Source organism: Acinetobacter sp. FDAARGOS_559 (assembly GCF_003940475.1).
Classification (GTDB): domain Bacteria; phylum Pseudomonadota; class Gammaproteobacteria; order Pseudomonadales; family Moraxellaceae; genus Acinetobacter; species Acinetobacter baumannii.
On the sequence record NZ_RKJG01000005.1, the window covers coordinates 2,766,749 to 2,882,091 of the forward strand.

Consider the following 115,343-nt stretch of genomic DNA (forward strand, 5'->3'; position numbering starts at 1 on the left):
AATTAACGGCAGCATCAATGGCCCCATCCATGCACCTAATGCTGCAAGCAATTTAAAGTCGCCGTAGCCCATACCTTCTTTGCCAGTGATCACTTTAAATAAGTAATAGACAATCCAAAGACATAGGAAACCAATGAGATAACCCCAAATGGCTGAGTTGGGTGAGGTATAAATATTAAAGGTATTAATACCTAAGCCGAGCGCAGCTAAAGGTAAGGTAAAGCGATCAGGCAATAATTGTGTATCGAAATCAATAAAAGTAAGGGCTATCAGTACCCATGTGAGGACGAGTCCAAAAAGCATTTGTATGGTTGGGCCAAACATCATGACGACTACTAATGAACATAGCATGGTGAGTAGTTCGATGACTGGATAGCGAATACTGATTGGGTGCTGGCAATGACCACATTTTCCTCTTAACACAAGCCAGCTTATAACAGGAATATTTTGATACCAACGGATCGGTTGCTGACATGCAGGGCACGATGAAGCAGGCTTACTTAAAGTTAACTTCTCATGATCAATAATCGGTTGCTCAGGATTGAGTAACATTTGGCATTCTTGCTGCCAATCTTGCTCCATCATTCTTGGCGTGCGGTAAATTACTACATTAAGAAAGCTACCGATACATAGGCTCACGAGTGCAACAGCAATATAAAGTGCAGTTAAGTTTTGAATAAAATACGCAATGATGTCTTGCATTATACAACTGAGCCCATTTGGAAAATTGGAAGATACATAGCAATTACCAGACCGCCTACGAGCACCCCTAAAATTGCCATAATTAAAGGTTCCATCATAGAGGTTAAACCATCAACGGCATTATCCACTTCATTTTCATAATAAGTGGCAACTTTATCGAGCATGCTGTCTAGTGCACCCGATTCTTCACCAATTGCAACCATTTGTATAGCCATAGATGGAAAACGATTAGAGACCCGCATAGCAAACTGAAGCTGTTGACCCGTTGCGACATCTTCACGAATTTTCATCACAGCTTTTTCATAAATCACGTTATTGGTTGCGCCAGCAGTCGATTCTAATGCATCAATAAGTGGAACACCTGCGGCAAATGTTGTAGCAAGCGTGCGGCTATAGCGGGCAATAATTGCTTTATAAACCAAGTCCCCAAAAATAGGTAACTTAAGCGCCAGTTTATCTAAGCCATCACGAAACTTTTTACTGCGTTTTTTTGCTTCCAGAAAGGCAGCAATGACTGCGCCAATCGCAATAATCATAATGAACCAGTATTCCTGCATCCATTTCGACATATTCACAACCATTTGCGTAAATGCAGGTAAATCTGCTCCAAAAGACGCAAATAAATCTTGGAAAACGGGAACTACTTTAACCATCAAAATAATGGTCACCACAATGGCTACTACAATAACTGTTGCTGGGTATTTCATTGCTTTCTTGATTTTTTGCTTGAGCAACTCACTTTTTTCTTTGTAAATTGCAACGCGGTCCAGCATCGTTTCGAGTGCGCCTGATTGTTCACCAGACTCAACAAGTGAACAAAACAAGTTATCAAAATGTTGAGGATATTTTCTTAAAGCTGAGGCAAAAGTACTACCACCTTCGACTTCACCTTTAATACCGAGTACAACCTCACGCATGGCCGGGTTTTCTAAACCTTCAGCTACAATTTCAAAGCCTTGTACGAGTGGTACACCAGCTTTCATCATGGTCGCCAGTTGTCGAGTAAAAATCGTAATATCGAGTGTGGTGACTTTTTTCTTGAATAAACCTTCAAGAATATTTTTACGTTTTTCACGTATATTTCGAACAGTCACCCCTTGTTTGCGTAAGGTTACTTTGGCTAAAGCCATGTTTTTAGCCGGAAGTTCTCCTTTGATTTTTACGCCCTTACGGTCAACCCCTTCATAAGCAAAAGTCGGCATCATTTGTGCCTTTTTGACAGCCATTAGATTATCCTTATTTTTAAATAGTGTCTTATTCACTGGTGACACGGTTGACTTCTTGTAAAGAGGTCACCCCTTGCATCACCTTTTTTAAACCTGAACGACGTAGATTATTAAACCCCAATTTTTCAGAAGCAGCTGCGATTTCTAAAGCGTTGCCATCTTCCATAATAATCTTGGAAATTTCAGGTGTAACTTTCATTACCTCATAAATACCGACACGGCCTTTATAGCCTTCACGACATTCAGGGCAACCTACGGGCTGAAAAACCCGAAAATCTGGGTGCGCTAAATCTTGTTCGGTAAAGCCCATTTCTAATAAGCTTTGTTTAGGAATATCAGCAGGTATTTTGCATTGAGAACAAAGACGACGTGCTAAACGCTGTGCAATAACTAGGTTTACTGATGTTGCAATATTAAAAGAAGGAACCCCCATATTGCGTAGACGGGTCAATGTTTCCGGAGCACTATTAGTATGTAGTGTTGACATCACCATGTGGCCGGTTTGAGCCGCCTTAATCGCAATTTCTGCTGTTTCCAAGTCACGAATCTCACCCACCATAATAATGTCAGGGTCTTGTCGTAAAAATGATTTAAGTGCGGCCGCAAAAGTAAGCCCTACCTTGGGGTTTACGTTAACTTGATTAATCCCTTCAAGATTAATTTCTACCGGGTCTTCGGCAGTAGAAATATTGGAGCTTTCAGTATTTAAAATATTTAAACCTGTATATAACGATACGGTTTTACCAGAACCTGTTGGTCCGGTAATTAAAAGCATGCCTTGAGGTTTATCTAATGCCTCCATAAACAAAGCTTTTTGATCTTCTTCATATCCTTGTGCATCAATTCCTAGCATTGCGCTTGATGGGTCAAGAATACGTAGAACTAACTTTTCACCAAACAAAGTCGGGAGGGAGTTCACACGAAAATCAATCGCTTTGCTTTTTGACAGCTTGAGCTTGATACGACCATCTTGTGGGACACGTTTTTCAGAAATGTCCATTTGAGACATTACTTTTAAGCGTGATGCCAAGCGGTTTGCAAGCTGTAGAGGGGGATTAGCAATTTGACGTAACACGCCATCGACACGATAGCGCACCCGATAGGATTTTTCGTACGGTTCAAAATGTAAGTCTGAAGCACCCATACGAATGGCATCAATTAATAACTTATTAATATATTTAACAATTGGGGCTTCATCGCCTTGAGGAGCTTCTTCTTCATCTTCTTGAGCGGTAGAGCCATCAAGATTAACATCGAGATCAAACTCTTCATCATTGAAGTCAAAGCTGCTTTCTTCTGCAAAATGCTGGCCTAAAACTTTTTCGAGTTTATGGTACTCCACAATTACAGGCTCAACTAGCAATTTACTATTAAAACGGATTGCATCAATCGCTTCGATATTGCTTGGATTACTGGTCGCGACATATAAAATTTGCCCTCTTTGAATGAGCGGCAAAATTCGATGTTTTAAAATCAGTTTCTGATCGACCAGATCTTTAGGAATCTGAGAAGTGTCATAAACATCCAGATCGAAATATGGTTCAGCAAACTCAGCAGAAATTGTTTCAGCCAATAATGAAGGGGAGAGATGAACCTCTTCAATTAAATATGCGACTGTGTCCTGCTTAGCTCTTTTCGCTGCATCTAATGCAGTTTGCATGGTCGCTGCCGACACATGCTTTTCTTCGACTAAACGTCGAAAAAACCCCGTAAATTTTGGAGATGTATGTAATGCTGACATCTGCCTGCCTATGTTAATGTGTTTATAATTGGTATATGAAAAATTATACTTTTGTTATGTAAAATTACTACCTTAGAAAGTGTTGCTCGGGTCCTACTCAGCCTATTAAAGCTTGAACCAGTCGAAGTTTTTCTTTATTAATTTTTAGAATGTCGGACTTTTAATAAAGTAAAGTTTTTTCTTAATTTCAAACACTAGAAAAGATATGAGTAATCGCGTTAAAGAAAAGTATCTGAAATTTGTATAAATGCGTGTAGAATGTGCTGCATTTTTGATGAAAGGTGAGCAGTATGTCGGGTTCGACGATTACGCCTTGGGTAGTTGGTAACTGGAAAATGAATCCAATGCGTGCCAACGCCAACCAACTTATAGAAGAATTTAAACAATTATTGCAACAAAACCAAATTGCAGATGAAAACTGCCATGTGGGCGTTGCCCCTGTTTCTATTGCCCTTACAACGGTACAAGCGCAATTACAGGATGCTGCAAGAACGGTACATACGGTTGCACAGGATGTATCACGTGTTGCTGGTACAGGTGCTTATACTGGTGAAGTCAGTGCAGAACTATTAAAAGATAGCCAAATTAATTTCGTACTGGTTGGACACTCTGAACGTCGTGATATTTTTGGTGACAACGTTGAAATTTTGAAGGCAAAACTCCAAAATGCATTAAATGCGGGTATGACTGTCATTTATTGTGTGGGCGAAAGCCTTGAACAACGTGAGCAAGGTCAGGCCGAGCAAGTTGTTCTACAGCAAATTTGTGATATTGCACCTGTAGTTACTGCAGAACAATGGCAAAACCAAGTGGTTATTGCCTATGAACCTATTTGGGCAATTGGTACAGGTAAAACAGCTTCTCCGCAAGATGCGCAAGCGATGCACGCTAAAATTCGTGAAGGCTTATGCCAACTTACACCGGCAGGCTCAAATATTGCTATTTTATATGGCGGTAGTGTAAAAGCTGAAAATGCTGTTGAGTTAGCTGCATGTCCAGATATCAATGGTGCGTTGGTGGGTGGTGCTTCATTAAATGCAGCATCTTTTTATCAAATTGTACAAGCCTTCGCGCAAAGCAAATAACGAGGATAGGGTATGCACTCTTTTGTACTTGTTGTACATATTATTTTAGCAGTACTAATGATTGCATTAATTTTAGTGCAACATGGTAAAGGCGCAGATGCAGGTGCCTCTTTTGGTGGAGGTGGCGCAGCAACAGTATTTGGTGCGTCTGGTTCAGGTAACTTCTTGACTCGCGTGACTGCAATTTTGACAGCTTTATTCTTTGTGACCAGTTTGACTCTGGCTGTTTTTGCCAAAAAGCAAACGACTGAAGCATATAGTTTGAAAACTGTACAAACGACTGCGCCAGCGCAGACTACATCGCCTGAAACTTCACCAAATGCACCAAAAACTGGCCAATAATTGGAAATAAGACTTTCCTTTTGGAATTGAAAGGACTAGAATGCGTCCCACAAGCTGCGGTGGTGGTGGAATTGGTAGACACGCTACCTTGAGGTGGTAGTGCTTTCGGGCGTGGGGGTTCAAGTCCCCCCTTCCGCACCAACTTTGAACCAGAAAGTTGAGTGCAAGCAGTTTTGTTTTTGATGCGGGATGGAGCAGTCTGGTAGCTCGTCGGGCTCATAACCCGAAGGTCGTTGGTTCAAATCCAGCTCCCGCTACCAATTTGATTAAGGTGCAACTTAATCAAGCTAATATTGGATAAGTTTACATTGACTTTTTTCGATATTTGTATATAATTTTTGCACGTTGATGCGGGATGGAGCAGTCTGGTAGCTCGTCGGGCTCATAACCCGAAGGTCGTTGGTTCAAATCCAGCTCCCGCTACCAAGTTTCTTAAAGAGGCTCACAGACAAGGTGGGCCTTTTTGCACAGTGGACTATTGTTTTCTGTGCTATATAGGGGCGATTAACGCCCTTTTTTATTGGTTATCGTATCGCTATCGTGTAGTGTCGACATCAATTGGTCAAATAGTCATGCTTCACTATAGTAAGTCTGTGTCGGTTAAAACAACCGATTGAATCGCACGAGAATGACGAGAGTAAATGAAATTATCAAATAAATCCCAAGCATTGTATGACATGATTGCTCCAGCAGTGGAGGCATGTGGTGTCGACCTTTGGGGAATTGAATTCCTTCCACAAGGTAAGCGTTCATTATTGCGTATTTATATCGATAGACCGGTTGATGAAAATGCTGAACCAGTGATTAATGAAGATGGTGAAGTAGAGCAAGGCCGCGGTATTGGTGTAGAAGATTGTGTTCGTGTTACACAACAGGTCGGCGCAATGCTGGATGTCCATGATCCGATTTCAGGTGAATATGCATTAGAAGTTTCTTCACCAGGTTGGGATCGCCCATTTTTTCAACTCGAACAGTTGCAAGGCTACATTGGACAACAGGTTGCTTTGCGTTTGATTGCTGCAGTAGAAAATCGTCGTAAATTTCAAGTAAAACTCCTTGCTGTAGACCTTGAAAATGAAGAGATTCAGGTTGAAGTTGAAGGAAAGCATGTGCTTGATATCGACAGCAACAATATCGATAAAGCAAACTTGATCTATCAAGATTAAATTTATTTAAATTATATAAGAAATCGGTAGGTGACTTATGGGCCGCGAAATTCTTACCGTTGTTGAAACGGTTAGTAATGAAAAAGGTGTTAGTCGTGAAGCGATCTTCGAAGCTTTAGAACAAGCTCTAGTTGCTGCAACGAAGAAAAAATTTTACGAGGGTACCAATTCTGAAGAAGCTCAGCTTCGTGTAGAAATTGATCGTAGAACTGGTGATTACCGTACTTTCCGTCAATGGACTGTTGTGGCAGATGAAGATCATGAAATGCCAGCATGCCAAGACGCAATTTCTGATGTTGATCCTGCAAAATGGTCAATTGGCGACGTTCGTGAGCTTGAAGTAGAATCGATTGAGTTCGGTCGTATCGCTGCGCAGATTGCGAAACAGGTTATCGTACAAAAAATTCGTGAAGCAGAGCGTGCATTAGTTGCTGATGCTTATGAATCAAAAGTTGGCGGGCTAATTTACGGTGAAGTGAAAAAGCAAACTAAAGATGGTTTCATCATTGACTTAGGTGACAATGCTGAAGCTTATTTAGCTCGTGAAGAAATGATTCCTAAAGAGATTCTTCGTCCAAAACAACGTGTAAATGCTATTTTATATAGTGTAAACCGTGAAGGCCGTGGTGCTCAGCTTCTATTATCACGCGCTAAGCCTGAAATGCTTATTGCTTTGATGAAGAAAGAAATTCCTGAAATTTCTGAAGAAATTATTGAAATTAAAGCTGCGGCGCGTCAACCAGGTGTTCGTGCAAAAATCGCAGTAAAAACGAACGACCACCGTATTGACCCTGTTGGTGCATGTATTGGTATGCGTGGAACACGTATCCAGGCTGTACAGCAAGAGTTAAATGGTGAGCGTATTGATGTTGTAGTTTGGTCTGATGATCCAGCTCAATACATCGCAAGTGCATTAGAACCAGCTGATGTATCAGGCATTGTGCTTGATGAAGATGCAAAAAGTGCAGACATTATTTTTGCTACCAACGATCAATTGGCACGTGCGATTGGTTCGCAAGGTCAAAATGTTCGTTTAGCTTCTGATTTAACTGGCTACAAACTCGACATGATGCTTGAAGAAGAGTATCGTGCTCGTCAGCAGAATGAAGCTCAGCAATATCTCGACATGTTCGTATCACGTTTAGATATTGAAGAAGACTTGGCAATGGCGTTAGTAGAGATGGGCTTCACTTCTTTAGAAGAGATTGCTTATGTGCCAGCTGAAACTTTTGACGAAATTGAACTTGACGCTGAGTTAGTTGAGTTATTGCAAAGTCGTGCAAAAGAAGCTGCATTAACTGATGCATTGAAACAGCAAGAAAATATTCAAGAACCGAGTGCAGACCTTCTCAATATGGAAGGCATGACCTCTGAGATCGCTTACTCGCTAGCCGCTCGCGGTATTATTACTGTTGATGATTTGGCAGATCAAGCAACTGACGATATTTCTGATATTGAAGGTCTTGGTCATGAAAAAGCAGGTCAATTGATCATGAAAGCTCGCGAATCATGGTTTAACTAGGAGATGAAATATGACGGACAAGTCGATTAAAGAGTTAGCTCTCAGCGTAGGACGTCCTGTTGAGAAGCTCCTAGAACAGGCTCGTGAAGCAGGTTTGCCTCAACGTACAGCAGACGACATTATTACCACTGAACAACAGGACACTTTAGTCAATTATTTGAAAAAGGTGCATGGTCAGGAAAGTGGTAACACAGGAAAAATTGCGTTGAAACGTAAAACAACCAGTACCGCTAAAGTTGCAAGTACTTCGGGTAAAGCAAAAACAATTAACGTAGAAGTACGTAAAAAACAGGTTTTTGCTAAACCAAACCCAGAACAAATTGCAGCAGAAGCTAAAGCGCGTGCAGAAGCAGAAGCTAAAGCGCGTGCAGAACAACAAGCGCGTGAAGCTGCAGAGCAAAAAGCGCGTCTTCAAACAGAGCAAAAAGCAAAAGCAACTTTAGATGCAATGCGTGCTGCTCATCAACAAGATAGCGCTGCACAGTCAGCTCCTAAAGCTGCTGTTGTAGTGAAAAAACGCGGTGGTGGTACAGTAAAACCTGCACCAAAACCAGCAGAAACATTAGAGCAAAAGAAAGCGCGTGAAGCACAAACAGCTCAGTTGAAAGCAACTGAAGAAGCTGCACGTCGTAAAGCGGCTGAGGAAGCTCAGCAGCGTACGCTTGAACAAATGCGTAAGATGGCATCTAAATATTCAAATGATGATGCTACTGCAACTATTCGTGTGATTGATGATTCTCCTCTTGCTTCAGGTCTTGTTGGCCAAGCTTATGAAGATTCATTTAATCAAGAAGACCGTGAAATTAAACGTGGTGGTGCTACAACTAACCCTCGCGCTGGTAAGAAAGGCGGTCGTCGTGGTCAAGAAGAGCAAAGCTTCGTTAACCATAACAAACGTGGTTTAAAATCAAGCCAAGCGAACAAGCATGGTTTTGAAAAGCCAGTTAAAAAGCAAGTCTATGATGTAGAAATCGGTTCAAGCATTGTTGTTGCCGATCTTGCTCAGAAGATGGCGATTAAAGTACGTGAAGTTATCAAGACACTTATGAAAATGGGTGAATTGGTTAACCAGAACCAGACAATTGACCAAGATACAGCTGCACTTGTTGTAGAAGAAATGGGTCATAACCCTGTTCTAGTTTCTGATACACAAGCAGAAGATAACTTACTTGAAGCAGCTGAAGAAGCACGTGGTGAACAAACTACTCGTCCTCCAGTTGTTACAATCATGGGTCACGTTGACCATGGTAAAACATCATTGCTTGACCGTATCCGTCGTTCTAAAGTGGCGGCAGGTGAAGCAGGTGGCATTACCCAGCACATTGGTGCATATCACGTTGAAACAGACAAAGGGATTATTACATTCCTTGATACACCGGGACACGCAGCATTTACTTCAATGCGTGCACGTGGTGCTAAAGCAACGGATATCGTGGTATTGGTTGTTGCAGCAGATGACGGTGTAATGCCGCAAACTGCAGAAGCGATTGACCATGCACGTGCAGCAGGAACTCCAATTATTGTTGCTATCAACAAAATGGATAAAGAATCTGCTGATCCAGACCGTGTGTTAAATGAATTAACAACCAAAGAAATCGTTCCAGAAGAATGGGGCGGTGATGTTCCGGTTGCTAAGGTTTCAGCACATACTGGCCAAGGTATTGATGAACTCCTTGATTTAATTCTGATTCAATCTGAATTGATGGAATTAAAAGCATCTGCTGAAGGTGCTGCACAAGGTGTTGTTATTGAAGCACGTGTTGATAAAGGTCGTGGTGCAGTAACTTCGATTCTTGTTCAAAACGGTACATTAAATATTGGTGACCTTGTTCTTGCTGGTTCATCATATGGCCGTGTTCGTGCGATGTCTGATGAAAACGGTAAGCCGATTAAGTCAGCAGGACCATCTATTCCAGTGGAAATTTTGGGTCTACCAGAAGCTCCAATGGCGGGTGATGAAGTTCTTGTCGTAAATGACGAGAAGAAGGCACGTGAAGTTGCTGATGCTCGTGCAGACCGTGAACGTGAAAAACGTATCGAACGTCAAAGCGCAATGCGTCTTGAAAACATCATGGCATCTATGGGCAAAAAAGACGTTCCTACAGTGAACGTTGTTTTAAGAACAGATGTTCGTGGTACTTTAGAAGCATTGAATGCTGCATTACATGAACTCTCTACTGATGAAGTAAAAGTTCGCGTAATTAGTTCTGGTGTTGGTGCGATCACTGAGTCTGACGTAATTCTTGCCGAGTCTTCAGAAGCTGTATTGTTAGGCTTCAACGTTCGTGCTGATACAGCTGCTCGTCAGAAGAGTGACCAAGACGGTATCGATATTCGTTACTACAGCATCATCTATGAATTGATTGATGATGTAAAAGATGCCATGAGCGGTAAACTTGCTCCTGAACACCGTGAAACTATCTTGGGTGTTGCTCAAGTACGTGAAGTGTTCCGTTCTAGTAAGTTTGGTGCTGCTGCGGGCTGTATGGTTATGGAAGGCGTGATTCACCGTAACAAACCAATCCGTGTCTTACGTGATGATGTTGTGATTTTCCAAGGTGAACTTGAATCATTACGTCGTTATAAAGATGTCGTTGATGAAGTTCGTGCCGGTATGGAATGTGGTCTTGCCGTGAAAGGTTATAACGACATCAAACCTCTTGATAAGATTGAGGTTTATGATGTTCAAATGGTTAAACGGAGTCTTTAATGGCGGGTGGACAACGCTTAAAGCGAATGGCGGATTCAGTACAGCGCGAGCTTTCTGAACTTATCCGTCAGGAGTTGAAAGATCCGCGTCTGGGTGGTCTTGTGACCATCTCAGGCGTTAAAGTCAGTCCGGACTTAGGTTATGCCGATGTCTATGTGACCGTGATGGGTCGTGAATTAAGCGATGACCAAAACGAAGTGGCTCACCGTGAAACACTAGATATTTTGAATAAAGCATCTGGTTTTTTACGTCAGGAGTTGAGTCGTCGTATTAAAACGCGCATCACGCCTCGCTTGCGTTTCCATTACGATAAAACTAATGCATATGGTAACTATATGTTTGGTCTTATCGAAAAAGCGGTACAAGATTTACCGAAACGTGAGTCAGATGACGAAGAGTAATGAAAACTCAAAATAAAAAAGCCACCTTGGGGTGGCTTTTTTATGTGTTCAAGTTTTTATGCCTGAGGAGGTTCCATGGGTGGTTTGTTTTGTGAAAAACGTTGCCCAATTTTATAACGATCCCACGGTAGAGGACGTTCAATAGCTTCAGGAACTTCACCACTCAATGAGCGTAAACGTAAATGTAGCGCGGCTTGAGCAATTAAGTTGGCTGATACAGGTGCAGTAATAAAAGCCAACAGTGTAATAAGTAACTCGGCAAAGCCAAATCGGCCTTGAAAAGCAAAAAAGATCATTGAAGCAATTAAAAAGCTACCTAAGCCTAATGTACTCGACTTGGTAGGTGCATGTAGTCGCATGAATAAATCGGGTAGACGTACCATACCGATAGATCCGACTAACATAAAAAAAGCACCGAAAACCAGAAAGATCGAAACAATAATTTCCATTGTAATTTGCATTTTGACCTTCCCCTAATCGATTACATGACCGGTTGTAAAATAACGAGCTAAAGCAGCCGTTGAAACAAACCCTAGCATAGCGACTAACAACGCCCCTTCGAATAAAGAGGTGGTTGTCCAATAAATACCTAACACAATAATGAGACAGGTCGCATTTAAAAAAAGGGTATCAAGCGCTAGTAGGCGGTCGACAATAGATGGTCCCATCACCATTCGAAATAGGCAAAGCAACATAGAGATTGTGATAGCAATCAAGCTAATGCCAAGAGCATAAGGTAGGATGGTCATGCGTTGTCCTCCGATTTGCTTTTCACATCAAAAATTTCCATGAGTGGAGCCTCATAGCGTTGTTTGATGTCTTGCACATCACTTTCAGTATTTTCTGTGCTAAGAGAGTGGACCAAAATATCACCACGCTCTTGATCAATACCGGCAGAGACCGTGCCAGGCGTTGTGGTAATAATCATTGCCAGTAAAGAGTTTACTTGCTCATGTTCTGTTTCTAATGGAACACGGTACCATTTAGGATGTAATTTTTTCGGTGACCCTAATACCAGTTTAGCAACCCGAAAATTGGAAATAATAATATCCCATAAGACAACAAAACACAGTTTTATGGCTGGTTTCCAATGGATATGCGGGGTTCTGGTAATAAAAGGACGAACTAGACGAGGAATAACAAGCCCCAAAATTACAGCCATAAGCAGGTCGCTCGCATCAAGACTATGCGCGAGCATTAACCAGAAGATGATAATCAAAAAAGAAACAAATGGATGCGGAAACCAGCGGTCAAGCAATTTAGATAGCTGCATTGTTATGGCTCCATAGGTTTCAGTTGACTTTCATCAGCAATGGTTGGGGTTTGCAATTTTTCTTGCTGCTGAATTTGGCGGTGTTTATATTCAGAAATATGCTCACCGTTGAAAGTATCTTTCGAAATAATGTCAGGAATAAGATAGGCATTATGATCTTCAACCTCACCACCATATTTTGTTTCTGGTAAATAAGTTGAGTCATATGGCTGAACGCTAATAACTTCGCCATTTTGATCAGTTTTAAGAATAGATTGCTGATACAGGGCATGATCTTGAATTTGCTGAGCGGTATTTGTGGTGTAGTGCAATACAGGTGAAGCAAATGCTACATAAGCCACTAAACCAGCAAGCAAGATATAGATGACTGTATCGTTACGTGGCGGTGCTTTTTCAGGTAAAGCACGATAAATAATATAAGCAGGATTGATCGGGTCTTCTTCTGGTGGTGATGCACGCCAGAATAAAATAAAGCCGACACGTGTTAATGCAATAATACTTAATAGGCTCACCAAAAGAACAATACCAATAACCCAGCCTTGATATGCAGTTTCAACAGTAGCCTGCAAAATAAATACTTTTCCAAAGAAGCCACTAAAAGGTGGTAAGCCTGCGAGCATCATGGCAATCAGGAAATAAGTCAGCATGGCTGCTTTTTCTTGTTTAATTCTCGGTGCAATCTTTAAATGATCTTTAAAATCACCGCGCTGTGAAGTCATCCAGCCACAGAACAGGTAAAATGCTGCACCAATCAATGTACTGTGGACTAAATAGAATAATGCTCCAGACCACGCTTGTGTATTTGACATGGCAATTGCAATCAATAAAGTACCAATTGAAGACAGCACCATAAAGCCAACAAAACGTCTGAGGCGATCTGCACCAATTGCGCCAATCACGCCATATAAAGAAGTCACTAAACCAATTGGAAGCAACCAGCTTTTAAAGATTTCTTGGCTGAGTACATCATTAAATACAGTTCCATTGACACGCAAAATGGCATAGATCCCCACTTTGGTCATAATGGTAAAAATTGCTGCGACAGGTGTACTTGCAACGGCATAAGTTTTTGGTAGCCAAAAACCAACTGGTAGCATGGCCGCTTTAATACCAAACACGACAAATAATAGTAAGGCACCTGCAACTGCTAATTTATGTTGATCTGCATCTAAAGTCGGTAGCAAACGTGAAACATCAGCCATATTGAGGCTACCTACACTGCCATAGATCATGCCAAGACCAATTAAGAACAGGGCAGAGGCTAAAAGGTTGATAATGACGTAGTGCACACCAAGCTGAAATCTCGGTTTTCCTTGTCCATGTAATAAGAGGACGTAGGATGCCATGAGCAAGATTTCAAAGAAAACGAACAGGTTAAATAAGTCGCCTGTGAGAAATGCGCCACATAGCCCCATTAAAAGAAAATGGAATATGGCGTGGAAATAGCGACCTCTCGTATCCCAGTTTTCACTGGCATACCATAAAACCGGAACTGCTAAGGCATAAGTTAAAACTAGCATAAAAGCTGAAAGGCGGTCGAGTACCAGCACAATACCAAAGGGAGCTGACCACTCGCTCAACTGATAAACCGTAATTTGGCCAGTGTTTGCAACAAGCAGATAACTAACAGCAGTGATTAACCCAGCTATTGCTGAGATCAAACTAATGCCACGGCGCCAAGGTTGTCGCCAATCTTCTTTTAATGCACCAGCGCCAGGGTTACCTAGAAGCAATAAGATAAAACCAGTAAATGCCGGGATGAGGATACTGAAAATTGGTGTATTAGCTTGCCAAAAAGATAAAAAATCAAACATCACGGCTCATCCTCACGTGGGTCGTATGTTGGAGAAATATCTTCTTTAGCATCAACATGGTCACTACCGGATTCATAACGGCTACGTAATGCAAGTTGCACAATAAAAGCGGTAGTGGCAAAACCGATCACGATTGCTGTTAAAACAAGTGCTTGTGGAAGTGGATCTGTAATATTGGTGGTTTCGGTTAGGATGGCTGGTGAGCTGACTTGCAAACGACCCATCGCAAACAAAAATAAGTTAACCGCATAGCCCAGCACTGCTAAGCCCAACACAACAGGGAAGGTACGCGCACGTAAGATTAGATAAATGCCTGTCGCAACAAGTAGCCCAATGGCAGAGGCCAGTAAGAATTCTAAACTGATCATGATGATTTCTCCCCATGAGGTACAGGACCAGACATACTCGAGTGGCGAGAGTCCCCTAATACAGAAATGAGTAGCATGGTAGCGCCTACTACGGTGATATACACACCCAGATCAAAGCTTGCTGCTGAAGCCAGATGCAACTTACCTAAAACTGGTAATTCAACATAGACGTGCGCACTGGTTAAGAATGGACGTGCCCAGAACCATGCGGCAATGCCAGTAAGGCCTGCAATTGTTAATCCGGAGCCAATCCAGATTTCGTAAAGACGACCGGATTGGGCTTTTAACATTTGTTCTGCTTGATCTTGACCTAAAGCAATATACTGAATAATCAGTGCCATTGAGGTAATTAGACCTGCAATAAAGCCACCACCCGGGTAGTTGTGCCCACGCATAAAGATATAGACACTTACGACCAATGCTAAAGGTAACACCCAAGAGGCCGTAATACGGAACATGAGCGGAGATGGGTTAAAGCGGTAGGTGAGGCCTTGTGTCATGGTGGTGCCATGTACGCGCATGCCATCCATGAGACATAGCGCACCAATCGCAGCAATGCCTAGTACTGTAATTTCACCAAAGGTATCAAAGCCACGGAAGTCCACCAAAATAACATTTACAATATTTGAACCGCCGCCAAGTGGTAAGGATTGCTGAGCAAAGAACCATGAAATCGAATTATGATCACGCGTTAAAATAAGCCATGTAATCCAACCAATTCCTAAACCGCCAATAATTGCTAACGCAGCATCTCTCCAACGTCTTGAGCGACGAGATTCATATGGCGTAAGTTGTGGGAGTAACGATAAGCTCATCAACAACAGAACAGTCGTAACTACATCTACCGTAATTTGAGTGAGTGCTAAGTCAGGTGCCGACATGGTGACAAATACCATGGTAACCACAAGACCAATTGCACCGCTAATGAGTACAGCCTTGATACGTTCGTGGTGGAACCAAAGCATCATCCAGCAACCTGAGAATAAGGTCAGCCAAAGAACTACTGCAATCCATGGTGCGTGAGTCAGCTCACGTGTACCTGTGGTAAGGCCCTGATTGAACAAAGGCAGAGTAACCATGACGATGCTAAAAGCAATGATTAAGAACAGGTAACTTTGCAAAGAACCATTTTCGGTTTTTTGTTTAATTTTTCGGCTTGTTAATAATAAATGCTTTAAGAATAAGTCAAATAAAATACGGCCTTGTAAGCGCCCTAAACGTGGGTCAAGGTCGATCTTACGAATCATGCCATCTTTTGCTAGGGCAAAATAGAAAAGCGTACCGCCAACCAGAGCAATAATACTCATGATTAATGGCGCATTAAATCCATGCCAAATTGCAAGATGAGTACCTGCAAAATCAGGTTGCATAAGACTTGCACGTGTCACACTGTTAACTAGAGGCTCGACCAGTAGGGCAGGGAAAATACCGACCAAAATACATAATGTCGCAAGCAATATAGCTGGTACTCGCATGCCGATAGGTGGCTCATGGGCATTTTTATTTGGAACTTGTTTACCTACGGGGCCATCAAAAAATACGCCGTGTACTAAGCGAATTGAATAACTGACTGCAAAAATACCGGCAAGCGTTGCAATAATACTGGCAAAGATAACAGTTGATCCTGAAAGGCTCGCTAATAGCTCGGTAAAGAACATTTCTTTAGAAATAAAGCCATTAGTGAGAGGAACACCTGCCATGGATGCCGCTGTAATCATAGTCAGTGTTGCGGTAAATGGTAATAGTTGCCAAATCCCACTTAACTTTCTAAGATCACGTGTACCTGTTTCATGGTCAATGATCCCGGCAATCATAAACAGGGCAGCTTTAAAGGTGGCGTGGTTAATAATATGGAAAATTGCCGCAGCAACAGCCAAAGGTGAACCAATACCAAACAGGCAAACGATAAGACCTAAATGACTAATTGTAGAATAGGCTAGTAGTCCTTTTAGATCTTCTTTAAAAATTGCGAAGCATGCGGCCATACAAAGTGTAAATAGGCCGACAAACGTGACAATGTTGTGATAAAGCGCAGCGCCAATGAAAATAGGTGCAAGACGAGCTAATAAGAAAATCCCAGCTTTTACCATGGTGGCAGAGTGCAAATAGGCCGACACGGGAGTGGGCGCTGCCATTGCATTGGGTAACCAAAAATGGAACGGGAACTGAGCACTTTTAGTAAATGCACCCAGTAAAATAAGCAAAAGCGTCGGAACAAACAGATAGTGACTTTGAATGAGGTCTTTCATTCCGACAATATCATTAATTTCGTAGGTTCCTGTGATTTGTCCTAATAAGACAAATCCACCTAGCATGGCGAGTCCACCCATACCTGTAATGGTAAGTGCCATACGCGAGCCACGTTGAGCAGCTTCGTAATGACTCCAGTAACCGACTAATAGGAAGGATGAAATACTGGTAAGTTCCCAAAAGACTAATAAAATAATTAAATTGTTAGAAAGAGAAATACCGAGCATTGCTGCCATAAACAGCATGAGTAATAAATATAATTTACTTAATGAATTTTTAGGGCCTAAATAATAATAGGCATAAATATAAATGAGTGTACCGATACCGGTAATAAGAAGAGAAAATAATAAACCAAGGGCATCAAGTCTAAAGCTCAGATTAATTCCTAATTGTGGTAACCAATCCCAACTTTGTTGAATGCTTGCACCACCAAGCACAGTTTTAGCCTGAGTCAGTAATAAACCAAAACTGGTTAAACTGACTCCGATCGCCCCTAAAGCCGTTACTCCACGTGAAAACCGTTGAAGCAATGAAACAAGGGTGGTGCCTAATATTAACGGTAATAAGATAATTATCGGTAGCACACTCGTATCCATATATAATTTAGACCGAAGCCTAAAGGTGAAATTTTCATTTCAGAATAGATAGGAATTCAAAGAGATTTCCAAAGCTTATATTCTGAAAACCCGACCAAATTAGAAAAATAAAGCGAGAAACAAGTTGTATTGCGCAACTTGAATAATAAAAACGCAAAATGAAATTTATTGTACACTAAAAAATCATTAAAAATCTGATGTTATTACATGTGGTAACAACATCTAGTGATTTTTCCGCTCAAAAAACCAGATTTCATCATATATTTAGCGAATTCGGTTTTATTATAAAAATTGAGCGAAATGGATAATAAATTTTAAAGAGAGGAGGTTTCTTCCGAGGTGTCTCCAGCATGAATCATACGTAATAATTCATTTTTTTGCTGTTCATTTAGATTTTGGATTTGTTGGTACAAACTATCGATTTGAGCTGTTGCCAGCTCGGTATCAAGCGGTAAGGGATCCATATGTGGCGTTAACGCTTCATCTCGTTGTAATAACGTATAAAGATGTTCGAGTTGCTGCTGAGTGGTATTTAAATCAAGTGGACTGATTTTTCCATGCTCTAATTTAAAACATTGATATACGGCTGCATGTTCAAGCAATTCTTCACGGCTTCCGGTCACAATAATTTGTAAGCGTGGGAATGCGCGATGAAGACGATTTAAAATTTCTGAGCAATGTGCTGCATCTAGTTGTGAATCGATCTGGTCAATTAACAAAACGCCTTCACCTTCAAGACAAGGGTCTAAGCTCAACGGATTGAGCAAACAAAGCCTGCGAACCACATCGCCTACGAGTGCAATCCATGTTTTAGTGGTGTTGGAAAGTTGTTGAAAGGCCAAGACTTCACCCTTGTAATGTGCCATAAGTTGAAGTTTTGGGTGATATTGCAAATAAAAGTCTTCAAGCTCAGGAAAAATAATCTTTAATGCCGATTTTAATGCGTACAAATTAGGTGAAGGAAGCTGTTTAGGATGTCCTGCCAATTCAAGTTGTAGCTGACGTAAAATTTCTTCCTGATCTTGTGAATTGGATTGTTTTAAAATAATTCGCTGCACAACATGAGCCGCTTGTGCATTTTCAATATCGCTAATTTCACGTAACCACTCAAAAAAGCGGGCGAAGGTGGTAAACGGAATGAAGCTAATGTCATAAGCAGAAATAGACTGAGTAATACCCGGTAAATTTTTATTCAGTAAATTTATATCGTTAACAAATCGCTCTGACGGATAATAAGCGAGTAAGGGAAGACCTTGAAGTGGGTCTATTCTTGTGACTTGATGATAAAGGGTAATGGTTTGATCGAGCTGCTGAGTTTCAACTTGACTAATCCCTACGCCACTTGAATTTAAGGTCTTGAACAGTTTCCAGCTACACAGAGATGTGTCGGTTTGCTGGGTTGAAGTGGTTTCAGGGAGCTGTCCAAATTCCGGTGGAATCTGGATGCTGACTTCTATTTTAGACTGTAAACGAGAATGGCTAATGTCCTGATCTGGCATGACAATGCCTGGGGTGCGTGCATCTTTAAGGCGCGCAGGAAACCACGTTAAAGCATGATAAATATGCTTGAGTAGCATACTTTTGCCAGTCGCCTGCTCGCCTAAAATTAAAGTAATCGGTTGTTTGTCATATTGGAACTGTATTTTTAGGTCATGAAACAGAGCAATATGTTTAAATTGGATAGATTCAAGTTTCATAGGCTCACCTAATTATGAGCGCTTCAACCAACCGACTGACGAAGACTTAAAGGCGCCCTTAGTTTTAATTGTTGTATCAGATCATAAAGATGATGGATATTTAGACTTACTTTAGCACGAGTACAGGCCACGTACAGTAATCTTAACTCTTCATCTGTAATCTTATGCTCTAATCCATTAATTTTAAATTGATAGTCGTCTTCAATATGGACACGGTTCCATTCCAGCCCTTTCGCTTTATGGGCAGTCGAGATGACATAGTCAGCTTGCTCAAGGGGAGTAATCTTTGCAAGTGCTTTTTTTAATGGGTCAGTGCCGTGATCATCTACCAGCTTAACCAATGGTTTAATATCGCTTCCTTCATTGGTTTCACAGTACTCGTGAACATCATGCCATGAGTTAAACCATGCCAACTCAGGAACGTCAGTAACTCGTTTTCCTTGCTTTAAGAGGCTTGCAGCATCTACAAAACGGTTTAGTTTTTGATGGTCAGCTTGCAAACTCACTTTATCGCCGTGAACTAAGCCTGCCAATAACAGCTCCATTGCGCGAGCATTGGTACGACACAAAATCGCATCACGCATTTTTGTATGCGGTTTATTGACTACACTTGATTTCTGGTTCGGATTACCAAGCAAAGGAACTGTCTCATTTAAGCCACCTAACAACGCATTGGCGACATCGGCAATTGCCTCTCCAAAACGAAAAGAGGTCGTTAGACGAGACTCTGGCAAAGGCAGTTGTTGCATGGCATTTACTGCACCACGCCACGCGTAGATTTGCTGGTGGGCATCGCCTACATAAATAACCTGAGTACTTTTTTGACGAAGCAGAATACCCAGCATTAAAGGGTCAGCATCTTGTGCTTCATCAAATAAGACATAATCGGCCGGAATATTAGGCTCAGATAATGCCCAAAGTTTGAGGTAAATATCGTGACCAATTCCCGCTTGATGATTTGGGTCAATGGACTCTAACCAGCGGCGTTCTACAGCAGGGTAAAGGTGAGTTTGAAGTGCAGTAATATCGTCTGGATGTAACCAGTTTGGCGCCTGAATATGTCGAGGAGCTGGATATTGAGAACTGGTCGAACAGAAATAGCTTACTGCATTGGCGACAAGGCTTGCGAGGCGACTTGGCATTAAGACGTATTTTTCATAACGTCCACCCATCATTCGACGTAGGGTAATCGGTTCTAGTCGATATTCTTTTGCAATGAAGCTTGGGCTTAAGCGAGGTAAGCGTAATTTATCAGTTACGCCACGTGGCACACTGCGAAAGGCGAGTGAGTGAAAAGTACGGCAATCTACATTGCGATGAAATTTGTTTTGAGCTTCACCAGCAATGGCTTTGTTAAAAGCCAAATACATACCACGCCGTTCAGGCATGGCATCACTAATCATTTGCAACGTAGTAGTTTTACCTGTGCCCGCATAGGCAATCACTTTAAATGATTGCCCAAGACGTGCGTTATCTATGGCAATTGCTTGCTCATAGGTGGCTTTAGGTTTTTCGATATTCGACACTGAGTGATTTTAAACCTTATTGCGGTTAGCTTTTTCAACTAAACCAGATAAACCCTGACGACGACCTAACTCGTCCATAATAAGTTGTGGATTAAGATCGAAATAACCCAACATGACAATACTATGGAACCACAAATCGGCAGTTTCATAAATCAAGTCATTTAAATTGCTTTCTGTATTTTGAGCTGCGTAGTCTTTCGCAGCAATAATGGTTTCTACGCCTTCTTCGCCGACTTTTTCTAGAATTTTATTGATGCCTTTTTTGTAGAGGCTTGCAACATATGAAGTGTCTGCTTCTGCTTGCTTACGCTCTTGCATCAATTGCCCTAAGTGAGCAAGTACATCCACTTGTTCAGTAATATGAGCATGATCGTGACTTTCAGCTTTGGCTTTGTCACCGTAAATTGCAGTAGGGTCTTTTAACTGTGCATCGACAATTTCCCAGCCCTGTGGGGTGAGTTTACGGTAGAAACAAGACTCACGACCTGTATGACATGCGATACCGCCATGTTGCTCAACCTGTAATACAATCACGTCGCCATCGCAGTCCAGACGAATTTCATAAACCGTTTGGAAATGGCCTGATTCTTCACCCTTGTGCCAAAGTTTTTGGCGAGAACGGGAGAAATACACAGCCTGATTTTTTTCTGCTGTGAGTGCAAGTGATTCACGGTTCATCCACGCCACCATCAAAATACGTCCGGTTTGATGATGTTGAGCAATGGCAGGGATAAGACCATTGGAATCAAATTTAACTTCATCTAACCAGTTTGACATGAGCGGAAATCCATTCAGTGGAAATGAGCTAGTGTAGCGCTTGTGCTTAGGGTTGGCTATGCTTGTCGTATAAAAAATCGGTTATATGATTTGTCTATAAGATGGACACTAGTAAATTGTAGTTTAAGAGTTGTTTAAATTAATTTTGATTTGTGAAGCCATAGCTATTGTAAAATTATCTAAGCATATTGTTATAACTTAGGAAAATAAGTCTTGGACAAAATAGAAAATTTTGCTTGTCGAGTATGTGGTCTTATACAAGATGAAGAGCCGTGGGGGGAAAGTGGCGAAGACCCAAACTTTAATATTTGTGATTGTTGTGGTGTTGAATTTGGATATGAGGATTATACTAAAGAATCTGTAAAAGCGTACCGCAATAAATGGTTAGAGGTAGGTGCTAATTGGTGGAAATTAAAAGAGAAACCCGAAGATTGGGATATTAAAAAACAATTACAAAATATCCCTGTAAATTTTAAATAACTTATAACCTTATGTTGTTTGAAATCTCAATCAAATTTTGATCTGGATCGCGAATATAAACTGAAAGAATAGGATGCATTGCACCAGTACGCTCAATCGGACCTTCTTCAATTTGAATATTTAATTGATTAAGGTGTGCAACCACTTCTGAAATGGGAGTGTCTGAAATAAAACACAAGTCAGCAGATCCGGGAGTCGGCTGTAATGCCTTCGGTTCAAACCCGTTGCCTTGCTGGTGTAAATTTATCTTTTGATTTCCAAACTTTAGAGCCTTTCTATCACCTTTAAACGTGATGACTTCAAACCCCAATACGGTTTGATAGAAATGACAGGTAGATTCAATATTTGAGACAGTTAAAACAAGATGATCAAGATGGCTGATTTTCATGTGTTAATCACTATTATTTGGTGGGGTTAATAGTCAGACAAAGATTGGCTTTCTAAATGAAATGCACTGTTTTCTTTAGGCAATTGAGCTACCTGATCATAATCAAGTTGCTTGAATGGCCCTGTCTTTAAACCTGAAATTGTGATGGCCATTTCTTTTCGAAAATACGGGATTTGATACATCCAAGGGAAAACTAAATCTCTTAAACCTCCCGCCCACCAATGGTCAGATTGATAAAGTGGTGTTAGTAAGCGACTAAGAAATTGATAAAACTGGGTAGATGAACCGCGAAGCTGGTGATAATGCTGCCAGAGCAGGGACCAATCAATATTCTGGTTTTTTTGAGCTTGTTGCAATGATTGAGAAAAAGCCCAAGCATCCAATAATGCCATATTAGCCCCTTGTCCTAACTGTGGGCTCATCGCATGAGCTGCATCTCCAATTACCCCAATTCGACCTTGACCAAATTGAGTCATGACGACATCACGATAGTTTGCAGATAGCCATTTGGGCTGATTTTGACTGTTATACAAAATTTCTTTGAGCCACTCTGCAACTTTGGGCCAACGTTCTGAGACTTGCTTTAACCAAGCTTGTTTAGCCTGCTCATCTTGCAAAAAACTTTGTAATTGTGGCGTAGGTAAGCTCCAAAAAACACTTGAAAGGCGCTGTTGAGGTTCGGTTGGAATCGCTCCCGTAGGAAGAATTCCCATCATAATTCTCGAGCGATCATAAAATTGATGCAGAATTTCAGAATCGAGGACTTGGCACTCGGGCACGATACTCCACGCAGCCCCCCAAGGATAAGCTTTGTCAACTTTTACCCATGCTTTAGGGCGTAATTGACTACGAGCACCATTGGCAATGAGTAGGCCATCAAAGCAAGCATCAAACTTTTGATTTTGATGACTGCCGAATATCCGAACTTCATCGTTATGTTCTACAAAACTTTCAACGGAATGATTCATGCACCAAGTAATCTGGCTTGAATATTCGCTAAGTTTTTGAGTGAGAACGTGACATAAAGTGGCTCGGTGTATACCTAGACCATAAAGATTTGTTGATGCTTCGCGATAGTGACTGTTAACTAAAAGACGCTTGTCTGGAAGTTGTCCTTCTAAGCCTGTGACTTTCGCACCTAAGGTTAGGGCTTTGTCGAGCACACCTAAGTGCTCAAATACGGCTAAGCCCGCAGGTTGTAGCAGTAAACCTGCACCTACCGGAGATAACTCATCAACTTGTTCAAAAATAGTAACGTGGTTGCCTTCACGGGCGAGCAAAATCGCAGTGGCTAAACCTGCCGTGCCTGCACCAATAATGGCAAAATGAGGTGTTTTCATTGTTTGTTCTTTTCAAGCATTCATAAAACTAAATTTAGCAATGAACGGATAATCGATCTATATTTTTTTAAATTATAAGTTTTACCCATAAAAAAATCCCTTGCATGGGCAAGGGACTTGGAAGTTATTTCAATACACGCCAAAGCGCCAATAAGCTGCTCAACACAATCAAAATAATAGATACAAACCAAGGGCTAATAATCGCAATGGTTAGCAAAATTAGCATAGTACTGCCAAACATCCAGCTACGACGTTGTTGGTGTTCCATTTGCAAACGAAGTTGCTGAATTTCACGTAACTGACGGTCTTGCCAAGCGGACTGATTTTTTAAACCATTTAAGCTATCAATAATTAAACTTGGGAAATCTTGAGCGCCTAAAAGCAGGTCTGGTAATTGCTGACCAAGCTCTTTTACATTTTTGACTGGGTTCATATTAGATTTGACCCATTCTGTCAAAATTGGTTTTGCCAATTTCCAGATGTCGAGCTGCGGATAAAGGTCCGTACCTAGGCCTTCTACATGCACTAAAGTTTTGAGTAGTAGCATGAGTTGTGGCGGGATTTCTAAATGGAAGCGACGGGCAATATCCATCACTTGAATTAAGATACCCGCAAAATCAAGCTGGTCCATTGGTTTAGATACCATTGGTCCAACAGTGCGGCGCATTTCACGTGCTAACGCGTCTTGATCTGTACCCGGTGGAATCCAGCCAGCTTGATGCACAATTTGAATGAGCTGCATAAAGTTGCTGTTCATCACAGCAAGCAACATACGGGCAACTGTCATTTGGTCGTGTTTAGATAGCTCACCCATAATTGCACAGTCCAGCGCAATAAAGCGTGGATTGCTTGGGTTAATGGTTTCTACAAAGACATTACCGGGGTGCATGTCGGCATGGAAAAAGTTATCGCGGAATACTTGCGTAAAGAAAATGGTTAACCCTTTTTCTGCAAGTTGTGCGCGGTCCATACCTAAACGGTCAAAGGTTGCCGTATCTGAAATAGGGACACCGGTAATACGCTCAGCTACCATGACATCTTTGGTGTCCATGTAGACTTCTGGCACATACATCATGGTTGAACCAGTGAAGTAATGGCGCATACGACGGGTGTTATCTGCCTCAATACTCAAGTCCAGCTCATTTAAAATGATTTGGCGGTAGTCTTGAATAATTTCAGATAAATGTAATGCACGGGCAGCTTCAAGACGACTTTCTAAGGTGTTGCCTAGCCAAGCCAGAATTTCAAAGTCTTGTAAAATCTGGCTACGAATGTCTGGACGAGTAACTTTAACAACAACTTCACGTCCATCATGTAGCGCCGCTGTATGGACTTGTGCAATTGAGGCTGCTGCAAGTGGTTGATCATCAAAGCGGGCAAATAGTGTATTTACATCTGCTTTTAAAGAATCTTGAATACGTTGTTTGGCAACTTCTCCATCAAAAGGTTTGACTTGATCTTGAAGTAAAACCAGTTGGGCGAGTATTTCAGGTGGAATCAAATCACGGCGGGTTGACAGGAGTTGTCCAAGCTTAATTGCAAGCGGCCCCATATCTTCTAAAGCTTCTTTAAGCTTTAAAGGATTTTTGCGTTCACGACTAGACCATGCTGCCGGATGCATTTTTATAATGTTCAATGCATGCTTAGCTTTAACAGGTAATTCATCCGCAGGGAACAACGTATCGAGTCTATAGTGCGCTGCAATACGCCAAAGTTCGAGTAAACGTGAAACGTGCGGAATCATATAAAGTCTTACCTAGTCTTGAGTGGGTTGTAGTTGTGCATTGAGCTGCTGCAATTTAGCTTCTAGACGATCAATGTCTTGATTAAGCTTACGCGTAGCCTGATTTAAATCGTCCATTTCCCAACGTGGGGCAAATAAACCGCTGTCTTCTTTTAAGGCATCTTCAGCAAAAAATAGATGACTTTGAAGAGAGCGTTTTAAATGTTTTGGTGCAAGTTGAATCTTACCGATTTCGTGAGCGAGTTGAGGACCAACCCATTTTGATAGATGCGCAGCTAAATCAGGTTCAGCTTGCTGCATAATTTTTTGAATATCCTGTAAGAGGTGATAATCACCTTGAAGCGGGATATTACCAATCTGGTCTGGATCGCTTAATAATAATTTGATCAGTTCAACGACATCTTTGACATGCAAAGTTGCAGTGGCTTCAGAAATTTTAAATTGTGGATCAAAAGGGCGCTGCTCAAAAATTGATGGTTTTTCACTGTGCCCTGTAACGGTAGGTTCAAGACGTACTTTTTCTTGGTCAAAGAATACATCAACAGAAAGTTGCGGGCTATCGATGATAACACGCAACATTTTGCCCTGTAGCTGATTGAGCTGAATGCGGGTTAATGCATCCAGATCGATCAGATGATGAATGATACGTTCGACTGCACCGAGTGCCAGAATCGACCACATATCGTTATCCCTTACAGTTTAAAACCGCGGTGAACAGCAACAATACCGCCAGTCAGGTTGTGATAATCACAGTTCTGGAAGCCAGCATTTTCCATCATACCTTTTAAGGTACGTTGGTCTGGGTGCATACGAATTGATTCAGCCAAGTACTTATAACTTTCTGAGTCATTGGCAACCAATTTACCCATAATCGGTAAAGCAGTGAATGAGTAGAGGTCATAAAGTTTTGAGAATGGCTCAAATACTGGTTTAGAGAACTCAAGAACAAGTAAACGGCCACCTGGCTTAAGTACACGGAACATAGAAGCAAGCGCTGCGTCTTTATCTGTCACGTTACGTAAACCAAAGCTAATGGTTACAAGGTCAAAGCTGTTGTCTGCAAAAGGTTCTAAAGTTTCTGCATTGGCAAGTACAAAATCGACATTGGTACAGCCTGCATCAATTAGACGATCACGGCCAACATTGAGCATAGATTCGTTAATGTCTGAAAGTACCACATGACCCTGCGGGCCAACTTCACGGCTAAATACTTTTGCTAAGTCGCCTGTACCACCAGCAATGTCTAACACATGTTGACCACGGCGAACACCAGACATGTTAATTGCAAAGCGTTTCCATAAACGGTGAATACCAAATGACATCAAGTCATTCATAAGGTCATATTTGCTTGCAACTGAGTGGAAAACTTCAGCAACTTTTTGTGCTTTATCTTCAGTTCGAACTGTTGAATAACCAAAGTGTGTTGTTTCACCAACGTTGCCAGTGTTGCCTGCACCACGTGGTAAATTGTATTTCGGCACAGAACCGCTAACTGGTGTATCTGTTAAGGTTTGCTGTAAAGATTGTTGTTGCCCTTGAGGTGTACCTTGCGGTAAAGGTGAGCTTAGGAATGGGCTAACTTTGTCTGAACTTTGTGCCTGCTCAGTTGGAGATGTTGGCTTTTGGTTTTCGTTAGACATATTGTCTCTCCTAGACTCAAACTCAAGTGAAACGGAATAAGTTCTGCATGATGACAGATTTTGTCTATTTTTACAGGCATCATCATGCAAATATAATGAATAAAATCTCAACTTCGTGAGGTTGAGTTTTTTCTATGTGCCGACCTTATCACACTCTAAACGGATTCGGATGTCCTGAATGTACTTTTTCAACAATCTGGCGTTCTTTTTCCGTAAAAGTTTTAATAAAGGCCTCAGCCGATTTTAAAGGTTTCATTGCGCTAAAACCATCTTGAATAAAATCATACATCAATTCGAAGTGATATTTTTGTGCAATACCTTTACACATTTTAAAAGCAGTAAACATCATAAATGAACGCATGTATTTATCGAGTGCTGCTCCTAAATCGTCAAGAAGGGCAAGCTGCTGGTAACGGGCTTCGGCCTGATCAAGCTTGATTAAAGTTAAGCGCATGATCTCGTCGGTAAGTACAGTATCTGCCGGATAGTCTTCAAGAAGCTGCATTGCTACTTGTTCATCAAGTTGAGTGGCAAGTACAGCCAAACTTACCGACTTTGTACCTGTCTTAATTGCGTTTTCAGGTAAAACCTTTTCTGCTTTATGTGCATATTTCAATAAACGTTCAATTTGTGCTGCAAGCGCATCGAACTCTGGTCCACCATATAAACGGTTTAAAAAGTACTGAGCCATCAGTTTGTGTTCTGGTAAATTAAAAAAGTCGTGATGCGTCTCTTTCATCCGTTCTTTTAGCCATGTTTGTACATCTTGCAAACGTTGGGCAAGCACTGGATTGTCGTGATAATTAAATGTTTTATATTGTTGTAAAAGTTCATCAAAAGCAGCGAGTTTAGACATGTAAGGCTCTAATATTGGGCTATTTACAAAAAATCATAAGAGGCATTGTAACCTTCTACTATGGCGAGTAGATGTAAAAAAAATGATTTATGCGTCAATTTTCAGGTTAAATCGTGTTGCAATGACATAATTTGTATAGCAATTCATCACCCAAGCGCATAAGTTAAATAATGGCGAAATTAAATAAAAAGATTAGAGCAGTGGACCATGAGTGAACAACAACCAAAATTTGAAATACGAGACGAAGAACAGCTTTCAGTTGATTTAATTGAAGCACAATATGCTTTAAAAGAAAGCCGAGGGAAACCCAATGCCAAAAGCACACTCATTTTAATGAGTGGTATTGAGTTAGCTGGAAAAGGGGAAGCGGTTAAACAGCTTCGTGAGTGGCTAGATCCAAGATACCTGCGGGTAAAAGCAGATGCACCACGTGTGCTGACAGATTCTGAAGCATTCTGGCAGTCTTATTCAGCATTTATTCCGACTGAAGGCCAAATTGTGGTGATGTTTGGCAACTGGTATAGCGATTTGTTGGTTACGGCAACTCATGTGTCAGAACCTTTGGATGATGCGCGTTTTGATGCCTATGTTGAAAATATGCGAGCGTTTGAACAGGACCTAAAAAATAACTATGTCGATGTCATTAAGGTTTGGTTTGATCTTTCGTGGAAATCACTCCAAAAACGGTTAGATAAAATAGACCCATCTGAACAGCATTGGCATAAGCTTCACGGCCTAGACTGGCGTAATAAAAAACAATATGACACTTTGCAAAAGCTACGCCGTCGCTTTACCGACGATTGGTACATTATTGATGGGGAAGATGAAAAACAGCGCGATCAATTTTTTGCTCAGTATCTTTTACAACACATGCGTCAACTGCCTGAACATGAAACTGAAGTCAAAGGTAAATGGCAACAGGCAAAAATTCCCGAGAGTTTATTAAAACCTGCTCAGGAAAAAATGGATAAAGCCGAATATAAAAAAGAGCTCGATAAACTCAGTAAAAAAATTGCCGATACCATGCGCTTTGATAAACGCAATGTGGTGATTGCATTTGAAGGGATGGATGCTGCTGGTAAAGGCGGGGCCATTAAGCGAATTGTTAAAAACTTAGATCCGCGTGAATATGATATTCACTGTATTGGGGCGCCTGAACGTTTCGAAGCAAGACACCCGTATTTGTGGCGTTTTTGGAACCGTATTAATGAAGCTGAAAAAATTACCATTTTTGACCGTACCTGGTATGGTCGTGTGCTGGTAGAGCGTGTTGAAGGATTTGCTTCACCTATCGAATGGCAAAGGGCATATGATGAAATCAATCGCTTTGAAAAAGACTTATTTGATAGTCAAACGATTGTGGTAAAAATTTGGCTGGCAATTAGTAAAGATGAGCAAGAGCAGCGTTTTAAAGCCAGAGAAGAGACACCGCACAAACGCTTTAAAATTACTGCCGAAGATTGGCGTAACCGTGATAAGTGGGATGATTATTTAAAGGCGGCTGCAGATATGTTTGAGCGAACCAGTACCGAATATGCGCCTTGGTATATTGTCGCAACAGACGATAAATACACTGCACGCTTAGAAGTGTTAAGAGCTATTTTAAAACAGCTGAGAGCAGATTAAACTCTCAGCCGTAAGTTAGATTTTAGTTTACAACCGTGCCACGACTTTTTTGTTGAATACGTTTAGCAAGGTTGTAGCTGTCATTAAGATGAGTTTGGGCTATTTTTTTCATCATAAAATAGCCTAAACTTGCTGCGACAAGTTGCCCACCTAGTGGTACAAATTTTGTCACTTGTTTGGTAACAATCTTTCCAAAGAAACCGTTAAAGGTTTTTTTAACGGTAGTACGAGCGACCACAAAGCCTGAAAATTGAAAGCCGCGTTTTCGTAATTCATCCCAGTGAATTGTTTTTGTTTTTGGATCATAGACACTGACATGTTCAGGCGCTAAACCAAAACGGGAATTAATATCGGGAATAAGCTGTGACAAAATTCCCAAATCTACTACCACGTCAAAAAAAGGAATGGGTACAATTGCTGCACCAGCAGAGACGTAAGCTCTTTTCTGAATGAGTTCTTGGCACTCATCGCGAATTTGTTCCAGATTTAGGCTAGGATCAATATAGTCAGGAATGTTATCAATTTTCATAATGTTTTACCTGTAATGTGTTCCTTGAAGGTGCCTTGCCAACACAAGGTAAGTGACACCTAAAATGAGATTATGCTGTGTTTAAACCAACGTGACATAGTCAGATTCAGTTGTATAGTAATGAATGTTTATGATTTTGTGCATAAATTATGCGAGTAGGATATGAAATAAATGGGTATCCATGTTATTCAAAGTCAACGTATTGATGTGTTGTTGCAGGGCGTACTGGCATCTACGTCCCAGCCGTCTACGCATCCATTACAGGTTTTGAAAGCCCAGCATTTCATTGTGCCAAGTCCTGCCATCGAGCAGTGGCTGATACAAAAACTTGCAGAACAGCAAGGAATGAGTGCCAATTACCAGTTTCACCAACGTGTGCGCGGGTTTCAGTGGTATGCCTATCAACAGGTCCTCACGGCACATAAGGAGCAGGTTCGTAAAGCCAATATTCCACGCTTGATTTTTAAATGGCGTGTACATCAAGCCTTACAGGAATTTATTCAGCCTGATGTTATGAGCATAGATAGCTCTCATCCACTGCATTCTATTGTTCAACGTATTTATGACAGCGCAGATCGGCTTGAACAAGGTATTGAGAAGCAGCTAAAAAAGCAAAAAATGTTGTATTGGGTTGCCGAGCAGGTTGCCGATTTATTTAGTAACTACATGGTCTATCGGGGACAGTGCCAGCGTGGTTGTGAAAATATGTGTACTTGTCCAAATAACTGGTTAGCAGCATGGGGACAAGGTCGCGCGCTGGATATCGAAAAGTATATTGCCCATAAAGATAAAGAAGTTTCGGCATTTACTTTGCAGCAAACCCAAGAGTTAGAACGTTGGCAGCGCTGGTTATGGCAGCAGCATTTTCATGATGATTTTATGCAAATGCAGCAAATTGATGAGTTGTTTTGGCAAGAGTTAGAGCATCCTGAGCGCCAGAAGAAGGCATTGGCTCGTTTGCCGCAGCAAATAGTCATTTTTACTTTACTGGATTTACCGCCCAGCCAGCTTCAGTTTTTGCGCCGTTTAGGGCAATACATTGATGTGTTGATTTTGCACTATAACCCTTCGCAAGAATATTGGGCCGATAGTGTCGACCCACTCTGGAAACAGCGCTATGACTTAGGGGTAAAAGAGCGTTTTATAGCAAAGAACCCCCAAGCAACCGATGCGGAAATTGCCGATTTCTTTAATAAATTTACGCTTAATTTTAATGCTGAGGCGCGTGAGTCAAGACATCCACTTTTAACCAGATTGGGCAAACAAGCCCGCGACCACTTCTCATTACTCTCAAACTTGTCTACAGGTGAAGAAGGTAAGTGGGTGGATGCCTTTGTAGATGATTTTCCTGAAAGTTTACTTGGCAAAGTTCAGTCAGATATTTTGCACTTGGTGGAACCCCAAGCAAAGCAGTATGAGCTTGCCCCTAACGATGACTCAATTCAGATTCATGTTTGCCACTCGACATTACGGCAACTTGAAGTATTGAAAGAACAATTGATTGGCTGGTTGGCAAAACCGCACGAACAGCCACGTCGTCCAAATGATATTTTGGTTTTAGTTCCTAATTTGGCAGAAGTAGAGCCTTTAATACGAAGTATTTTTCCTGCTACTGCAACTGAGCAAGGCGTGCATTTGCCTGTCAAAATAGCAGGAATTGCCTCACTCGATGCACTTAATGCATGGCGTGCCGTGATTGGGCGTATTCACCTTATGCAAGGGCGATTTAGCTTTGATGAGTTTGCTGACTGGCTTGGTTTACACGCGACGCAGCAGCGTTATGCACTTGAATATGCTCAAGTAGAGCGAATTTTAAACTTACTTGCCGATGCAGGGTTTAAACGTGGGCTTGATGCAGAGCATCTGAAACGTAGTTTATGTGACGGCGATGATGATTATCGATATAGCTTTAAATTTGCTTTAGAGCGGTTAGCGCTCGGCATAGCAATTCCCGAACATGCTACATTTAATCAGGTGCTGAGTTACGCTAAGGTTCAACCGGGCGATTTTGAGCTTATTGGTACACTCATTCAAATTTATCAAGATTTAAATGAACGCCGTGACTGGCTCATTATGCATGAGCAGAAAAAAAGTCATACGGTGGAATACTGGCTGCAAATACTCTCGCAAGATATTATCGAGTTTGAGCAGGCCGGTGTGGCTGCTTTAAAAACTGCGCGGGAAATTGTAAAAAAACAAGAGCGTATGTTAACGCTCGCAAGCTACTATGCCGAGACAGAAACAGGCACCTTGCGTAAAATCACCTTGCCTTTGCCTTATATTCTAGATGAGATTCAGCGAACTTTAGAAAATCAAACGGCTCAAGCTGAACCGACTGGACAGATTACCTTTGCCCAGATTGGACAAATTCGTCCTTTGCCTTATCGTTTAATTGTGATGTTGAACCTTGATGCAGGGCAGTTTCCAAATCGAGACACCCATGTGCCATTTGATTTGATGGATGCCTTACGTCAACAATTAGGTGATCGTTCCCGTCTTGAGGATGACCAAGGCGCTTTCTTAGATGCCCTACTTTTAGCTCAAGAAAACTTATGGCTGTTTTATAACGGCTTTGATGTCAATGACGGTGAGGTGAGAGATCCTTCTAGTATTCTTCAAGAGTTCCGTGAGCATCTTGCACTTATTGTAAAGCCAGAACCAAATGCACCCGATCGAGAAGTGATTGAAGGTATTGAAATCCCGACTCAATTAAAACAGCTCTATCACTTACATTATTTACAGCCATTTGACCCTAAAGGTTTTATGGCCGAGAACCGCTATATTCGTTATCAAGATCACTGGTTTAACGTGGCGATGCAAATTCAGCAAGCTTCCGGTGTTCTCAAGCCTTGGGCAAATATATCTTATCCTTTAGAAATACCTGACATGTTGGTTTTAGACAGCCATCAGTGGATACAGGATGTGACTTTCCCCGCACGTTTATATTTAAAAACTTTAGGCGTAGAAAACTTAGGAAATGTAGGCGTATTAGATCAGAATGAACCTTTGCTTTTAGATGGTTTGGGCCGTTATACCATTCGACATTTTTTACAGCAAAACGAACAGCAGGCACAGCCTGAAGTTCTACTTGATCAGTTGCCTGTAGGCAAAGTTCAATACAGTGCATGGCAACAGGGCATTTTTGAACAGGAATGTTTGCTTGAGCGCCTTCATCATTACGCGCCAGCCGTGACACAAACGACTCAGCGTGTGTGGCGAATTGCCAAACAGCTACATATGAATATTACGGTGCCAAAATCTGAAACTCAGGATTGGGTCAGCATGGAAGCATCAAGTGCTCGGGCAAAAAGACGTGCAAAAGTCTGGTTAGAGTACCTGCTTTGGTTGGCCTATTTAAATGAAGGAAGTGCAGGAACTGAAAAACGCCGCATTGTGGTTTTTAGTGACCAAACTGTCATCTGTAAAGGTATTAGTTCGGAGCAAGCTCGGCAGTATTTACAACCGTGGTTTAAGATCTGGCGTTATGCTCAACAGCAGCCACTCGTGTTACCAGCAGCTTTATTATTAAAGCCACTTGAAAAAGCCAAGGCATATCAGTGGGAAACAACAAATCCGACAGAAAAAATAAAACTGGATGAGAAGAGCTATGCGGAGCTGTTAAAATACTGGAATGAAACGGGGACATTTACCTCTATCGATATGACACAAAATGAAGCGTGCAAGTTACATCAAGACTGGCGTTTCATTTTGCAAGAACAAGATGCACAAGCATTACTTCAACATGCTTGTGATGAGTTTGCCTATGACCTGTATCATCCGGTTTTTCAATTTCAACATTCGGAGTAAGGCATGAACTCAAGAGTACAGGTGTCTTATCAACCTATTATTGATATTGAATTTAGTGGACTGCATTTAATTGAGGCTTCGGCGGGTACCGGGAAAACCTATACACTGTCGAGTTTAATGGTTCGTATTTTTCTTGAGAAATATTTACCGGGCCAAGTCATTGCAACAACATTCACCCGTGCTGCTGCGGCTGAGTTAAAAAGCCGGATTCGTGCGCGTTTGGTCGAAACCCACCGTTACTTAGATACCAAGCGGAGCTTGACTGAAAAAGAGATCCTTTTGCAGGCCGAGCAAGAATCTGACTTATTACTGCAACATATTCTCAAGCATTTTGCGACACGTATTGCCTATGCCTGTGAGCGTTTAAAGCTCGTTATCGATCAGTTAGATGAGCTGTTTGTCGGAACACTTGATAGCTTTAGCCAAAAGCTATTACGTGAGTTTGCCTTTGAAAGTGGCAAAATTGAACGTGCTCAAATTACCGATGACGCTAAAACCTATAGCCGTCAACTGATTCATGATGTTTTACGTGAATGGATACAGTCTCAGCCTCAAACCGTGATTGATGCGTTGTATCTGGCAGGAGAGTTAAAAAGTGTCGACAGTTTTGTCAAACTGGTCGAAGACTCACTGAATTTTAGTTCGGCTCACTTTAAGCTTCCCGAAAAGCCTACCATTCAGTTTGAACAGCTTGCTCAGCTCAAACAGTTGGCAGCAGAAATTGATATCAGTCTTCTAGAACCATATTACTCGCTTGATGGCGAACACTATAAACATGTAAGCGGCACAATATTTCGTAATGGAGCATTTAATAAGTTATTTAGTGAATGTTTGCCACAGTTATTACAAGTTTTAAAGCAAAGCGACAGTATTTTAATTTTTGATGGGTCTTTGGCAGTACATCGGGAACTCGTTTTTAAGTTTTTAGGCCAGCTTGCCGATCAGAAAGTTTTCAAGAAATGTCCTGCCGAAATTTCGGATGGATTTTATCAGCATCCTTGTATTCAGCAGATTCAGCAGTTGTTTGGTGTGCTGAAAAACTATGCTGAACAGTTCGATCAGCTTCATATTTATTTAAAAGCCTATTTATGTGTAGAGGTTAAAAAACGTTTACCACAGGTTTTACAAAACAAGGGCGAGACGACTTTTTCTCAGCAAATTCGCACTTTGTCAGAAGCTTTAAAGGGTGAGCAGGGGCAACGTTTCGCCGTATTTGTGCAGGCTCGATACCCCTTAATTTTGGTTGATGAGTTTCAAGACACCAACCAAGACCAAGATGACATGCTCGCCAGCATTTGGCGTCATCCAGAACGTTACCAAAAAGGTTGCATGATTATGGTGGGTGACCGTAAGCAGGCAATTTACGGTTTCCGTGGTGGGGATATGCTCACCTTCTTGAATGCCTACAAAGATATTCAGGCAAAGCATGGTCGTGAATATAAGTTAATTCATAACCACCGTTCAGTCGCTGACTTGGTTGAAGTGGTTGATGCGTTATTTCAAAGGCAAATCGACTTTGGTGAACAGGTTCAATATGACCCGATTCGGGCAGGGACTCGACCTCATCCGGTTTTAATCGATCAAAACCAGCCTAATCCGCATCCTTTACGTTGGCTCATGCTAAAAGACAAGGAAACGGAAGCACAGCAAGTCGCGTGGAAAATACGTGATTTACTCAATCAGTCACATGCAGGACAACTTTATTTTCAAAAAGATGCTCAGACTCAAACCTTAAATGAAGATGATATTGCGGTCTTGTCGCGTAATCATGATGGTCTTGATAGAGTTCAATTTGAATTAGAACGTTTAGGAATACGAGTTAATCGGCCATCAAAACGAAGTGTTTTTGATTGCACAATTGCTCAGGATGTTGGGGCCTTACTCACTGCGATTCTTCATCCTTACGATGAGGCCAAAGTGAAACGAGCTTTGATTAGCCGTTTATTTGCTATGGACCTTAAACAGCTGTTGCAACTCGAACAAACGGCCGAAGGTTTAAGCCAGTTTATGACGGGTTTTGATACTATTCGGGAATTGTGGTCAGCTCAGGGCTTTTTAGTAGCATGGCAGCAATGTTTAAACCAATTTGGCATTTGGAAAAATCTGGTTGCTGTCCAGAGTAAAGATAATGAGCGGGTTGTGGTGAACTTGCGTCATTTGACCGAAATTTTGAGCCAACATAGCGAGAAATATCAGGGCGCGCAAAATCTCTATCACTGGTATCTCAAGCAATTACAATCACCGCTTGATCGTGAATGGGAGTTAGAGCGTAGGTTGTCGAGTGAAGCTGGCGTACAGCTCATGACCATTCACCAGTCAAAAGGTCTTGAGTTTAAAATTGTCTTTTTGCTCGGGGCCGACAAGCCATTTCGGGAAAATAACAAAACACTTAACTTCTCGACCCAAGATATAACAGTTCCAGAGTCGGCTCAAACTCTAACACAACGTGTTGTTGCGATTGCCGATAAAACATATTTAAACGAAACCGAGCTGAAGCAGCATGAAGAACGGGCTTTGGCGGAACAAAACCGTCTATGGTACGTTGCTTTAACTCGGGCAAGTCATCGTGTTTATGCGCTCTTACAAGATACGGATGGCAAGTCTGTTTCAGGTTTGGCATTTTGGAAAAACAGAGCTGAACCATTCCAGCACCGTTGTTGTACCGATGAAATAATTTTGGAGCAACCACCTGCTGCAAGACATTTAAATCAACACATCAATATTATTGAGATACAGGCACAGCATTTTCCTGATCAGCGCTTTTATTCGAGAGGCAAAACCAGTTTTAGTTATCTGGCACAGCATTTAAGACATAAAGTAGGTACAGATTTACTCGCGAGTCAGAGCCATGAAGCTGTTTTAGCCGAAGATGAACTCGATCAGGTTATTTCTGTTGAGGCGCCCGCAGCACAGCCCATTAGCTGGATCAAAAGCAATTTTCCAAGAGGGACGCTCGCAGGTAATTTCTTACATGAAATTTTTGAGCATATTGATTTTCAATGTTCAGATGAGTGGGTAAGTGAAATACGTCGTCGTTTTAAAAATGACTACAGTAGTTTGTGGCAAGATTTATTAATCAAATACCAAGAAAGCTTTCCCGAAGAACAAGAAGCGGAATATTCGCTTTATCACGCTGTGGCCGAATGGTTGCAAGAGATTTTAAGCACGCCGTTATATCAAGGCTTTCGCCTAAATCGGTTACAGCCAGAGCACTATTTATCAGAGTGTCCTTTTTATTTGGCCCTGTCAGATCGTGTACTAGCCATGAAACGTATTCAGCAGCTGTTTGCTGAATATGGTATGGAAATGCCAGAGTTATTAGAGGCTCGTTCTGCACGCTATTTAAATGGTTCGATAGACTTGGTTTATTTTGATGGGCAGCGTTATCACATTGCTGACTATAAGAGTAACTATTTGGGTGAGAACCTTGCTGATTACAGTGTAGAAAGCATTGCACAAAGTATGTCTTTAGCCAGTTATTGGCTACAAGCAGGCCTGTATTTGGTTGCATTACATCGTTATTTAAAAGTCAAAATGCAGAATTATGATATTGAACAACACTTAGGTGGGGCGACTTATCTTTACTTGCGCGGTATGAATGGCGAAGCTAAGCAGGGTTATTATTATTGGCAGCCAAGTACAGAATTTGTTCTACGACTCGATGCTATTTTAGGGTACTTTGCTGAGGATAAAATTGCATAAAAAATGCTGATAAATGATCTAATTTTAGAATTAACAAATACTTGGGGTGTGGATAAGCCTGTCTATAACCATGTGGACAAGCGTGTGGAAAACTAGGTGGATAAGTGTGTGGACAATCTAAATAGCCCTGAACAAAGCGATTTAAGCTGGTTAACGACTTGGAGTACCTTTCTAAATCAAGCCCCGTTTACTGCACAGACACAAGCTCCAGAGGCAGCTTATTTTTTGCAGCAGCTGATTGAAGCGAGCTTGCAGGGTGACAGTTGTATTGAGATTAGCCCAGAGCAAATAGAAACACTTGGCCAACTGGTGATATCTGCTGAACAAGCAAAGTCTCAAGTTGCCCCTTGTGTCCACGACGGGCAGGGGTTGGCATTATACCGATATTGGAACCTAGAGCAACGTCTAGCTGAGCAAATTCGCCGATTAAAGCAACAACCAATTCAACCTGTTTCATGTGAAGAGCATTTAGACTTATTAACTGATCCTCATCAGCGAGCTGCTTTGCAAATGGTGACTCGGCAGAGCTTAAGTATTATTACAGGTGGGCCGGGTACAGGTAAGACCTATACGCTTGCTCGTATTATTGCTGTGCTTAGTCAGGCAATTCCGCATATCCGTGTGGCGATGGCTGCTCCGACGGGTAAAGCTGCACAGCGTATGCAAGAAGCCTTACAAAACTCGTTTAATGATCCCAAACTGCTTGAGTCGGGGCTAATGAGTGATGAGCTAAGAAACCAAAGTACCCAAACTATCCATCGATTATTAGGTATGGGGCATAGTCAAACTCCACGCTTTAATCAAAAACAGCCTTTGCCTTATGACGTTATTGTGGTGGATGAAGCCTCTATGCTGGACTTAAATCTGGCAACGTTATTATTTGAAGCGGTCCCTGAGTCTTGTCGAATTATTTTATTAGGCGATGCCAACCAGCTTGCTTCTGTAGACGTCGGAGCGGTACTTGCAGATTTACAGCAAATCGAGGCTTTGTCTGAAAACCGTGTTCACCTTCAAACCAGCCGTCGTTTTGCGGAGGGGGCTTTGATTGGTCAGGTTGCCCGATTTATTCAAATGCAAACCGGTCAAATTGACCATGAGCAAGTTTTACAACAATTTGAAATCGATATTGTTCAAGTTTCAGAGTTACGTTCAATATCTTTAGAAGCTGATATGCCCGATGTGGTTCAGCTTGAATACTTACCCGAAGAGTCACCTATAGCGCTAGAAACTTACTACCAAAAATTGATGGTGGGTTTTCAAGGCTATGTGCAAAGCTTAAAAGCTTATATACAAGATGATCGTTCACTTGAACATATTGAAAATATCGTTAAGTCATTCGATGACTACCGTATTTTAACTGCCGTACGTCATGGGCCATTTGGTTTACAGCAACTTAATCAATATGCCGAACGCTGGTTACAACAACAGCTAGGTATTGTGACTTTAGGAGGATGGTATGTAGGCCGTCCGGTTATGATGACTTATAACGATTACCAGCTCGGTATTTCAAATGGTGACATTGGTTTATGTTTTGAACATAGAACCCAGCCGCAACAGTTTGAAGTGTATTTCCCAAGTTTAAATAAGTGGGTTGCTGCAAATCGGCTACCTAAAAGTATTCAAAGTGCATTTGCTTTAACAATTCACAAATCACAAGGTTCTGAATTTACCCATACAGCTGTTGTTCTTGATCAGGCTGCCAAGAATTTGTTAAGCCAAGAGTTGATCTACACTGCGATTACACGAGCCAAAAAAGTAGTGAGTTTATTGGTCGATCCAGAGGCGTTACTTCAATCTTTTACAGTTCGCACGACAAGAAAAAGCGGTTTAGTTGAAAAAGTTAATCGGTTAGTTCGTTAAGCCAAACTTAATATTTTTACCCTTGTAAGAAAAAGCTTACATGGATTCGAGATATTTGCTGCTAGAGAACCCACCCTGTTTTTGAGATTATAAACGCACAACGAGCTTGGCAAGGAATGTCGAGCAAAATCGCACAATAATAATAACTTAAGTCGAGAGACTGCGAACTTACAATGATGTAGGTGAATAAAGAGGAAACTTACAGCCGCTAAGCCTTGTAGTTTTGGGAGAGACTACAGGGCTTTTTTATATTTAAGTCTTAACCCTACCAAAATATCTGAATAAATCTTTAGATGACTCACCCTATTTCTTGCTTATATTATCAATTATTTAACTCAATAATTTTTAATATATTTATTTGTAATATGATTCTTAAATAAGCATTTTTCGCGTGAATTGTTAAGTTAAATGTTATACAGAACCGTATGTTATTTAGCATTTACAGATAAACGATAAATATTAGACAGACCTGTACGTTTTCGCTTACATGATGATAAGAAAAATACTACTTTTCTTCATAATTGGATATGACAAAATACATCCCATAAGGAAATAGAACTAAAACAACGGAAGTGAGTAAAACGAGAAGAAGGATGTGGAAAGCATCTCACACATAACAATAAGAACAGCGATAAACACGATAAACAACAACTACAGCGCCAAAAACCCAAGCAGAAATGCTTGGGTTTTTTATTTTGTCGCTGGGTTGATTTTAGCTATACCAGATCGGTTTCATGCGAATCACTACCAAATAGTGAACGGCGTTGATCTCTAGGAATTCGTGGACATTGAGTCGAAATTTGATAAAGCAGATTAGCTAGGGCAGGAAGGTGGGTACCGACCACAGATTTGCCAGTAGTTAACAAAGAAACGCTGATATCACGTTCTGGGTCGGCCCAACACAAAATATTGGAAAAACCGAGGTGACCAAAAGCTTGTCCAGTCATTGGACCAAATAAGCCTACCGGATTACTGCCTAGCATTGGTCCTAAGGCATAGCGCATCGGTATTAATAAAGTTCGGTCAATGTTAACTCCTGTGGTAGGGAGTGTTGCTCTAAAAATTGTTTTCTCGCTTAAAATTTGTTTGCCTTGGTAGCTTCCCCCACTTAAAAGCATTTCAAAGAAGCGTCCAGCTTGTTCTGCACTGGTATAAATATTACCAGCGGGACAGATGGTATCCATAAAACGGTTATCATTAGTGACATCTACAGCGAGTTGTAAGCCTCCACCTAGTACATGATTGAGATAATGATCTGTTCCTAAGCGAGGATGTAAACCTGTTGCACAATTAAGAGCAACTTCAGCACGATATTCTGGTTTTAAGCCATAGTTAAAATAGGGCATATCCATCGGTTTCTCGATAGTCTCATGCACAAATTGGCGAAGGTCTTGCCCTGTAACCCGTTCAATAATTTCTCCTAAGATATAACCTGCCGTTACTGCATGATAGGCGAGGTGATTTCCCGCTGGAGAAACAGGTCTTGCTGCGTATAAACGCCTTAAAATTTCATCTTTATCAAAAAGCAGTTCAGGTGTGACATCTCCATCAACATAAGGAATGCCTCCACGATGAGATAATAAATGAAAGATTGTCGCGCGGCGCTTTCCGTTCACCCCATACTCGGGAATATAATAGCTCACCGGGTCAAGTAAGTTGATTTCGCCTTTTTCATCTAAAAGATGAATTAACATGGCAGTAATCATTTTGGATGCTGAAAATAGACAAACGGGAGTATCTGGCGTTGCGACGAGTGCATTCTCTTGCAGACCAGCCGGAGAGTTTCCTTGAGCATAGCCAATGCTTCGATTTAATAAAATTTTCCCCTGTCGACGTAAGCAAAAAGTAATGAGCGGATAGTTTCCGGTTTTATAGAGTGACTCAATACTTTTCCAGATTTTTTGAACTTGCTGTTCACTCATTCCACCTAGTTCGGCAGGTACTTCATCTTTGTGATGAATGACCGATTCAAGGTCATTCGGTACCGGACAGGTATTGGTCGAAAATATTTTCACACGTCCCTCGCGTTTCTTTCTTTTTATTCAAGGCTAAGTGTGCAGGGTTAAGGAGCTGATGTCAGTGTCTAAAATGACAGGTAACAGAAAACTATTTTGCAATCCATATATAGATACCTTAAAATAGGCAACTTGCTGTAGTGATGCACGGCAGTCAGTTGCGCTCAACTGATTCATATCATTTTATTTTTTAAGCATCTCGGAGAAATCGAATGGCTTTAACTAATGCAGACCGCGCAGAGATCATTGCTAAATTTGCTCGCGCTGAAAACGACACTGGTTCACCAGAAGTACAAGTAGCTTTATTGACTGCTCAAATCAATGATTTACAAGGTCACTTCAAAGCTCACAAACACGACCACCACAGCCGTCGCGGTTTGATCCGTATGGTTAACCAACGTCGTAAATTGCTTGACTACTTAAATGGTAAAGACCACGAGCGTTACACTGCTTTGATCGGTGCTTTAGGTCTACGTCGTTAATTCGATTTTGCTTTGTTTTCGGTTTATCGCATGTTGCTATGCTTTGTTTCTGAAAAGAAAGTTTCGTCTAATAAACCATTAGGCGATTTATAGAAGGGGCGCTTGTGCGCTCCTTCTTTGCGTTTAATATTATTTAAAATTTTTGGTCTAGTGTGATGGCTTCTAAGCTTTGTCATTTACCTACCGATAGTTGTAGCCTGAATGCCAAACCTTAGGGGTCTCACTAGAATAAAATTAGGAAAATACAATACATGTCAATGTTTAACATCGTTCGTAAAGAATTCCAATTCGGTCAGCATCAAGTCGTTTTAGAAACGGGTCGCGTTGCACGTCAAGCAAATACAGTTTTAATCACAATGGGTGGTGTAACTGTATTGGTAGCAGTAGTTGCTGCTCCAACAGCAAAAGCTGGTCAGGATTTCTTCCCTTTAACAGTTAACTATCAAGAAAAACAATATGCAGCAGGTCGTATCCCTGGGGGATATGGTAAGCGTGAAGGTCGTGCTTCAGAAGCTGAAACTTTAATTTCACGTCTTATTGACCGTCCAATTCGTCCATTGTTCCCAGAAGGTTACTACAACGAAATTCAGGTAACTGCAACTGTGGTTTCTTCTGACAAAACGATGGAAGCTGATATTGCAGCAATGTTAGGTACTTCTGCTGCGTTGGCAATTGCAGGTACTCCATTCCGTGGCCCAATCGGTGCAGCACGTGTTGGTTTAATCAACGGCGAATATGTTTTAAACCCGAATTTTGAGCAAATGGCTCAGTCTGACCTTGACCTTGTGGTTGCTGGTACAGAGTCTGCTGTATTAATGGTTGAATCTGAAGCGAAAGAACTTTCAGAAGACCAAATGTTAGGTGCGGTTCTTTTTGGTCATGACGAAATGCAAATTGCAATTCAAGCGATCAATGAATTTGCAGCTGCTGCTGGTGCGAAACCATCTGACTGGGTTGCTCCTGCACACAACGAAGAATTACGTGCAAAATTAAAAGAAGCATTTGAAGCAAAAATTTCAGAAGCTTATACCATTGCAGTAAAACAAGATCGTTATGCAGCATTAGATGCACTTCATGCTGAAGCTGTTGCTCAATTCGTTCCTGAAGAAGATGTAGACGGTATTGCTGACGAAGTAGACTACTTATTTGAAGATCTTAAATACCGTACTGTACGTGACAACATTTTATCTGGTAAACCACGTATTGATGGCCGTGACACCAAAACTGTTCGTGCGTTAGACGTACAAGTGGGCGTACTTGAGCGTGCACATGGTTCTGCATTATTTACACGTGGTGAAACTCAGGCGTTGGTAACAACGACTTTGGGTAATACTCGTGATGCATTAATGGTTGATACTCTTGCTGGTACTAAAACTGACAACTTCATGTTGCACTACAACTTCCCTGCTTACTCAGTAGGTGAAACAGGCCGTGAATCTGGTCCTAAGCGTCGTGAAATTGGTCATGGTCGTTTAGCGCGTCGTGGTGTTCAAGCAGTTCTTCCTGCAGCTGACCGCTTCCCGTACGTTATTCGTATTGTATCTGACATTACTGAATCTAACGGTTCATCTTCAATGGCTTCTGTATGTGGTGCGTCATTATCACTTATGGATGCAGGTGTTCCGCTTAAAGCACCAGTTGCTGGTATCGCAATGGGCTTAGTGAAAGAAGGCGAGCGTTTCGCAGTACTTTCTGACATTTTAGGTGACGAAGACCACCTTGGTGACATGGACTTTAAAGTAGCAGGTTCTGCAAACGGTATTACTGCACTTCAAATGGACATCAAGATTGAAGGTATTACTGAAGAAATTATGGAAGTTGCATTAAACCAAGCATTTGCTGGTCGTATGCATATCCTTAATGAAATGAACAAAGTAATTTCACGTGCTCGTCCTGAAATTTCAATGCACGCTCCAACATTCGAAGTGATTACAATTAATCCGGATAAAATCCGTGATGTTATTGGTAAAGGTGGTGCAACAATCCGTCAAATCACTGAAGAAACTAAAGCTGCTATTGATATTGAAGATAACGGTACAGTTCGCGTATTTGGTGAAACTAAAGCTGCTGCTAAAGCTGCAATTGCGAAAATTCAAGCGATTACTGCTGAAGTTGAACCAGGTAAGATCTACGACGGTAAAGTAATTCGTATTGTAGAATTCGGTGCGTTTGTAAACATCATGCCGGGTACTGATGGTCTTCTTCATATTTCGCAAATCTCTAATGAGCGTATTGCGAACGTAACTGATGTTCTTAAAGAAGGTCAGGAAGTAAAAGTACAGGTTCAAGACGTTGATAACCGTGGTCGTATCAAATTGACTATGAAAGATATTGAGCAAGCATAATTGCTTAACTCACTAAAAAAGTCCGCTTGATGCGGGCTTTTTTTATGGCATGATGCAAGTAATACACCAATAGATCGACATGGTATGCAGGTTTATTATTTTTATCGTCATCAAAGCGACGGCTATGTTTTTTTAAGCCGTGAAAAGCACACTGAACATATTCTGGAGTTTTTCTGGATTGATAGTGTGAGATCGGATGTTGTGAGCCAGAATGAAGAATGGCAACAAAAAATTCAGCAACTTGCAGATGTATCCATTAATGAGTTTCATATGCGAGATATTGCGAATATCGAACATCCTTGTGCATTTGATACGCTTGAAGAATACGACCTGCTTATTTTTAGAAAACTCGTAACGCCGGATGATGAAATTAAAAATGGCGAATCACATGAGAGTGTATTTGGTTTAGCCACCACACCAATCAGTTTTATTTTTACGCCTAAAGTACTTATTAGCGTACGTGAGCAGGGCAACAAGTCGATTGAAAACTATATTCAGCGTCTTGAAAATATTTTATGTAAAACTCTCGAAGAGCAAAATAAAACCCGTAAGCTGCCTAATTCACCTGTAGATCTGTGTTTACGTCTGCTCAATAGTATGGTGGATGGTTATCTTGATATTCGTTCACCTTTGACCAGAAGGGTCGAGCATTGGCAACAACAGCTATTACAAGGGAATCGGCGTTTTAAGCAGTGGCATCAACTGTTTCATGAAAATATGGCCTTTCAACAGGTTGAAAATCTATGCGAAGAACAAATCGAAACCTTACAAGAGTTTCGTGATGAAATTGTAGAAAACTATCATCATGTTATTGGAGAGAAGACGCATAGTTCTCAAGACCTTTTATTAGTGCGTTTAAACGATTTAATGAGTCATGTCGAACGTATTCAAAAACATACTTTACGTTTACGTAGTGCGATTCAATCGGCAATAGATTTGCATTTCTCGGCAATTGCTAACCAGACCAATGAGAACATGCGTATTCTTGCCATTATTACTGCTGTGTTTGCGCCACTTACGCTTTTAACGGGTATTTATGGAATGAACTTTGAGTTTATTCCGGGGCTTAAATCACCAGTAGGTTTTTGGATTATGCTCGGGGTTATGCTGCTAAGTACCATTTTATTGCTCTATTATTTTTATCGACAGCATTTGGTAGGGCGTGGGGAAAAAAGTGTGATTGATTTACTGGCGCAGCAGCATCGCCAAGATCGTATGAATTTGTTTTGGTTTTTGGAATATGAACCGATTAAGCAGACTTTGAAGGAAGTGGAAAAGATTACTCGGTTGAAGTAAATTTTTATTTCTGCACGACGGGGTCTTGCTGACTTGTTATTTAATATAGTCATGAACCTTCGGTTCGACCTACTTTTGTTTCGGCAAAAGTAGGCAAAACCATTACCATCTGCAAAACCTGTTCAATACCTATTTTTAAATAACAGTATTACAAAACCATTATCTGATTGATACCACGCAGGTTGCAGATGGCTTTCCCGACTATCAGATTTCAACTAGGGTTTTATGCTGTATTAATGCTATTCCTCAATGAAAATGCTTCAACTGTTTTCTAAGTTGTTGCACTTCATCAATCAAATCTAACATCACCGCAACAGCTGCAAGGCTTGCGTCAAAGTCACGTTGCAAACGATATGCTTTACGAGCGCGAATAACATCTTCACCCATGAACTGATGTTTTTCAGGTGGTGTATCAATCGCTAAAATATCGTACTCGATGAGCTGGAGAATCCAGTCTGGGCTTTGACCACAGGCTTGAGCAAACTGTTGCAAGTCAAATGTACATTGTTCATCAACGACTTCAGCACTAAAGGTGTGGCCGTCACATACAATTTCTCGATAATGGATGGTTGTCATGATCTTGCTCCCTAATGAGATGAACGAGGTTCGAATGAAGCAAAGGCTTCTGCCAATTGCTGATAGGCTTCTTTTTCTTTTTCAGAATGCGCCGGTGGGAATACAATATTTAAAATTAAATAAAGATGGCCTGGCGTTTTATTTGGTATCCCTTTGTCTTTTAAACGTAGCTGTTGTCCTTGTTTTGCATTTTTAGGTAAATTGACGTGTAAAGGTCCCGCAGGTGTTTTTACTTCAATGCCTTGCCCTAATGCGGCTTCCCATGGTGCTACATCTACAGTCAAATATACATCACTGCCTTCGACATGCACACGATCTGTATCTTTATATTGAATCTCGATATAAAGATCGCCGTTGGCACCACCATTAATACCACTTTGTCCTTGTCCACTTAGGCGAATTTGCTGTCCTTCTTTCATGCCTTTAGGTATTTTTACCTGTAAGGTTTTTCGTTGAACCTCTGGCTCACCATAGGCATTGATGGTTGGAATTTGCAGTGTGATATGTTGTGTTGATCCATGGTAAGCAATATCAAGATCGACCTCTATGCTGGCATGCTGGTCTTCACCTCGATAACTACGTTGTTGTCTTTGATATTGCTGTTGTCCACCGCCAAAGCCTGCACCAAAGCGTCCAAATAAGTCTTCAAAGCCACTAAAGTCTGCTTGCTCACCGCCTGTAAAACCTTGACGATAAAATCTGGCGCCATCGAAACCACCTTGAGCTGCCCCTTGACCAAAACCATTAAAACCTTGTGGGTAGTCTAACATTTGGTCGTATTCAGCTTTTTTCTCTGGGTTGCTTAGGGTGTCGTAGGCAACATTAATTGCCTGCATCTTTTCTTCTGCATCTTTTTCTTTGCTGATGTCGGGATGATATTTACGAGCTAATTTCCGATACGCTTTTTTAATTTCATCAGCTGAGGCTTCTCGTTTAACCCCTAATTCTTCATAATAATTTTTGGCCATAATGTTTTATCACGATGGTGTTGTTTATTTCATTATGAAACGATTTTTAAAGCTTTCAATGAGCTAGATTGTATAAGAGTTGTTCTCGTGCGAAATAGGGCGAGCAAAATAAAAGAGACATAGAACGGTGAGAGCTATGCCTCTCATTGTTTAAATGAATGTCTGATATAAACCGTAAACGGCAATAACTAACAGTAATAGACCGCATAAACCGAGTATTTTCGGGTATAAATGGCTGTTCGAGAGGCGGCGGAAAAATATATAGACTAAAGATAGCGTTAAAAAGTCTAAAACTATCCATGTCAGCGTAAGAATAGTTAAACTTAAATCTAGATGAGGTGAAATAGAAACAAATTGCGGAAAGAAAGCTGAAAAGAAAATAATATCTTTAGGGTTTGAAATACCCACTAAAAAGCCTTTTTTAAAACCGCCATTTTGAGCAGAAACGGTTTGAATTGCTTCAGGATGAGGAGCTTGAATGACTTCTTTGAGAATACTAAAACCCAAATAACCAATATATAGGCAGCCTAAAACACGAATAATATTTAAATAGTTTTCATTAATACCCAATACGCCTTTAAGTACGAGTACTGAAATAAAAATTAAAACGAGAGAGGCAAGGTTTGTACCAAAAATGGTTTCCAGTGCTTTTTTATAACCACCTTTAAGTCCGGCACTTGCCACTAAAATCATGACAGGGCCAGGGGTCGCAATCATAATAATGACACTAAAAATAAAGAGAAAATAATCAAAATAATTCATGAGATATAAGCATCTTATTTATTGGGTTATCAAGTAAGCCCATATTAACTGATTTAAAATAACATGCTGAAAATTATCATCAAAAAAATTATAGATAAATAAAAAGGCGGATTACCCGCCTTTTTATGAAGTAGGTGATTAACTCAAATGTTCACCAAACAGGCCCAGTGCTTCTTCAGCAGTAAACTCATAACGGGTGTTACAGAACTGGCAATCCATTTGAATCGGGTTTTGTGCTTCCAATGTTTCATGAACAGCATCAACACCAATTTGAATGAGGGCTTTGGCACAGCGTTCTTTAGAACAAGTACAACCAAATTTTAAGTGTTCAACTTCTGGTAAACGTACTTCTTCTTCGTTATAAAGACGATACAAAATCTCATTTGCTGAAAGCTCTGTCAGTTCTTCTGACTTAAGCGTTTCAGTTAGCATGGTTAAACGTGGCCATAAATCTTCATCAACCAGTTTTTGCTCTTCCTCATCATGACGAGGTAATAACTGAATGAGCAAACCACCTGAGCGCTGTGCGGTGCTTGCCAGTACAATTCGAGTTGGAATTTGTGCAGACAAGTCATAGTACTGCATTAAACAGCCAGCTAAATTTGCTTGATCAAGAGGTACAATCCCTTGATAACGCTCACCATGCTCAGGTTCAATGTTAATAAATAAAACAGGGTTAACCAAAGCAGCTAAAACAGTGCTGCTATCTGTTGCTTCACCAAAACGTGGATCTGTTTCGTAGTCTGCTAAAGCACGAACTTCGCCTAAATGGTTACATTCTGCCATAGCCCATTTGAAAGAGCCGTTAGCCTGGATTTGCAAGCTGATACGACCTTTGATTTTTAAAGTACTCGCAAGTAATGCTGTAGCGCTCAACATCTCGCCTAATAGAATTTGAACCGCAGGCATGTAGTCGCGTTGAGCTAAAATAGTTTTTAATGCTTCTTCTAGATGAACCACTTCACCGCGAACAGGAAAGTCCTCTATATAAAAGCGTTGGCGTAAATCAGACATAATATTCTCCAGGGCCCTAAGCAGATTATAACAATTTCGGTTTAATCAGGCTTAGGGAATGCAGCGAAGCTGCAAGCAGGACAACGGCAACTCTTGTACCGATTGTCGCAATCATTTAGGCAATGTGAATAAGTCCTTAATATAGCCATTTTGCGAAATCTCAAGTTATTCTTCGTGATCTCGTGTAATGTCGATACGATTTGGTTGTAAATGACGCTTTAAGTTAACGTCGTGCTTCGATGTGGCTTGTTGAGCATCGCTTTCAAATAGGTGTTCAAGTTCTGCCAGAGCATTACGATGGGTTTCAAAAACCTTTTGTTCATCGGTATAAATGCTTTGCTGCTGTATGAGTAATTTCTCATCATAATCCCGAAAGATTTCGATATTGTTATAAGCTTGTTCATCGGAAATACCGAGTTCGCGTAAAGCACGATAAGCCATACCTAATGATGATAAATAGGTTTCACGCCAAATATGTTCAACACCTAAGTCTCTTAATAGGTGCACATGGTGGCGGTCACGAGCACGAGCCAGTAATTTTAGGTTTGGATAGTTCAATCTGAGATGACGTGCGACATTCATAGAATCTTCGACATCATCAATTGCTAAAATAAATACTTTCGCTTTTTCAATGCCTGCTGAGCGGAGTAAGTCAGGCTGGGTGACATCACCATAATAGAGCTTACCGCCGTAACGTCGAACAAAGTCCACTTGATGAAGATTATTATCGATGGCGGTAAATCCTAAGTGCTGTAAGCGGGCAATACGCGCAATAATTTGTCCAAAGCGCCCAAAACCAGCAATGATAATTGGATTATCTTGCTGAGGAATCTCATCATATTCAGGTGGCAATTCTTTATGAAAAAGGGGAATGATCTTACAGGCCATAATCCAGTAAATTACTGGGGTAAGGACCATTGATAAGGTCACAATCAACGTGACAGGCTCTAATAAGGCATCCGTTAAAATCTTTTCACTTTTTGCTAGGCTTAAAATTACAAAAGCGAATTCACCGCCTTGAGCCAAGCAAGTCCCGAGTAACAAGCTATTGTTCCAACTGTACTTTTTATAGCGGGCAATGGCAGTTAAAACGAGGGTTTTGATGACGAGTAGGCCGATTGCTCCACCAATAATGAGCCAAGGCATTTCAATCAGTAACGACAATTGTGTCGTCATACCTACGGTCATAAAGAATAAGCCAAGTAAGAGCCCTTTAAACGGGGCAATACTCGCTTCAAGCTCATGACGGAATTCTGAGTCGGCTAAAAGGACCCCGGTAAGGAAAGCACCTAATGTTGTACTAATGCCTAAAGTGTCCATCAGTAACACAACGGCAAGAATAATAAATAACCCTACAGCCGTAATCAGTTCAGTCGCACCACTCTTGGCGACAAAACGGAAAAATGGGCGCATGACATAACGGCTAAATAGGAACAAGCCGGTAAACGTCGCGATGATGGCTGCAAAATAAGCAATACCATGATGGGTAGATTCGGTTCCTGCCAGAAGAGGAATCACCGCAAGTAATGGAATTGCTGCAATGTCTTGGAAAAGCAAGATTGAAAAAGATTGCTGACCATAGGTGGTATTGAGTTGTTGCTTCTCTGTCAGAAGTTGTAATACAAAGGCCGTAGAAGACAGTGCAAGCGCAAAACCAATCACAAAGCTGGCAGCGAGGTGTTGTTGAAATAGCAGCAATACGGTGAGCATAAGAATTATGCCCGTAATCACGACTTGTAAACTTCCCATCACGAATATGGAGTCACGCATTTCCCACAAACGTTGTGGGCGGAGCTCTAGACCAATCAGGAACATAAGTAAAATGACCCCAAATTCAGCCAACTCCATAATGGCCTCAGGGTCATGGGCAATATTTAACACACTCGGGCCAAGAAGTATGCCCGTAAATAAATAACCTAAAACTGTTGCAATCCCTAGGCGTTTGCCCAAAGGGACTAAAATCAGAGATGCTCCAAGAAAAATAGTTGCTTGCAGTAGGAATGACATTCATTGCCCCGAATGTATTGATCTTTTTTAAGTGTAAAGGGAAAAAGTGTTCTTCACACCATGATATTCAAATCATCTAACTAAATTCTTGCGGGTCAACATCAATTGAGAGTCTAAGTTGATGCTGTCTTGGCGCATGGACCAACTGAGCCCACCATTGTCTTAAGTAAAAATGCAGACGAGCGCGGTCAGCAGACAAAATCACCATATGTGCGCGGTAACGTCCCGCTTTACGTTCCATTGGTGCTGGAATTGGCCCCCAGATATCAACAATATCACCTGCTATTTGGCGAAGTTGCTCGGCAGCTTCATTTAAAAAATGCAAGGTATAGTCGCGATCTTTCGATTCAGCGCGTATAAGTACGGCATAGCGATAAGGCGGCAGTAATGCAACTTTACGCTCAGCCAATGTTTGTTTCGCGACTGCCCGATAATCTTTTTCGATGAGTGTGGTGAGTAAAGGATGATCTGGCCTTAATGTTTGTAAATAAACATGACCTTTGTGTTCTCCACGACCTGCACGACCAGCCACTTGTACAATCAATTGAGCAGTACGTTCTGGCGCCCGAATATCGACACTCAATAAACCTGCATCGATGTCTAAAATAGCAACCAGAGTCACATGCGGAAAATGGTGACCTTTTGCCAACATTTGCGTACCGAGCAAAATCGAAGGTTTATTTTGTTGAATGCGATCATAAATTTTTTGCCAGCTACCGACTCGGCTGGTGCTGTCACGATCGACCCGAATCACATCATGATCTGGGAATAATTCTTGTAAATGCTCTTCAACCTTGGCTGTGCCAGCACCTAAAGTTTTGAGGCTCTTTTGCTGACACTCAGGGCAGTGGTCTGGCAAGCGATGAACTGTGCCACAGTGGTGGCAATGTAAGTAAGAGTAGGGCTGAGTGTGCAACGTAAAATGCGCATCACAATGCGGACAATTCGCTTGCCAACCACAACTTTCACAGACCAGAACAGGTGCATAACCACGTCGGTTTAAAAAAATTAAAACTTGTTCTTTTCTTGCTAGGGTATTTTTAATCTGTTCGATTAAAGGCTGACTAATACCATGCTGTTTTTTGACAATTTTAAGATCAATCAAATGCATTTTTGGTAAAAGCGCATGGCCTGCACGCTGGTTCAGCTGAAGTGCAGTTAACTTGCCAGTTTCGACTAAGTGATAACTGTCAATGCTTGGAGTTGCTGAACCTAAAAGAACAGGACAGCCTTGTAAATGTCCTCGATAAAGTGCGACATCACGAGCATGGTAACGGAAACCTTCTTGTTGTTTATAAGACAGGTCGTGTTCTTCATCTAAAATGATCAGGCCCAAACGTGGCAGCGGGGTATAAATGGCTGAACGTGTTCCTAAAATAATAGAGGCCTTTCCAGTCTGTGCTTGTTGCCATGCTTGTAGGCGTTTAGAGTCATTTAACCCCGAATGTAATAAAGCAATGTCGCAGTTAAAACGAGACTTAAAGCGCGAAATAGTTTGAGGGGTTAAACCAATTTCAGGCACTAACACCAGTACTTGCTTACCTTGCTTTAGCACCTCATGCATGATGTGCAAATAAACTTCGGTTTTACCACTTCCAGTTAAGCCATCTAGTAAAAATGCTTGGTATTGATGCTGTGCATTAAGGACGTGCTGGGTGGCCTTCTTTTGGTCTTCATTGAGCGTGAGTGGCATTTGCGCCAATTGCACAGGGGATGGACTAAAGTCATGAGGCTCAAGCGTACAGTCTACGAGACCTTTCTTTTGTAGTGCTTTAAGTGTTGCAGTTTCTACACCACTTAAATTGAGAATATTTTCAGTGGTTCCGGCAGGATGTAATTTTAAAATTTGATAAGCATCTTGCTGTTTGATTGAGCGTTTTAATAAAGCTTCGGCATTGTCACATGGAATGATTTTCCATAGATGAAATAAAACATCCATGGGTTTGCCCTGACGCAATAACGCAGGTAAAGCAGTCTGCATCACCTCACCAATCGGAAATTGGTAATATTGTGCTGACCATGTCAATAAATTTAAAACTTGTTCATCTAAAATAGGCTCATCATCTAAAAGTTCAGAAATGGCCTTAAGCTGAAAGTTACCTGTAAATGATTCTTGTGGGTCAACTTTTTCAGTAATGATACCAATCAGGTTTTGCCGTCCAAATGAAATTGCGACGCGTGAACCTACTTGAGCCCGTTCATATTGTGCTTTGGTGAGTGTATAGTCAAAAGTGTCGTACAGATGCACAGGTACGGCAACACGCACACGATAAACAACTGAATCAGGCTTTGGCGTTATGGTCATAGAGGCTCATTTCGTCAATTTTAAAAAACGGCATAGCGTCGTGAAGAGGACTTGGGTATTCTACACAGGCTATAGAATGAATATGAATGATTGCGTAGCATAGATGCAACAGCAGCGACTATTATTTTTGGAAAATTAGAACATTACCATGCCTGCATATCAATTTACTGCTATTGATGCTTCAGGGAAGCAGCAAAAGGGGGTGCTTGAAGGAGACTCGGCACGTCAGATTCGCCAACAATTACGCGATAAAGCATGGACTCCGATTAGCGTTGACCCGGTTGAACAAAAAGATAAGCATCAAAGCCACGGATTATTCCAAAAAAAGTTTAGTGCTTACGATTTAGCACTGATGACCAGACAGCTTTCGGTTTTGGTTGCTGCTGCAATTCCTTTAGAAGAAGCTCTCCGCGCCGTGAGCAGACAAAGTGAAAAAGCGCATGTGCAAAATCTTTTACTCTCAGTTCGTTCAAAAGTATTGGAAGGACATTCACTTGCACAAGGTATGCAACAGTCTGGGCGTTTTCCTGACCTTTATATTGCTACTGTTGCCGCAGGTGAGCGTTCGGGGCATTTAGATCTCATTTTAGATCAGCTATCAGACTACACCGAGAACCGTTTTGCCATGCAAAAGAAAGTTCAAGGTGCCATGATTTACCCAATCATTTTAATGCTGATGTCTTTCGGTATTGTGATGGGATTAATGACTTATGTGGTCCCAGAGATTGTAAAAACCTTCGATCAAAGCAAAGATGCCTTACCATGGATTACAGTTGCTTTAATGAAAGCGAGTGATTTTATCCGTCATGCATGGGTATTTATTATTCTTTTTGCAATTGTAGGGGTGGTAGCTTTTGTCCGTTTTTTAAAAACTACTGCGGGACATTATGCTTTTGATCGATTAACACTCAAATTGCCATTATTCGGTAAACTATCCCGTGGTATTAATGCTGCGCGCTTTGCCAGTACTTTATCTATTTTGACTCGTTCAGGCGTGCCATTAGTAGATGCCTTAAAGATTGGTGCTGCTGTGACCAATAACTGGGTCATCCGTGATTCAATTTCCCAAGCGGCTGAACGTGTTACCGAAGGCGGTAACCTCGGTACGCAACTGGAGCGCAGTGGTTATTTCCCACCAATGATGGTACAAATGATTCGAAGTGGTGAGGCATCAGGTGAGCTTGACCGTATGCTTGAACGTGCGTCGACCATGCAAGACCGCGAGGTGACGACATTTATTTCAACCTTATTGGCATTACTTGAACCGCTTATGCTGGTGTTAATGGCAAGCATCGTACTGGTTATTGTAATTGCGGTTATGCTGCCAATCGTAAATATGAACAATATGATTTAATAACTTTGATATTAGAGATAATGATGAAAGTAAAAAATATTCAAAGCGAAACAGCGATGAAACAACATAGTGAATCTGTGGTTTCAAATCAGTTTGAACCAACGTGCCATTCCGAGCATAGCTCTGTATCAGATGTTTGCTCTTCAAGTGCTTTCGGACTTGCGACACGTTCGAGCCGTGCTCGAATGAAACGTGCCTCAGGCTTTACCCTTATTGAAGTTATGGTCGTGATTGTAATCTTAGGCGTGTTGGCTGCTTTAATCGTACCGAACGTCATGGGCCGTAGTGAAAAAGCTAAAATTGATACGACTCAAATTACCTTGAAAGGGGTTGCGGGTGCCTTAGATCAATACAAGCTCGATAATGGGCATTTCCCAACCATGCAAGAAGGTGGTTTAGATGCGCTTATTAATCAACCTGCTACAGCAAAAAACTGGATGCCGGGTGGTTATGTGAAAGGTGGTTATCCTAAAGATAGCTGGAAAAATGATATCCAATATGTCGTACCTGGAAAAGACGGCCATCCTTTTGACCTATATTCATTTGGTGCAGATGGTAAAGAAGGCGGAGAAGGCAACGATGCCGATATTTATTATCAGCCTTAATTAAAATGTAAGAGAGATTATCGATTCGGTTAATAAGATAAAACAATAATCCGAATTGATAATCTTTCTTAATCATAAAAATATAATAATGCATTGAAAATAAAGTAAAAAAGTTAATATCTATATTTGAGATTTAAAATAAGAATTATTCCCATATTTAATAGTTACAAGAAAGTTAAAATATAAGAGAAAATAAGCTATATATTTAAATAAAAGCTTTGCATAATAAATAAAAAGCACTTTATTCAATGAATGGGAGAGATTAAATGAAAGCATTTCTCGTACTTGATGAGCTGAATCAGTTTCATTGGGCGATGCTTAAATCTGTCCTATTGATTTTAGCATTATTACCTATTGCTGAAGTTTCATTAAAGCTATGGTTGAGTACTGAGGGAAGTAGCCAAATCATGATTGGTTTCTTTGCCTTAAGTATTGTAAGCGCTTGGTTAATGGTGAGCTTTTTTACCGCATTAAAAACGAGTGTATGGCAAACTAAACAGATGGCTTCTAAATACGAACAATTGCTTTTTAAAGCTTATCGTTATGTGCCGATGGTTTTTTTATCGAGTTTAGTTGCTTATTTATCTTTGCAATTATCGATTGCTTTTTAATCTTATTTTAAAAACGAATTTTTAAATAAAACGTAGACTCAACGTCTACGTTTTATTTTTTAACTGGACTTAAAACAGGGTGTTTCTTCATTTGTACATATTATATGATTCAAATCAGCAATTTAAGAAGATGAGAAATATGAAATGGAACAAATCGAGTGGAATGACTTTTTAAAAGTAGAACTGCGCGTTGGTAAAATTATTCAAGCTGAGGTTTTTGAAAAGGCGCGAAAACCTGCCTATATTTTGCATGTAGATTTTGGTGAAGAATTGGGTGTACGTAAATCGAGTGCACAGATTACTAAACTTTATCAACCGCAGGATTTGATTGGTAAATTAGTTGTTGCGGTAGTGAATTTCCCTAAGAAACAAATTGGTCCTATCCAATCGGAATGTTTGGTGACGGGGTTTCATAATGCAGATGGGGACGTAGCACTTTGTATCCCAGAGTTTGAAGTGCCTCTGGGTACAAAGTTATTATAATTTAGCGACGTGATTTGTAAGACACATCTACTTTACGTGGACGATAGATCCAGCCTAAAACCAGCAGTAATACTGCAAATCCTAAAATTGGATAATCACCTAGACGGTTATAGAGAGTTTGACCTTGCATGGCTGGTAAATCGCCTCTCAAGACAAACTCTTTATCAATCGGTGCTTGTTCGGTGATATGACCATTTTGATCAATAAACGCTGTTACACCTGTGTTAGTTGCACGAATAAACCAGCGACCATTTTCTTTCGCACGCATCTGCACCATTTGTAAATGTTGCCATGGGCCAGCTGTTCCAGTAAACCAAGCATCGTTAGATACAGTCACCAAAAAGTCGCTGTCTTCTGCATTACGACGTGTCAGGTTCGGGTAAGCCACTTCATAACAAATTGCAGCCGCAAGCGCGTGCCCTTTAATTAAAAGTGGTTTCTGATCACTCTCACCACGTGTAAAACCGCTCATGCTAATATCATTTTGCATGGCTGGTAAAACCCAAGAAAGCAAACCTGACAGCGGAATATATTCACCAAAAGGAACAAGGCGCTGCTTTTTATAAAGGCCGCTTGAATCGCTACCAGAAGCCATAATACTGTTGTAATACAGTGGGCTGCCGACTTGATGCGATTTCGTTACATCCCAGTAAGGAATGCCAGTTACCCAAGCGGTATGGTTCTTTTTAGCTTGTGCATCCATTGCATCCAAAAACGGTTCAATGTCGGTTTGGAAGAGTGGAATTGAAGACTCAGGCCATACAATGAGGTCACGGCCCCATTCAGATTGAGTCAAACCAGCATAAATTTCTAATGTTCTAACTTGATATTCGGTTAGCCATTTTAAATCTTGTGGAATGTTACCTTGAATGAGCGAAACGCTAAGTGGTTTAGCAGCTTTAGGTTGTACAAACTGTATATATGATGCTCCCCATGCACCCAAAATTAATATGGCAGCAGGGATAACCCAGAAAATACGTTTGCGTAGAACTTCAACTAAAGCACATGCTAATACAATGACTACAAAGGAAATTGCATAAATACCAAATAGCGGCGCATAACCATCGAGTAAACGTTCAGTAAAAGCGTAACCTACAAATAGCCAAGGGAAACCGGTAAATACCCAAGTTTTAGCCCACTCAAAAATAATCCAGAGAGGGGCGAAAGTCAGCGGTGTTTCAGGAAAGAAGCGTCGATAAATCCATGTCTGAAATGCTGTAAATAAGCCCATTACAAGGGCCATAACAGCAATCATACATACGCTTAGAAAAGCATTGGTATCGCCATATACATGGATCGACGTATAGAGCCAGAAAGCCCCTACAAACCATAAACCGAAACCATAACTCCAGCCAATTGCAAATGCTTGTTTGGCTGAGCGGTTATGCAATGTCGCATAGAGTAGGGCAGGAGACAAAATTGCCAGCCACCACCAATAATAAGGTGCCAGTGCAAAACTGAACACGGCACCTGAAAATAAAGCAATGAGCAATGGAAAAATTAAAGGAAGCTGTTTTTGTTGTTGCGAAGAATCTAACAGCTTTTCAAAGTATGCTCTCATTGACGTACAGCTCGAATCAGATGAATAGTGCGGGCATCTGCTTCAACAATCGTAAATAACCAATTTCCAAGCTCAACAGTCTGACCTTGTAAATCACTAACTAGACCAATTTCTTGAAGCAATAAACCGCCGACAGTTTCTACTTCATCGTCAGAAAAATCAGCATCTAAAACAGTGTTGAAGTGTTCAATTGGTGTAAGTGCCTGCACCATCCATGCATTCGCTATTGTATGGTCGTTATCTGGAACAATATACTGTGCATCTTCATCCGCAGTATCATGTTCGTCTTCAATTTCACCAACGATCTCTTCAAGAATATCTTCAAGCGTGACCAGTCCCGCTGTTGATCCATATTCATCAATCACAATCGCGATATGGGTCTGGGTATGCTTAAGCATACGAAGAACTTGATCTGAACGTGCGCTTTCAGGCACAAATAATGGCTGACGCATGAGCGAGCCAATATCTAATTTAGTATTTGGTTCAGTCAAAAATGGTAGTAAATCTTTTGCCAGTAAAATACCAACAACATTATCAGGCTGGTCAGCTGAGAAAACTGGAAAACGTGAGTGAGCAGACTCAACCAATACGTGAAGAATATCAAGTAACTGATCATCTTCTTGCATACTGATTATTGCTGTTCGTGGCGTCATGACTTCACGAATTTTTGTAGCAGGAAGGTCAAGAACACCTTCAAGCATGGCAACAGTATCAGGTTCTAAAAAACGACGTGAATTTTGGACTAGTTTTAATAATTCATCTCGGGTTTCTGGCGCTGTACCTAACCACTTTCGTAAGCCTCGCATTCCCCACGACGGACTCGGTTCCTCTTGCATGATCTTTCCTAAAGACTCAATGTATCAAATGAATACACTGATCATACCGAAGAAAAAGCCCTTATGCATCTATAAAACAAAGTAAAAGACAAAACACATATTGTTATGTAAACACCAGTTACAGTTCATAAGACAGTGATGGGTTTATGCTAAAATATGAAAATTCTATTTGTTCGAGTTTGTTATGTCAGAACAACCTATTTCACCTACTGTACAACTTAATACGCGTGGTTTACGTTGTCCGGAACCTGTCATGATGCTGCACCAGGCGATTCGCAAAGCAAAATCAGGAGATGTTGTTGAAGTGTTGGCGACTGACCCTTCGACTTCTTGGGATATCCCTAAGTTTTGTATGCATTTGGGACACGAACTCCTATTAAAAGAAGAAGTTCTAGATGAGCAGAACCATAAAGAATACCGTTATCTGGTACAGAAAGGATAGAACAACAAAAAATAGAATAGAGCTTCTACCCACACATATTAGAAGCTCTATTAGAAATTAATTTTTAATTTAAAATGATAATATTTTTCAAATAAGAATCGTTATATAATTCTAAAAACTAAATATTTAGATGCCTTTATAAAGTGAATGATTATTTTGTAAAACAGAGTTTAATTATATGTCTTTGGTTTTTCTGTATTGCAGGTTTGTTACGTATTGAAGTTTCTTGGTTATCCGAGAATATTACTATCTTAATTTTATTTATTTTGATTACTCTTGGTTCAGTTATATTAGGTTATAGCAATACACATTTTGCTCCTGAACCTAAAGTTAAAATGAGTTTGATCTTACACACAAGGTTTATGGGGTTTTTACTAATTCTCGATTTATTATTTGGTAAATCAGTTTGGTACTTCGATTTAGCGCGAAACTTTGGTTTTCTCGGCTTATTTTTATTAGGCACATTTATTTTCTACAAAAGGAATCTTAATTTAAACGTAGCAAAAATACCTCCTTTTGAATAAGCGGATTCCAATAAAAAAAGCCCCGAATAATCGGGGCTTTTTTTTATATCTTAGGATATGAGCCGCAGCTAAAGCGGCGCAAGGAATTACATGTTAGGGTAATTCGGACCACCGCCGCCCTCAGGTGTTACCCAAGTAATATTTTGAGATGGGTCTTTAATATCACAGGTCTTACAGTGAACACAGTTCGCTGCGTTAATCTGGAAGCGTTTAGAGCCGTCATCATTTTCCATGATTTCGTAAACACCAGCAGGGCAATAGCGCTGAGCAGGCTCATCCCATTTCGGTAAGTTCACATTCACTGGAATTGAAGGATCAGTAAGCTTCAAGTGAGCTGGCTGGTTTTCTTCGTGTACAGTGTTTGAGATAAACACAGAAGATAAACGGTCAAATGTCAGTTTACCATCTGGTTTTGGATAAGTTGGCTTGAAGCTCGTTGCATCAACAGTTTTCAATACAGCGAAGTCTTGTTTCAAGTCATGTAAAGTGAATGGTACTTTAAAGACGTTTTGATCAATAAAGTTAAATGCACCACCAATCCATTGCCCAAACTTATGCATTGCAGGGCCAAAGTTACGAGCGTTATAAAGCTCTTCTTTTAACCAGCTGTTGTTAAATTTGTCTGTGTAAGAAGTTAATTCTTTAACGAATAAATCTTCGCCTTCGGTTACACGAGCAACCGCAAGATCACCACCTTTTTCAACTCCGGCAGCAATTGCTTCAAATACAGCTTCACCACATAACATGCCTGATTTCATGGCAGTGTGTGAGCCTTTGATTTTCGCAAAGTTTAAGAAACCTGCATCATCACCAATTAAGCAACCACCCGGGAAAGTCAATTTAGGTAAAGAGTTGAAACCGCCTTTCACTACAGCACGTGCGCCATAAGAAATACGTTTGCCACCTTCTAAATACTGTTTGATGAGTGGATGAGTTTTCCAGCGCTGCATTTCCATGAATGGGTACATGTGTGGATTTTCATAAGACAAGTCCACAATCATACCCAAAGTCACTTGATTGTTTTCAGCGTGGTATAACCACCAACCACCCGAAGAACCAGTTTCAGACAATGGCCAACCAGCACCGTGCATCACTAGACCCGGTTTATGTTTTGCTGGGTCGATTTCCCAAAGTTCTTTAATCCCGATCCCGTAATGTTGTGGATCTGCATCTTTATCAAGATTATATTTTGCAATTAGGCGTTTACCTAAGTGGCCACGGCAGCCTTCAGCAAAGAGAGTGTATTTAGCGTGAAGTTCATAACCCGGAGTAAAGTTATGTGTAGGCTCGCCATCTTTACCAATACCCATGTCACCAGTTTGAATACCTTTTACAGTACCGTCTTCATGGTAAAGCACTTCAGATGCAGCAAAGCCAGGGAAGATAGAAACTTCTAATTCTTCAGCTTTTTGACCTAACCAGCGAACAACGTTACCTAGCGAGATAACATAGTTCCCGTCATTGTGCATGGTTTTAGGAACCATCCAGTGAGGTGCTTCTTTAGAGGTAGTTTCTGAAAGCAAGAAGAATGTTTTGTCTTCAGTTACAGGTACGTTAAGAGGCGCACCTTCTTCTTTCCAGTTCGGGAAAAGTTCATTAATAGCACGCGGTTCAAGTACAGCACCAGATAAGATATGCGCACCTACTTCAGAGCCTTTTTCAACTACACAAACTGAAAGATCGGGTAAGTTATTTTCAATCGCTAATTGACGGATCTTAATCGCAGCAGATAGACCTGCAGGTCCTGCACCTACGATGACAACGTCAAACTCCATCGATTCACGTTCGATGTGTTCCATGTAGGACTCCTCAATACTTAAAGGTGGCAACCGTAATGTCAGATCATCCGGTGCTGCCGTGAGTGTTTTAATCCATAGGCGCAAATATGCTATTGTGCCTTTTATCGTTTGGGCTAGTATAGTTTTAAACCATGATCTAGCCAATTGGCTGAGTCGTCATATTTTTTCGTCAGCAAGGCATAAACTATGGTAAATCAAAATAATTCCCCATCGGATATGGGAAAAATACCGTTATCTGATGATAAAAACTTAATGAACATTGCACAATACTTAAAAGGTGTACAGCAAAGTCACAAAAGGTCAATCCCACCTTTAGAGCAATGGCATCCAAAGCATTGCGGTAAAATGGATTTAACGGTGAAAGCCAATGGAGAATGGTGGCACGAAGGTCAATTAATCAAGCGCCAAGCCCTATTGGATTTGTTTACCAAAGTCCTATGGAAAGAAGAGGGTAAATTCTACCTGAAAACCCCTGTAGAACAAATTGAAATCGAAGTTGAAGATGAACCTTTATTAGTCAATCAGGTAGATCAGATTGAAATTTCAGGTGATGAGTTTCTACAACTGACGACGACCAATCAGGATGTGATTTTAGTTGATGCAGAACACCCGATTTTTATGCGGGAATATGCAGGAGAGTTACGTCCTTATGTCCATGTTCGATTTGGTATTAATGCGCTTATTCAACGTCAGGCTTTCTATCATCTCGTGAACTATGGAACACTGGTCGAAAATGATAAAGGCGAAACCATTTTGCAGTTAAAAAGTGGTAATTTGCACTTGCAATTAGGCACTTGAGGTTTAAGCTTTATAGAGTGAAATTTTCCGACACTCTCTAGTACTGCCATGACAGCCATACAACCTTTATTTACTGAATTAGAACCTATGCCTAAAGCATTAGCAGATGCCCCAATTGGTATTTTTGATTCAGGTATTGGAGGTATGTCGGTTGCAGCAGAAATTGCCAAATATTTGCCAAACGAACGTATTGTGTATTATGCAGATACAGCCTATGTTCCGTATGGTCCTCGCTCTGATGAAGAAATCAGAGAGCTAACGGCTCGTGCCGTCGACTGGTTATATCGTCAGGGTTGTAAAATTGCGGTCGTAGCTTGTAATACGGCTTCCGCATTTAGCCTTGATCATTTACGAGAACATTATGGCGAACACTTCCCGATTGTTGGCTTGGTACCGGCACTAAAACCTGCAGTATTACAAACTCGTTCTAAAGTGGTTGCAGTATTGGCGACACCAGCTACTTTTCGTGGACAACTCATTAAGGATGTTGTCGAAAAGTTTGCTGTTCCAGCGGGTGTTAAAGTGATGACTCTAACGAGTTTAGAGCTTGTCCCTTGTGTAGAAGCAGGGCAGCAAATGAGCCCTGCTTGTTTAAATGCATTAAGAGAAGTTTTACAACCTGCAGTTGAGCAAGGCGCGGACTATTTGGTACTTGGTTGTACGCACTATCCTTTTTTAAATGAAGCCATTCATTATCTTTTTGATAACCAATTCACACTGGTTGATTCGGGATTGGCAGTTGCCCGACAAACAGCCCGTATTTTAATAAAAAATGAGTTATTATGTGACCAAATGCGTCAGAATGTTGCACGTATTGAATGTTATGTAAGTGGTAATAATGCAGATGCATTACAACCTGTTTTACAAAATATGATTCCACAAGAATTGACATGGACGCTGCACAATCTGAGTTGAGCTCTATTGTAAGCATTCAGAAGAAAGCGTTTTTTTATATTTATTTTTCTTATTTGGGGCGGTTCATAATCTTGGCTGATTCAGGCCATATCAAGATTATGGGACGATAAGGGTATTGCTATGCTCGATACACGCTATCAGATTTTTATTTCAACCTCAGGTCGCGAGATGCAACCTGAGCGTATGGTTCTTTCCCAAACTTTAGTCAATATGGGATTTTTTGCTTGGGGGTTAGAATATAGAAATCCTCTAACAACGACGCTTGCCCGTCGGCAAATTGATGAGTCGGATTATGTTGTTTTGCTGCTGGGTAGTCAGTATGGGGAGCAATCAATTTCAGGGGCGAGTTATTTTTCTTTAGAGTATGAATATGCGTTAAGTCGCGCGAAGCCCATTGTCGTTTTTATGCATGAACAACCTGAAAGTCGTGATATACATTTACAAGAGGCCCATCCGCAGCTTAAAGAGAAATTTCTAGCATTCCGAAAAAAGTTATTATATGAAGCGAATCATATTTTTTATTTTAAAAGCCCACGTGATTTAGAACTTGCTGTCCGTTTAAATATGCCTTTAATGGTTGAACAATATATGGGACAAGGTTGGGTGCCTGCACGCCAAGCGCATCATTTGGAAGATGAAATTAACCGATTAAAAAGTAAAATTTTACAATTAGAACAACAGTTATCAGAGTCATCAATTCAAGCAAATGAAGTAGCACCGCAAGATGTTTTTGCTTTTGAATATCAAATTCAGGCTTTTCAAGATGGCAACTTTAAAGAGCTTAAGCGCCAGAGACAAATGACTTGGTCTCAACTGTTAAGTATTTTGGCTAAACATTTTGAGACAGCCATGCCAGAAGAGAACTTTGGGACTTGCCTCAATGAGTATTTAAATCAGGACGGGTTAGAAGACGCTCGCCAAGAGTTGCCTAGAGCACATGCAGTGGCAGGTGCACAAATTAATCATAAAGCCCTGTTTTGTATTAAAAAGCAAATGCAATCACAAGGCTGGATTGTTCCAACCAAGATTGATCAACAACATAGTTTATGGAAAGTAACGACCAAAGCCCAAAAGCTCTTGCTCAGTTATAAATGGAATCATCGGAGTACTCGATTAAAAGCTTAGAGCGATTCAATTTAGATATGACCATGAAAGCTGTTACATTAGTGTCATAAGATGAACTGAAAGGCATTTACACATGTCGTTTGAACAAAAACCGAAAGTTACTGTCATTTTAGCGAATTTAGGCACACCGGATGAGGCAACTGTCCCAGCGGTGCGCCGTTTTTTAAAGCAGTTTTTATCTGATCCACGTGTAATTGAAATTCCAAAATTCATTTGGTGGATTATTTTAAATCTGTTTGTTTTACCTTTTCGCCCAAAAAGAGTAGCGCATGCCTATGCTTCGGTATGGTCTACCGATTCACCAATGCGTGAGATTGTATTTGAGCAAACTCAACGTGTGCAGGCTTATTTAGAGCGTGAAAATAAACAGTTTGATTTAACTGTGTTGCCCGCTATGACTTATGGTAATCCGGGTATTGATGCAGTTTTAGAAAAATTGTCGGCTCATCCACAAGAGCATGTCATTTTACTGCCTTTATTTCCTCAATATTCAGCCACTTCTACAGCACCGTTATACGACGCATTTGCTAAGTGGATTCCTACTCAGCGAAATTTGCCGGGTCTGACCATTATTAAAGATTATTATCAACATCCAATGTTCATTCAGGCATTGGCAGAAAGTGTTCTAGTTTACCAAGAGCAACATGGAAAACCTGAAAAGCTGTTGATGTCATTTCATGGTATTCCACAGCCTTATGCAGATAAAGGCGACCCTTATGCGGACCGTTGTCGTATTACCGCAAAGTTAGTCGCTGAAGCTTTACATTTAAAAGATGATGAATGGGCAATTAGTTTCCAATCACGTTTTGGCAAACAAGAATGGGTGAAACCTTATACTGATCAACTTTTACAAGATTGGGCGAAGCAGGGCGTTAAGTCTGTTCAAGTCTTAAGTCCAGCTTTTTCTGCTGACTGCTTGGAAACGCTTGAAGAGCTCGCTATTCAAAATGCTGAGTTATTTCAGCAAGCTGGTGGTGGTAGCTATGCTTACATCCCTGCTTTAAACAGTGATCAAGCGCATATTGATTTGCTTGCAGGTTTAGTTCAGGCTAATCTTGATGCCCTTACCCATACCTTAGCCCACCGTTAATTGCGTTTTAGCCAGAGGTTCTTATGCTGCAAGTCAAAATTGTTCCAGTTACTGCTTTTGCTCAAAATTGTTCTTTGGTTTGGGACAGTGAAACAAAAGAAGCAGTTTTGATTGATGCAGGCGGTGATGCTGCTGTTTTGAAGAAAGAAGTAGAAGCCTTAGGTTTAAAAGTAAAGGCGTTATGGCTTACTCATGGGCATTTAGATCACGCTGGGGCTGTAGGTGAACTCGCAAAAGAGTGGAGTATTCCTGTTGTTGGTCCGCATAAAGAAGATCAGTTCTGGCTAGATATGATTCAGGAAGTTTCGGCACGTTATGGCTTTCCAATTCCACAGCCAGTGAAAGTCGATCAATGGCTTGAAGGCGGTGAAGTGCTAAAACTGAGTGAAGATGAGTTTGAGGTACGTTTTGCACCAGGACATACACCAGGTCACGTCATGTTCTATAACAAGAATCATGGTTTACTCTGGACTGGCGATGTCCTGTTTAAAGGCTCAATTGGAAGAACAGATTTTCCACGTGGTAATCATGATCAACTGATTGAATCAATTCAACGTGAGTGTTTTAGCTTACCAGATGAAACCCAGTTTATTTCAGGGCATGGACCAATGAGTACCATTGGCTATGAAAAACAATTTAACCCGTTTGTCGCAGGTAAAGCGGGTTAATCCTCATAATCATCTTCATGCTGACTACCCTTGTCTTGCTGAGGAGCATCTTGGGTAGGCAGTCTATATTCATCGTTTGCCCAAGCGCCTAAATCAATAAGTTTGCAACGTTCAGAACAAAACGGGCGAAATTCATTACCTTCCCAAACACTTGGTTCACCACAGCGTGGGCAGGGAAATGTACGTGGCATAAAGCAGTAACCTCAAAGTGAAGAGAAATAGATTAGGCAAAAGTCAGGTGACTTGTTAGACTTGTGCCGATTTTTATTTAGTTTGATGTGATTATGCAGATTCGTCAATTTCAAGCACAACGTATGCAAGCGCCTCGCGATTTTACCCCAATTGAAAATACTCCGATTTGTGTAGAAATTGGGGCAGGCAAAGGTAAACATGCTTTGCTATTTAGTGGGCAAAATCCTCAGCACACGTTATATGCAATTGAACGAACTAGAGAAAAATTCTTGGCCATGCAAAAGCAGCATGGTTTGGAACCACGAGACAACTTGGTGCCTGTACATGCAGATGCTTTACCTTGGGTTGTACATGCTCTATATCCTGCTCAAGTAGAACATTTCTTTATCCTCTATCCGAACCCAGAACCACATAATCCGGCACAACGCTGGTTGAACATGCCATTTTTTGAGTTCCTGTTATCACGTCTGAAAACAGGTGGAACGATTACATTGGCAAGTAATATTCCTGAATATATTGAAGAAGCTGAACAACAGTTATTAAATGTGTGGAAGCTGCCTTATCAAAAAGAAAAAATTGCGCAAACTTCTGCACGTACTCATTTTGAAATTAAATATTTAGAGCGTGGCGAGCTTTGTCAGCAGCTCATTATGACCAAGCCTGAAGGTTATAAAACTCGTTTTGATGATTTTGTGCCACTCCAAGGGCAAGTGTATGGCGAATAAGCGGATTGCCATTATTGGTGCGGGTCCGGCTGGTTTAATGGCCGCGGAGGTGCTGAGCCAGTATGCTTATGAAATTGATGTGTTTGAGCAAAAACCTTCGGCTGCGCGTAAGTTTTTGATGGCAGGTAAAACAGGGCTAAATATCTCACATGCTGAACCGTTAGCCCAGTTCATTGAGCGTTATGACCATGCAGAATGGCTCAAACCGTGGGTTGAAAAATGGGATGCAGTCTGGATTCAGAACTGGATGAAAGGATTGGGAATAGACTCGTATGTGGGTAGTTCCGGTCGTATTTTTCCTGTTGAAATGAAAGCTGCTCCTTTACTTCGCGCTTGGCTAAAACGTTTAGCAGAACAGCAGGTTAAATTCTTTTATCGTCATCGTTGTATTAATTTGCATGGTACAACAGTGACTTTAGAAAACCAAAATAAACAGAATACTGAAACCTTTACCCAGCAATACGATGCAGTCGTGTTGGCTTGTGGGGCTGTATCTTGGTCTCAATTAGGCAGTGATGGTGCTTGGCAACAATGGATGGATCAATCTAGTATTGAACCTTTTCAAGCAAGTAATGCAGGGGTATTGCATACTTGGTCAGCTTTTATGGAAAGCTGTTTTGGTGAGCCTTTAAAGCGTATCAATGCGTGGGTTGAACCTAGCCAAGTTGCTCATGGAGATATTGTGATTACTCACTACGGTTTAGAAAGTGGGGTCATTTATAAACTCGGACGTGCCTTAAGAGAACAACAAAAACAAGGAAAAAGCTTAAATCTATTTTTAGATTTATTGCCTGATGTAGAGCTTACACAGTTAGTTAAAAAGTTACAGGCTAGTAAAAAACAATCTCTCACCAATATCTGGCGTAAAGCAGGCTTAGACACAGCTAAAATTAACTTAATTAGAGAAGTAGTTGATAAAGCACTATGGAGTCAACCAGAGACGATGGCGCAAAAAATGAAAGCACTTCAAATTAAGTTAGATGGCTTTAGGCCTATTGAAGAAGCGATTAGCTGTGCTGGTGGTGTTAAGCAAGATGCATTAACTGAAAGTTTAGAGCTGAAACAAACTTCAGGTGTTTTTTGCTGTGGCGAAATGCTGGATTGGGATGCTCCTACAGGGGGATATTTGCTGACAGCATGCTTTGCTACGGGACGAGCAGCTGGTGAAGGTGTACATTCATTCTTAGAGAAATAACAACGAATTCGGTGCTATGTTTGATATGTGAAAAGTGTTATTTTTGAGCGATCAATAATAATAGGAGTCGGAATCGTATGTCTCAAGCATCGCCAGTCTATCAGGGAAGTTGTTTATGTCAGGGTATTCGCTATGAAATTAAAGGCGATATCGGAGATATTATCCAATGCCATTGTCAACGCTGCCGAAAATCCAATGGAACAGCATTTGCAACGAATGCTCCTATCAAGAGTGCAGATTTTAAAATTACGCAAGGTGAAGACCTTATCAAAAAATTTGCTGTGAATGGTGTGTACCGTTGGTTTTGTAGCGAATGTGGTTCACCGCTTATTAGCTCGCGTGATGCTCAGCCTGAACTGTATCGTTTAAGAATTGGGACACTAGATACACCATTAGACCAAAAGCCGACAATGCATATTTTTGCTGCTTCAAAGGCAGAGTGGGAATGCATTCATGACGATTTACCGCAATATGATGAACGTCCATGATTTAAAAAGTATGTTTTAATCAAATTGTAGATGATTTAATATACTTAAAACAGGGAGATGGCATTCCTCCCTTGAAAAACCGCCGTATTGGCTAATGATGCCTACGTTACCCTCATGTATTTATAACGCTGGGTACGTAGGTTATTGCGTACTCTGCTTATTTTTGGAGTGCGCCATGTCACATTTCCCATCATTTTTGTTTGCTCTTTTAGCATCTCACTAAAGGGATGGTCCTATGTATTATCCTTTACTTTCAATTGCCTTAGGTTCAGTGCTCGGGGCGTGGTTGCGTTGGCTTTTAGGTTTAAAACTCAACCCGATTTATCCGCAAATTCCGTTGGGTACTGTTACTGTTAATTTGGTCGGTGGCTTTATTATTGGTTTTGCGATGGCTTATTTTGCTCATAGTGATTTAAGTCCGAACTATAAACTTTTCGTAATCACAGGTTTTTGTGGTGCTTTAACTACATTCTCAACTTTCTCAATTGAGATCGTCACCTTATTGCAAAGTGGTAAGTGGGGAATGGCGATGTTGGCCATTTCTATTCATTTAATTGGGTCTTTAATTTTTACGTGTTTGGGGTTGGCGACTTATTATTGGGTAGCGGGCAACTGATTATTGGGATGTTTAAGGAGCGAGATATACGGCACGGCCTCCGTTTTACGATATTCTCAAAGAGCATTTGTATAGGCATACCTTACTTTTGAAAGATCAAAAGTAAGCAAAAATCTTCTGTTTCGCTGATGCTACATTCATGTAGCACAGCAAAACAGCGGCATCCATGCCGCTTGTCACGATAGTAAATGACGAATTAAAAACTTCTGATTTATTTTTGGGATTTGATACGCGTTAAAGTCATCAACAGCCTGACTGAAATCAGCTATATCTTGTTTTTGCAAGATAGTTGATAAGTGTAAACAGGGAACAGGTTCTGTTGATGACAAATGCCTTTGGTTACTTTGGGCAAAACCAAAGTAACAGAATTAGCTACTTTCATTTGAGAATAAACGGTAAGACTCCCTCGTGTATTCACAAATTCTTAATTACTTTTCAGTTAAAGCCTGACCTTCAAACTTCACACCATCCCAACCATTTTGCATAAACTGACGTATATTTTGGTGGTCAGTTCCCTCTGGGGTAGCCAATACAGATGCGTAGTGCTCTGCAAATAAACTTAAAGTTTGTGCTTGGTCTAAACCTTGTAACTTGGCAAAAGAGAAAACTTTTGCACTGCCTTGATTTTCAGTTGCAGCGTTATGCTGTGCGCCATTTTGAAAAGCTGTTGGAGTATGTTGGTAGCGTGCTTCAATATAAGCTAAAACGTCTGAAAATTTTGCTGTGCCTGCTTGTAATTGGGCAAGTAACTCTTGTGCCATAATCTTAAACTTCCTAACAAATGGGGCTTAAGCATAGCATCGAATACACGCTTTGAAAGCGTGGGAGCTATAAAAAAATGATGGGATATTTGGAAAATTGAGAATATTTTTTAGACAAGATGTGGATAAGTTTTAGTTTATACACAACTGAAAAAAATATAGAAAAAATCCACATAAAAAAAGAAGCCTAAGTGGAGGAGATGAGTCTTAGGCTTCCAATGATTTAAGTGTATTGGTTAAAACTTAACGTAAGATTAACTTTTACGATTGAAGCGGGCGAAGCGTTTGTTAAAGCTTGCAACACGCCCTTCATTACTTGCTTGACGTACTTCACCTGTATAGAACGGGTGTGATGCACTTGAAATATCAAGAGTCACATAAGGATAGACTTGTCCTTGATATTCTTTGGTTTGTTTCGTCTGAATGGTACTACCAATTAAGAAGTACACGTCTGCATTGGTGTCATGAAATAACACTTGTTGATAAGCAGGATGAATATCTTTACGCATGAGAGATTGTCCTAAATTATTTTTGATTAAAGAAATGTTATAACATAACAATTAATAAGTCAATGTAACCCTAAAAAGGCTACATTGATAAGTAAATTAAGTTAGTTAGAAGGTGGTACAAGCTCTTCAAATAGATCGTTTAGATTGTCATGTACTTTTAAGTGAATGAGGTTCCAGTAGTGTCCTGAAATGGTTCTATTAACCATTAATGTATCTGGTGAAGGTTTAAAGACATCCCAATATTTTAAAGACTTTTTCACGAGTAACATGCCATCATGATGGGATGAATTCTCTGCAAAATCATAGGTTGTGGTAAGTGGACGCAACAACACTTCAATCCAGAGTTTATAAAGATCGCTCGGGAATTTACCTTTTTCTGCTAGTGAATGTAGTTCGAGTAATTCTGTTTCAATTAAATCGATATCTTCATGGCGAGCTGCATTCACCAGTCGTTTGAAACTATACACAATTTCATTGGAAAGTGTTTTAACACTGCCATAGTCATAAATAATCACACTACCATCTTGGCGGAAGGCAAAGTTACCTGGGTGGGGGTCACAGTGGAAACGTTTTAAAAAGAACATTTCTTGACCTAAAGCGCGGATTAGACGACGGCCAATTGTGTTTCGAATTTCGATAGGCCAAGAACTAGCAGTTTCAATGCTGTCACCTTGTTCAAGGCTTAAGGTTAAAATACGTCTTGAAGAGTAATCTTTATAAACAGTCGGGATAATAATTTTGTCGTCTAATTTACTATGAAAAGTTTTAAAGACCTCAAGATTTTGAGCTTCGATTTCATAGTTAAGTTCTGCTGATAGACTATCTTGAATCTCTGCAAAAAGCTGATCTTGTAGCTTTTTATCAATCTTAAGTACACCCATTAAGCGAAGGGCTAAACGTACTTGTTTTAAGTCACTTTCACAGGCTTCATCAACACCGGGATATTGAACTTTAACCACAACTTGTTCGCCACTTGGCAGAACAGCTTTGTGAACTTGCCCAATCGATGCAGCAGCAAAAGGTTCTTGTTCAAAAGATTTAAAGGCAACATTCAGTGGTTTGCCAAGCTCACGTTCAACTTGTTGCTGAATCGCTGCAAAAGGCATAGCTGGAGCTTGGCGTTGTAGTTTTGATATCGCTTTGGCGACTTCGGGTGGGAAGATATCTTTATATTGCGATGCAATTTGTCCGACCTTCATGACCGCACCTTTCATTTCTCCCAAGGTGTCTGCAATTTGAAGTCCGATATCTTGAAATAATTTAGTTTTTGCAGCCAGTTTCTGATCTTCATCCGCAGTCAGGTTTCGAATCGAGTTAGAAACGGTTTTTGTTGCAATGCTCGCGGTCATTCCTGCAAGTTTCATAAATCGTTTGCCAGGTGAACTTGCATTCTTTGCCATATCTTCGATACCTCATTGACTACAACATAATATTGCCTAGGTTTGATCATAGGTGACAAAACTTAAAAAGCCTATAAGAAATTGTTTATCTCCTGTAAGAAAATTTTCGAAAAACAAAATGTTATTTTTATAGTAAAAAATATGAAAAGCTTTTGAAAATTCATTTCATAAACAAAGCTTTAATATCTATAAAGTCACTGTTTTTTTAGTGCTAAGGTGAAGGGCATGTTAAATAAGAAATAGAGACAATAAAAGTTATGACCAGTCTAAATTCGTCCTATGGGCGCTCTCAAGCGGTTCCTTTATCTGTATTCGAGCAGTCGAAAGACGCACATATTATTCGTTCTGATGAAGAGGCAATAGAGATTGCCAAGCAACTTGCTCAAGAATTTGCCACAGAAGCCTCAGATCGAGATAGAGAGCGCCGTTTACCCTTAAATGAAATTCAACAGTTCTCACAAAGTGGCCTGTGGGCCATTACAGTACCTAAGCAATTTGGTGGGGCGCAAGTCAAGTATCGAACTTTAGCGGAAGTGATCAAAACAATTGCGAGTGTCGATCCTTCTCTTGCTCAGTTGCCTCAAAACCACTTGGCTTTTATTGAACATTTAAAACTAGATGCGAAACCTGAACAGCAACAGTTCTTCTTTAACTTGGTGTTAAGAGGAATTCGTTTTGGGAATGCATTTTCCGAAAAACACAGTAAGACAGTAGCAGACCTCACTACCACATTACGAAAGACCGAGCATGGTTATGAAATTAATGGCAAGAAATTCTTTGCAACGGGTGCCTTGCTCGCACATTGGATTCCAATTGTTGCTGTAAATGAACTAGGGCAACCTTATGCTGCACTTGTGCCACGTGAAACATCTGGGGTCAATATTATTAATGACTGGTCTGGTTTTGGACAACGTACTACAGCTAGCGGCACGGTAGAGCTGAATCAGGTGCCAGTACGTGAAGAATATTTAGTTCCAATTTACCAAGCATTTGAGCGCCCAACACCAGCAGGTGCTATTTCTCAGTTTATTCAGGCTGCGGTCGATGCAGGTATTGCGCGTGGTGCAATTGAAGAAACAATTCAATATGTCAAAAATCATAGTCGTGCATGGATTGATTCAGGTCTGGAAAAAGCCAGTGATGACCCTTACACCATTGCAAATATTGGTGACCTAAAAATCAAACTACGTGCAGCAGAAGCGGTATTGGATTTGGCTGGAGATGCAATTGATCAGGCCATTGCCAACACCACCGAAGAACATGTAAACCAAGCCACCCTATTGGTTGCCGAGGCAAAAGTACTCACCACAGAAATTGCTATTTTGGCAGCCAATAAACTTTTTGAGTTGTCGGGTACGCGTTCTACTTTATCTGAACTCAACCTTGACCGTCACTGGCGCAATGCCCGTACCCACACTTTGCATGACCCTGTGCGTTGGAAATATCACATTGTTGGTAACTATTATCTCAATGGAGTTCAGCCGCCTCGTCATGCATGGAGCTAAATTGAAAGAAAAAACAAAATTAGGAGAATAACGATGACAACAGCTCAAATTGAATTAGAAGAACTGTCAGTAGGCGCTGATTACGAAAAGGTTGCAAACAGGTTCCGTCCCATTTTTGAAAAAATTGCCCAAGGCGCAATTCAACGGGAAAAAGAGCGAATCTTGCCTTTTGAACCGATTCAGTGGTTAAAAGAAGCCAAGTTGGGTGCTGTACGAATACCCCGTAAATATGGTGGAGATGGGGTCTCATTACCTCAACTGTTCCAGCTTTTGGCAGAGTTAGCAGAAGCTGACTCCAATATTGTGCAAGCTTTACGAGGTCATTTCGCATTTGTTGAAGACCGCTTGGTTGCTCATAAAGAGCATTCTCAGGAAGTCTGGTTTCAGCGTTTCGTACAAGGTGATTTAGTCGGGAATGCGTGGACAGAAGTTGGAAACGTACAGATTGGTGATGTCGTTACACGAGTCACTAAAGATGCTTCGGGTAACTTGGTGGTAAATGGCGAAAAGTACTATTCAACAGGAAGTATCTTTGCAGACTGGATTGATTTATTTGCTTACGATGAAGTAAATGACCGTCATGTGATTGCTGCTATTTACCGCCATGAAACAGGGGTGAGCGTGATTGATGACTGGGATGGTTTTGGTCAAAAGACAACGGGCAGTGGTACTTTAAAAGTACATCAGGTTCATTTGCCAGCTTCACACCTCATTCCATTTGACCAGCGTTTTAAATATCAGACCGCTTTTTATCAAGTGGTGCATCTTGCAACTTTAACGGGTATTGCGCGTGCCGCGGTTGAGACGTTTAGTCAGGAAATTCGTGAACGTAAACGTATTTTTAGTCATGGTAATGGGGACTTGGTTCGTCACGACCCACAGGTTTTACAAGTGGTCGGCAAAGCCTCAGCTCAAGCGTATGCAAGTGAAGCAATTACCTTAAAAACCGCTGAGGCACTGCAAAAAGCCTATGAAAGCCATTTTGCCGAATCCGAAGTGAAAGAGCACCAGTTTAATGTAGATGCCGAGCTTGAGTCGGCACAAGGGCAGGTGGTGATTTCTAATCTAGTACTCGATTTAACAAGCCAGTTATTTAATGCTTTAGGCGCATCGGCGAGTAGCCAAGTGAAACAACTTGACCGTTTCTGGCGTAATGCTCGGACTGTGTCTTCACATAATCCGCTTATTTATAAAGAAAAGGTGATTGGAGATTGGGAAGTAAACCGTACGGATTTACCATTTGTCTGGCAAATTGGAGCAAGCCCACGGGCAAAGACTGCATAAAATAAAAAAAGCCGATGTTTCATCGGCTTTTTTATTAGGTTTGACTTAAACGTTTGGTATTCAAATAGAGTCGTGAGAGCAATAAAACACAGGCAATACTTAAACCAATAATTAAACCTAACCACACACCAGCTACGCCCCAATCGGTATAACGCGCTAAATAAAGACCGATTGGAAAAGCAATTACCCAATACGCCATTAAGGTGATCCACATCGGTGCCTGAGTATCTTGCATACCTCTTAAACAGCCGGCAGCGCTAACTTGTAGGGCATCCATTAATTGATATGCCATTGCAAACCAGAGCAAATACATGGCAACCGGCACAACATTTATATCTTGAGTATAAACCGAGACAATTTGTTCACGGCCTAGAGCAATAAAAGACATGGTCAATAGAGCAAAAAATACTGCTGTGCTTAGACCAATTTTTTGTACTTGGTACATGGAAGCCCAGTTCTTTTCACCATAATATGTTCCCACGCGAATGGTTAAAGCAATGGCAAGAGAAAGTGGAATCATAAACAGTACCGAAGTGACTGAAATTGCTACTTGGTGTGCGGCAATAAAGACTTCCCCTAGAGGGCTAAGGACCAATGCCCCTGTACTAAAAATACTCACTTCAAAAAACACAGCTAAACCAATTGGCAGACCAAGCTGTAAAATTCTTTTAACCCAAGTCAGGTTAATTTTATCGAATCTGCTAAAAATAGATGTGTTTCGATAAGCCGAAGCCTTATAAATATAGCCTGCTAACGTAATGAGCATCAGCCACTGTAAAATGGATGTTGCAAAACCACAGCCTGCGCTACCCAAAGCAGGTATTGGTCCTAAGCCATACATAAAAATCATGTTAAGCGGGATTAAAACCACTAAGGCTAGTAAGCTAATGACCGTGACAGGGCGGGGATGGCCTAATGCTTCGGAATAGCCTCGGAGCGCTGCATACATGGTTACAGCGGGCATACCCAAACCAATTGCATGTAAGAATAAACTGGCTTTAGGTTGTAAACTTTCTGGTACGCCAAACACATGTAAGAAAAATGGCATAAGCTGCAAAATGAGCATTGCCAATACCCCTAGAATTACTGCAACCCATAATGATTGGCGGACAATCACTGGAATTTGCTCTGTATTTCTAGCGCCTTTTGCTTCGGCAACTAATGGTGTGGTTGCAATCATTATGCCACTGAACAAGAGCATGACTGGAATCCATAAGCCTACACCTACCGCAATCGCGGCTAAGTCTGCGGCAGATAAATGCCCAGCCATAATGGTATCAATTAACCCGAACCCTGCTTGAGCAAACTGCGTAATTAAAATAGGTAACATTAAATGGAAGAGTTGTTTTAATTCAGACCGAAACGACGTGACATTCGACACAAAAGGTACTCTTTATAAATATAAAAAATGAAACTAGCGTTGCAAGGTAAGTAATACACCAACAAAGATGACCACTCCACCTAGAAACCGTTGCCATGTAACAGGTGTCTTTTCGGTACCTAACCAGCCAAAATGGTCAAGTAACATAGAAATGACCAATTGCCCAAAAACGACTAACCCTGTAAAGGTTAAAAAACCAAGCTTAGGTGCAGTATAAATGCTCATGCTAATTGCATAAACCCCAAGAAATCCTCCGGTCCAGAGAAGCCATGGAATATTGGATATTTCACTTAAACTCGGTTTCTCGGCACTTTGGAAGAACACCATAATGGCTAAGACGATAGTACCTATGAAAAATGATAACAATGCTGCTTGCAAAGGTGAGTGTAATTGCTCACGAAGCTGAGCATTAATTGCAGTCTGAAAAGCCATGGCAACACCGATTCCCATAGCTAAGGGTAAGATCAGGAAAAGTTGACTAGAGAATTTCATCATTTTTATCAATATTTAAGTATGTTTAAAAACAGTCTAAAGCAATTAAGGTATGTTTTCATAAGCCCATTGATGCAGTCATGTTAAAATAGAAATATTGTGTAAATTGGACCCTGTTCCTTGGCCGTATTAAATCCTGCTTCTGTTCCTTTATCTTTATATATCCACATGCCTTGGTGCGTGCGTAAATGTCCCTATTGCGACTTTAACTCACATGCGGTGCCTGATGGCGCGCTTTCGGCAGAACTTGAGCAAACGTATTTAAAAGCGTTAGTGGCCGACTTTGAAACTCAAGTCGAGATGGCACAAGGACGTTCAATTCACAGTGTATTTATTGGTGGTGGAACACCTTCACTTATTTCTGCTAAAGGTTATGCATGGCTATTTGAACAGCTTAAATCGCTGCTTAACTTTGAAGATGACTGTGAAATTACTTTAGAAGCTAATCCGGGAACACTAGAACATGACCTGTTTGCAGGCTATTTAGAAGCAGGAATTAATCGTTTATCGATTGGTGTACAGACTTTTAATACCGATCACTTGCAAAAACTTGGGCGTATTCATTCAGCCAACAATGCTATGGATGCAATTGAGCAAGCAAGACAAGCAGGCTTTAAGCGAGTTAATGTCGATTTGATGCATGGCTTGCCAGAACAAACACTAGAGCAAGCACTTTATGATTTAAAGACGGCTGTAGAGCAGGGTGCAACACATATCAGTTGGTATCAACTGACCATTGAGCCAAATACTGTGTTTTTCCGAACACAGCCTGTTTTACCTCAAGATGAGGTGTTAGAAGATATTCAAGAGCAAGGTGAAGCCTATCTAAAAGCAAATGGCTTTATCAATTATGAAGTGTCAGCTTGGCGTAAAGAGCAGCCTTCAGTTCATAATTTAAATTATTGGCAGTTTGGTGATTATCTTGCGATTGGTGCAGGAGCACATGGTAAAGTAACCCGACCAGATGGAGTATATCGTTTCCAAAAGACTCGTTTACCGAAAGACTATTTGGCTAAGGTTCCAGCCGAACATTTGCAAATGAAAAAGATTGAAGCAGATGAACTACCTTTTGAGTTTATGATGAACGCTTTACGTTTAAATGATGGAGTAAAAGCTAAGCTATATGAGCAGCGTACAGGCTTAAGCTTAGATCATTTAAATAAGATACTCACTTCATTACGAGCTAGAAAGTTACTAGTAGAGGATAGCGGTCGTTTGGCTTGTACAGAGCAGGGGCATATTTTCTTAAACTCGGTACTCGAAGAGTTCTTATAATCAAAGCATTATAAAGAAAAAGCCGCACGATGAGATGCGGCTTTTTTAATTTTAGCGGGTAGTATAACCACCATTTGCGAAAATCGTCTGACCTGTAATCCACCAACCGTCGGTGACTAAGAAACGGACTAATGGCTCAATATCTTCAATTTTAGTAAGTCCACCTAAAGCTGAAGCTGATTTATGGTAAGCGACTGCTTCGGCAGACTCTTGACCATAAAAGAATGGTGTGTCCATTGGTCCCGGTGCAACAGCAGTCACAGAAATTTGGCGATCTCCAAATTCTTTCGATGCAGCGCGGGTGTAATGCTCAACAGGTGCTTTTAAACCTTCATAGGTTGAATAGAACCCTGTGTAAGCAGCAAGAAGAGAAGTTACGATTGAACAGATTTTTCCGCCGTTATTTAAATGTCGACCCGCCGATTGAATAAAGAAATAGGCAATTTTTGAGTTGATATCACTCATGCTATCAAACTCTTGTTCGGTGGTTTCTAAAAACGGTTTTTTAAGGACTTTTCCGACGGTATTAATCGCAATATCGATACCACCAAAATGTTGTTTCGTATCTATAAACAGTTTTTCAATATTTTCAATATGAGTTAGATCTGCCTGAATTAGAATTGCATCTGCACCCAATGCTTTAACATCTGCTAAGGTCTGCTCTGCATCTGCCTGAGTTTCCGAACTATTATAATGAATTGCGAGTTTTGCACCCTGTTCTGCAAATTTACGACTAATGAGTCCGCCTAGGTTTTTAGCACCGCCAGTAATCAATACAACTTTATCTTTGAGGCTATGAGTTGTCATGATGATTGTTCCTATGATGAATTGTTTTAGCGTTTTTAAGTCTAGATTGGCAGTAATTTGTGATCAATTATGCTAGTTTGGTTTAACTATTCAGAAAATACGAACAATTAAAATGGATCGGTTGCAGCAATTTTATATTTTTACAGAAGTCGCTAAACGACAAAGCTTTAGTGAAGTAGCAAATCAGCTTGATCTACCTCGCTCGACAGTGACGAGTGCCATTCAACAGTTAGAAACTCACTATGGAGTACGCTTATTTCATCGTACTACCCGTAAAGTCAGTCTTACTCAAGATGGCCAACGAATATTGCCAGAATGCCAAAACCTGTTGTTTGATTATGAACAATTAGAACAGTTGATCCAGACACAAAAACAGCATTACCGTGGCACATTAAAAATTTCGATGCCTAGCCGGATTGTGCATCAAGTGATTATTCCTGAACTGCCTGATTTTTATCATCGTTATCCGGATATTCATTTGCAGCTCAATAGTTCTGATGACCTGACTGACTTAATTGAAAAGGGAATTGACTGTGTTGTTCGGGTAGGAGAGCTAGATAACAGCAGTTTAATTGCAAGATTTATTGGTCATTTGGTGATGGTGAATTGTGCCAGCCCGCAATATTTACAAGATTATGGTATTCCTGAGCAGTTAAATGATCTTGAACAGCATAAATTAATTAATTACGCAGGAGCTGTAGGAGAAAAGCAGGGAGAATTTATATATCAAGGTGGAACTGTGATGATGGATAGTGCTTTAAGCGTGAACAATACCGAGGCCTATATCGCCGCTGCTTGTGCAGGTTTGGGAATTATTCAACTTCCTTATTATGATGTTCAGGATAAAATTGAACAGGGGATTTTAGTTGAGGTGCTGAGTGCTTACAGTGCACCATCGCTTCCACTTAATATTTTGTATCCCAACAGGAGTTATATTCCAAAGCGACTAGAAGTTTTTATGAATTGGGTGGGGGAAGTTTTAAATCGCAAATGTATCGTCATCTTTTAGTCATAAAAAGAAAATAGGATAACAATAAAAAAAGCCTCCCGAACTGAGAGGCTTTTTAGAATTTGGTGGGTCGTCCGCGACTCGAACGCGGGACCAACGGATTAAAAGTCCGCTGCTCTACCAACTGAGCTAACGACCCAAATAGGTTCAAAACTAATAAGTGGTGGGTCGTCCGCGACTCGAACGCGGGACCAACGGATTAAAAGTCCGCTGCTCTACCAACTGAGCTAACGACCCTGAGCGAGAATTAAGTAAAACCTTGTTTTACTTGGATGCAGGAGAAAATCTATAATTTTCTTTAGCATTCAAACTCGAACTGACTCAGAGAGAAGTAACACTTCTAAACACTGTATCGTTTTGATGTCGCGTATTTTAGCAAGTTATTCAACTAACACAAGAGGAAATTTAAAAACATTTGCATGATTGCTTATAAAAAGCACGATTTCCTCTTGTTTAGCTAAAAAATAAACTAAAAACGGTATTTATACGCCTGAATATTGTCAAAAATTTCAGTTGTGATATCACAATAACTGCTTGCACCAGGTAATAAAGCGAGTAAACGTTCAGAAGTTTTGCTTGGATTAAACGCTTCTTCCTTCAGTTTATTCTTCTGATATTTAAATGTACCTGTTGTTTCGACCTTTTTTTGTACACGTAAAAATACAGGTACTGCATAGGTAGGTAAACATTTCTTAAATACGGTCACCATTTCGGTTAAATCAGCATCATTTAGCTCTTCACCATCTGCGAGAGTGATCGCTGCCATACCGGCACGGCCATTAGTATTTGGAATTTCTACCCCATAAACGACAGCTTCGGCAATTTTGTCGTATTCGCATACCATGTTTTCAACTTCAGTCGTTGATACGTTTTCACCTTTCCATCGGAAAGTATCACCTAGACGGTCAACGAACTGTGCATGACGGAAGCCGATGTCACGGACCAAATCACCTGTGTTGAAATAAGAATCGCCTTTCTTGAAGACATCTTTCCAGATCACAGACTTGTTCTTTTCAGGGTCGGTGTAGCCATCAAATGGCGAGCGGCTGGTAATTTTCCCGATAAGTAGGCCAACTTCACCTGCTTTTACTTTCTGGCACCAGCCATTTTTATCGCGTATTGGTTCGTTTTTCTCTTTATCGAACTGGATAATGGCATATGGAGTAGGAGAGAAGCCTACCGTATTGTCAAAGTTGAAAATATTACTAAATCCAACATTGCCTTCACTCGATGCATAAAGCTCAAGTACTTCTTTAACACCAAAGCGTTGTTTGAACTTGTCCCAGATATTTGGGCGCATACCATTACCAATCATTTTGGTTACACGATGGTTGCGGTCAAGCTCGGTAACAGGAGCATCCATCAAGTAGCGGCAAAGTTCACCAACATACCCAATGGCAGATGCATTAAATTTTTGAACATCTTTCCAGAATGCGCTAGTCGAATATTTACGTCGAATCGCAAGTGTTGCACTGCCCGCGATAACGCCACACCAGCAAACCACCACGCCTGTTGCATGGTAAAGCGGTAAGGTCACGTACATGACGTCATCTGGTCCTAAGTTTAAGATATGTCCATAGGTGCCATACGCTAATGTCCAGCGACTGTGTTTGAAAATAACCGCCTTTGGTAAACCTGTTGTACCTGATGTGTAGATATAGAACAGACCATCGTTACCAGTGACAGAGCGGGTAGTAGACGGATTGAATTTTGGAAATTGATCAATTTGGTCCGCAAGATTGACATAGCCTTCAGGCGCTGTACCCGAGTTTTGACGTGTTGCCTGATCTGCGAACCAGTGAAAGCGGTCTTTAGGTACATTTAAGTCTTGGCGAATTTCATCAATAGCAGCTCGGGCTTCTTCACCAGCAATAACGGCAATAGGTTTTACAAGATTGATGCTATGAGCGAGAACCTTACCGACTTGAGATGTATTTACAAGTGCAATTGTCACACCAATTTTGGCTAAACCAACAATTGTTGCAATCAGCTCAGAGCGATTTTCAATCATTACAGCAATGACGTCCCCTTTACGCGCTCCGAGAGAAAGATAGTAATGGGAAATCTGGTTTGCCCATTCATTTAAAGCTTCATAAGAATAACTTTGATCTTCAAATAATAATGCCGTGCCTTTCGGATTTCTTTTAACAGCTTTTTCAAAAGCAATACCCAAACCTGTTGGAGTATTTGATGTTCTTAAATAAGCCTGTTTAAGACCATTTAGGATATGGGGTACTTTGGGAATGAAGCTAGGAAGTCTTGTGGCAACATCACCAAGCGTAATGATATCGGTCTGTGTTGTCTGGCTCATATCAATCCTATTTATTTTTCGATCAATCCAAAAAAGGTTGTGTGGGCAAAAAGTCCAATAGTTTTCATGGTTCACCATGCTTTTAAAACTTTTCTTCTAGTGCAATCAACCTAATTGGCTAAAAATAACAAAAAAAACCTAGTCATCGAAATGACTAGGTTTGTTTAAATTAGCTGCAATTGAGCAAATGGCTTACTCAGCTACAGGATTAGCTTTTTTTGGCGGACGGCCACGAGGGCGACGAGGGCGACTCGGTTTGTCCTTATCTGCCTTAACGTCTTCTGATTCGGCATCAGTTGTTGCTTCAGTCGGAACTACTGTTTCTTCAGCCGCTGCTTTCGCTTTGCTTGCTGCTTTTGATGGCGCAGGTTCCTTTGCCGCAGGAGCTTCAGCTACTGTTTCTTCTGTAGCTTTTTCCTCTGCAGGAGCAGCTTCAGGTTGTACGACTTCAGTTGACTGATTAAGTTCAAGCGGTTGTTGTGCTGGTTCAACTGTTGCTTGTGTTTCAGCAGTTGGAGCAGCAACGGTTTCTTCTGCTACAGGAGCAGGAGTAGCAACTTCTTCTTGAGCAGAATGTTGTTGTTTCACTTGCTCAAATGCTTGTTCCGCAGCAAGTTTTGCTAAACGACGACGTTCACGCGGGTCATTTGCAACACGTGGAGCTGGTGCTTGAGGCGGAGTAAGCGGAAGTACTGGTGCAGGTTCTGCTTCTTCAGCCGGTTTGTGGCTTGGAAGTTCTGCATCACGAGTTACCGGCTTTTTCTCTTCCGTTTCAGCAGTAACTTCAACTACTAACGTACTTGCATACTGTTCTGCAAATTTCTGCAAAGCACGATTAAACGTTGGGACTAGACCAAATTGTTCAATCAATACGGTGCAATCTTCACCATACACATGACGGATTAAACTACCGATTGTGTGTTGTGCCAAAGTTGGAATTTGCGATGGCGCAATAGATGGCGTAGCTGCCTTAGCGTGTTTAGCCTCACGTTGCTGACGACGACGCATACGAGGGTCATTGCTAGCACGTTTGATTTGTGGCTGAGCAGCTTCTTGGCTTGGCTGAGCTTCTTCTTTGGTTCCAACTACAGCAGCTTTCTCGGCTACAACAGGAGCTGGAGTTGGCTCTTGAGCAACTTCAGTAGAAGTCGTTTCAACTCGCTCAACGTGACGACGCTCAGGTGTAAGTGCAACAATCTCACTTTGACCTTGATCAACATTGATGATTAAAGCAGTGTTCATGACATCATGCTTAGGTGCATCAATCACATCAACCTTAATTTGTTTTTCATCAACAACAACCGGTGTATTTTGATTTTCATTTAATACACTTGGATCGCGGTGGCGATTTGGACGGTTTGGACGTTGTTGATTATTACGGTCACGACGTGGCACAGCATTTTCAGTGTGTTGTACATCATTATTTTGATGTTGCTGATCTTGCTGCTGTTGACGTTTTTGCTGACGTTTTAACTCACGTTGTTCTTGGCGTGACAATTGAACCACTTCTTCATGAACTTGATGTTGCTGTTCATGTGATTGGTGATGTTGTTCACGTTGCTCTTTATGTTTACGCTTTTTGTTGTTCTGACGTTGTTGCTGAGATTTATCATCTTTTTCAACATGTTCACGAACGTCTTGTTTCACAGGTGACTGTGAAATATAAGCGTTATTTGATTGAACTGGCGCAACTTCTGCAACAGCAGGTACGGCTACTTGACCGAACTGTCCACGGCTTACTGCGCCTGTATTCACCATTTGCTCAATCGCAGCAGCAGCATTTTGTGCTGAACGAGATTGATCAACTGTTTGCGCTTGTTTTTGAACAAACAGGTTTTCTAACCATGCACAAGGGCTTGCCGCTTTTTGAGCAGAAGGTTGTGCTACAGGTTGAGTTGCATGATTTGCTTTTTTCTGAGCCGCAGCATGAGTTGAAGCTGTAGCAGTTACATGAGCATGGCCATGATCTGCTTCTTCTAAATGCCATTCAGAAGACTCATAACCTAACTCTTTCTCGCTCGAACGTGTTGCTTCTGTACGTTCATAGCTAGATGGAGCAAAGCCATCTGGGTTATATGCAATTTCGTAATGTGGAGTTTCTAAGTGCGGGTGTGGCAATACAGTCACACGTACACCAGAAGTTTGCTCTAAATACACCAGACTATGGCGTTTTTCATTAAGCAAAAAGGCTGCAATTTCAACTGGAACTTCAACCTGAACTTCACCATGACGTTCGCGGAGTGCAATCTCTTCAACTTTACGCATAATTGAAAGAGAAAGCGAACGTAAATCACGAACCATGCCTGTACCATGACAGCGAGGGCATACATAACCTGTTGCTTCTTCAAGCGATGGGCGTAAGCGTTGACGGCTCATTTCCATTAAGCCAAAACGAGACAATTGACCGAACTGGATACGTGCACGATCGCTTTGTGTTGCTTCACGAAGTTTTGCTTCAACCATACGTTGATTGCGTTCTTTAGTCATATCGATGAAGTCGATAACAACTAAACCGCCAATGTCACGTAAACGAAGCTGGCGAGCAATTTCTTCTGCTGCTTCAAGGTTGGTGTTCAGTGCAGTTTCTTCAACATCATGACCGCGAGTCGATTTCGCAGAGTTAATATCGATTGAAACTAAAGCTTCGGTCTGGTCAATCACAATTGAACCGCCAGAAGGAAGTTTTACTTCACGTTCATAAGCAGTTTGAATTTGGCTTTCAATACCAAAATGAGCAAACAATGGCTCGTTTAAAGTATAAGTTTTTAATTTGTCTAATTGACGAGGCATCACTGCTTTAACAAAGTTATATGCTTCATTATAAGCTTGTTCGCTATCAATTAAGATTTCAGCAACGTCATCACGTAAGTAATCACGAATTGCACGTGTTACTACACCCGCTTCTTGATGAACAAGCATCGGAGAAGGGCCTGAGCTCGCTGTACCTTGGATTTGTGCCCAAAGGTCAAGCAAGTGTTGTAAATCGAGCTGTAATTCTTCTTGAGTACGCCCAATACCGGCAGTACGAACAATAACGCTCATACCACGAGGTACATTTAAAGAAGCTAAAATTTCTTTTAATTCTTCACGTACTGAACCTGAAATTTGACGGCTAATACCACCACCTTTCGGGTTATTTGGCATAAGAACTAAATAACGGCCTGCAAGGGAAATAAACGTAGAAAGTGCTGCACCTTTATTACCACGTTCTTCTTTTTCAACCTGAACTAAAAGCTCTGTGCCTTCAGTAATAAGTTCACGAATGTTTGAAGTTTGACGTGGGTCTGCCTGAAAATAGCTATTCGCAATTTCACGCATAGACAAGAAGCCTTGACGACCTGCGCCATATTCAACAAAAACAGCTTCTAAAGATGGTTCTACGCGGGTGACATGCCCTTTATAGATATTGGATTTTTTCTGTTCTCGGGTACGATTCTCTAAATCAAAATCGTAAAGACGATTACCAGTGATAAGTGCAACGCGAACTTCTTCGGCATGAGTTGCATTAATCAACATACGTTTCATGGGTGTGACACCTAATAGTGACTCACACAAACAAACCAAACAAACTTAAAGGTTCTGAACGAACATCGAACATGACGGATCATTTCCCAGATCTCAAAATACTTGTGGTCTGAGTCATCTGTTACCGGCTACATTTAGCCTTAGCTTCGATTCTCGTCTGTGATGTAGGCAATACTGCTTCAACCTTTAAATCGGAATTCCTTTTTGCTTCACTGGCGGGTGAGCGGTGCATTGGTTAATGACTTTCACTGTCATTGGGCGCGAAGTGACTTCTTTATTGGAAGTTTGATACGGAATGCTCATCGTATCGGTGCTTTCGGCAGTTCCAATGCATCAACGCTTTAGCCTGAAGGCAACATTAAGGAGCGATTTGTCTGATGTGTATCAGTTTACGTTCCATAACCAACTAGAGTTGGTAACATATTTTTTTGAACAAACTGAATTAAACGCAACAGTTTGTCATTTTGCCGATATAATAAGCCTTCGGCGTCGGCATAATTCTTTAGGACCTGTCCGAGCTGGTGATGAAAGCATCATTTTGATTGAGGTTTCAATCAGGGAAATTTCCCTTTAGATGTTCACTTACGGTGGTATCCGTGCGCTGACTATATCAAACCTTGCAGCATCTGCCTATGGGCTAAGCTTAGATTTCTTGTGAAAAAACTAAGCTAATCGGTCATTTATTAATCAAATTTCGTAAAATTTCAGGTTTAAATATTAGTATGAATTCTACACAGCAATGGCAAAGTGTCACTTGGTTTGAGGTGGATGAGCATCAAGCAGGACAACGAATCGATAATTTCCTGTTTTCACGTTTAAAGGGTGTGCCAAAGAGTCGAATTTATCGTTTGATTCGTGAAGGTCAGGTTCGCGTGAATAAAAAACGTATTAAAGCCGAGACCAAACTTGCAATTGGGGACCAGATTCGTGTTGCGCCTATTCGCTATGAACAAAAAGATGAAACTGCTGTTCCTGTAAGCGACAGTGTGGCTCAAGGTTTATTAAGCCGTGTGGTCTATGAAGATGAAGGACTATTAGTTGTAAATAAACCATCGGGTATTGCTGTACATGGCGGTAGTGGCGTGGCTTATGGTTTGATTGAGGCACTACGCGCGGCAACAGGTAAAAAATATTTAGAACTGATTCACCGTATTGACCGCGATACTTCTGGCCTAGTTATGATTAGTAAGAAGCGTAGCACTTTAAAACTGCTACAAGATATGTTGCGTGAACACAAAATTCGTAAGACCTATGCAGCGATTGTAAAAGGTCAGGTGAGTCTTGATAAACAGCTCATTGATGCTCCTTTATTTCGTTATGAGTTAGCCAATGGCGAACGTCGTGTACGTGTATCTAAAGAAGGTAAGCCAAGTAAAACCGAATGGGTAGTTGCAGAGCGCTTTAAAAATGCCACTTTAGTTCATGCATCTCCTTTATCAGGGCGTACCCATCAAATTCGTGTACATGGTTTAAGTATTGGACATCCGTTGGTGGGCGATGATAAATATGGGCACAACACTGCATATACGGGGCCTGAAGCACGCCGTTTGTGTTTACATGCCATGCGTTTGGATATTCCGGGTTATCCAACGATTGAAGCACCGTTGCCAGAAGACATGACCCAGTTATTAGAGGCTTTGAGAGTAGCAAAATGAGTCTGAAAACCGAATTAGTGATTTTTGACTGGGATGGTACTTTATATAATTCTGTTGGTCAGATTGTGGCAAGTTTACAGCATGCGGCAGAAGAGAATAAGTTAACTCTGACTGATGAAGCCGCAAAGAGTATTATCGGTTTAGGTTTGCCGGAAGTGATGCAGACCTTATTTCCAGACGTACCTGATTTGCATGATTCGATTTTAAAAGCATATGGCGATCACTATATTGCCAACTCGACAAATGATGCATGGTTTGAAGGTATTTCTGAACTACTTCATGACTTAAAAGCTCAAGGTTTAAAACTTGCAGTTGCGACGGGTAAAAACCGTCGTGGATTAGACCGTGTGATTGCAAAAACACAGAGTACTCATCTGTTTGATGTTACTCGAGCAGCCAATGAAACCCGTTCAAAACCAGATCCGCTCATGTTACAAGAAATCTTGACTGTAACTGGAGTAAGTGTCGAACAGGCAGTTATGATTGGTGATAGTAGTTATGACCTTGAAATGGCTCAGCGTTTGGGTATGCCTCGTATTGGGGTGGGCTATGGAGTGCACTCGGTCGAAGTTCTACAACAGTTCCAACCTTTAACCATTGCTAAAGATGTATCTGAGCTGCACAACTTTTTAAGAGAGTATGCAAAGTTATCTACTGTGGACGTAGCGTAATTTAAAATGATGTAAGAAGGAGGAATTTATTCCTCCTTCTTTTTAAAACTAAAGAACAATAAGAAGAGAAAAAATGAGCCGCTCTATTCGTCTATTAAATCTTTTACAGCAACTCCGTGAATCTCGTTATCCCGTTACTGCTCAAGTCTTGGCTGAACGCTTGGGAATTAGTATTCGCAGCATTTACCGTGATATTGATAGTTTACGTGCTCAAGGTGTGAGAATAGATGCATCGGCAGGTTTGGGGTTTCAGCTTAAAGAAGACATTTTATTACCACCGGTTACTTTTAATGAGAATGAAGCCGAGGCTCTATTTTTAGCTTTAGAGTGGTTGAAAGACGTTCCAGATCACGCAATGAAATCGGCAGCTGTTTCAATCTATTCTAAACTTTATGCGGTTTTACCAGAGCACCGGAAATATTTGATCGATGATATGACGCTAGGTGTTACACATTACTGGCACCCGGTTGATGAAGCTTTAGTAGAACAAGTACGTTTAGCGATCCGTAAACAAGTAAAGATCAAAGTCGATTATTGCGATGAACACAAGCGTATAAGTCAACGTTCTCTTTGGCCTTTTGCTTTAGGGTATTTACATGACAAAGTTGTACTTGCTGCTTGGTGTGAATTACGGCAGGCATTTCGCCATTTTCGGATAGATCGTATTCATAACTTGCAAATGAGTGAGGAAATATATCCGGAATTTAAAAAACATCTGTTTCAAAGATGGTGGAAACAAGAAATGCAAAGGACTACTGACAAAAACTGACAAAAGGTATTTGTAGACTAGGAATCACGATAAACAAGGAGCAATAAGAATGAGTCTTAAACTTTATACTAACAATGAATCGCGTGGTGTCGTTATAGACTGGCTTTTGGTTGAGCTTGGCGTGGAATGTGAACGTATTGAAGTAGCATACCGAACCGAGATGAAATCACCCGAATATTTAAAGCTTAACCCTTTTGGGAAAGTGCCTGTATTGGTAGATGGCGATGTCGTTATTTATGAATTAGGTGCAATTTGTGCATATCTGGCAGACAAATTTAGTGACAAAGGTTTGGCACCTGCTTTAGATGATCCGAAACGTGGTTTGTACTATCGTTGGCTCTTTATGATGGCAGGTCCTTGGGAAGCTGCTGGTGTCGATAAAGCTTTAGGAATAGAGATCTCACCTGAGCAAAAAATGTTTGTGGGTTATGGTGATTATAACGATGCTTATCAAGCTTTAGTTCAAGGACTGAGTGAAGCAAATCCGTATGTATGTGGTGAACAATTTACCGCTGCAGATGTAAGTGTTGGAGCCATGCTATTATGGCAATTAAAAATGAAAACGATTGAATCGCACCCAGCTATTACACGTTATGTTGAAACGATCAAACAGCGCGAAGGCTTAAAACAAAGCAGTATGGGCCAACTGTTGTAAGTATAGTTATTCTTAAAAGCGCTCTAAATGGGGCTTTTTTGTTTTTTAATAAAGGTTCTAGTTAGTAAGAAAGCCAGCAGCAACATTAATACAAATCGCTAAAATGGTCGTGTTAAACCCAAAAGATAATACAGCATGAAATAAGTTTAAAAGACGCATATGTTTGTTGGTAATTGAAACATCGGCGGTTTGTGCTGAGGTGCCAATAATATAGCTAAAATATAAGAAGTCAGGATAGGTCGGATGTTCAGTACCCGGGAAGTCTAACCCACCGTTCTCTTCATTTCTGGATAGAGCCATATAAAAGTCATGGGCATAATGCAAAGCGAAAACAGTATGCATGAAAAGCCATGCTGAAATAATGGTGAGTAAAGCTAACGCTACATGTCCTAACTTTTCATAATGCCCAGAAGGGAGCTGGGAAAGTTGTACCAAAATCGCAACTAGACTCATTGTGATGGCCAATAAAACAATGAGCATAATGACCCATTTACTTTCGTCCTGTTTTTTGGCTTGCTGTTGCATTTGTGAATGGTCGGCACTTCTCATCAGTTTCCAGACATGGAGTAAATATAAACTGATCGAGCCATTCCAGCTTGCTAATAAAATGGTAGACCATTTCCATGAAGTGAGCCATGCCAATAAACTTGCAACAACCACTCCAAAAATTAAAGCAATAAAGAAGTGAGGGCGGTTTTGTACACTACGTCCTAAATGCTGAAATAGTCCAACCATCTTGTTAACTCTCCTTGCTGTTATCTTAAATATATTTTTTACTGTTTGGTTAATTTAACATTAGGTTTTATATAACCTTTATACTTTAGATCGTCATTTTTGTTTTTATTAAGTGTGACAATCTAAAATATAATAAAAATTATCTCAAATTAATTAATCGATAAAAGATATTAAATAAATTTTAATTTCATTTATTTATACATACATTTAAATTTTCTAACTCATTTATTCTTTAATAATAAGCGTAAATATACCTAAGGTGTTTAATCTAGATTTTTATCAAGATGAAATACTTTGTTGAGTTGATCAATAAATCTTTTTACACCGACTGACTCTGTATTTTTACGATAACTAACAAATAAATCTAAAGAAGGTAATTCGACATCTAGAGGGCGAACTACAGTGTTAGAAACCCCTAAAGGCGCGACATAGGCAGGTAAAATAGTACAACCTAAGCCTGAACCAATAGAGTTTATATTAAGTAAAATGCTATCGGCCTTTTGTACAATATTGAGGTCAATACCATGAGTTTTAGTAAACTCTAAAATTGTATTGTGTAGTGTATTAGATTGTTCAGCTGCCGGAATAATAAAATCAATACCATGCAAAGCTTTGACCGGAATACGGTCATATTTCGCAAGTGGATGGTTTCTTGGTAATAAAAAAATTAAAGGTTCTGTTAAGACAAATTGGCTTTGGATTTCATCATTTTCAGTATTATCACGGGTAAACGTAATGTCGAGTTCACCTCTTTTTAAGGCTTTGAGTTGCTCAGCGTTATTTAAACTTGATAATTCAATGGTGAGGTCAGGGTGTTGTAAGCGCAGATTTGGAAGTACGTATGGAAAAATTTTCATTTCTGCGATGGGGACGAAACCGATACGTAATAATTGTTGTTTAGCCTTTGAGACTTGGCGGGCCATCGCTACTGCTTTATCAGCTTGAGCAAGCGTTAAACGGGCATGCTCTAAAAATACTTCACCTTCTTCTGTTAACTCAACTTTACGTTTTGTTCGGTTTAAAAGTCGTACCCCGACATCTTCTTCTAAATCTTTAATTTGTTGGCTAAGGGAGGGTTGAGCAGTATAGAGTTTGAGAGCGGCTTTACTAAAATTTAATTCTTCAGCAACTGTAATGAAATATCGAAGATGGCGTAATTCCATAAGACTAATCCAAAAAATGTCTTACTATGATTTAAGCAAAGTATAAAGCATAAAACTATATAGCGTGAAGGTGCTTTAGGTATTTATAAAATAAATGAAAATTTATAAATCATTATGAAATTAATATGAAATTTTATTTAATTATTAATTTGTAAAATATATTAATTCATATTCATAACCAAAGTGATTTTAAATTTAGAAAAGAAATTTAAATTACTTTTCAGGAATTCACTTAAAGTTTTCTCATATTATGAAAAAAAGTATTGTTAATTTAAGAATTGAGAATCTTAATTTCTAACAAAAAATGTGTAAGGAGTATTTTGTTAATAAATGTTTCGGTTCATCTTGCTATATTTTTTTAGTTTTTTCAATGCATGTGCTGCTTGGTTTAATAGTTTATATATGAAGCAAAATTGATAAAATTGAGCAGTTTTAAAAATAAGAGATTAACCACAAAAAAATTAGCTCACCTCCAGTGTAAGTCTTTACTTATTATATTCTATTGTTATGTTATACAGTAGCTTTTAATAAGAATAGTAATTAACGAATCACAAACTCAACACATCTAAACATTTTTTTGTGGCACTTTAGATTGATCTATGTCGGCTGTGACAAAAATAAAAGGGATATTTATATGATAAATAAGTGTAAGTGTCATAGCTTAATTTATTTAAATCGCTAAGATAGAAAACTGAATGATTCATCCTCCTGATGCTACAACCATAGAATAAGCCCATGAAAGACAAGCCGACATTAACTTATCAATTGCCGACTCAGTCCTGTTGGACGCATACATGGATAAAACCTCCTTTTTGTCATCCTGAACTGGGCCATGAAAATGATACCCGTTTTTATAATCAGCAGCCTAGATCGCCTGCACGAGGATCGAAAGAGTTGTTGCGTTGGTTAGTCACTCGTGAGTCTTATACTTGGAATGTTGATATTCAGAATGAATATGATGTACGTGTTAATACACCAATTGTTTTACCACAAAACCGTCCTCATGCGGATTTAGATGATTGGCAAGTTTGGTTTGTAGGTCATGCTACGGTACTCATTCAAATTGGACCTTATAACTTTATTACCGATCCGGTATGGTGTGACTACGCAAGTCCTTTACATGGCCGTGGTCCACGTCGTGTATGCCCAGCGGGTTTTGCTTTAGAGCAGTTACCTACCATTCACGGGGTATTGTTGAGCCATAACCATTATGACCACATGGATTTAGCAACGCTTGAGTGGCTGCATAAGAAGTTTGCTATGCCGATTTATACAGGGCTTGGCAACGGATTTTACTTACCTAAAGAGTTCCATGTAATTGAAATGGATTGGTGGCAGGAAATTCCTTATCACGAATTAAGAATTGTTTATACACCTGCTCAGCATGGCTCGGGGCGGGGTTTACGTGACCAAAATAAGGCACTTTGGGGCGGTTTTTCGGTTTTGGCGAAAACAGGACATTGTTTTTTTGCGGGTGATACCGGTTATGCGGGCCACTTCAAACAAATTCATACGCGCTATGGCGCGCCGCGTGTGGCCTTACTTCCAATCGGAGCTTATGAACCTCGTAAATTAATGAGCTATGTTCATATGAATCCGCAAGATGCAGTTCATGCGCATCTAGATTTACAAGCACATCGGTCGGTGGCAATTCACTATCGAACTTTTCAGTTAACGGATGAGGGGCGTGAAGATCCTGAACATGCGTTAGCTCAAGCCATTAAAGCTTCATCAAAGCTTGCTAATCCTTTTTATTGCATTCGAGAAGGGCATAAATTGACTGTCTAAAATTCATTGTTTTGTATAAAAAAAGCCAGTTCAATTTGAACTGGCTTTTTATTATTTTGGCTTAAATTAAGCTAAGTCAAAACGGTCAAGATTCATGACTTTAGTCCATGCAGCAACAAAGTCTTGAACAAATTTTTCTTTACCATCTGCCTGAGCATAAACTTCGGCTAATGCACGTAAGATAGCATTCGAACCAAAGACTAAATCATTACGTGTTGCGGTAAATTTCACTGTGCCTGATTTACGGTCTTTTCCTTCAAATACTTCACTTGTTGAATCAACAGGTGCCCATACATTCGACATGTCGAGTAAGTTTGTGAAGAAGTCTGTGCTGAGTACACCAACTTGCTGAGTGAAGACACCATGTTGAGAACCATCCCAGTTAGTGCCTAGTACACGTAAACCACCAATCAATGCAGTTAACTCTGGTGCAGTCAAAGTCAGTTGTTGTGCTTTATCAATTAATAAGACTTCAGCTGGAGTGTTGACTCCCTGTTTTTTCCAATTTCTGAAACCGTCAGCAAGACCGAGCAGTAATTGGAATGATTCAACATCGGTTTGACTTTGTAATGCGTCAACACGACCAGGGGCAAACGGAACGGTAATATTGAAACCTGCTGCTTGAGCAGCTTGCTCTACACCAACGTTACCAGCTAACACGATTAAATCCGCCAATGACAATTGGGTTGATGCCTTGAGCTCTTCAATTTGAGTTAAAGTCTCAACAGCTTTTTTGTTTACTTCCCACTCACGTTGTGGTGATAAAGCAATACGTGCACCGTTTGCACCACCACGTTTATCTCCACCACGGAATGTTGATGCTGATGCCCATGCAAGAGAAACCAACTCACCTGCAGATAACCCTAGAGCAACGATTTTTGCTTTTGCATCAGCAATGCTTGCAGAAGATGGTGTAGCGCTAGCAGCAGGTAATGGATCTTGCCAAATTAAATCTTCAGCAGGAACTTCTGGTCCTAAATAACGTGCTTTTGGTCCCATATCACGGTGAGTTAATTTAAACCATGCACGAGCAAAAGCATTGGCAAAGGCTTGTGGATCGTTAAGGAAACGACGAGAGATCTTTTCGAACTCAGGATCAAAACGTAGGGTCAAATCTGTAGTAAGCATCGTTGGCTTACGTTTAATTGATGGGTCGAAAGGATCTGGAATAATGGCTTCAGCATCTGCTGCTACCCATTGAATTGCGCCAGCAGGTGAACGTTCTTGTACCCATTCGTATTTGAAGAGGTTTTCAAAGAAGTAATTGCTCCATTGTGTTGGCGTTTGTGACCAAATAACTTCTAAACCTGAAGTGATCGCATCTTTACCGACACCTGTACCATAGCTGTTTGCCCAACCAAAGCCCATTTGTTCAATTGGTGCACCTTCTGGGTCTGCTTGTACATGGTCAGCAGAGGCAGCACCGTGAGTTTTACCTAAAGTATGACCGCCAGCAATCAAGGCAACAATTTCTTCATCATCCATTGCCATGTTGCCGAAAGTGGCACGAATAAACGGTGCTGCTGATCGTGGGTCACCACTCGCTTGTGGTCCTTCAGGGTTCACATAAATTAGGCCCATTTCGGTTGCAGCAAGATTACTGCCCGCCAATGCTTCAGAGTTACGATGAGCTAACCATTCTTTTTCATCGCCCCAGTTTACATCGTTGTCTGGTTCCCAAACATCTTCACGACCGGCACCAAAACCAAAGGTACGGAAACCAGAAGACTCAAGTGCGATGTTCCCGGCAAGAATAAATAAATCGGCCCAAGATATTTTTTGACCGTATTTTTGTTTAACTGGCCATAGTAAACGGCGTGCTTTATCTAAACTTGCATTGTCAGGCCAACTATTTAATGGAGCAAAACGTTGTTGACCACGACCGGCACCACCACGGCCATCGCCCATACGATATGTACCGGCAGCATGCCACGCTAAACGGATAAATAAGCCCGTATAATTTCCCCAGTCGGCTGGCCACCAGTCTTGGGAATCGGTTAATACATTTTTGATATCGGCTTTAAGTGCGTAGTAGTCGAGTTTTTTAAATTCTTGACGGTAATTAAAATCTTTACCGAGTGGATTAGAGCGTTCTGAATGTTGATTGAGTAAGTCAACACGTAATTGATTTGGCCACCAGTGTAAATTAGCCGTGCCACCACCGACTGTTACTTGCGGTTTTGAGTTATGACCTGAAAAAGGACATTTTGATTCATTTGACATGATTATATTCTCTCTGGGTAATATTTATTGAGCTCTTAATAAAACTGAAGGCTCATTTTCCTGGACTTCTGGGTTAAAAAAAATGATGCGTATCGAATAAAGAAATGAGAGAACAAATGGTGAGAGAAACCGTTTTAAAAATTTTTCACTGTTATGTCAGCTCATCAGTTTTATTCAACAATACATGAGTTTCCTTTGTTTATTATTCCTTCAATTTACTGCATGAAGGCTAAAAAACAAGAGGGAAAATGGTTCAAATTTTGCAAATAATGACGCATGGCATGAGCTCCTTAATCATTGAAACATCGCAATATCTTTCAATTTCGTTCTTTAAATATACTAGAATCTGATTGTTTATTTTTCAAATGGATTAAATTGTCCATATTAATTGGTAAAACCGATTTTTGGGGAAATTAAAGATCAGGAGTGCGCTAAGTGGCAGCTTAAAAATAAAGAGAAAATTTAAAAATAGATGAATTGAAAAAGGAGAGCTTTTTGACTCTCCTTTTTAAGTATTTATACGCTTACAAGGCGGTTAGATTTAACCATATCGGCTAGACCATGAGTTTTAAAGTAGTACTCAAGCCAGCTTTTTACAATAAGAGGATTATTCATTTTCATGACATCATCAAGCAGCTTTTGGGCATCTGACATTGGGACATGGCAAATTGCTTTTCGGACACGCAAGATGTTACTTGAACTCATCGAAAGGGTATTGAAGCCCATGGCCATCAGTAAGATCGCCGATAACGGATCACCCGCCATCTCACCACAAATACTTACTGGTTTTTGGTATTTATGGCATTCCTTCACGAGTCGAGTTAAAGCCCGCAAAATAGACGGATGGAAGTGTGAATAGACGTTTGCGACATGCGGATTATTACGGTCCACAGCAAGTAAGTATTGAGTTAAGTCATTTGAACCAACCGAGAAGAAATCGACAAGTTCGGCGAACTCATCAATTTGTAGCAGTACACTCGGTACCTCAACCATAATCCCGATTTTTGGTTTAGTAATTTTAACTTGTTCTTCTTCTTGCACTGCAATCCAGTCACGCTCAAGTAAATAAAGTACTTCTTCGACTTCACTTACTGTCGTTACCATTGGCAATAGGATATGCAAATTATTTAAACCAATACTGGCTTTGAGCATTGCCCGGATTTGTGCTGAGAAAATCTCCGGATGGTCGAGCGTGAAACGAATACCGCGCCACCCTAATGCCGAGTTCTCTTCTTCAATACTGAAGTAAGGTAAGTCTTTATCGGCACCAATATCGAGGGTACGCATGACTACCGGCTTATTGGCAAAGTGACTCAATTGTTGGCGATAGATGGCACGTTGTTCTTCTTCACCCGGGAAACGTTCCCGTAACATGAATGGAATTTCACTACGGTACAAACCCACACCTTGAGCGCCACGTTGTACACCGCGGACTACATCAATCATAAGGCCCGTGTTCACAAACAGTTGAACAGAGACACCGTCTGGTGTAATCGCTTCTTTGGTCTCATATTGTTTGAGATCTTTTGCGATTTGCTCGTCTTCTTTTTGAATTTCTTTATAACGTTGACGTAAACGACGTGGAGGGTTTACAAAAACACGGCCCTGATAGGCATCCACAATCATTTCTGCATCATCAAGCGTATTTACAGGCAGTTCGGTTACGCCGACCACCGTTGGAATCCCTAATGCACGGGCAACAATCACCATATGCGAATTGGCTGCGCCTTCTGACGTCACAATAGCTGCGATATTATCTACTGGTAATTCTACTAGCGCAGCGGTACTAATTTCTTCACCAATTAAAATACTGTCTGGGCTAAGTTCACGATGGCTCGAATCTTCTTCTTGTAAGCACGCTAGAATACGTCGCCCTAAGTCTTTAAGGTCAGAAACGCGTTCACGAAGATAATCGTCCTCCATTTGTGCAAATAGGGCAGTGTGTTTTTCAATTACACGGCGCACCGCACCTTGTGCCCAATGTCCATCACGGATCAGTTCTTTAATTTCTGCAGGTAAGGCATTTTCATCTAGCATTCTTAAGAATACGCTAAACAAAGCACGTTCTTCTGCCATGAGCGAGTCATGCATTTTTTCATCTAAAGAACGAATCTCTGAACGTACCGATGAAATAGCTTGATCTAAAATGCGGAGTTCATCGCTGATATCTTCTGCTTCGCGGTCGGGTACTGAACCTAAGTCGGCAGGTGGATATAAAATAATAGCGCGACCTAAAGCAACCCCACCTGCACCGGAAACGCCTTGGAATGTCTTATAGGCAGGTCCATTGCTTGGCTTGCGAAATACATCAATATTTCCAACCGCATGCGCATGTGCAATAACACCTGAGAGCTGTGCACATAAGGTGACTAAAAATGATTCGGCTGCTTCACTAAAATCTTGAGGAAGTCGATTTTGGACAACTAAAACACCCATAACCTTACGGCGATACATGACGGGTACGCCAAGGAATGAGTTATAAATTTCTTCGCCCGTTTCAGGTAGATACAAAAAGCGTTCGTGCTTTGGCGCATTGTCAAGGTTAACAATTTCTTCACGTTGCCCAACCAGACCCACTAAGCCTTCACCTAACTGCAATGAAACATGCCCAACAGATTCTGGATTTAAGCCTTTTGAGGCCATCAATACATAACGTTGATTGCGTTCATCGAGTAAATAAATAGAGCAAACATCCACTTTCATGGCCTCAGCAACCTGATTGACCATAATGTCTAACGATTCATGCAAACTCACGGACGCATTAATCTCTTGGACAATGCGTCTTAGAGTGTCGAGTTGCATGTTTGACATGGATGTATACTCCAGTATTTTTTTAGACTATGAATGTATTTATAACAGCACTTTTAATAAAAATCATTTGCTAGATAAATGATTTTTAGGGTAATTGTTGCACTGGCAACTGTGTACACAACTCCACCATGGCTTTACGGTAAACATCACGTTTGAAGTTCACCACTTGACCAAGAGGATACCAATAGCTAACCCACTGCCATTCATCGAATTCAGGCGGGTCGGCCAGGTTTAACTGAATGTTTTTTGCAGGCGCAGTTAACTTCAGTAAAAACCATTTCTGTTTCTGTCCGATACATACGGGGTCAGAGTCTGACCGAATATACCGATGTGGCAAACGATAACGCAGCCATCCTTTGGTTTGCGCAATAATCTGGACATGCTCGGGCAATAAGCCGATTTCTTCTCTCAGTTCTCGAAAAAGTGCCTGTTCAGGGGTTTCTCCAAACTGGATGCCTCCTTGTGGAAATTGCCAAGCATTGTGACCAATGCGCTTTGCCCATAAAACCTGTCCATCATCGTTTGCCAAAATGATCCCGACATTGGGTCGGAAACCTTCTGAGTCGATCATTTGGCTACCTAAATATTGTCTATATCGTTGACTTCGATCACGGGGACAAACACTTTTTTATGTCCAGCTCGAAAAGATCAAAGTAAAATGTTTAAATTGTTACGATCTTAACGAATTTCTATCGACTAGCGGAGATAGATTTACATTTTTTTTCTTAAATTTCAGTTTAAACGAGAATTTTCATGAAACTGGCGTTGTTTGATTTAGACCATACCTTGTTAAATACCGATTCAGACCACTCGTGGGGTGAATTTTTAGTCAATGAAGGTTTGGTTGATCCGGTTCATCATCGTCAGATGAATGATAAATTTTATGAAGACTACAAAGCAGGGCAACTAGATCCATATGCTTATAATGAGTTTGTTTTCGGCTTTTTAACAAAGCATGACAATAACTACTTAACTGAGCTTCATCAGTTGTTTATGGAAAAAGTGATTCGTCCTCAAATGCGACCAAAAGGTTTTGATGCAATCAAAAAACATCAAGATTTAGGCCATACCATTGTAGGTATTACAGCAACAAGTGATTTTATTACTGCGCCGATTTTCCGTGAATTTGGAATTACTGAAATCTTAGCAACTAACGCCGAGGTTGCTGATGGTAAATATACAGGTAAAGTGGCGGGTTTAGCGTGTTATCAAAAGGGCAAACTTGCACGTCTTGAGGCATGGCTGGACGGTCGTAGCGTTTCTGAGTCTTGGGCTTATTCAGATTCAATTAATGACCGTTTTTTACTTGAATATGCAACGCATGCGATTGCAGTCAACCCTGATGATCGTCTTGAGAAACTGGCTCAAGAACACAACTGGGAAATTCAGGACTGGTCGATTTAATTGACTACTCCTGCATCATTTTAATTAGTTCCTGCATGGCTCTAGATTGAGTACGTGCAGGATGCCATACCATGCCTAACTGCCGGTTCATCTCGACATTTAAATCAAGCTGCTGCATATCTTGATTCAGCAGAGTTTTTGGTAAAACTGACCAACCTAAACCAATAGAGACCAACATACGAATTGACTCTAGTGGGTTATTGCTCATGGTAATTTTCGGTTTAAGGCCTTGTTTTTCAAACTCAGCCAAGGTGATTTGGGCTGTATAAGTCTGTGCGGCAGGCAGCAAACTTGGATATTCAATTAAATCTTGTAAGGTCAAATTCTTTTTTTGAGCCAATGGATGAAATGGAGCAGCTACAAAAACTAAAGGATCATTCCAGATCGTAATATAGTTAAGACGCTCATCACCTGAGGGCGGGAGTGTTAAAAATGCTAACTCTAAATCGCCAGCAAGTACCTGTTCGTGTGCTTGTTCGGAATCAACAAAATGTACGTCTAGCGTGACTTGAGGAAACTGCTGAACAAAGTGTTTAAGCGGAGCAGGCAAGTGATGCAAACCGATGTGATGACTCGTCCCGATTTTTAAACGACCTTGTATTTGGGTTTGCTCATGACTTAGAGTGTGGTGAATATCTCGAAGTTCATTTAACCAGCTTTTAACTTTTGGTAATAATGAATGCGCAGCATGAGTTGCTTGAACCCCACGGCCTGCCGACTCAAATAGCTTTACGCCAAAGTACTCTTCTAGGCTATGAATACGTTTAGTGACAGCAGGTTGGGTAATAAATAGTTGATCCGCAGCCACAGAGATCGAACCTGTTTCCATAACTTTTACAAAAGCTTCAAAGGCTGCAAGATTCATAATACAACTCTACTTGGAATAGAAAAATCGAGAGAGGCTAAAGTTGCCAAGCCAAAATCGTATCATGCTTGCAGCTCAACGTTCTATAAAGTTGTGATTTAGCGTATTAATCTTAATCTAAGCAGTCGTCTCGTTTTCGCTTAAAGCTGATATACGGTGGTCTTTTGTTGCCCATACTTTTTCATGAAAGAAAAATGCAAAAGCTTGTACTGTTGGTTCTAACATACTTAATGTTAAAGCCATCCAAATATTACCCGTTACAAAGTAGGCAACTAACATGGCTACCGTAATATGCATTATGTAGTAACTTAAGGTTTTCTTTAATGTACGTTGATTATTAACAACGAATTTTTGAATATTAGCCATAACCATTCTCTCTACCTGTATTTGATATTTTTAGTATAGAGATGAGAGTATAGGATTAAAAATGGATTTTGCAAATGATAATCATTAGCAAATCCGATTTGTGTATTTTGGACTATATTAATACATGCAGGAATGATTCCTAAAAGTTTTCTAATTTATAAAAATGATAAATTAGATTTATGTAAAACTCTGGCTATAATCGAAGAAAGATTAGAATTACCCAGTCCAATGGAGCAAGACGACATGGCAGGCAAAACTTTATATGACAAATTGTGGGATGACCACGTAGTTACTCAGCGTGATGATGGTTCGTGCTTACTTTATATCGACCGTCATTTATTGCATGAAGTAACGAGTCCACAAGCATTTGAAGGTTTGCAACTTGCTGGTCGTCAACCGTGGCGTTTAAGTGCAAACGTAGCTACCCCAGACCATAACGTTCCAACCTCTAAAAAAGAACGTGATCAGGGCATCGCTGGTATTGAAGATGATACTTCTCGTATTCAGGTTCAGACCTTAGATGATAACTGTAAGGCATTTAATATTGTTGAATTCGGTATTAATGATATTCGCCAAGGAATTGTACATGTTGTTGGACCTGAACAGGGTTTAACGTTGCCGGGTATGACGGTGGTATGCGGTGACTCGCATACAGCAACTCACGGTGCTTTCGGTTGCTTGGCTCATGGTATTGGGACATCTGAGGTTGAACATGTGTTAGCGACACAATGTTTGGTTCAGAAAAAATCTAAAAACATGTTAGTTCGCGTCGATGGCGTTTTAGGTAAGGGTGTAACACCAAAAGATGTAGTGTTGGCCATTATCGGTAAAATTGGTACTGCTGGCGGTACGGGCTATGCAATCGAATTTGGTGGTCAGGTATTCCGTGATATGTCGATTGAAGGACGTATGACGGTATGTAACATGGCGATCGAAGCTGGTGCTCGTGTGGGTATGGTTGCTGTTGATGATAAAACCATTGAATACGTAAAAGGTCGTAGCTATGCACCAAAAGGTGAGCAATGGGAACAAGCAGTTGCTTACTGGAACACATTGCATTCAGATGACGATGCTGTGTTTGATGCAGTTGTTGAATTAAATGGTGCGGAGATTGAACCACAAGTGTCTTGGGGTACTTCACCTGAGATGGTTATTCCGGTGTCGAAAGCTGTACCAACTTTAGAACAAGCGAAAGATGACGTACAACGCAATGACTGGACACGTGCTTATCAGTATATGGGCTTAAATGCAGGTCAGGCATTGGCTGATATTCAGCTTGATCGTGTCTTTATCGGTTCTTGTACGAATTCCCGTATTGAAGATATTCGTGCTGCTGCTGAAGTAGTTAAAGGCCGTAAAGTGGCACCTAGCATTAAGCAAGCCATGATTGTTCCGGGTTCTGGTTTAGTTAAACAACAGGCAGAAAAAGAAGGTTTGGATAAAATTTTCTTGGAAGCTGGCTTTGAATGGCGTGAGCCGGGTTGCTCAATGTGCTTGGCAATGAACGCAGACAAGTTACAACCGGGTGAGCATTGTGCATCAACCTCGAACCGTAACTTTGAAGGTCGTCAGGGTAATGGTGGTCGTACTCACTTGGTCAGTCCGGCAATGGCAGCAGCGGCTGCGATCGCAGGTCATTTTGTTGACGTTCGTTCATTTTAATTCGGTCTGGAGCAAACCATGAAAGCTTACACAGTTGAACAAGGTATCGTTGCACCATTAGATCGTGCCAATGTTGATACAGATTTAATTATTCCAAAACAGTTTTTAAAGTCGATTAAACGTACAGGTTTTGGCGACAACTTATTTGACGAACTTCGTTATTTAGACGAAGGCTATCCGGGACAAGACAATTCAGTACGTCCAAAAAATCCGGATTTCGTTTTAAATCAGCCTCGCTATCAAGGTGCAACCGTTTTAATTGCTCGTACTAACTTTGGTTGTGGTTCAAGCCGTGAGCATGCGCCTTGGGCATTAAACGAATATGGTTTTCGTACCGTTATTGCACCAAGCTTTGCTGATATTTTCTTTAATAACTGTTTTAAAAACGGAATGTTGCCAGTCATTTTGCCTGAAGACATTGTTGATCAGTTATTTAAGGAATGTGCTGCGCAAGAAGGGTATCAATTAACAATTGATTTGGCTGCACAAGAAGTTCGTACACCAACTGGCGAAGCATTTAAATTCGAAGTAGATCCATTTCGTAAGCATTGCTTGTTAAATGGTTTGGATGATATTGGCTTGACACTTCAAAATGCGGACGCAATTCGCGCTTATGAAGAAAAAACCAAACAGGTTCGTCCTTGGGTATTCCAAGAGATAAATTAACCTTTCGGTACATTTTAAACATAGTCATGGCGTCGTGTTCAAACTCTTGCTAACATGCTAAAGCATAACAACAGCTTAAAATTATGCACTAGATGAGGATTGGGCTTGAACAATGAAGAGGAACGTTACTCATAGCTTTTTGTTGAGCCTGTGCGCGATAACACTAAGTGCTTGTCAGAGCACTTACAATGTAGTGGATACTGTTCGTATTAAGCAGGCTGAACAAGAAAATTTGGGGCAGAATGCAGCAATATATTGTTCGGGCGCAAAAAGTTGCGAATTTGAACGGCTAAATGATATTACTGTTGTTGATGCACAGACACGTCGTATTAGTAATCAGGCAATTCATCAAGGAATTGTGAGATTAAATGGTTCGGTGTTAAGTCAAAGCAATAGTTTGTATCTATCTGTGCCTGCCAAACAATATGAAGTGGTGATTCGTTACTATCCGATTTCTCCAGATCGGGCTGAAACGATTCATGTTATTCACCAATTCAAAGCTAACCATCGCTATATGTTTAAAATGTACCGAGACAAATCTAACCGTTCGGGTAGTTTGCTGAATGTTTCTGTACCAGATCCATTATGTGTTGACTTAGAGCAGGATGGGCGGGTAATTCGCCGTTTTTGTCGACCATTTGATGTCACCACAGGACTAGGTGAATTTCTCGAACAGAAAAAACTAACACCACGGCAGTCATAACGCTGTCTTGTCTTTGAAAATGGAAAACTTCATGTCTAAACAGATTTTAATTTTGGCTGGCGATGGGATTGGTCCTGAAATTGTTGGGGCAGCAGAAAAAGTATTAAATAAAGTAAATGAAAAATTTAATTTGTCGTTGACTTGGGAACATGGCTTGTTAGGTGGTGCAGCGATTGATGCTCATGGAGAGCCGTATCCAGCCGTAACTAGCGAGCAAGCAAAGAAGGCTGATGCCATTTTATTAGGTGCTGTTGGCGGACCAAAGTGGGACACTATTGAACGTTCTATCCGTCCTGAACGCGGTCTTTTAAAAATTCGTAGTGAACTTAACTTATTTGCTAATTTGCGCCCAGCGATCTTATATCCACAATTAGCCGATGCTTCTAGCTTAAAACCTGAGATAGTTGCTGGTTTAGATATTTTGATCGTTCGTGAATTGACTGGTGGTATCTATTTTGGTCAACCACGTGGTATTCGTGAACTCGAAAATGGTGAGAAACAGGGGTATAACACTGACGTTTATTCTGAAAGCGAAATTAAGCGTATTGCAAAAGTTGCCTTTGAACTTGCAGGATTACGTGGCGGTAAAGTGTGTTCTGTAGATAAAGCCAATGTGTTAGAAGTAACAGAGCTTTGGAAGCAAACGGTCACAGATTTACAGCAAGTCAATTATCCAAATATTCAGCTTTCACATATGTATGTGGACAATGCTGCCATGCAGCTTGTACGTGCGCCTAAACAGTTTGATGTAATCGTGACAGGTAACTTGTTTGGCGATATCTTGTCTGATGAAGCAGCAATGCTTACCGGCTCAATTGGTATGTTGCCATCGGCTTCTTTAGATGAAAATGGCAAAGGCATGTATGAACCTTGTCATGGTTCAGCGCCTGATATTGCAGGGCAAAACGTTGCAAACCCGTTGGCAACCATACTTTCAGTTGCGATGATGCTTCGTTATACCTTCCGTGAAGAAGCTGCTGCTAAAGCAATTGAAGATGCAGTAGGGCAAGTACTTGATCAAGGTTTACGTACAGCCGATATTATGTCTGAAGGCATGACTAAAGTTGGTACAGCCGAGATGGGTGAAGCAGTTGTTGCTGCTCTTGCTTAATCGCTACTTTGCTAAAAAACGCAGCTTTAAGCTGCGTTTTTTTATGGTTGTGTTTAGCAAGCTTTACCTTCGTATTGAATGGACTCGGCAATGTCATTTTTGAGTTTAAAAATAACCTTGCAATTAAAGTTAATATCATAAGAGTTGCCGCTCAAATTTCCTGATTGTATGGGAACAGAACCACCTCTCATATCGACATTACTCACCATCGGAATTGGGATGCTTAAGGGTCGTAAAATCGTATAAATAAGTTGATCAGAAGTTTTTTGTGGTGTGCGGGCGACTTGAAAGCCAAGACTCCGTAAGTTGAGATCTTGCTGAATCGTTGTAGATGATTTGCCTATAAAATTTTTTAAATATTCTTGCAAATCTACAGACTGGCGTGGATGACTAGCACAGCCATTAATATTTAACAGCATGAATGAAAGCAAACTCATTTGACATAAGGTAGATATATTCATTTTTTCTCTATATAGAATTATATTTATCATTAAAGAACAATAGGTTGGATTTGCTAACTTGTAAAGTAAAAAAGCAGGATTATGATAAATAGAAGGTAAGTTTGCCTTTAGACTTATTCTTATATTTACAGACTAATAATAATTGCCCAAAACTTAAGGAAGAAGAGTATGAAAAAAATAGTTTTTGCCTTTTTGTGTTTCGGAATAACCACGGCCTATGCTGATAACTGTGATAGTGCTCGTAATACTTATGATGATATTTACTGTACCAATAAAATCTATGCGAGTGCTGATGCAGACCTGAATAAGAATTATCAGGCATTAAGAGCGAAATTAAATACAGTACAAAGAAATACACTTAAGAGGTCGCAGCTTGCTTGGATACGCCAACGTGATGCTGAATGTACAGATTCTAATAGAAATAGCGTAGACGTGCAGTGTCGTTTACAGACAACGCAAGAAAGAAACCATTGGCTGCAAGAAAGATTGCGTGAATGCCAAACGGTGGGATGTAAAACCAGTCGATTAAGTGAATAAAAAACGCAATAAAAAAGCCACATGATGAAGTGGCTTTTTTGCATTCACTAATTAGCGAGCACGGTACGTAATACGACCTTTGGTTAAGTCATATGGAGTCATTTCGACTTTCACACTGTCGCCAGTAAGAATACGAATATAGTGTTTACGCATTTTACCAGAAATGTGTGCAATAACTTCGTGACCGTTTTCAAGACGTACACGGAACATCGTATTAGGAAGCGTTTCGGTGACAACGCCTTCGAACTCAATGAGTTCCTCTTTATTGGCCATAGCCTACCTGATGATCAAATTGGAAAGGCGCAAATTATAGTCAATTTATTTAAAAAAAACAAGATAGACGTCTTCTTGTGAAAGCATCTGGTTAAAGTATGACTAATAAAAAAAGATGTAATTTTTTTCACAAAAGAACTCTAATTCTGTTGTCAGTTTGGTCAATCAACGCTAATCTAAAATCATAGTTATTAGGGACTGTTCATGCATAAAGAGTCAACAGCTCCTAAGTATCAATGAAGTATCTACATGGAAGGGCACTGCGTGGGTCAGCTAACAGATGCATCAGTTGTATTACGTTTTGGCTATCAAGCAATTCGTCGTGCAGGATTGCCAACAGAAGAAATATTAACTAAAGCGGGAGTCGCTTTAAATCAGGTCGATACAAACGCACGTACTCCGTTAAGTGCGCAGTATGCCTTTTGGACTGCTGCTCAGGAAGTCAGTAAAGATCCAGACATCGGTTTGCATTTAGGTGAGCATTTACCTTTGTACCGTGGTCAGGTGATTGAACATTTATTTATTAGTAGTGAAACTTTTGGTGAAGGGCTTAAGCGAGCTTTGGCTTACCAGCGACTCATTAGTGATGCATTTGATGCAAAACTGGTGGTTGAAGATGGACGCTGCTATTTGACTAATGGTGAGCAGGTAGGGGCAGACAACCTTGTTAATCGTCATTTTTCAGAATGTGCGATTTCAGGTGTGCTCAGATTCTTCAAATTTATTACCGAAGGCCAGTTTCATCCGATCTTCATTGATTTTAATTTCAGTGAAGGTGCTTCTGAAGATGAATACTTCCGCGTCTATGGCTGTCCGGTAAGCTTAGGGCAGAAAGAAACACGGCTATATTTTGACCCTGCCATTTTAGATTTTCAGCTTTGGCAGGCAGAGCCTGAATTACTTCAATTGCATGAACAATTGGCAATTGAAAAGTTACAAGAACTTGCCCGTTATGATTTAGTGGGTGAGGTTCGTCGTGCGATTGGTTCGACACTTGAAAGTGGAGAAACGACGCTAGAAACCGTAGCGGCACAATTAAATATTACGCCGCGTCGTTTACGGACGCAGTTAAGTGAAGCAAATACCAGCTTCCAGCAAATACTTTCTGACTACCGTTGTCGTTTAGCTAAAAAACTTTTAGCAAATACTAATGAAAGTGTTGAGCGTATTGTGTATTTAACAGGTTTTTCTGAACCGAGTACATTCTACCGCGCGTTTAAGCGCTGGACCAATGAAACACCGGTTGAGTACCGTAAGCGTAAGCAACATCGTTAGAACTAAAAATTGGTTAAGCCTACTCAGGTAGGTTTAACCAATGTGGCCCGAGCGGTGGTTGTGGTAAGTCAAACTGCTCGGGATAATAACATTGAATAAAATAGAGACCATCAGGTGGGGCGGTAATTCCTGCTGCCTTACGATCTTCGGCTGCGAACATTGTATCAATATGGTCGATTTCATACATGCCTTGCCCAATTTCAAGTAAGCAACCCATAATATTTCGAACCATATGATGTAAAAAGCCATCAGCTTGAATATCTAAAACCAAATAACGTCCATGTTCAAACAAACGGCAATGCTTTACATGTCGTACAGGTTGATTTGACTGGCAGGCTGCTGCACGGAAGGTTTCAAAGTTATGCGTACCTTCAAATTTGCTGGCAGCTTTAATCATTTTTTGCACGTCTAATTTTTGATAAATATGCGTGACTTGTTTATGTAAAAGTGCAGGGCGATGTGGAGCGTTATATACAACATAGCGGTAGCGACGAGCAGTGGCTTTAAACCGTGCATGGAACTCTTCATCCATCTGTTTAATCCACTGAATTGAAATATCCTTAGGAAGCTGGCTATTTGCTCCCATGATCCATCCACGCTCTGGACGAATCGCATTAGTGTCAAAATGAGCCACCATATTTGTTGCGTGTACTCCTGCATCTGTTCGACCAGCACCGTGAAGTGTGATTGGTTCATCAGCGATTTTGCTGAGTACACGCTCTATAGTTTCCTGAACGCTGGCAACGCCTGGCTGTTGTGTTTGCCAACCTCGATATTGAATACCATTAAATTCAATACCGACCGCATAACGTTGCATGGCTTCACCTCTATTTAATGCAGATTTTCATTCCAATGGTTCAACCATTGTTCTGGGGTTGGGTATTTTAAATAGATTTGAAGTGCTTTTGCATAGAGATCTGCATGGCTATGGGCATCATTAATGACAATTTTTGCAGTTTTGGCCCAAGCACTAATTGCATAACGTTGGTCAATACCCCCAAAAGTGACTTGTGTCGCCAAAATTGGTACACATCCACGAGTATAGAGTTCGTCTAATGTTGCCAAAAATTCATCGTTTACGGCGATATTACCTGTACCGAAACCTTGCAACACTAAAAAGTGTGGTGGGGCAGGAAGTAAATGACGTAATTGTTGTACTAAATGCTGTGTTGCAATCGGTTGCATCATCCAGTTTAAAATCTGAAAGGAAGCAGCTTTTTCAATTTGAGCATCTTGTACGATCAATTCATTTTGCTGAGGCGTAAACTCAACGTTACTACTTAACCCTGAAAATGCATCAAGTTCAGTGGTATGCGTTTTTAATGCAGTTTGTGCGTGAAATACTTGATGGTGGAATGCGAGATAAGCACCAACCGGAAGTGCAATGACCTGCTCTAATGCAAGATATAAGTTTTCAATTGCATCAGTAAATTCACGGGTGTTATCACCTTGAATATTGAGTAACGGGTATTGGCTACCAGTAATCACAATATGACAGCTTTGCCCTAAAAAGCGAGCTAAAGTCGCAGCTGCATAACTGAGCGTATCTGTACCATGAATGACAACAAAATGCTGATAGCCTTCTAGTTGTAGTTGTTGTATGCGTTGAATTAGGCGTAACCAGTCAGGTGCTGTACATGCACTGCTATCGACAATATTGGGCGCAGCAAAGCAATCAACTGTTAAGTGTGGGGGAATCACTTTCTCAAGTTGAGGTAGGAATTGGTCATAAGGCATAGGAGCTAAAGGTTCACCAATGCAACCAAAAGTACCACCCATATAAAATAAAGCTATTTTTTTCATCTTTTTGCAGGCATAAAAAAGCAGTCATCTCTGACTGCTTATGGTAAATCGAACAGTTCTAAGAAGCTATGCGATTAAGTAGGTTTTTCGCATGTTGTTGTTGTTCTGTGTTGAATTTTTGCTCATCACCCTCTAGTAAATTACGCGCTGCTTGGTTCGCTCCAAACTTAATGTATTGTTCAGCCAATTTTAAATCGAGTTCATTTTCATTTATTTGTTTTAATTCTGGAAAAGCTTCTAAAAGCGGATCCTCTATTTGGGTTTGAGTAGCTGCTTCATTTACTACATCTATATGGTTTTGAGTTTCAAGCTCTGGTGCTGGAACTAAGGCAGGCTCATCTAACGAAAACTCAAGAGGTGCGATAGAAGCCGCTTCTAATGGGGCTTGTTCTACGAGTTTAATTTCATCTAATGATGGAGCGTGTTTAACAGATTTCGTCTCTGAACTTGAAGGATTTAAGTCAAGGTTAAAATCTAATGCATTGATGCTATTTTCTTGGTCTGCTTTTACCTCTACTGCTTGAGATTTTTCCTCAGTTCCATGCAGAGGTGCCAAGTCAAAAGAAAACTCTAAATCGGCCAGCTCATTTGTTTCTTGAGTGGATGATAACTCAGGTTGTTGTACCGGTTGGTTGGTATTTTCCGTAGCCGAAGTCTGTTCGAATGAAAAGTTAAACTCTAAAGGTTCAATTTCAACAGCAGATTCTTGTTTTACCGGCGTATAGTCTTTCTGTAAGTCATTAAAAGAAGCCTCGGAAGAACTTGTTGTTAATTCATCGAACTGAGCCGTTGTATCTGTGTTTTTCGGTTCTTCATATGTTTGAGCTTGAGGGAAATCAATGGCATCAGGTTGTCTGGATGATTCATATTCTTTTTGTCGAGTTTCTGCTTGAGCTGCTATTTCATTTAAACCTAAGCTACGAATATGGCTAATCAACTGTTGAATTGCAAATTCATCTTTCTGAGCAATATGAATTTCAAGAAGTAATAAATACAATTCATGTTGAGTATTATCTTTTTTTAGCGCCTGATTGACTTGAGCTTCAGCTGCTGAAAACTGTTTTTCTTGAATGAGCTGTTGAATATTGTGTCGCAAAGCTTCAGGTACAGGATTGCTTTGAGGGATAGCAGGAGTATTTTCCTCAATGACCTTGGCTTTTGTTTTTTCACGCGAACTTTTGCTTGATTTAGCACTCGCTTTTTTGCCGGATTTTCTATTTATATTTTTTGGGGAAGTGGCCTCTTGTTTTTGACTATTCTCGCGTTTTTTTAAAATAACGGCGACCACGAGTAATATGATAAACGGAATCACATATAACATTACTTTCCCCTTAAAAAATAAATATTTGCAATATAAAGCGTGCTAACTCTGGTTTTAACTTAATGTTTTTGCTTGTGAGTTTGTTGCTGTGCCTGTAATTGCTGTTGTAACTCTGCCAAACGCGCATTCAAGAGTTGAATACGTTGGTCTTTTAAACTTAAAGTTTGATTTAGTTTGGTTACATTCCTTTGTAATGTAACGGTTTTTTTGCGAGTTGTCATAACTTTTACTGCTAACTCAGTATTGTTTTGACTTTGTTGTGTGCTCTTTTTTGCACTTCCATGAGCAGAATTTGGGCTGTTCTCTGCCACAATGCTCATTTCAGCTTGTTGTAAACGATATTTAGCTCTGCCAGAAGAGGGTTTTGCCAAGTGAGCTTCACTCGATTTAAGTTTTAAATGGGAAGCTTTAGTTGCATTTGGTGTTAAGTTTAGCGAACTTCCCTGACGTAAACGGTTTACATCACCTTGAATAAACGCATGTCGGTTTTGAGCTTGGATATCTCGCATGACCTTAGCTACAGGTTGTTTGGTCTGTGCTGCAATACGATTGGCAATACTCCATAAAGACTCGTTACGTTGTACGACATATTTACCAGTAGGTGCCGGGCCTTTATAGGTACTGATTTTTTGCTTTTTCGGCGTATTTTTACTTAATGCATTTTTTTGTTGGGCAGTTTTAGATTGCGCTGCTTTTTTGACGGTAGTTGTTTGATTGCCATCACTTGATTTGAGTGAAGTCGAAGGTTGTTTCTCTACAGCCGATGATTCGGTATTCATTGTAGCTATAGTTGGCTGAAGTGTTTGAGTCGAAGGTTTTTCGGTAAAAGGAGCCACAGGAGCAGGGCTAGAACTATTCAAAGCTGGAGCAGTTCCAGTGCTAATATTTAGATTATGTTCATTACTTGTGGTTTCTGCCACGGTTGATGTATTTTCAGTAGGTGTGTACTGAGTACTTTCAGGTAAATTTAGTGCGATATCTTTTTCATTTACGATAAATTGCGGTGAAAGTGGACTTTCGTTAATGGCGGCTTTTTTTATAGGCGATGGCTTTAAAACGGTTTTAATATGTTGAAGACGGGTTGCGTTACCTTCACTGACTTTTACGACAATATTCAGTTCAGGATCGATAATAGGACGCGATGAGGTAATCACAATAACGCCAGAACCCTGACCATTTTGGCGTGTATAAAAGTTTAGGTTACCCGGAGGTTGATGAGTTACTCCCAAACCATTGAGATCATCTTGAGTGGCCAAACTGACTTGCAATGGGGTATTAGGATCTGCTTGCTGAAAATTCATTTCTGCATAAAGTAATTCCCCAGGTGCAGATTGAATTTGAATAGGATCTAATGTAATCGCATAAAGAGAAGGCGAAGACATAATGGTGAAAATGGCAATTTTTAATTTGTTATATGCAGTCATCTCAATCCATGACCTGATCAGTCGTAAAGTCGTTCAAAATTATACAATAATGGAATGTAAATAAATTGTTAATTTTTTACAAACCAGTTACGAAAAAGCCGATCAAATGTGATCGGCTTTTTATTTTGACTGAATAATTCAGATCAAATTATGAGCTTTTGTATTCTACTAAAATACGTAACATACGACGTAGAGGCTCAGCAGCACCCCAAAGTAACTGATCGCCTACTGTGAATGCGCCGAGGTACTCTTTACCCATATTGAGTTTACGTAAACGACCTACAGGTACAGTTAGGGTACCAGTTACAGCAACAGGTGTAAGATCAGTCATTGATGCTTCACGTGTATTTGGTACAACTTTAGCCCACTGGTTTGAGTTACGAATCATATCTTCGATCTCATCAAGCGGAACATCTTTTTTCAATTTGATGGTTAATGCTTGAGAGTGGCAACGCATTGCACCGATACGAACACAGTGACCATCGATAGGAACGATTTGAGAGTTACCTAAGATCTTGTTGGTCTCAACTTGTCCTTTCCACTCTTCTTTTGACTGACCGCTTTCAAGCTGTTTATCAATGTAAGGAATTAATGAACCAGCAAGTGGCACACCAAAGTTCGCAGAAGGGAAACCTTCACCGCGTTGTAACTCGGCAACTTGACGGTCAATATCAAGAATTGCAGATTTAGGATCATCTAACAAAGTCTTGGTGTTGTTATATAAATAACCCATACCTGTTAACAACTCACGCATGTTTTGTGCGCCAGCGCCTGATGCCGCTTGATAAGTCATTGCAGTCATCCACTCAACCAAATTATTTTGGAAAAGTGCGCCAACACCCATCAACATGAGTGATACTGTACAGTTACCACCAACGAAAGTTTTAGTACCTTTCGCTAAGCCGTCTTTAATTACATTAAGGTTAACCGGATCAAGAACGATGATTGCATCATCAGTCATACGTAAAGTAGATGCCGCATCAATCCAGTAGCCATCCCAACCAGTTGCTTTTAACTTTGGGAAAACTTCAGACGTGTAGTCACCACCTTGACAGGTAATAATGACATCCATTTGCTTCAGACTGGTAATGTCTGTAGCTTCCATAAGTGCTGGGGCAGTCTTACCACCAAATGAAGGAGCTTCACCACCTGCATTACTGGTAGAGAAGTAGAATGGCTCAATATGAGCAAAATCATTCTCTTCAACCATACGTTGCATAAGGACGGAACCGACCATCCCGCGCCAACCGACCAGACCTACTTTCATGTCATTTTGCCTCGGTGCGTTAAAATTGTTAAAGGGGGAGTTGAGTGTATCAAAAGTGCTCACAACTGCAAGCGTTACAGAATCAAAACAGCAATTTTATTGAGTAGAATATCTTGTTTATGTTACATACAAAATTGATAAAGATGACAAAAACATTAAAAAACAAATCATCTTAAAAGAGTAATTTCAATGATTTATATCGAAGTACTGGCAGTAGTGGTGATTTGGTTAAGCTTCTGGTCACTTATTCCTCGTGATGAGTGGTGGTTTCGAGGTGCAGATTTTCCAAGATTACAAATTCTGTTTATTGGCTTAATTGCTTTAATTGGTATGTTGTTTTGGCCGACCGAATGGGATGTATGGCGTGAGCTTTTGCTTGCGGTACTCATCGCAGCGATTGCCTACCAACTTAAAATGGTTTTACCGTATACGCTGTTTTGGAAAAAACAGGTTAAAAAGGTCAAACAGCATCAGCTAGATCCTACAAAACAGATTTCACTGATAGTTTCTAATGTGCTCACCCCGAATGATAAATATCATTTATTACTTGAGCATGTACGGACTTTAAAACCTGATTTATTGCTTACTTTAGAGAGCGATACAACTTGGGAAAATGCTTTAAAAGAGATCGAGAAAGATTATCCATACCGTGTGCCCGTACCTTTAGATAATTTATACGGAATGCATTTATATAGCCGGTTACCGCTTAAAAATACTGAGGTTAAATTCATTTTAAGTAATGAAATACCTTCTATTCATACCACGGTAATTTTGCGATCTGGCATGCCTGTTCAGCTCTACTGTTTACATCCTAAGCCACCTAGCCCAACTGAAGCAAAAGATTCAACACTGCGTGACGCTGAGCTTTTAATTGTCGGAGATCAAATTAAAGATCTTGATGAAAGTTGTATTGTGATGGGGGATTTAAACGACGTAGCGTGGTCACGAACAACCCGTTTATTTCAACGTATTAGTGGGCTACTCGATCCACGGGTGGGGCGGCATTTTATTAATACTTTTCATGCGGACTATCCTTTATTGCGCTGGTCACTTGACCATATCTTTCATAGTACAGACTTCGGTTTAGTAAAAATGCAGCGTTTATCTCATATTGGATCAGACCATTTTCCTGTCTATGTCGTTTTACAAACAGGTCGAATATTTGAAGAAATTCACGAGGAACTAGAACAAACTCAAGCCGATGAAGAAGAAGCTCAAGCCGCGATACAAGAAGGTATTGCTAAAGCTGAAAAAGAAGAAAAAATCGTGACTGATGAAATTGCACAGCCTTATAAAGAGAAAAATATATAAAGTGAGTTGTAAGCAATAACGTACAAAGATTTGAGTCTAGGTCCAATAGGCAGGCAGAGTTAAAACCCGTATTCTACATTCATCGGCACACGGAAGCGGGAATGGATAATCCCAAGTAAGGATGCACTAAGCTGATATGGAACGACATCACGGATAAGATGTTAGAACGGAAGCGATAAAAAGAATTATATACCCTGAAAGCACAACCTCATTTACCCGAGTTTTGCAGGACGCAGAACTCGGGTTGATATTTTATAGATATATCATTTAATTCGTTGTAAATAAAACCAATATTTTTAAGGTATTCTTAATTTTAAAATCTACTTAATTATAAGTCATCGTCCATAAATTTTTTTATATATCCGAGCAATTTTTAATGAAAATGGATACAAAAAACTTTTTTGTTAAGTTTTTGTTTTTATAGATTATTGACGGATAAATCTAGGCTTTGACCTATTTAGATATAAATTGGACTTGTTTAATTGGCAAATCTCAATAGAATGTGCCGATCGTTGACATGTTGGATCGTCAACAGGCATTGTTGTTTACTTCGCCGGATCGGCGGGTTGTGATTTGCTTGTGCATTTAAATTTCTGTTTGGAAATTCGTGTACATATTGAGGTTTCACTCTAAAGTAGTGGTCTTCTCCCTCTCATATTTGATACTTTGCGGTGCATAAGGATTGTCTTATGAAGAATTTTAAATTTAGCCTTGCATGGCAAATTTTAATTGCTTTAATCCTAGGGATAGTTGTCGGGGCTGTTTTACATAACCAGCCTGAAATCAAAGATAGTATTGTAAATAACGTTCTTACTCCATTAGGTAAGATCTTTATTAGCCTGATTAAAATGATTGTAATCCCAATCGTTTTCTCTACATTGATTTTAGGTATTGCTGGTGTTGGCAGTACAAAAAGTCTAGGGCGTCTTGGTTTTAAAACCATTCTCTATTTCGAAATTATTACTACTATTGCTATTTTGGTTGGCTTGTTTGCAGCGAATATCTTCCATCCAGGTTCAGGCATTGATATGTCTCAACTGGTACAAACTGATATTTCTCAATATAAGCATACAACTGAAGAAGTACAGTCACAGTCTCATGGTATTATCCAGACGATATTATCGCTTATCCCAACGAACATTATTAGTTCAATGGCGCATGGCGAAATGTTGCCAGTGATTTTCTTTGCTGTGCTATTTG

General features: G+C 40.6%; 99 protein-coding genes, 5 tRNA genes, 1 pseudogene and 1 riboswitch (2 of these 106 running past the window's edge). Of the genes and pseudogenes, 51 read left to right on the forward strand and 54 right to left on the reverse strand.

Annotation, left to right across the window (positions count from 1 at the left end):
- The 3 genes in view from EGS71_RS22895 to pilB are tightly spaced (at most 28 nt apart) and all read right to left on the reverse strand, a layout consistent with a single transcriptional unit that may run on beyond the window.
- A protein-coding gene (locus EGS71_RS22895) for a prepilin peptidase (RefSeq protein WP_001152283.1) crosses the window boundary here: on the reverse strand, nucleotides 1-702 show its 5' portion. 159 nt of this gene lie to the left of the window's left edge; the window shows 702 of its 861 coding nt (coding positions 1-702); it begins with the start codon at nucleotides 700-702; its stop codon lies beyond the left edge, outside the window.
- On the reverse strand, nucleotides 702-1,928 hold the full coding sequence (locus tag EGS71_RS14815) for a type II secretion system F family protein (RefSeq protein WP_000279216.1): 1,227 nt from the start codon (nucleotides 1,926-1,928) through the stop codon (nucleotides 702-704). The genes EGS71_RS22895 and EGS71_RS14815 overlap by 1 nt, the downstream gene beginning before the upstream one ends.
- 28 nt (nucleotides 1,929-1,956) lie before the next feature.
- Entirely contained in the window at nucleotides 1,957-3,669 is a 1,713-nt protein-coding gene (gene pilB, locus EGS71_RS14820) for a type IV-A pilus assembly ATPase PilB (protein WP_002009424.1), read from the reverse strand.
- A gap of 290 nt (nucleotides 3,670-3,959) precedes the next feature.
- On the opposite strand from pilB, the gene tpiA reads away from it, so the two are divergent.
- The 9 genes from tpiA to EGS71_RS14865 all read left to right on the forward strand — a co-directional run bounded on the left by tpiA (nucleotide 3,960) and on the right by EGS71_RS14865 (nucleotide 10,895).
- On the forward strand, nucleotides 3,960-4,754 hold the full coding sequence (gene tpiA, locus EGS71_RS14825) for a triose-phosphate isomerase (RefSeq protein WP_000016932.1): 795 nt from the start codon (nucleotides 3,960-3,962) through the stop codon (nucleotides 4,752-4,754).
- 12 nt (nucleotides 4,755-4,766) lie between these two features.
- Nucleotides 4,767-5,096, forward strand: a complete 330-nt coding sequence (secG, locus tag EGS71_RS14830) for a preprotein translocase subunit SecG (protein ID WP_000555570.1) — start codon at nucleotides 4,767-4,769, stop codon at nucleotides 5,094-5,096.
- A gap of 56 nt (nucleotides 5,097-5,152) precedes the next feature.
- Nucleotides 5,153-5,237 (forward strand) — tRNA-Leu (locus EGS71_RS14835).
- A 42-nt stretch (nucleotides 5,238-5,279) separates the two neighbouring features.
- Nucleotides 5,280-5,356: transfer RNA gene (locus EGS71_RS14840), tRNA-Met, on the forward strand.
- Nucleotides 5,357-5,445: 89 nt separating this feature from the next.
- Nucleotides 5,446-5,522 (forward strand) — tRNA-Met (locus EGS71_RS14845).
- 215 nt (nucleotides 5,523-5,737) lie between these two features.
- Nucleotides 5,738-6,262, forward strand: coding sequence for a ribosome maturation factor RimP (rimP, locus tag EGS71_RS14850; RefSeq protein ID WP_002016227.1), 525 nt, complete (start codon nucleotides 5,738-5,740; stop codon nucleotides 6,260-6,262).
- 37 nt (nucleotides 6,263-6,299) lie between these two features.
- Nucleotides 6,300-7,784, forward strand: a complete 1,485-nt coding sequence (nusA, locus tag EGS71_RS14855; RefSeq protein ID WP_000532249.1) for a transcription termination factor NusA — start codon at nucleotides 6,300-6,302, stop codon at nucleotides 7,782-7,784.
- A gap of 10 nt (nucleotides 7,785-7,794) precedes the next feature.
- Nucleotides 7,795-10,494 carry a translation initiation factor IF-2 gene (gene infB, locus EGS71_RS14860; RefSeq protein ID WP_000130326.1) on the forward strand — a complete coding sequence of 900 codons (2,700 nt, stop codon included), beginning with the start codon at nucleotides 7,795-7,797 and terminating at the stop codon, nucleotides 10,492-10,494.
- Nucleotides 10,494-10,895 carry a ribosome-binding factor A gene (locus EGS71_RS14865; RefSeq protein WP_000897046.1) on the forward strand — a complete coding sequence of 134 codons (402 nt, stop codon included), beginning with the start codon at nucleotides 10,494-10,496 and terminating at the stop codon, nucleotides 10,893-10,895. The genes infB and EGS71_RS14865 overlap by 1 nt, the downstream gene beginning before the upstream one ends.
- A 56-nt stretch (nucleotides 10,896-10,951) precedes the next feature.
- On the opposite strand, the gene EGS71_RS14870 is transcribed toward EGS71_RS14865, so the two are convergent.
- From EGS71_RS14870 to hisIE, 9 genes are all read right to left on the reverse strand, one after another.
- Nucleotides 10,952-11,356 (reverse strand): Na+/H+ antiporter subunit G, encoded by a 405-nt coding sequence (locus EGS71_RS14870; protein WP_001167532.1) that lies wholly within the window; start codon nucleotides 11,354-11,356, stop codon nucleotides 10,952-10,954.
- Nucleotides 11,357-11,368: 12 nt separating this feature from the next.
- Nucleotides 11,369-11,644 (reverse strand): monovalent cation/H+ antiporter subunit F, encoded by a 276-nt coding sequence (locus EGS71_RS14875; RefSeq protein WP_000154076.1) that lies wholly within the window; start codon nucleotides 11,642-11,644, stop codon nucleotides 11,369-11,371.
- Complete coding sequence (locus EGS71_RS14880; RefSeq protein WP_001177203.1) at nucleotides 11,641-12,168, reverse strand: Na+/H+ antiporter subunit E; 528 nt, start codon at nucleotides 12,166-12,168, stop codon at nucleotides 11,641-11,643. Before EGS71_RS14880 ends, EGS71_RS14875 begins: the two co-directional genes overlap by 4 nt.
- Nucleotides 12,169-12,170: 2 nt before the next feature.
- Nucleotides 12,171-13,982, reverse strand: a complete 1,812-nt coding sequence (locus EGS71_RS14885; protein WP_000459271.1) for a monovalent cation/H+ antiporter subunit D — start codon at nucleotides 13,980-13,982, stop codon at nucleotides 12,171-12,173.
- Nucleotides 13,982-14,350, reverse strand: coding sequence for a Na+/H+ antiporter subunit C (locus EGS71_RS14890; protein WP_000624229.1), 369 nt, complete (start codon nucleotides 14,348-14,350; stop codon nucleotides 13,982-13,984). The genes EGS71_RS14885 and EGS71_RS14890 overlap by 1 nt, the downstream gene beginning before the upstream one ends.
- The gene (locus EGS71_RS14895) at nucleotides 14,347-17,196 is read right to left on the reverse strand and encodes a monovalent cation/H+ antiporter subunit A (protein ID WP_000381581.1); all 2,850 of its coding nucleotides are present in this window, start codon (nucleotides 17,194-17,196) and stop codon (nucleotides 14,347-14,349) included. Before EGS71_RS14895 ends, EGS71_RS14890 begins: the two co-directional genes overlap by 4 nt.
- Nucleotides 17,197-17,510: 314 nt before the next feature.
- A complete protein-coding gene (locus EGS71_RS14900; RefSeq protein WP_000764518.1) occupies nucleotides 17,511-18,893 on the reverse strand; it encodes an AAA family ATPase in 1,383 nt (460 codons plus the stop codon).
- Between the two features lie 23 nt (nucleotides 18,894-18,916).
- Complete coding sequence (locus tag EGS71_RS14905; protein WP_000065138.1) at nucleotides 18,917-20,419, reverse strand: UvrD-helicase domain-containing protein; 1,503 nt, start codon at nucleotides 20,417-20,419, stop codon at nucleotides 18,917-18,919.
- Between the two features lie 9 nt (nucleotides 20,420-20,428).
- A complete protein-coding gene (hisIE, locus tag EGS71_RS14910) occupies nucleotides 20,429-21,196 on the reverse strand; it encodes a bifunctional phosphoribosyl-AMP cyclohydrolase/phosphoribosyl-ATP diphosphatase HisIE (protein WP_000073503.1) in 768 nt (255 codons plus the stop codon).
- Between the two features lie 213 nt (nucleotides 21,197-21,409).
- On the opposite strand from hisIE, the gene EGS71_RS14915 reads away from it, so the two are divergent.
- Nucleotides 21,410-21,676 carry a hypothetical protein gene (locus EGS71_RS14915; RefSeq protein ID WP_000357679.1) on the forward strand — a complete coding sequence of 89 codons (267 nt, stop codon included), beginning with the start codon at nucleotides 21,410-21,412 and terminating at the stop codon, nucleotides 21,674-21,676.
- A 1-nt stretch (nucleotide 21,677) separates the two neighbouring features.
- On the opposite strand, the gene EGS71_RS14920 is transcribed toward EGS71_RS14915, so the two are convergent.
- The 6 genes from EGS71_RS14920 to EGS71_RS14945 all read right to left on the reverse strand — a co-directional run bounded on the left by EGS71_RS14920 (nucleotide 21,678) and on the right by EGS71_RS14945 (nucleotide 27,644).
- Entirely contained in the window at nucleotides 21,678-22,064 is a 387-nt protein-coding gene (locus tag EGS71_RS14920) for a VOC family protein (protein WP_000703170.1), read from the reverse strand.
- 26 nt (nucleotides 22,065-22,090) lie between these two features.
- Nucleotides 22,091-23,404: an FAD-dependent oxidoreductase gene (locus EGS71_RS14925; protein ID WP_000856577.1), complete on the reverse strand. Its 1,314-nt coding sequence runs from the start codon at nucleotides 23,402-23,404 to the stop codon at nucleotides 22,091-22,093.
- A gap of 124 nt (nucleotides 23,405-23,528) precedes the next feature.
- The gene (locus EGS71_RS14930; RefSeq protein WP_000612218.1) at nucleotides 23,529-25,148 is read right to left on the reverse strand and encodes an ABC1 kinase family protein; all 1,620 of its coding nucleotides are present in this window, start codon (nucleotides 25,146-25,148) and stop codon (nucleotides 23,529-23,531) included.
- Between the two features lie 12 nt (nucleotides 25,149-25,160).
- A complete protein-coding gene (locus EGS71_RS14935; RefSeq protein WP_000269705.1) occupies nucleotides 25,161-25,829 on the reverse strand; it encodes a ubiquinone biosynthesis accessory factor UbiJ in 669 nt (222 codons plus the stop codon).
- Nucleotides 25,830-25,840: 11 nt separating this feature from the next.
- On the reverse strand, nucleotides 25,841-26,788 hold the full coding sequence (ubiE, locus tag EGS71_RS14940) for a bifunctional demethylmenaquinone methyltransferase/2-methoxy-6-polyprenyl-1,4-benzoquinol methylase UbiE (RefSeq protein WP_000064213.1): 948 nt from the start codon (nucleotides 26,786-26,788) through the stop codon (nucleotides 25,841-25,843).
- A gap of 148 nt (nucleotides 26,789-26,936) precedes the next feature.
- Nucleotides 26,937-27,644 (reverse strand): FFLEELY motif protein, encoded by a 708-nt coding sequence (locus EGS71_RS14945; protein ID WP_000039800.1) that lies wholly within the window; start codon nucleotides 27,642-27,644, stop codon nucleotides 26,937-26,939.
- Nucleotides 27,645-27,851: 207 nt separating this feature from the next.
- Between EGS71_RS14945 and EGS71_RS14950 the strand changes: the two genes are divergently transcribed.
- On the forward strand, nucleotides 27,852-29,270 hold the full coding sequence (locus EGS71_RS14950) for a polyphosphate--AMP phosphotransferase (protein WP_000003544.1): 1,419 nt from the start codon (nucleotides 27,852-27,854) through the stop codon (nucleotides 29,268-29,270).
- 22 nt (nucleotides 29,271-29,292) lie between these two features.
- Here the strand turns inward: EGS71_RS14950 and EGS71_RS14955 are convergent, their stop codons facing one another.
- On the reverse strand, nucleotides 29,293-29,799 hold the full coding sequence (locus EGS71_RS14955) for a hypothetical protein (RefSeq protein ID WP_000687236.1): 507 nt from the start codon (nucleotides 29,797-29,799) through the stop codon (nucleotides 29,293-29,295).
- A gap of 171 nt (nucleotides 29,800-29,970) precedes the next feature.
- Between EGS71_RS14955 and EGS71_RS14960 the strand changes: the two genes are divergently transcribed.
- From EGS71_RS14960 to recD, 3 genes are all read left to right on the forward strand, one after another.
- Nucleotides 29,971-33,606 carry an exodeoxyribonuclease V subunit gamma gene (locus EGS71_RS14960; protein ID WP_000511234.1) on the forward strand — a complete coding sequence of 1,212 codons (3,636 nt, stop codon included), beginning with the start codon at nucleotides 29,971-29,973 and terminating at the stop codon, nucleotides 33,604-33,606.
- 3 nt (nucleotides 33,607-33,609) lie between these two features.
- On the forward strand, nucleotides 33,610-37,308 hold the full coding sequence (locus EGS71_RS14965; protein ID WP_001088729.1) for a UvrD-helicase domain-containing protein: 3,699 nt from the start codon (nucleotides 33,610-33,612) through the stop codon (nucleotides 37,306-37,308).
- A 108-nt stretch (nucleotides 37,309-37,416) separates the two neighbouring features.
- Nucleotides 37,417-39,168 carry an exodeoxyribonuclease V subunit alpha gene (recD, locus tag EGS71_RS14970; protein WP_000369443.1) on the forward strand — a complete coding sequence of 584 codons (1,752 nt, stop codon included), beginning with the start codon at nucleotides 37,417-37,419 and terminating at the stop codon, nucleotides 39,166-39,168.
- A gap of 716 nt (nucleotides 39,169-39,884) precedes the next feature.
- Here the strand turns inward: recD and EGS71_RS14975 are convergent.
- A complete protein-coding gene (locus EGS71_RS14975; RefSeq protein ID WP_000689283.1) occupies nucleotides 39,885-41,183 on the reverse strand; it encodes an EstA family serine hydrolase in 1,299 nt (432 codons plus the stop codon).
- A gap of 212 nt (nucleotides 41,184-41,395) precedes the next feature.
- On the opposite strand from EGS71_RS14975, the gene rpsO reads away from it, so the two are divergent.
- The 3 genes from rpsO to EGS71_RS14990 all read left to right on the forward strand — a co-directional run bounded on the left by rpsO (nucleotide 41,396) and on the right by EGS71_RS14990 (nucleotide 45,306).
- Nucleotides 41,396-41,665, forward strand: a complete 270-nt coding sequence (rpsO, locus tag EGS71_RS14980) for a 30S ribosomal protein S15 (protein WP_001229357.1) — start codon at nucleotides 41,396-41,398, stop codon at nucleotides 41,663-41,665.
- Nucleotides 41,666-41,922: 257 nt separating this feature from the next.
- Nucleotides 41,923-44,010 carry a polyribonucleotide nucleotidyltransferase gene (gene pnp / locus EGS71_RS14985; RefSeq protein ID WP_001985790.1) on the forward strand — a complete coding sequence of 696 codons (2,088 nt, stop codon included), beginning with the start codon at nucleotides 41,923-41,925 and terminating at the stop codon, nucleotides 44,008-44,010.
- 84 nt (nucleotides 44,011-44,094) lie between these two features.
- A complete protein-coding gene (locus tag EGS71_RS14990; RefSeq protein ID WP_001198553.1) occupies nucleotides 44,095-45,306 on the forward strand; it encodes a magnesium transporter CorA family protein in 1,212 nt (403 codons plus the stop codon).
- A 246-nt stretch (nucleotides 45,307-45,552) separates the two neighbouring features.
- On the opposite strand, the gene EGS71_RS14995 is transcribed toward EGS71_RS14990, so the two are convergent.
- The 6 genes from EGS71_RS14995 to EGS71_RS15020 all read right to left on the reverse strand — a co-directional run bounded on the left by EGS71_RS14995 (nucleotide 45,553) and on the right by EGS71_RS15020 (nucleotide 52,938).
- Nucleotides 45,553-45,882, reverse strand: a complete 330-nt coding sequence (locus EGS71_RS14995; protein ID WP_000207459.1) for a chaperone modulator CbpM — start codon at nucleotides 45,880-45,882, stop codon at nucleotides 45,553-45,555.
- 11 nt (nucleotides 45,883-45,893) lie between these two features.
- Nucleotides 45,894-46,850 carry a DnaJ C-terminal domain-containing protein gene (locus tag EGS71_RS15000; RefSeq protein WP_001107923.1) on the reverse strand — a complete coding sequence of 319 codons (957 nt, stop codon included), beginning with the start codon at nucleotides 46,848-46,850 and terminating at the stop codon, nucleotides 45,894-45,896.
- Nucleotides 46,851-47,000: 150 nt separating this feature from the next.
- On the reverse strand, nucleotides 47,001-47,612 hold the full coding sequence (locus tag EGS71_RS15005; RefSeq protein ID WP_001105725.1) for a LysE family translocator: 612 nt from the start codon (nucleotides 47,610-47,612) through the stop codon (nucleotides 47,001-47,003).
- Nucleotides 47,613-47,750: 138 nt separating this feature from the next.
- Complete coding sequence (locus EGS71_RS15010; RefSeq protein WP_001281765.1) at nucleotides 47,751-48,626, reverse strand: Hsp33 family molecular chaperone HslO; 876 nt, start codon at nucleotides 48,624-48,626, stop codon at nucleotides 47,751-47,753.
- Nucleotides 48,627-48,791: 165 nt separating this feature from the next.
- Nucleotides 48,792-50,633 carry a monovalent cation:proton antiporter-2 (CPA2) family protein gene (locus EGS71_RS15015; protein WP_000008979.1) on the reverse strand — a complete coding sequence of 614 codons (1,842 nt, stop codon included), beginning with the start codon at nucleotides 50,631-50,633 and terminating at the stop codon, nucleotides 48,792-48,794.
- Nucleotides 50,634-50,709: 76 nt separating this feature from the next.
- Entirely contained in the window at nucleotides 50,710-52,938 is a 2,229-nt protein-coding gene (locus tag EGS71_RS15020) for a primosomal protein N' (protein WP_000156654.1), read from the reverse strand.
- Nucleotides 52,939-53,086: 148 nt separating this feature from the next.
- Here EGS71_RS15020 and gspF point away from each other — a divergent pair, with 148 nt between their 5' ends.
- The 4 genes from gspF (at nucleotide 53,087) to EGS71_RS15040 (ending at nucleotide 55,991) form a co-directional block, all read left to right on the forward strand.
- Nucleotides 53,087-54,292, forward strand: coding sequence for a type II secretion system inner membrane protein GspF (gspF, locus tag EGS71_RS15025; protein WP_001112089.1), 1,206 nt, complete (start codon nucleotides 53,087-53,089; stop codon nucleotides 54,290-54,292).
- A 23-nt stretch (nucleotides 54,293-54,315) separates the two neighbouring features.
- Nucleotides 54,316-54,897, forward strand: coding sequence for a type II secretion system major pseudopilin GspG (gspG, locus tag EGS71_RS15030; protein ID WP_000865310.1), 582 nt, complete (start codon nucleotides 54,316-54,318; stop codon nucleotides 54,895-54,897).
- 266 nt (nucleotides 54,898-55,163) lie between these two features.
- A complete protein-coding gene (locus EGS71_RS15035; RefSeq protein ID WP_000643174.1) occupies nucleotides 55,164-55,508 on the forward strand; it encodes a hypothetical protein in 345 nt (114 codons plus the stop codon).
- A gap of 144 nt (nucleotides 55,509-55,652) precedes the next feature.
- Nucleotides 55,653-55,991, forward strand: coding sequence for a tRNA-binding protein (locus EGS71_RS15040; protein WP_000434938.1), 339 nt, complete (start codon nucleotides 55,653-55,655; stop codon nucleotides 55,989-55,991).
- 1 nt (nucleotide 55,992) lies between these two features.
- Here EGS71_RS15040 and lnt read toward each other — a convergent pair whose 3' ends face one another.
- Together lnt and EGS71_RS15050 are read right to left on the reverse strand one after the other, a co-directional pair.
- A complete protein-coding gene (gene lnt / locus EGS71_RS15045; RefSeq protein ID WP_001203088.1) occupies nucleotides 55,993-57,552 on the reverse strand; it encodes an apolipoprotein N-acyltransferase in 1,560 nt (519 codons plus the stop codon).
- The gene (locus EGS71_RS15050; RefSeq protein ID WP_001154807.1) at nucleotides 57,549-58,388 is read right to left on the reverse strand and encodes an HlyC/CorC family transporter; all 840 of its coding nucleotides are present in this window, start codon (nucleotides 58,386-58,388) and stop codon (nucleotides 57,549-57,551) included. The genes lnt and EGS71_RS15050 overlap by 4 nt, the downstream gene beginning before the upstream one ends.
- A gap of 184 nt (nucleotides 58,389-58,572) precedes the next feature.
- Here EGS71_RS15050 and tusA point away from each other — a divergent pair, with 184 nt between their 5' ends.
- Together tusA and EGS71_RS22570 are read left to right on the forward strand one after the other, a co-directional pair.
- Complete coding sequence (tusA, locus tag EGS71_RS15055) at nucleotides 58,573-58,830, forward strand: sulfurtransferase TusA (protein ID WP_000003406.1); 258 nt, start codon at nucleotides 58,573-58,575, stop codon at nucleotides 58,828-58,830.
- A gap of 143 nt (nucleotides 58,831-58,973) precedes the next feature.
- The gene (locus EGS71_RS22570) at nucleotides 58,974-59,354 is read left to right on the forward strand and encodes a hypothetical protein (RefSeq protein WP_001000883.1); all 381 of its coding nucleotides are present in this window, start codon (nucleotides 58,974-58,976) and stop codon (nucleotides 59,352-59,354) included.
- Between the two features lie 86 nt (nucleotides 59,355-59,440).
- On the opposite strand, the gene EGS71_RS15065 is transcribed toward EGS71_RS22570, so the two are convergent.
- A complete protein-coding gene (locus EGS71_RS15065) occupies nucleotides 59,441-61,153 on the reverse strand; it encodes an electron transfer flavoprotein-ubiquinone oxidoreductase (protein ID WP_000400008.1) in 1,713 nt (570 codons plus the stop codon).
- A gap of 186 nt (nucleotides 61,154-61,339) precedes the next feature.
- Between EGS71_RS15065 and EGS71_RS15070 the strand changes: the two genes are divergently transcribed.
- From EGS71_RS15070 to EGS71_RS15090, 5 genes are all read left to right on the forward strand, one after another.
- Nucleotides 61,340-61,951 (forward strand): DUF1285 domain-containing protein, encoded by a 612-nt coding sequence (locus tag EGS71_RS15070; protein WP_000248028.1) that lies wholly within the window; start codon nucleotides 61,340-61,342, stop codon nucleotides 61,949-61,951.
- A 48-nt stretch (nucleotides 61,952-61,999) separates the two neighbouring features.
- Nucleotides 62,000-62,866, forward strand: coding sequence for a glutamate racemase (gene murI / locus EGS71_RS15075; RefSeq protein WP_000125341.1), 867 nt, complete (start codon nucleotides 62,000-62,002; stop codon nucleotides 62,864-62,866).
- A gap of 120 nt (nucleotides 62,867-62,986) precedes the next feature.
- On the forward strand, nucleotides 62,987-63,991 hold the full coding sequence (locus EGS71_RS15080) for a DUF4062 domain-containing protein (protein ID WP_000887657.1): 1,005 nt from the start codon (nucleotides 62,987-62,989) through the stop codon (nucleotides 63,989-63,991).
- 73 nt (nucleotides 63,992-64,064) lie between these two features.
- Nucleotides 64,065-65,081, forward strand: coding sequence for a ferrochelatase (hemH, locus tag EGS71_RS15085; RefSeq protein ID WP_000007338.1), 1,017 nt, complete (start codon nucleotides 64,065-64,067; stop codon nucleotides 65,079-65,081).
- 23 nt (nucleotides 65,082-65,104) lie between these two features.
- On the forward strand, nucleotides 65,105-65,749 hold the full coding sequence (locus EGS71_RS15090) for an MBL fold metallo-hydrolase (RefSeq protein WP_000942271.1): 645 nt from the start codon (nucleotides 65,105-65,107) through the stop codon (nucleotides 65,747-65,749).
- Here EGS71_RS15090 and EGS71_RS15095 read toward each other — a convergent pair.
- Entirely contained in the window at nucleotides 65,746-65,940 is a 195-nt protein-coding gene (locus tag EGS71_RS15095) for a DNA gyrase inhibitor YacG (protein ID WP_001138289.1), read from the reverse strand. The two genes, EGS71_RS15090 and EGS71_RS15095, sit on opposite strands and share 4 nt — an antisense overlap.
- Nucleotides 65,941-66,027: 87 nt before the next feature.
- Between EGS71_RS15095 and EGS71_RS15100 the strand changes: the two genes are divergently transcribed.
- From EGS71_RS15100 to EGS71_RS15120, 5 genes and pseudogenes are all read left to right on the forward strand, one after another.
- Nucleotides 66,028-66,666, forward strand: coding sequence for an SAM-dependent methyltransferase (locus EGS71_RS15100; protein ID WP_161795021.1), 639 nt, complete (start codon nucleotides 66,028-66,030; stop codon nucleotides 66,664-66,666).
- A complete protein-coding gene (locus EGS71_RS15105) occupies nucleotides 66,656-67,861 on the forward strand; it encodes a TIGR03862 family flavoprotein (protein ID WP_001284662.1) in 1,206 nt (401 codons plus the stop codon). The genes EGS71_RS15100 and EGS71_RS15105 overlap by 11 nt, the downstream gene beginning before the upstream one ends.
- Nucleotides 67,862-67,938: 77 nt before the next feature.
- Complete coding sequence (locus EGS71_RS15110) at nucleotides 67,939-68,349, forward strand: GFA family protein (protein ID WP_000075981.1); 411 nt, start codon at nucleotides 67,939-67,941, stop codon at nucleotides 68,347-68,349.
- 44 nt (nucleotides 68,350-68,393) lie between these two features.
- A riboswitch (Fluoride riboswitch) is annotated at nucleotides 68,394-68,460 on the forward strand.
- A gap of 124 nt (nucleotides 68,461-68,584) precedes the next feature.
- Nucleotides 68,585-68,965 (forward strand): fluoride efflux transporter CrcB, encoded by a 381-nt coding sequence (crcB, locus tag EGS71_RS15115; RefSeq protein ID WP_000291739.1) that lies wholly within the window; start codon nucleotides 68,585-68,587, stop codon nucleotides 68,963-68,965.
- 166 nt (nucleotides 68,966-69,131) lie between these two features.
- Nucleotides 69,132-69,258 (forward strand): annotated as a pseudogene (locus tag EGS71_RS15120) (hypothetical protein).
- A gap of 135 nt (nucleotides 69,259-69,393) precedes the next feature.
- On the opposite strand, the gene EGS71_RS15125 reads toward EGS71_RS15120, so the two are convergent.
- The 3 genes from EGS71_RS15125 to EGS71_RS15135 all read right to left on the reverse strand — a co-directional run bounded on the left by EGS71_RS15125 (nucleotide 69,394) and on the right by EGS71_RS15135 (nucleotide 71,635).
- Nucleotides 69,394-69,726, reverse strand: coding sequence for a HopJ type III effector protein (locus EGS71_RS15125; RefSeq protein WP_000046495.1), 333 nt, complete (start codon nucleotides 69,724-69,726; stop codon nucleotides 69,394-69,396).
- A 254-nt stretch (nucleotides 69,727-69,980) separates the two neighbouring features.
- Nucleotides 69,981-70,235 carry a type B 50S ribosomal protein L31 gene (locus EGS71_RS15130; RefSeq protein WP_001224256.1) on the reverse strand — a complete coding sequence of 85 codons (255 nt, stop codon included), beginning with the start codon at nucleotides 70,233-70,235 and terminating at the stop codon, nucleotides 69,981-69,983.
- A 101-nt stretch (nucleotides 70,236-70,336) separates the two neighbouring features.
- Complete coding sequence (locus EGS71_RS15135) at nucleotides 70,337-71,635, reverse strand: ABC1 kinase family protein (RefSeq protein WP_001096912.1); 1,299 nt, start codon at nucleotides 71,633-71,635, stop codon at nucleotides 70,337-70,339.
- A gap of 257 nt (nucleotides 71,636-71,892) precedes the next feature.
- Here EGS71_RS15135 and EGS71_RS15140 point away from each other — a divergent pair, with 257 nt between their 5' ends.
- Nucleotides 71,893-73,140 (forward strand): SfnB family sulfur acquisition oxidoreductase, encoded by a 1,248-nt coding sequence (locus tag EGS71_RS15140; protein WP_000202660.1) that lies wholly within the window; start codon nucleotides 71,893-71,895, stop codon nucleotides 73,138-73,140.
- A 33-nt stretch (nucleotides 73,141-73,173) separates the two neighbouring features.
- A complete protein-coding gene (locus tag EGS71_RS15145) occupies nucleotides 73,174-74,424 on the forward strand; it encodes an acyl-CoA dehydrogenase family protein (RefSeq protein WP_000205418.1) in 1,251 nt (416 codons plus the stop codon).
- 34 nt (nucleotides 74,425-74,458) lie between these two features.
- Here EGS71_RS15145 and abeM read toward each other — a convergent pair whose 3' ends face one another.
- Together abeM and EGS71_RS15155 are read right to left on the reverse strand one after the other, a co-directional pair.
- Nucleotides 74,459-75,805, reverse strand: a complete 1,347-nt coding sequence (gene abeM, locus EGS71_RS15150) for a multidrug efflux MATE transporter AbeM (protein WP_000073360.1) — start codon at nucleotides 75,803-75,805, stop codon at nucleotides 74,459-74,461.
- Nucleotides 75,806-75,838: 33 nt separating this feature from the next.
- Nucleotides 75,839-76,300 (reverse strand): DMT family transporter, encoded by a 462-nt coding sequence (locus tag EGS71_RS15155; RefSeq protein WP_001984522.1) that lies wholly within the window; start codon nucleotides 76,298-76,300, stop codon nucleotides 75,839-75,841.
- A gap of 117 nt (nucleotides 76,301-76,417) precedes the next feature.
- Here EGS71_RS15155 and hemW point away from each other — a divergent pair, with 117 nt between their 5' ends.
- Complete coding sequence (gene hemW / locus EGS71_RS15160; RefSeq protein WP_000279707.1) at nucleotides 76,418-77,572, forward strand: radical SAM family heme chaperone HemW; 1,155 nt, start codon at nucleotides 76,418-76,420, stop codon at nucleotides 77,570-77,572.
- Nucleotides 77,573-77,623: 51 nt separating this feature from the next.
- Here the strand turns inward: hemW and EGS71_RS15165 are convergent, their stop codons facing one another.
- Entirely contained in the window at nucleotides 77,624-78,379 is a 756-nt protein-coding gene (locus EGS71_RS15165; RefSeq protein ID WP_000207252.1) for an SDR family oxidoreductase, read from the reverse strand.
- Nucleotides 78,380-78,491: 112 nt separating this feature from the next.
- Between EGS71_RS15165 and EGS71_RS15170 the strand changes: the two genes are divergently transcribed.
- Entirely contained in the window at nucleotides 78,492-79,388 is an 897-nt protein-coding gene (locus EGS71_RS15170) for a LysR family transcriptional regulator (protein ID WP_000375490.1), read from the forward strand.
- 63 nt (nucleotides 79,389-79,451) lie between these two features.
- Here EGS71_RS15170 and EGS71_RS15175 read toward each other — a convergent pair.
- The 4 genes from EGS71_RS15175 to EGS71_RS15190 all read right to left on the reverse strand — a co-directional run bounded on the left by EGS71_RS15175 (nucleotide 79,452) and on the right by EGS71_RS15190 (nucleotide 85,224).
- Nucleotides 79,452-79,527: transfer RNA gene (locus EGS71_RS15175), tRNA-Lys, on the reverse strand.
- Between the two features lie 22 nt (nucleotides 79,528-79,549).
- A tRNA-Lys gene (locus EGS71_RS15180) sits at nucleotides 79,550-79,625 on the reverse strand.
- Between the two features lie 232 nt (nucleotides 79,626-79,857).
- Nucleotides 79,858-81,699: a long-chain-acyl-CoA synthetase gene (locus tag EGS71_RS15185; RefSeq protein ID WP_000084310.1), complete on the reverse strand. Its 1,842-nt coding sequence runs from the start codon at nucleotides 81,697-81,699 to the stop codon at nucleotides 79,858-79,860.
- A gap of 192 nt (nucleotides 81,700-81,891) precedes the next feature.
- Nucleotides 81,892-85,224 carry an Rne/Rng family ribonuclease gene (locus EGS71_RS15190; protein WP_000827322.1) on the reverse strand — a complete coding sequence of 1,111 codons (3,333 nt, stop codon included), beginning with the start codon at nucleotides 85,222-85,224 and terminating at the stop codon, nucleotides 81,892-81,894.
- 722 nt (nucleotides 85,225-85,946) lie between these two features.
- On the opposite strand from EGS71_RS15190, the gene EGS71_RS15200 reads away from it, so the two are divergent.
- The 4 genes from EGS71_RS15200 to EGS71_RS15215 all read left to right on the forward strand — a co-directional run bounded on the left by EGS71_RS15200 (nucleotide 85,947) and on the right by EGS71_RS15215 (nucleotide 88,974).
- Nucleotides 85,947-86,879 carry an RluA family pseudouridine synthase gene (locus EGS71_RS15200; protein ID WP_001089412.1) on the forward strand — a complete coding sequence of 311 codons (933 nt, stop codon included), beginning with the start codon at nucleotides 85,947-85,949 and terminating at the stop codon, nucleotides 86,877-86,879.
- Entirely contained in the window at nucleotides 86,876-87,550 is a 675-nt protein-coding gene (locus EGS71_RS15205) for an HAD-IA family hydrolase (RefSeq protein ID WP_000054130.1), read from the forward strand. Before EGS71_RS15200 ends, EGS71_RS15205 begins: the two co-directional genes overlap by 4 nt.
- 73 nt (nucleotides 87,551-87,623) lie before the next feature.
- The gene (locus EGS71_RS15210; protein WP_000091413.1) at nucleotides 87,624-88,319 is read left to right on the forward strand and encodes a helix-turn-helix transcriptional regulator; all 696 of its coding nucleotides are present in this window, start codon (nucleotides 87,624-87,626) and stop codon (nucleotides 88,317-88,319) included.
- A gap of 49 nt (nucleotides 88,320-88,368) precedes the next feature.
- Complete coding sequence (locus EGS71_RS15215; protein ID WP_000053846.1) at nucleotides 88,369-88,974, forward strand: glutathione S-transferase family protein; 606 nt, start codon at nucleotides 88,369-88,371, stop codon at nucleotides 88,972-88,974.
- A 57-nt stretch (nucleotides 88,975-89,031) separates the two neighbouring features.
- Here EGS71_RS15215 and EGS71_RS15220 read toward each other — a convergent pair whose 3' ends face one another.
- Nucleotides 89,032-89,709, reverse strand: a complete 678-nt coding sequence (locus EGS71_RS15220; RefSeq protein WP_000232918.1) for a DUF1345 domain-containing protein — start codon at nucleotides 89,707-89,709, stop codon at nucleotides 89,032-89,034.
- A gap of 263 nt (nucleotides 89,710-89,972) precedes the next feature.
- Nucleotides 89,973-90,872 (reverse strand): DNA-binding transcriptional regulator HcaR, encoded by a 900-nt coding sequence (gene hcaR, locus EGS71_RS15225; RefSeq protein WP_000423241.1) that lies wholly within the window; start codon nucleotides 90,870-90,872, stop codon nucleotides 89,973-89,975.
- Between the two features lie 735 nt (nucleotides 90,873-91,607).
- Between hcaR and EGS71_RS15230 the strand changes: the two genes are divergently transcribed.
- On the forward strand, nucleotides 91,608-92,660 hold the full coding sequence (locus EGS71_RS15230; RefSeq protein WP_000653395.1) for an MBL fold metallo-hydrolase: 1,053 nt from the start codon (nucleotides 91,608-91,610) through the stop codon (nucleotides 92,658-92,660).
- Nucleotides 92,661-92,726: 66 nt separating this feature from the next.
- Here EGS71_RS15230 and katG read toward each other — a convergent pair whose 3' ends face one another.
- The 3 genes from katG to EGS71_RS15245 all read right to left on the reverse strand — a co-directional run bounded on the left by katG (nucleotide 92,727) and on the right by EGS71_RS15245 (nucleotide 98,265).
- On the reverse strand, nucleotides 92,727-94,883 hold the full coding sequence (katG, locus tag EGS71_RS15235; protein WP_000064293.1) for a catalase/peroxidase HPI: 2,157 nt from the start codon (nucleotides 94,881-94,883) through the stop codon (nucleotides 92,727-92,729).
- Between the two features lie 516 nt (nucleotides 94,884-95,399).
- A complete protein-coding gene (gene ptsP, locus EGS71_RS15240; RefSeq protein WP_000069121.1) occupies nucleotides 95,400-97,694 on the reverse strand; it encodes a phosphoenolpyruvate--protein phosphotransferase in 2,295 nt (764 codons plus the stop codon).
- A gap of 85 nt (nucleotides 97,695-97,779) precedes the next feature.
- On the reverse strand, nucleotides 97,780-98,265 hold the full coding sequence (locus EGS71_RS15245; protein ID WP_000567254.1) for an RNA pyrophosphohydrolase: 486 nt from the start codon (nucleotides 98,263-98,265) through the stop codon (nucleotides 97,780-97,782).
- A gap of 182 nt (nucleotides 98,266-98,447) precedes the next feature.
- Here EGS71_RS15245 and EGS71_RS15250 point away from each other — a divergent pair, with 182 nt between their 5' ends.
- Complete coding sequence (locus EGS71_RS15250; protein ID WP_000761586.1) at nucleotides 98,448-99,098, forward strand: HAD family hydrolase; 651 nt, start codon at nucleotides 98,448-98,450, stop codon at nucleotides 99,096-99,098.
- Between the two features lie 4 nt (nucleotides 99,099-99,102).
- Here the strand turns inward: EGS71_RS15250 and EGS71_RS15255 are convergent, their stop codons facing one another.
- Complete coding sequence (locus EGS71_RS15255; protein ID WP_001046500.1) at nucleotides 99,103-99,963, reverse strand: LysR family transcriptional regulator; 861 nt, start codon at nucleotides 99,961-99,963, stop codon at nucleotides 99,103-99,105.
- 117 nt (nucleotides 99,964-100,080) lie between these two features.
- Nucleotides 100,081-100,335, reverse strand: a complete 255-nt coding sequence (locus tag EGS71_RS15260) for a DUF2061 domain-containing protein (protein ID WP_000244902.1) — start codon at nucleotides 100,333-100,335, stop codon at nucleotides 100,081-100,083.
- 237 nt (nucleotides 100,336-100,572) lie between these two features.
- Between EGS71_RS15260 and leuC the strand changes: the two genes are divergently transcribed.
- The 4 genes from leuC (at nucleotide 100,573) to leuB (ending at nucleotide 104,471) form a co-directional block, all read left to right on the forward strand.
- A complete protein-coding gene (gene leuC / locus EGS71_RS15265) occupies nucleotides 100,573-101,991 on the forward strand; it encodes a 3-isopropylmalate dehydratase large subunit (RefSeq protein ID WP_000907603.1) in 1,419 nt (472 codons plus the stop codon).
- A gap of 18 nt (nucleotides 101,992-102,009) precedes the next feature.
- Complete coding sequence (leuD, locus tag EGS71_RS15270; RefSeq protein ID WP_000649450.1) at nucleotides 102,010-102,657, forward strand: 3-isopropylmalate dehydratase small subunit; 648 nt, start codon at nucleotides 102,010-102,012, stop codon at nucleotides 102,655-102,657.
- Nucleotides 102,658-102,769: 112 nt separating this feature from the next.
- Nucleotides 102,770-103,360, forward strand: a complete 591-nt coding sequence (locus EGS71_RS15275) for a hypothetical protein (RefSeq protein ID WP_001984507.1) — start codon at nucleotides 102,770-102,772, stop codon at nucleotides 103,358-103,360.
- 31 nt (nucleotides 103,361-103,391) lie between these two features.
- Nucleotides 103,392-104,471: a 3-isopropylmalate dehydrogenase gene (gene leuB, locus EGS71_RS15280; RefSeq protein ID WP_000043188.1), complete on the forward strand. Its 1,080-nt coding sequence runs from the start codon at nucleotides 103,392-103,394 to the stop codon at nucleotides 104,469-104,471.
- 53 nt (nucleotides 104,472-104,524) lie between these two features.
- Here the strand turns inward: leuB and EGS71_RS15285 are convergent, their stop codons facing one another.
- Nucleotides 104,525-104,932: a hypothetical protein gene (locus tag EGS71_RS15285; RefSeq protein ID WP_002056803.1), complete on the reverse strand. Its 408-nt coding sequence runs from the start codon at nucleotides 104,930-104,932 to the stop codon at nucleotides 104,525-104,527.
- 168 nt (nucleotides 104,933-105,100) lie between these two features.
- Here EGS71_RS15285 and EGS71_RS15290 point away from each other — a divergent pair, with 168 nt between their 5' ends.
- Nucleotides 105,101-105,469 (forward strand): lysozyme inhibitor LprI family protein, encoded by a 369-nt coding sequence (locus EGS71_RS15290; protein WP_000724607.1) that lies wholly within the window; start codon nucleotides 105,101-105,103, stop codon nucleotides 105,467-105,469.
- 51 nt (nucleotides 105,470-105,520) lie between these two features.
- Here EGS71_RS15290 and infA read toward each other — a convergent pair whose 3' ends face one another.
- Nucleotides 105,521-105,742, reverse strand: a complete 222-nt coding sequence (gene infA / locus EGS71_RS15295) for a translation initiation factor IF-1 (protein ID WP_001284370.1) — start codon at nucleotides 105,740-105,742, stop codon at nucleotides 105,521-105,523.
- Between the two features lie 264 nt (nucleotides 105,743-106,006).
- Between infA and EGS71_RS15300 the strand changes: the two genes are divergently transcribed.
- Nucleotides 106,007-107,017, forward strand: a complete 1,011-nt coding sequence (locus tag EGS71_RS15300; protein WP_002009591.1) for an AraC family transcriptional regulator — start codon at nucleotides 106,007-106,009, stop codon at nucleotides 107,015-107,017.
- A gap of 19 nt (nucleotides 107,018-107,036) precedes the next feature.
- On the opposite strand, the gene truA is transcribed toward EGS71_RS15300, so the two are convergent.
- From truA to asd, 5 genes are all read right to left on the reverse strand, one after another.
- A complete protein-coding gene (gene truA, locus EGS71_RS15305) occupies nucleotides 107,037-107,834 on the reverse strand; it encodes a tRNA pseudouridine(38-40) synthase TruA (RefSeq protein WP_001190095.1) in 798 nt (265 codons plus the stop codon).
- 14 nt (nucleotides 107,835-107,848) lie between these two features.
- Nucleotides 107,849-108,820 carry an asparaginase gene (locus tag EGS71_RS15310; protein ID WP_000717078.1) on the reverse strand — a complete coding sequence of 324 codons (972 nt, stop codon included), beginning with the start codon at nucleotides 108,818-108,820 and terminating at the stop codon, nucleotides 107,849-107,851.
- Nucleotides 108,821-108,878: 58 nt separating this feature from the next.
- Nucleotides 108,879-110,141 carry a hypothetical protein gene (locus EGS71_RS15315; RefSeq protein ID WP_000967577.1) on the reverse strand — a complete coding sequence of 421 codons (1,263 nt, stop codon included), beginning with the start codon at nucleotides 110,139-110,141 and terminating at the stop codon, nucleotides 108,879-108,881.
- Between the two features lie 59 nt (nucleotides 110,142-110,200).
- Nucleotides 110,201-111,565 (reverse strand): FimV family protein, encoded by a 1,365-nt coding sequence (locus EGS71_RS15320; protein ID WP_000128085.1) that lies wholly within the window; start codon nucleotides 111,563-111,565, stop codon nucleotides 110,201-110,203.
- A 148-nt stretch (nucleotides 111,566-111,713) separates the two neighbouring features.
- Entirely contained in the window at nucleotides 111,714-112,832 is a 1,119-nt protein-coding gene (gene asd, locus EGS71_RS15325; RefSeq protein ID WP_000862762.1) for an aspartate-semialdehyde dehydrogenase, read from the reverse strand.
- Nucleotides 112,833-113,021: 189 nt separating this feature from the next.
- Between asd and EGS71_RS15330 the strand changes: the two genes are divergently transcribed.
- Together EGS71_RS15330 and gltP are read left to right on the forward strand one after the other, a co-directional pair.
- Nucleotides 113,022-114,143: an endonuclease/exonuclease/phosphatase family protein gene (locus tag EGS71_RS15330; RefSeq protein WP_000639217.1), complete on the forward strand. Its 1,122-nt coding sequence runs from the start codon at nucleotides 113,022-113,024 to the stop codon at nucleotides 114,141-114,143.
- 689 nt (nucleotides 114,144-114,832) lie between these two features.
- On the forward strand, nucleotides 114,833-115,343 hold the beginning of the coding sequence (gene gltP / locus EGS71_RS15335) for a glutamate/aspartate:proton symporter GltP (RefSeq protein ID WP_000787677.1). It continues 776 nt past the right edge of the window; the window shows 511 of its 1,287 coding nt (coding positions 1-511); it begins with the start codon at nucleotides 114,833-114,835; the stop codon falls past the right edge of the window.

Excerpts from the sequence above, each read along its gene's own strand:
- EGS71_RS14815 (WP_000279216.1), bottom strand. The coding sequence starts at position 1,928 with ATGGCTGTCAAAAAGGCACAAATGATGCCGACTTTTGCTTATGAAGGG.
- pilB (WP_002009424.1), bottom strand. The coding sequence starts at position 3,669 with ATGTCAGCATTACATACATCTCCAAAATTTACGGGGTTTTTTCGACGT.
- tpiA (WP_000016932.1), top strand. The coding sequence starts at position 3,960 with ATGTCGGGTTCGACGATTACGCCTTGGGTAGTTGGTAACTGGAAAATG.
- secG (WP_000555570.1), top strand. The coding sequence starts at position 4,767 with ATGCACTCTTTTGTACTTGTTGTACATATTATTTTAGCAGTACTAATG.
- rimP (WP_002016227.1), top strand. The coding sequence starts at position 5,738 with ATGAAATTATCAAATAAATCCCAAGCATTGTATGACATGATTGCTCCA.
- nusA (WP_000532249.1), top strand. The coding sequence starts at position 6,300 with ATGGGCCGCGAAATTCTTACCGTTGTTGAAACGGTTAGTAATGAAAAA.
- infB (WP_000130326.1), top strand. The coding sequence starts at position 7,795 with ATGACGGACAAGTCGATTAAAGAGTTAGCTCTCAGCGTAGGACGTCCT.
- EGS71_RS14865 (WP_000897046.1), top strand. The coding sequence starts at position 10,494 with ATGGCGGGTGGACAACGCTTAAAGCGAATGGCGGATTCAGTACAGCGC.
- EGS71_RS14870 (WP_001167532.1), bottom strand. The coding sequence starts at position 11,356 with ATGCAAATTACAATGGAAATTATTGTTTCGATCTTTCTGGTTTTCGGT.
- EGS71_RS14875 (WP_000154076.1), bottom strand. The coding sequence starts at position 11,644 with ATGACCATCCTACCTTATGCTCTTGGCATTAGCTTGATTGCTATCACA.
- EGS71_RS14880 (WP_001177203.1), bottom strand. The coding sequence starts at position 12,168 with ATGCAGCTATCTAAATTGCTTGACCGCTGGTTTCCGCATCCATTTGTT.
- EGS71_RS14885 (WP_000459271.1), bottom strand. The coding sequence starts at position 13,982 with ATGTTTGATTTTTTATCTTTTTGGCAAGCTAATACACCAATTTTCAGT.
- EGS71_RS14890 (WP_000624229.1), bottom strand. The coding sequence starts at position 14,350 with ATGATCAGTTTAGAATTCTTACTGGCCTCTGCCATTGGGCTACTTGTT.
- EGS71_RS14895 (WP_000381581.1), bottom strand. The coding sequence starts at position 17,196 with ATGGATACGAGTGTGCTACCGATAATTATCTTATTACCGTTAATATTA.
- EGS71_RS14900 (WP_000764518.1), bottom strand. The coding sequence starts at position 18,893 with ATGAAACTTGAATCTATCCAATTTAAACATATTGCTCTGTTTCATGAC.
- hisIE (WP_000073503.1), bottom strand. The coding sequence starts at position 21,196 with ATGTCAAACTGGTTAGATGAAGTTAAATTTGATTCCAATGGTCTTATC.
- EGS71_RS14920 (WP_000703170.1), bottom strand. The coding sequence starts at position 22,064 with ATGAAAATCAGCCATCTTGATCATCTTGTTTTAACTGTCTCAAATATT.
- EGS71_RS14925 (WP_000856577.1), bottom strand. The coding sequence starts at position 23,404 with ATGAAAACACCTCATTTTGCCATTATTGGTGCAGGCACGGCAGGTTTA.
- EGS71_RS14930 (WP_000612218.1), bottom strand. The coding sequence starts at position 25,148 with ATGATTCCGCACGTTTCACGTTTACTCGAACTTTGGCGTATTGCAGCG.
- EGS71_RS14935 (WP_000269705.1), bottom strand. The coding sequence starts at position 25,829 with ATGTGGTCGATTCTGGCACTCGGTGCAGTCGAACGTATCATTCATCAT.
- ubiE (WP_000064213.1), bottom strand. The coding sequence starts at position 26,788 with ATGTCTAACGAAAACCAAAAGCCAACATCTCCAACTGAGCAGGCACAA.
- EGS71_RS14945 (WP_000039800.1), bottom strand. The coding sequence starts at position 27,644 with ATGTCTAAACTCGCTGCTTTTGATGAACTTTTACAACAATATAAAACA.
- EGS71_RS14950 (WP_000003544.1), top strand. The coding sequence starts at position 27,852 with ATGAGTGAACAACAACCAAAATTTGAAATACGAGACGAAGAACAGCTT.
- EGS71_RS14955 (WP_000687236.1), bottom strand. The coding sequence starts at position 29,799 with ATGAAAATTGATAACATTCCTGACTATATTGATCCTAGCCTAAATCTG.
- EGS71_RS14960 (WP_000511234.1), top strand. The coding sequence starts at position 29,971 with ATGGGTATCCATGTTATTCAAAGTCAACGTATTGATGTGTTGTTGCAG.
- EGS71_RS14965 (WP_001088729.1), top strand. The coding sequence starts at position 33,610 with ATGAACTCAAGAGTACAGGTGTCTTATCAACCTATTATTGATATTGAA.
- rpsO (WP_001229357.1), top strand. The coding sequence starts at position 41,396 with ATGGCTTTAACTAATGCAGACCGCGCAGAGATCATTGCTAAATTTGCT.
- pnp (WP_001985790.1), top strand. The coding sequence starts at position 41,923 with ATGTTTAACATCGTTCGTAAAGAATTCCAATTCGGTCAGCATCAAGTC.
- EGS71_RS14990 (WP_001198553.1), top strand. The coding sequence starts at position 44,095 with ATGCAGGTTTATTATTTTTATCGTCATCAAAGCGACGGCTATGTTTTT.
- EGS71_RS14995 (WP_000207459.1), bottom strand. The coding sequence starts at position 45,882 with ATGACAACCATCCATTATCGAGAAATTGTATGTGACGGCCACACCTTT.
- EGS71_RS15000 (WP_001107923.1), bottom strand. The coding sequence starts at position 46,850 with ATGGCCAAAAATTATTATGAAGAATTAGGGGTTAAACGAGAAGCCTCA.
- EGS71_RS15005 (WP_001105725.1), bottom strand. The coding sequence starts at position 47,612 with ATGAATTATTTTGATTATTTTCTCTTTATTTTTAGTGTCATTATTATG.
- EGS71_RS15010 (WP_001281765.1), bottom strand. The coding sequence starts at position 48,626 with ATGTCTGATTTACGCCAACGCTTTTATATAGAGGACTTTCCTGTTCGC.
- EGS71_RS15015 (WP_000008979.1), bottom strand. The coding sequence starts at position 50,633 with ATGTCATTCCTACTGCAAGCAACTATTTTTCTTGGAGCATCTCTGATT.
- EGS71_RS15020 (WP_000156654.1), bottom strand. The coding sequence starts at position 52,938 with ATGACCATAACGCCAAAGCCTGATTCAGTTGTTTATCGTGTGCGTGTT.
- gspF (WP_001112089.1), top strand. The coding sequence starts at position 53,087 with ATGCCTGCATATCAATTTACTGCTATTGATGCTTCAGGGAAGCAGCAA.
- gspG (WP_000865310.1), top strand. The coding sequence starts at position 54,316 with ATGAAAGTAAAAAATATTCAAAGCGAAACAGCGATGAAACAACATAGT.
- EGS71_RS15035 (WP_000643174.1), top strand. The coding sequence starts at position 55,164 with ATGAAAGCATTTCTCGTACTTGATGAGCTGAATCAGTTTCATTGGGCG.
- EGS71_RS15040 (WP_000434938.1), top strand. The coding sequence starts at position 55,653 with ATGGAACAAATCGAGTGGAATGACTTTTTAAAAGTAGAACTGCGCGTT.
- lnt (WP_001203088.1), bottom strand. The coding sequence starts at position 57,552 with ATGAGAGCATACTTTGAAAAGCTGTTAGATTCTTCGCAACAACAAAAA.
- EGS71_RS15050 (WP_001154807.1), bottom strand. The coding sequence starts at position 58,388 with ATGCAAGAGGAACCGAGTCCGTCGTGGGGAATGCGAGGCTTACGAAAG.
- tusA (WP_000003406.1), top strand. The coding sequence starts at position 58,573 with ATGTCAGAACAACCTATTTCACCTACTGTACAACTTAATACGCGTGGT.
- EGS71_RS15065 (WP_000400008.1), bottom strand. The coding sequence starts at position 61,153 with ATGGAACACATCGAACGTGAATCGATGGAGTTTGACGTTGTCATCGTA.
- EGS71_RS15070 (WP_000248028.1), top strand. The coding sequence starts at position 61,340 with ATGGTAAATCAAAATAATTCCCCATCGGATATGGGAAAAATACCGTTA.
- murI (WP_000125341.1), top strand. The coding sequence starts at position 62,000 with ATGACAGCCATACAACCTTTATTTACTGAATTAGAACCTATGCCTAAA.
- EGS71_RS15080 (WP_000887657.1), top strand. The coding sequence starts at position 62,987 with ATGCTCGATACACGCTATCAGATTTTTATTTCAACCTCAGGTCGCGAG.
- hemH (WP_000007338.1), top strand. The coding sequence starts at position 64,065 with ATGTCGTTTGAACAAAAACCGAAAGTTACTGTCATTTTAGCGAATTTA.
- EGS71_RS15090 (WP_000942271.1), top strand. The coding sequence starts at position 65,105 with ATGCTGCAAGTCAAAATTGTTCCAGTTACTGCTTTTGCTCAAAATTGT.
- EGS71_RS15095 (WP_001138289.1), bottom strand. The coding sequence starts at position 65,940 with ATGCCACGTACATTTCCCTGCCCACGCTGTGGTGAACCAAGTGTTTGG.
- EGS71_RS15105 (WP_001284662.1), top strand. The coding sequence starts at position 66,656 with ATGGCGAATAAGCGGATTGCCATTATTGGTGCGGGTCCGGCTGGTTTA.
- EGS71_RS15110 (WP_000075981.1), top strand. The coding sequence starts at position 67,939 with ATGTCTCAAGCATCGCCAGTCTATCAGGGAAGTTGTTTATGTCAGGGT.
- crcB (WP_000291739.1), top strand. The coding sequence starts at position 68,585 with ATGTATTATCCTTTACTTTCAATTGCCTTAGGTTCAGTGCTCGGGGCG.
- EGS71_RS15125 (WP_000046495.1), bottom strand. The coding sequence starts at position 69,726 with ATGGCACAAGAGTTACTTGCCCAATTACAAGCAGGCACAGCAAAATTT.
- EGS71_RS15130 (WP_001224256.1), bottom strand. The coding sequence starts at position 70,235 with ATGCGTAAAGATATTCATCCTGCTTATCAACAAGTGTTATTTCATGAC.
- EGS71_RS15135 (WP_001096912.1), bottom strand. The coding sequence starts at position 71,635 with ATGGCAAAGAATGCAAGTTCACCTGGCAAACGATTTATGAAACTTGCA.
- EGS71_RS15140 (WP_000202660.1), top strand. The coding sequence starts at position 71,893 with ATGACCAGTCTAAATTCGTCCTATGGGCGCTCTCAAGCGGTTCCTTTA.
- EGS71_RS15145 (WP_000205418.1), top strand. The coding sequence starts at position 73,174 with ATGACAACAGCTCAAATTGAATTAGAAGAACTGTCAGTAGGCGCTGAT.
- EGS71_RS15155 (WP_001984522.1), bottom strand. The coding sequence starts at position 76,300 with ATGATGAAATTCTCTAGTCAACTTTTCCTGATCTTACCCTTAGCTATG.
- EGS71_RS15165 (WP_000207252.1), bottom strand. The coding sequence starts at position 78,379 with ATGACAACTCATAGCCTCAAAGATAAAGTTGTATTGATTACTGGCGGT.
- EGS71_RS15170 (WP_000375490.1), top strand. The coding sequence starts at position 78,492 with ATGGATCGGTTGCAGCAATTTTATATTTTTACAGAAGTCGCTAAACGA.
- EGS71_RS15185 (WP_000084310.1), bottom strand. The coding sequence starts at position 81,699 with ATGAGCCAGACAACACAGACCGATATCATTACGCTTGGTGATGTTGCC.
- EGS71_RS15190 (WP_000827322.1), bottom strand. The coding sequence starts at position 85,224 with ATGAAACGTATGTTGATTAATGCAACTCATGCCGAAGAAGTTCGCGTT.
- EGS71_RS15200 (WP_001089412.1), top strand. The coding sequence starts at position 85,947 with ATGAATTCTACACAGCAATGGCAAAGTGTCACTTGGTTTGAGGTGGAT.
- EGS71_RS15205 (WP_000054130.1), top strand. The coding sequence starts at position 86,876 with ATGAGTCTGAAAACCGAATTAGTGATTTTTGACTGGGATGGTACTTTA.
- EGS71_RS15210 (WP_000091413.1), top strand. The coding sequence starts at position 87,624 with ATGAGCCGCTCTATTCGTCTATTAAATCTTTTACAGCAACTCCGTGAA.
- EGS71_RS15215 (WP_000053846.1), top strand. The coding sequence starts at position 88,369 with ATGAGTCTTAAACTTTATACTAACAATGAATCGCGTGGTGTCGTTATA.
- EGS71_RS15220 (WP_000232918.1), bottom strand. The coding sequence starts at position 89,709 with ATGGTTGGACTATTTCAGCATTTAGGACGTAGTGTACAAAACCGCCCT.
- hcaR (WP_000423241.1), bottom strand. The coding sequence starts at position 90,872 with ATGGAATTACGCCATCTTCGATATTTCATTACAGTTGCTGAAGAATTA.
- EGS71_RS15230 (WP_000653395.1), top strand. The coding sequence starts at position 91,608 with ATGAAAGACAAGCCGACATTAACTTATCAATTGCCGACTCAGTCCTGT.
- katG (WP_000064293.1), bottom strand. The coding sequence starts at position 94,883 with ATGTCAAATGAATCAAAATGTCCTTTTTCAGGTCATAACTCAAAACCG.
- ptsP (WP_000069121.1), bottom strand. The coding sequence starts at position 97,694 with ATGTCAAACATGCAACTCGACACTCTAAGACGCATTGTCCAAGAGATT.
- EGS71_RS15245 (WP_000567254.1), bottom strand. The coding sequence starts at position 98,265 with ATGATCGACTCAGAAGGTTTCCGACCCAATGTCGGGATCATTTTGGCA.
- EGS71_RS15250 (WP_000761586.1), top strand. The coding sequence starts at position 98,448 with ATGAAACTGGCGTTGTTTGATTTAGACCATACCTTGTTAAATACCGAT.
- EGS71_RS15255 (WP_001046500.1), bottom strand. The coding sequence starts at position 99,963 with ATGAATCTTGCAGCCTTTGAAGCTTTTGTAAAAGTTATGGAAACAGGT.
- EGS71_RS15260 (WP_000244902.1), bottom strand. The coding sequence starts at position 100,335 with ATGGTTATGGCTAATATTCAAAAATTCGTTGTTAATAATCAACGTACA.
- leuC (WP_000907603.1), top strand. The coding sequence starts at position 100,573 with ATGGCAGGCAAAACTTTATATGACAAATTGTGGGATGACCACGTAGTT.
- leuD (WP_000649450.1), top strand. The coding sequence starts at position 102,010 with ATGAAAGCTTACACAGTTGAACAAGGTATCGTTGCACCATTAGATCGT.
- EGS71_RS15275 (WP_001984507.1), top strand. The coding sequence starts at position 102,770 with ATGAAGAGGAACGTTACTCATAGCTTTTTGTTGAGCCTGTGCGCGATA.
- leuB (WP_000043188.1), top strand. The coding sequence starts at position 103,392 with ATGTCTAAACAGATTTTAATTTTGGCTGGCGATGGGATTGGTCCTGAA.
- EGS71_RS15285 (WP_002056803.1), bottom strand. The coding sequence starts at position 104,932 with ATGAATATATCTACCTTATGTCAAATGAGTTTGCTTTCATTCATGCTG.
- EGS71_RS15290 (WP_000724607.1), top strand. The coding sequence starts at position 105,101 with ATGAAAAAAATAGTTTTTGCCTTTTTGTGTTTCGGAATAACCACGGCC.
- infA (WP_001284370.1), bottom strand. The coding sequence starts at position 105,742 with ATGGCCAATAAAGAGGAACTCATTGAGTTCGAAGGCGTTGTCACCGAA.
- truA (WP_001190095.1), bottom strand. The coding sequence starts at position 107,834 with ATGCAACGTTATGCGGTCGGTATTGAATTTAATGGTATTCAATATCGA.
- EGS71_RS15310 (WP_000717078.1), bottom strand. The coding sequence starts at position 108,820 with ATGAAAAAAATAGCTTTATTTTATATGGGTGGTACTTTTGGTTGCATT.
- EGS71_RS15315 (WP_000967577.1), bottom strand. The coding sequence starts at position 110,141 with ATGTTATATGTGATTCCGTTTATCATATTACTCGTGGTCGCCGTTATT.
- EGS71_RS15320 (WP_000128085.1), bottom strand. The coding sequence starts at position 111,565 with ATGACTGCATATAACAAATTAAAAATTGCCATTTTCACCATTATGTCT.
- asd (WP_000862762.1), bottom strand. The coding sequence starts at position 112,832 with ATGAAAGTAGGTCTGGTCGGTTGGCGCGGGATGGTCGGTTCCGTCCTT.
- EGS71_RS15330 (WP_000639217.1), top strand. The coding sequence starts at position 113,022 with ATGATTTATATCGAAGTACTGGCAGTAGTGGTGATTTGGTTAAGCTTC.